A 115,343-nucleotide genomic window follows, 5' to 3' on the forward strand; every position below is an offset into this window, starting at 1 on the left:
CTAAGGCCTAGGACGTTGGTCGCGGGGACCGCCGCACCCCCGGAGCGAGTCCGGAGGGCGGGACGACGGCGGTCCCCGCGAGGGACGCGGGCCGGGTCAGGACCGGGCGGGCGCGTCCGGGTCACCATGGAGTCCGGGAGCCGCTCCGGAGGTCCTTGGCGCCGTATGTGTGCCGTCCGGGCCGGTTGACCACCTGCCCTTTCGACATCACCCAATCTGCCGGACGCTTGTTAAGCCCGTGCTGCGCGTACGTGTCGCGGGTGTACCAGTTCCGCGAATCCCCACCGCTCCGGAGCCGGCCGGAGCGGCAGGCGGCCGCGGGGCGGGCGCCGTGCGTACCGCGTCAGGCCCCGGTGTGCCCGGCCAGGAACGCCAGCAGGTCCTGGCGGCTGACGACGCCGGTCGGCTTGCCCTCGACCAGCACGATCGCCGCGTCGGCTGCTTCGAGCACCGTCATCAGGTCGGCGACCCGCTCGCCGGAGCCGACCTGCGGCAGCGGCGGGCACAGGTGCTTGTCCAGCGGGTCGTCCAGCGTGGCGCGCTTGGTGAACAGCGCGTGCAGCAGGTCGCGCTCCACGATCGAGCCGATCACCTCGGCGGCCATGACGTCGGGGTGGCCGGCGCCGGGCTTGACAACCGGCATCTGCGACACGCCGTACTCGCGCAGCACCTCGATGGCCTGTCCGACCGTCTCGTCCGGGTGCATGTGGACCAGTTGCGGCAGGCCGCCGTCCTTGTGCGCCAGGACGTCGGCGACGCGCGCCTCGCCCTCGCCCTCGTCGAGGAAGCCGTGCGAGCTCATCCACTCGTCGCTGAAGATCTTCGACAGGTAGCCGCGGCCGCTGTCGGGCAGCAGGACGACGACCACGTCGTCAGGGCCGAGCCGTTCCGCGACCTTGAGCGCGGCCACGACCGCCATCCCGCACGAGCCGCCGACCAGCAGGCCCTCCTCGCGGGCGAGCCGCCGGGTCATCTGGAAGGAGTCCTTGTCGGAGACCGCGACGATCTCGTCGGCGACGTCCCGGTCGTAGGCCGTCGGCCAGAAGTCCTCGCCGACGCCTTCGACCAGGTAGGGCCGCCCGGAGCCGCCGCTGTAGACCGAGCCCTCGGGGTCGGCGCCGACGACCTGGACGCGGCCCTCGCTGACGTCCTTGAGGTAGCGGCCGGTGCCGGAGATGGTGCCGCCGGTGCCGACGCCCGCCACGAAGTGGGTGATGCGCCCGTCGGTCTGCTGCCACAGCTCGGGTCCCGTGGACTCGTAGTGAGACAGCGGGTTGTTGGGGTTGCTGTACTGGTCGGGCTTCCAGGCGTTCGGCGTCTCGGCCACCAGGCGGTCGGACACGTTGTAGTACGAGTCCGGGTGCTCGGGGTCGACGGCCGTCGGGCACACGACGACCTCGGCGCCGTACGCACGCAGGACGTTGATCTTGTCGGTGGAGACCTTGTCGGGGCAGACGAAGATGCAGTGGTAGCCCTTGCGCTGGGCGACCATGGCCAGGCCCACACCGGTGTTGCCCGAGGTGGGCTCCACGATGGTGCCGCCCGGCTTGAGCTCGCCGCTGCGCTCGGCGGCCTCGATCATCCGCAGGGCGATGCGGTCCTTCACAGAACCGCCGGGATTGAAGTATTCGACCTTGGCCAGGACGGTGGCCTGGATGCCCGCCGTCACACTGTTGAGCTTCACCAGCGGGGTGTTGCCGACGAGGCTGATCATCGAGTCGTGAAACTGCACCGTAGTGTCTCCGGGTTCTCCGTGATGGTGGGGTCAGCCTAGGTGGTGCGCGGCAACCGGAGCGAAACGTGGACGTTGCGGACACCGTTGACGTTGCCGGGGGTGTTGTTCGGGGCAACAGGTTCTTGTACCGGCTGGTGGACAGGAGGTGAGCGGGCTCGATGGCGAGGGCGAGGGTGGCACGGCGGATCGCGACCGCGGCGGCGTTCGGCGGTGGCGGGATCAGCCTGCTGAGCGGGGCGGCGGTCGGCCTGGTGCTGGCCGAGGTGCGGCTGGCCAAGCGGGTCGTGGGCGGTTCCGCCGACGTTCCGCCGCGGGCCGACGGGCGCTACGGGTCCGCGTTCGCGCACCGCACTGGGGAGCCGCCGCTGCGGCTGGTCTTCCTCGGCGACTCCACCGCGGCAGGGCAGGGCGTGCACCGGGCGCGCGAGACCCCTGGCGCCCTGCTGGCCTCGGGGCTGGCGGCGGTGGCAGAGCGGCCGGTGAAGCTGGTCAACGTCGCGCTGCCGGGCGCCCAGTCCGACGACCTGCCGCGCCAGGTGGAGCTGGTGCTCGACCCCGCGGTGCCGCCGCCGGACGTGGCGGTGATCATGATCGGCGCCAACGACGTCACCCACCGCATGCCGCCCGCGACGTCGGTGCGGCTGCTGTCGGACGCGGTACGCCGACTGCGCGCGGCCGGCGTGGAGGTGGTCGTCGGCACCTGTCCCGACCTGGGGTCCGTCGAGCCGGTCTACCAGCCGTTGCGCTGGCTGGCCCGCAGGATGAGCCGGCAGCTGGCCGCGGCGCAGACCATCGCGGTGGTGGGCGTGGGCGGCCGCACGGTCTCGCTGGGCGACCTGCTGGGTCCCGAGTTCGAGGCCAGGCCGCGCGAGCTGTTCGGCCCTGACAACTACCACCCCTCGGCCGAGGGGTATGCGACGGCCGCCATGGCCGTACTGCCGACGCTGTGTGCGGCGCTCGGCGTGTGGCCGCTGGCCGACGAGCGGCCCGACGTGCGGCGCGGCGAGGGCTTCCTGCCGGTCGCGCAGGCGGCGGCCGAGGCGGCGGCCGAGGGCGGCACCGAGGTCACCGCGGCACAGGACGCGGTGTCGGGGCCGCGCGGGCGCTGGGTGCTCATCAAGCGGCGCAGGAGGCGGCTGCTGCCGGACGAGCACCCGGAGCAGGCCGCGGGGGACGCCGCGGGCGAGGAGAGCGCAGCCCACCGCTCGGCCTAGCGCATCGCTCTGCCGTGCCGGCCCGCGGGCCGGCACGGCATGACGACCGCCCGGCGTGGCTGCCGCATCCGCGGGGCACGGGCGTAGCATCGGGTAAGCAAGCGCTCAGAAAGTAGCCCGCATCACAGCGGCAGGCTGGTGACTCGCTGCGGTACGTACCGGTAACTTTCCCGAGGGTCCGCGGAGCCGCCGCAGCACGCACCACACACGCACGCACGCACCCACAGCACCACCCCCGCCCGCAGCTCGCCGAGGAGTGTCGCGATGCCCGAAGCCGTCATCGTCTCAGCCGCCCGTTCGCCCATCGGCCGCGCCTTCAAGGGGTCGCTCAAGGACCTGCGGCCGGACGACCTGGCCGCCACGATCATCAGCACGGCGCTCGCCAAGGTGCCGCAGCTCGACCCGCACGACATCGACGACCTGATGCTGGGCTGCGGCCTGCCGGGCGGCGAGCAGGGCTTCAACCTGGGCCGGATCGTCGCCGTGCAGATGGGCATGGACCACCTGCCGGGCTGCACGGTCACCCGCTACTGCTCCTCGTCGCTGCAGACCACCCGCATGGCGCTGCACGCGATCAAGGCCGGCGAGGGCGACGTCTTCGTCTCCGCGGGCGTCGAGATGGTGTCGCGCTTCGTCAAGGGCAACTCCGACAGCCTCCCCGACACGATGAACCCGCTGTTCGGCGACGCCATCGCGCGCACCGCGGAGCGGGCCGAGCAGAGCGGGGCCGGCTGGCACGACCCGCGCGAGGACGGGCTGCTGCCCGACGCGTACATCGCGATGGGGCAGACGGCGGAGAACCTGGCGGCGGCCAAGGGCATCACGCGCCGGGAGCAGGACGAGTTCGGCGTCCGGTCGCAGAACCTGGCCGAGCAGGCGCTGAAGAACGGCTTCTGGGAGCGCGAGATCACCCCCGTGACGCTGCCTGACGGCTCCGTGGTGGCCGCGGACGACGGCCCGCGACCGGGTGTGACCCTGGAGGGCGTCCAGGGCCTCAAACCGGTCTTCAGGCCCGACGGCACGGTCACGGCCGGCAACTGCTGCCCGCTCAACGACGGCGCGGCGGCGCTGGTGGTCATGTCCGACACCAAGGCGCGCGAGCTGGGCATCACCCCGCTGGCCCGGGTGGTCTCCACCGGGGTCTCCGGGCTGTCCCCCGAGATCATGGGCTACGGCCCCGTCGAGGCCTCGCAGCAGGCGCTGCGCCGGGCCGGCATGTCGATCGGCGACATCGACCTGGTCGAGATCAACGAAGCCTTCGCCGCGCAGGTCATCCCGTCCTACCGCGACCTGGGCATCGACCTGGACCGGCTGAACGTCAACGGCGGCGCCATCGCCGTCGGCCACCCCTTCGGCATGACCGGCGCGCGTATCACCGGGACCCTGATCAACAGCCTGCAGTTCCACGACAAGCAGTTCGGCCTGGAGACCATGTGCGTGGGCGGCGGCCAGGGCATGGCCATGGTCATCGAGCGCCTTTCGTGACCCTCCGCCACCGGCTGACTCCGTAACGCAGAGTTGTGACGTAAGTCGCAATCAAATCGCCCCCGGGATGTGATTTTTCCCGGGGGCGACGCTTTTTCGCAGGTCAGACCCCGCATACAAAATCAGGACAGCATCCCAGAACCACCCAACTCATGACTTTCCGCACTGCAGAGGCCAGGGGTTTACCGGCACAGTGATGTGAGGGGGAAGTTTCGTCCACTGTTCAGGTGGGCATTGCTCGGGTCGCGTCAGTCGGGAGAACGTCAGTGAGTGCCAACTTCACCGTCCTGCTGGTCGCCGCGGGTTTCGCCGTGGCGGCGGGTTCCGCCGCTCTGCTCTCCGCCCGTGGCGTACGCCGCGAGCTGTCGGCCCTGCGCCAGGATCTGGCGGGCCTGCGCCTGCCGGAGCAGCGCGCCACGGCAGGTGACATCAGGGCCGCCGTCGCCGACGCACTGGCCGACGAGCGGGAGCGCGAACTCGCCGAGGCCCGCGCCTTCTGGGCCGAGCAGGAGGCCCGCGAGACCGCGGGCGACACACCGCTCTTCCGCGGCGGGCTCTACGGCACCGGCGCCGACGCCCCGACGGCCGGCGCCGACTACGAGGTGCCGCCCGTGCTGCCCTACCTGCCCCGGCAGGCCGACTTCGCCGGTCTCGACGCCGCCTACGAGGCCGCGCTCGAAGCCGACGCAGCCGAGGCCCCCGAGGCGACGCTGTCCGCGCCGGGCGCGATCCCGCACCCGTCGGGCCCCGACTACGCGCCCTCTCCGGTCGTCGCCTCCCAGGACCAGACCGCGGAACGGCTCGCCGACCTCGCCGACGCCAGGGTGCCGCTTTCCGACGTCAGGCCCGGACCACTCGGCACCCTCGACGTCTACGTGTTCGCCGACGGCACCACGCTGTGCATGACGCCGGGTCACCGCGAGACCGCGCTGCGGCTGTGCGACGCCCTGGACCGCGGTGACATACCCGTGCTGCGCGGCGGCTCGGCAATAGCCGGCGCCTATGCGCTGACCTTCGCCTTCGGCGAGGAGAGCGTCTACGTGCTCGCCGACCGGGTCGTCGCCTCCCTGTAGCCCTCTCCTTACGGCGGCCGGCTAGTCGACGGCCCTGGCCGCCCGCGCCACCCTTTCGCGCGCCTCGGCCAGCAGTCCGCGGTGCTGGGGCAGCCGCGCCACCGCGACCAGCTCCCGCCCGGCAAGGGCCAGCTGGTCGCCCACCACGAAGACGCCGTCGTCGGGCATCACGTACGGCTCGCGCCCGGGGAACTCCAGCAGCTGCGCCTCGCGGGCGAGCCAGCGGGCGAGTTCCAGACCCGTCGCCGCGGCGCCGGACCGGAGCCTGCGCTGCGGAAGGGCGCGCAGCCGCCCCGCGAGCCGCTGGACCGCGGAGTCGAGATCGGCGCGCGGGTCGACGTGCGGATCGTGGTGCGGGCTGCCGTTGCGGCCCGGGTCCTGGTCCGCGTTCTGGTCGCTGCGCTCCGGCATGACGCGACCCTACCGGGGTACGGGAGTCAGCCTCGCACCCATATCCGCACGTCCGCGATGGTTGCCAACGCACGACCTCTCGGGCACGGTGGGGTGACCGGACCACATACCGGAGGCGCCGATGTCCCAAACGCACTTCTCCGAGGAAACCCACCGGAATCTGCTCGACCGCATCCCGCACTGCACCGGCCGCGAGGTCAGCGACTGGCTGTCCGCCCTCGCCGACGGGCCGTCCTTCTTCCGCTTCGACGAGAAGGTCAGCTGGCTCCGCTCGGAGCACGACCTCTCCTACGGCCACGCGAAGGCCATCGTCCACGAGTACGACCTGCGGCGGGCCGCCCGCAACCTGCTCTGAGCCCGCCCGCACCCCACACCACGCCGACGGGCTGCCGGGAAGCGGCGCTTCCCGGCAGCCCGTCCGGCGATGCCTGCTGAGCCGTGCAGCGGGCCGTGCGGCCCGCCCGGTCAGTCGCGCAGGATCGCGATCAGCCGCAGCAGCTCCAGGTAGATCCACACCAGCGACAGGGTCAGCCCGAAGGCCGCCAGCCAGGACTCCTGCTGCGGGGCGCCGCCCCTGATGCCGTCCTCGACCTGCTTGAAGTCCAGGGACAGGAAGAAGGCGCCCAGCGCGATGCCGAGCAGGCAGAAGACGATGCCGAGCGGGCCGGTGCGCAGCCCCAGGCCGTCGGAGCTGCCGAAGGCGGCGAAGAGCAGGTTGACCAGCATCGCCAGGACGAAGCCGATGGCGACGGCGAGGCCGATCCGCTGGTAGCGGGCGGTGACCCGGATGATGCGCGCCCGGTAGGCGATGAGCATGCCGGCGAAGATCGCCATGGTGCCCAGCACCGCCTGGACCGGGGCGCCTTGCCATGCCTCGTTGTAGGCCCGGCTGAGCACCCCGAGGAAGACGCCCTCGAAGACGGCGTAGCCGAGGATCAGCGCGGGTACGGGCCGGCGCTTGAAGGCCTGGATCATGGCCAGCACGAAGGCGATCAGGGCCGCGCCCACGGCCAGGCCGACGTTGTCGGGAATCGCGACCCAGCCGAGGACCGCGCCGACCACGACCGTGCCGAGCGTCATGCCGGTGCGGGTGACGACGTCGTCGATCGTCATCCGGCCGGTCTGCGCGGGTCCCGCGGCGGGGGCCGCGTACATCTGCTCCATGCCCTCGGCGGTGAGGGGCTGCGGCTGGTCGTAGGGGTTGCGCGGCGCCTGGGCGTAGGGGTTGCCGCCCTGCGGGAAGCCGCCGGGCACCCCCTGGGCGCCGCGGGCGCCCTGCGCCTCGAAGCCCGCGTAGTCGTTCCCGCGGGTGAAACCCCGCCGGGAGAAGACCGGGTTGCTGCTCCTCATCTCACTCCTCCATGGCCGCGTCCTGCAGCTCTGCGTCAAGAGTAATGGCTTGGCAAAAAGACGACTGGCCTCCGGAAGGTGATCTTCCCCGGATGCCGGTTCGCACGCACCCCGTGGCGATATGCCCGCCTCCCCGTGCGCCCGGGAGCGCCGTCGCGCGCCACGCCCGGGAGCGATACGCGGTGGACGGTGGCGCTCGGGCGCGGTATCACTGAAGGGTGCAGACGAACATGCGTTCGAACATCAGGGAGCAGGCCATGGCACGCCCCGACCACACCCGCGCCCTGCACGCGGCCCTGCTGACCGCCGCCCGCGGTCTGCCCGTCATCCCGCTGTCCCGTACGAAGCTGCCCGCCGTCCGCTCCCCGCACCGCGACGAGCCGCGCTCCGCGGCCATGTGCCGCGGCGAATGCGGCAGGCCGGGGCACGGCGTGTACGACGCGACCACCGACCCCGAGCGCATCCGCGCCCTCTTCGCCGTCGCTCCCTGGGCCACCGGCTACGGGGTGGCGTGCGGGCGCGGGCCGCTGCATCTGATCGGGCTCGACCTCGACGTCAAGCACGGCGCCGACGGCGTAGGCGCGCTCCAGGCACTGGCCGACACCCACCGCTTCACCGTGCCCGCCACCGTCACGGTGCTCACCCCCAGCGGCGGCCGCCACCTGTGGCTGACGGCACCGGGCCCGGTGCCCAACTCGGCGGGCCGGCTCGGCCCGGGCATCGACGTACGCGGCGAGGGCGGCTACGTGGTCGGCCCGGGGTCGCGCACGGTCGCGGGGCGCTATCTGCTCGCCCCGGGCAGCGCCGACCTCCCGCTCGCGGCGGCTCCCCCACAGCTGCTGCGGCTCGCCGCTCCGCCGCCCTCGCCGTACGACCACGAGCCCCGGCACGCGGCAGGTCCGCGCCATCCGGCAGAGAAGCGGGCCGCAGCCCTGGTGCGCTTCGTCCTGGACTCCCGCGAGGGGGAGCGCAACGGGCGGCTGTTCTGGGCCGCCTGCCGGGCCTACGACGCCGGTCTCGGCGACGCCCTCGCACCGGCCCTGGTGACGGCCGCGGTGCACACCGGCCTGAGCGAGCGCGAGGCCGCCGCCACCGTGGCGTCGGCAGGACGGCTGCGGGCCGCCCCGCACGCCTGAGGCGGAGACATGCCCGCAGGACCGGCGGGAGGATGCCCTCAGGCGCCGCGGAACAGCCTCGGAGCGGCGCCTGAGAGGCCTCAGGGCGCCGTCAGGCGAGTACCCGCTGGTGCAGCGCGGTGACCGCCTTGCGCGCCGAACTGAACGCCCCGTGCTGCCATGCGTCCATGTAGCTGAGCCAGTCGCCGGCGAAGTAGACGCGGCCCGTGGGTTCGTTCAGCGGCTTGTACCTGGCGTGGTCGGGGCCGCCGGGGGTGCTGTGCCAGGCGGCCTCCTGGTAGGGGAACTGGCGCCAGTGGTGGGAGAAGGACGTGGCCAGTTCGCTGCGGTACTTCTCGCCGTAGATCTTGACGCCCGCCGCCACCGCCCGGGCCTCGCGCTCCTTGGGGGTGAGCGGCGCGTAGGAGTCCGCGTGCGAGCCGGTGTTGTAGTAGCCGATGATCACACCGCGCTCGCCGTGGAAGCCGTAGGACGGGTGCCAGATGTGGGTGACGTCGAGGTCGGTCTCGGTGATGCCGCCGTAGATCCGGTGGTCGGTCTCCCACCAGCGGGAACGGTACTCCAGGCCGATCTTGGCGGCCGAGGACGGCGTGATGGCCTGCAGGGCGGCCTGGACGTCGGCGCCGAGGTTGTGCGGCACCTTGGCGAGGATGTTGGGCGGCATCGCGGCCACGCAGTAGTCCGCGTCCAGGACCCTGGTGCGCCCGCCCTGGGTGTAGGTCACGCTCACGCCGTGCGGCTGGTCGGTGATCCGGGTGACGGCGCAGCCGGTGCGGACCTTGTGGCTGCCGATCGCGCCGGCCAGCGCGTGCGGTATCCGGTCCATACCGCCGACCGGCTGGAACATCAGCATGGCCTGGTCGAATTCGAACTCGAAGGAGAAATACCGGCCGACTCCCGAGGCGAAAATGTCCGAGGCGCTGGGCACGTCGCCGTTGACCACGCCGGGAGTACCGGCGGCGGCCGGCCACTGCGAATAGCCGCGCCGTGAACTGCCGGTGTATTCGAGGGTATTGCCGAGGTCCCCGTAGTCCTTGAGGAATTCCATCAGGCGTTCCCGGTCGGCCGAGGTGAGCGCCTGGTCCAGTGCGCCCTGGTCGGAGGCCTTGGCCAGGAGTTCGGTCACATAGCCGAAGACGTCGGCTTTCGCCGCTCGGTAGCGCATCGGCGCCGTCATGCCGGCGGACTCGTTGTAGAGGTAGGTGTCGGCGTTGACGTTGGTGAAGACCTCGATGGGCACGCCCAGTTCGCGGCAGTAGTCCAGGGTGACCATCCACTGGGCGATGCGGGCGGGTCCCGCGTTCATGTACTGGCCGTCGGAGAAGCGTGCGGTCTGGTGGTTGCCGTACAGGTCGGTGGTGCTGTCGCCGCCCCTGACCGTGAAGTTGCGGCCGCCCGGGCGGTCGCGCGCCTCCAGGACCGTGCAGTCGTAGCCCGCCTTGCCGAGTTCGTAGGCGGTGGTCAGGCCGGCTATGCCGCCGCCGAGCACGACCACCTTGGCGGCGGCCCGGCCGGTGAGGGTGAAGTCGCCCCTGCGCGGCGCGCGGAAGGCCGCCTCGCTGGACGCGGCCTGCGCGGTGGGGGTGAGGCCGAGTGCCCCCATCGTGGCGAGCATGGCGCCCGCCCCGCCCGTCGCGCCGACGGCACGCAGGAAGGCACGTCGATTGAACTGGGTCATCTGTCATGTCCCCTTTCACTACTGGCGCAGGGGACTGTGGCAGCGCGGAGTTACACGTGATCGTTCGCCATATGTCGCGGGCGTAAGGGGAAGCTCCGCCCGGCGCCTGCTACGGGGGCTGCGGCGGCGGCATTCGCGGGCCGCGCGGCCGGCCGCGAACGGCCGGCCGACTCTGCCGGGAACAGCGCGTCATACGACGCCGTGCTGTGCTGGGCTGTGCGGTGTCGAACCGGTGGTGCGGAAGAGCCGGTACTGCCACGGTGCGGCCGCGTCGCCCGGCGTTCCGGGGCGTTGTACGCCCTTTCCCGCCCTTCTCGCGGACCAGCCACCCTGGGGTGGGTGCCCGGAGCCGGACTTGAACCGGCACGCCCACTGTGGGGCAGCGAGGTTTAAGCTCGCCGTGTCTGCGTTCCACCATCCGGGCCGGCGGGGCGCAGAGAAAAGCGTATCGGGGACGGCGCATCGCAACAGGGCGCCTCAGTTGTCATGTTGTCTTATTTTAGGGGTCCCTGACAGCGGATCAGCGGCCCCTTCGGACAAGCCCGGCTGTCCAGGACGTCAACACCGCGTCCACAGTTGCCCCGCACAAGTGACGTGAAATCGCTCCCCCAACCACGACAAACACACCAAGGCGGCCACTGCGGTGGCGCGTCATGGCCGGTTCTAGGAAAGCCAGCCGCTGCGGGTGCGCGGCATCCCGGACGCGCCGCCGGTGTCCGTGCGCACGGCGAGCACCTGGTTGACGCCGATCCGGTTGCGCTCGAACGAGAGTGCAGACGCTGCCATGTACAGCTGCCAGACCCTGGCCTTGCCGACGCTCGTCGCCCGGGCCGCCGCGTTCCAGTGCGCCTCCAGGTTGGCCACCCAGGCGCGCAGGGTCCGCGCGTAGTGCTCGCGCAGTGCCTCCACGTCCCGCACCTCGAAGCCGGCCTCCTCCAGGCGGGCCACGGTCACGCCGACCGGGGCGAGTTCGCCGTCGGGGAAGACGTAGCGGTCGATGAACTCGTCGATGCGGTACGCCTCCTCGTCGCGCATCGGCCGCCGCCCGATCTGGTGGTTCAGCAGCCGTCCGCCCGGCCGCAGCAGGCCGTACAGCGTGCGCGCGTACTCCAGGTACCTCTCGCTGCCGACGTGCTCGGCCATGCCGATGGACGAGATCGCGTCGTAGGGGCCGTCGGGGACGTCCCGGTAGTCCTGCACCCGGATGTCGACCCGGCCGGTCAGGCCCGCCTCGGCGACGCGCTTGCGCGCGAAGGCCGCCTGCTCCACGGACAGCGTGATGCCCGTCGCCCGGACCCCGTAGTGCTCGGCCGCGTGCAGCACCATCGAGCCCCAGCCGCAGCCGACGTCCAGCAGCCGCTGGCCCTCGCGCAGGCTCAGCTTGCGGCAGACCAGGTCGAGCTTGGCATATTGCGCAGCCTCAAGGGTGGTGTCCTCATCCGGCCACACCGCGCACGAATACACCATGCTCGGGCCGAGCAGCAGCGCGTAGAAGTCGTTGCCGACGTCGTAGTGGTGCGCGATGGCCGCCTTGTCGCGCCGCTTGGTGTGCGCGATACCGGTGCGCCTGCGCACCTCCTCGGGCGGCGGTGCGGGCGGCAGCCCGGCTCCTGCCAGCGTCAGCGCCTCGCGGACCAGGCGGTAGCTGGCCGGGTCGCCCAGCCGCTCGGCGACCCGGCGGGCGGTCCGCACCATGCCGCCCGCGGCTGCCGGGTCGGGCTCGTCCCGCTCCCACAGCAGCCCGGACAGCCGGTCGAGCGCCTCGTAGAGGTCGCCGTCCACGGCGAGGTCACCGGCCACCCACCCGCGGGCCAGGCCCAGTTCGCCGGGGCGCCACAGCAGCCGGCGCAGGGCGCGGCGCCGGCGGAAGACCAGGACAGGTGTGCCGGACGGCCCGGCCTCACTGCCGTCCCAGGCGCGTACGCGCAGCGGGAACGGTCTGGAGAGGGCGTGTTCGGCGAGTTCGAAGATGCGATGAGCCGCGTCAGCCATGCTTCTGAGCGTACGACTGAAAACCGCCGTTGACCCGCAAATCTACATTGCGGATACACGCACTTCGCCCGGACGGCGGTTGCCCCGGTGCCGCAACGCCGTAAGGGCGCCCGCACCACGGATGGCGGGCGCCCTTACGGCGTCGGAAAGGGGGCGGTTCGCGCCGCCCCGCGGCGTCAGGCCGCGCCGGCCTTCTCGGTCTCGGCGGCCTTCGGCTGCGGGACGACGGCCGCAGCCGGCGCCGGGCGGGCGGCCTCGTAGAACTCCTCGCGGGGGTTCTCGATGGCGCCGAGCGAGACGACCTCGCGCTTGAGGAACATCCCCAGCGTCCAGTCGGCGAAGACCCGGATCTTGCGGTTCCAGGTCGGCACCGCCATGCCGTGGTAGCCGCGGTGCATGTACCAGGCCAGCCGGCCCTTGACCTTGATCCTGGCCTTGCCGACCACGATCATCGCGACGCCCTTGTGCAGGCCGAGGCCGGCGACCGCACCCTTGTTGGCGTGCTTGTAGTCCTGCTGCGGGAAGCCGCGCAGCCCGGAGATCACGTTGTCGCCGAGCACCTTGGCCTGGCGCAGCGCGTGCTGGGCGTTCGGCGGGCACCAGGCGCCCTCGCCGGCCGCGAGGTCGGGGATCTGGGCGTTGTCGCCCGCGGCCCAGATGTAGTCGGTGCCGCGAACCTGGAGCGTCGGGGCGGTGTCCACGTGGCCGCGCGGGCCGAGCGGCAGGCCGAACTTGGCCAGCGCCGGGTTGGGCTTGACGCCCGCGGTCCACACGATGGTGGAGGCGTCGATCTCCAGGCCGTTGGCCAGGACCACGTGCTTGTCCACGCAGGACTTCATCGAGGTGCTGAGGTAGACCTCGATGCCGCGCTCCTGGAGGTGCTCCAGGCCCCACTTGCCCAGCTGCGGGCCGACCTCGGGGAGGATCTTGTCCGCGGCGTCGACCAGGATGAAGCGCATGTCCTCGCGCTTGACGTTCGGGTAGTACTTGGCGGCGTCGCGCGCCATGTCCTCGACCTCGCCGATGGTCTCCGCACCCGCGAAGCCGCCGCCGACGAAGACGAAGGTCAGCGCCTTGCGGCGGATGTCCTCGTCGGTCGTGGAGTCGGCCTTGTCCAGCTGCTCGAGCACGTGGTTGCGCAGGCCGATCGCCTCCTCGACACCCTTCATGCCGATGCCGTTCTCGGCCAGGCCCGGGATCGGGAAGGTCCGGGAGACCGCGCCGAGCGCCATCACCAGGTAGTCGAAGGGAAGCTGGTAGGACTCGCCGACCAGCGGCTCGACCGTGGCGACCTTGCGGTCCTGGTCGATGTCGACGACCCGCCCGGTCAGCACCTCGGCCCCGGGCAGCACGCGCCGCAGCGGGACGACGACGTGACGCGGGGAGATGCTGCCTGCTGCCGTCTCGGGAAGGAAGGGCTGGTACGTCATGTACGAGCGCGGGTCGACGACCGTGACGGTCGCCTCGCCGTACCGCATCTTCTTCATGATGCGACGCGCCGCGTACAGGCCGACGTAACCGCCGCCTACTACGAGGATCCGTGGACGCTCCGTGGTGCTCATGCATCGAGTATCCAGCACCCGCAGGGGGGTACCTCGTGAGCCCCTTCACAAGGTGCTGGACACCCTGTGCTATCCTGCGCGGTTTCGCGACCAGGCACGACGTGACCCGTACCCGTGACACAGCGCCGGGCACCGTTGCCCCGGGCGCTGAGCAGCACGGATCGTCCGGTGTTCAATGGCCGGCAGGGCGTCCGTCACACCGCTGAAACACAGCGCGACCAAGGATTCTGCGGGTCCCGCCACGGCCGAGCCTGGGAAAATTGGGCCGCAGAGCGGGAACTTCATGTGAAGAGTTTCACAAAGCTTTTTCCGCGGACCCGTCGGCCGCGGCGAAAGCGATGCCGTCGAGGATGTCGTGCTCGCTCACCACGACCTCCGCCGCCCCCGTCCGCTCCATGATCCGCAGCAGCACCAGGGCGCCCGCACCGATCACGTCGACCCGGCCCTCGTGCATCACGGGAATGGCCGCGCGCTCGGCATGGGTGGCCGCCAGCAGCCGCCCGGTGACCGCCCTGACCTGGTCGATGCCGATCCTGGCGTGGTGGATCGCGGCGGGGTCGTAGGCGGGCAGGCCGAGCGCGATCGCGGCCACCGTGGTGACCGACCCCGCCAGGCCGACGAGGGTCCGCGCCTGGTCCATCGGCACCGTCACGGCCGCCTCGGCAAGGGCCGCGTCGATGTCGGCGGTCATCGCCGCGACGATCCCGGGCGTCGGCGGGTCCACCGGGACGCCGTCGCACACGATGTGACGCTCCGTCATCCTCACGCAGCCGACGTCGACCGAGCGGGCCGCGCTCACCCGGTCGGAGCCGAGCACGAACTCGGTGGACCCGCCGCCGATGTCCACCACCAGATACGGCGTCAGCAGCCCGTGCTCCCCGGTCAGTTCACGGGTCGCGCCGGTGAAGGACAGCGCCGCCTCCTGGTCGCCGCTGATCACCACCGGCTCGACGCCGAGCAGGTCCACCACACCGCGCACGAAGTCGTCGCGGTTGTCCGCGTCGCGCGACGCGGACGTGGCCACGAAGCGGACGCGGGATGCGGGGACGCCGTATTCAGCGATCACCGCCGCGTATTCGCGGCAGGCGGCGAAGGTGCGCTCCAGCGCCTCGGGCGCAAGGCGCCCGGTGCGGTCGACACCCTGGCCGAGCCGGACGATCCGCATCCGCCGGTCCAGGTCCTTCAGCGTGCCCGTGCGCGGGTCGACGTCGGCGACCAGCAGCCTGATCGAGTTGGTGCCGCAGTCGATGGCGGCGACCCGGGTCGTCATGAGGTCTCCTCGGCCGGGCCGGCCCCGGCGGTGTCGTCGGTGGCGGCGCCCGCGGCGTCCGCGGCGTCCGCGGCGTCCTGCTGCAGGGGCACGCACGGCCCCTTGGCCCACCAGTCGGGCAGCATCGCCAGCGCCTCGTCGCCCAGCGGGTTGACGCCGGGTCCGGCGGCCAGCGAGTGGCCGACCAGCACATGCAGGCACTTGACCCGGTCGGGCATGCCGCCCGCGCTCGGGAAGCCTTCGAGCACCTCGACGGCGTCGCGCCGGGCGATGTAGTCCTCGTGGGCGGCGCGGTAGGCAGCCGCCAGCTCCGGGTCCTCGGCCAGGCGCGCGGTCATCGTCTTCATCACGCCGTCGGCCTCCAGCGTGCCGATCGCCGAGGCGGCCCGCGGGCACGTCAGGTAGTACAGCGTCGGGAAGGGTGTGCCGTCCTCCAGCCGGGGCTGGGTCTCGACCACGTCGGGATTGCCGCACGGGCAGCGGTGCGCGACCGCGCGCAGGCCCCGCGGCGGGCGGCCGAGCTGCGCCCTGACGGCGGCGGCGTCCGCGGGGGTGGCGGGGGCGGGGTTGTGCTGGGAGGAGTTCATGTGCCGTTCTGTGTCTCGTGGCCGTCTCCGGCCGTCCGGTGGCCGGACGCGGGGGTCAGTGCCGCGGCGGCGCGGCGGCGTCCGCATGGTCGACGCCGTCCCACAGGTTCGCGTACCAGGGCCGGTGGGCTGCCGCGTCCGCCTGGCTGCCGCTGTCGCCCGGGCTGCCGGCGCTCCTGTGCGCCGAGCCTTGCGCGCCCGCTGTGGGTGCGGGGCGGGCCACGGAGTAACCGTCCTCACCCGGCATCACATAGTGCAGCTGCTTGCGTGCCTGGGTGCGGACGTACTCCGGGTCCTGCCAGCGGGCCTTCTGCTCGCGCAGCTCGTCGACCTTCTGCCGCGCCTGCTGCGCCTCGCGGCGCTGGTCGGCGATGTCGGCGCGCTGGGCGATGTACTGCCGCATCGGGTAGGCGAGCGCGATCACCAGGGAGCACAGCACCAGCGCGAGCAGCGCCGCCCGCCCGGTGAGCTTGTTGCGGCGGGCCGGGCGCCGGGCCGCGGCGGCACGGTAGACCCGCGCGTGCGCCTCCTGCCCGATGGCCTTCAGCCGGGCCGCGGTGGAGAACCGGTCGGACCCCACGCCGTCGCTCCCCTCGTGCGTTCCGGTGGGACGTACGTACGTCCCACGGCACGAACATACTGCCCCGCCCTCCCGTACGCCGGTACGTCCCCGCCCGCGGTACGGGACCGGGTACGGGGACGTACGGGCACAGCGGCGCCTGCGGCGGCGCGGACCGCCTGCTGCGTCAGCCCTTGAAGCGCGGGAAGGCGCTGCGGCCGGCGTAGACCGCGGCGTCGTCGAGGATCTCCTCGATGCGCAGCAGCTGGTTGTACTTGGCGACGCGCTCGGAGCGGGCGGGCGCACCGGTCTTGATCTGGCCGCAGTTGGTGGCGACGGCCAGGTCGGCGATGGTGACGTCCTCGGTCTCGCCGGAGCGGTGCGACATCATGCACTTGTAGCCGCTGCGCTGCGCCAGCTCGACCGCGTCCAGGGTCTCGGTCAGCGAGCCGATCTGGTTGACCTTCACCAGCAGCGCGTTGGCCGTGGCATTGTCGATGCCCTTCTGCAGGCGCTCGGGGTTGGTGACGAAGAGGTCGTCGCCGACGATCTGCACCTTGCCGCCGAGCTTGTCGGTGAGCACCTTCCAGCCGGACCAGTCGTCCTCGAACAGCGGGTCCTCGATGGAGACCAGCGGGTAGGCGCCGACCAGCTCCTCGTAGTACTCGGTCATCTCCGCGGCCGAGCGCTGCTTGCCCTCGAACTCGTACTTGCCGTCCTTGTAGAACTCGGAGGCGGCCACGTCCAGGGCGAGCGCGATGTCCTGGCCGGGGGTGTAGCCGGCCTGCTTGATCGCCTCGATGATCAGGTCGAGCGCGTCGCGGTTGGAGCCGAGATTCGGCGCGAAACCACCCTCGTCGCCCAGACCCGTGGACAGGCCGCGGGTCTTGAGCACGCCCTTGAGGGTGTGGTAGACCTCGGCGCCCCAGCGCAGCGCCTCGGAGAAGGACTCGGCGCCGATCGGCGCGATCATGAACTCCTGGATGTCGACGTTGGAGTCCGCGTGCGACCCGCCGTTGAGGATGTTCATCATCGGGACCGGCAGCACGTGCGCGTTCGGGCCGCCGAGGTAGCGGAAGAGCGGGAGGTCGGAGGCCTCGGAGGCGGCGTGCGCGACCGCGAGCGACACGCCGAGGATGGCGTTGGCGCCGAGCGAGGACTTGTCCGGGGTGGCGTCCAGGTCGAACATCGCCTGGTCGATCAGCCGCTGCTCGGTGGCGTCGTAGCCGACCAGCTCCGGGCCGATCTGCTCGATGACGGCGAGGACGGCCTTCTCGACGCCCTTGCCCTGGTAGCGGTTCTTGTCGCCGTCGCGGAGTTCGAGGGCCTCGAAGGCGCCGGTGGAGGCGCCGGACGGAACTGCGGCACGGCCCGTGCTGCCGTCATCGAGGCCGACCTCGACCTCGACGGTGGGGTTGCCTCGCGAGTCGAGGATTTCCCGGGCTACGACGACGTCGATGGACGGCACGTTGTCTCCTTCAGATGATGTCTTCTCGTCTTTTCCGGGACGAGCCTAACCGCCTCGGGCGCCCGTACCGGTTCCCGGCCCGGCCCCTGAGACGGAAAACCGGCCGGGCACGCGGCGCCCCGGGGGCATGCCGCGTACCCGGCCGGTCGGTGAGGTTCCGCCGGGCGGTCAGCCGAGGTGCAGGTGCTGGCCCGGGTAGATCAGGTCGGCGTCCTTGACGCTGTCCTTGTTCAGCTCGAAGAGCTTGTGCCAGCCGCCGGACACGTGGTGGCTCTTGGCGATACCGGACAGGGTGTCGCCGGAGACGACGGTGTAGTCGCCCTTGCGGCCGGAGTGCCGCTGCCAGTCGGAGGCGGAGTGCTTGGCCGGCTTGGCGGCCTTCTTCGCCGGAGCGCTCTTGGCCGGAGTGCTCTTGGCAGAGGTGCTCTTGGCCGGGGTGGAGGAGCCGCCGGGGTTGATGTCGGGCGACGGGCCGCCCGCGGTCAGGCCGCCGGCCGAGGCGCAGGCCCAGGCGCCGGGGCCCTGCATGGCGAGCAGCTTCTCGGCGACCGCTATCTGCTGGTCCTTGGTGGCCAGGTCGGCGCGGGAGGCGTACTGCAGGCCGCCGGCCGCTTCCCAGCTGGACTGCGAGAACTGCAGGCCGCCGTAGTAGCCGTTGCCGGTGTTGATCGACCAGTTGCCACCGGACTCGCACTGGGCGACGGCGTCCCAGGTGGCCACGGAGGCGGCCGAGGAGGACGTGGCGCCGATCAGCGGAACGGCGACGGCGGTGCCGGCAACACCGGCAAACGTGGCGAAACGGACCATCTTCGAGGCACGACGGTGCTTACCCATGTGTGTGTCCCTCACCGACGCCTACGAGGTCAGCTGTCGGGTTCGGACGTGAGTTGCCCGGCCGGCACCGCGACAAGGACGCGGATGCCCGGCTTCACCCCGAGCCGGACCGGTGGCGTGCCGCGCGCAGCGAGGTGCTGTCCGTGCTGCGCGGCGTCATGCCTGTGGTCCGGCGGAAGACCGTGGGTCCCCCGCTCCTGCCTGCGGCGCTTTCGCGTCGACTGTTCCCGTCGGGCGCGGCGGCAGGACTCGGCGTTCCGCTCCGGCGGGGCCCGCTGTGGCGAGCGCTTAGACGTTAAGCACACCGGACCCCGTTGAACAAACACTCGCGTTTCGGGCGCCAACTGCCGTCAGCGATTCGGCGACTGGGAGAACCCGCAGGTCGGACGGCCGCATTTCAGCAGGGAGCGAGCAGCCGGTCACAGCTTCGGCGAGAGCCTTGTCACATCGCCGCGCGGCACGGAAATACCGTACGTCCGTTTTGTCACCGGGCTTGCGCGGCACGGCCGTTCGGCTTCCCGAGTGCCGCGGCTCAGCCGAGGTCGAGGATCTGTCCGGGTTTGATGAGGTTTGGATTGTCGCCGATCACTTGGTGGTTGACGTCGTAGAGGCGGTGCCAGCCGCCGGTGACGTCGAAATCGGCCGCGATCCCGGAGAGCGAGTCGCCGGCGCCCACTTTGTACCTTCCCGGATCCGTGACGGCGCTCGTGTCCGTATTGCCGGTGTTGCCGGGGTCGTTGGCATCCGGGGTGTTCGCGGTGAGCCCGGTGGTTTCGGTACGGGTCGCCCGGTCGGCCGCGGCCAGCGCCTCGTCCGAAGGGCTGTACGGGCGCGCGTGGCGGCCGCTGCCCTCGGTGGGGGTACCGGCGGCCGGAGGGGTCGTCGGAGTCGCCGGAGCGGTGCCCTCAGCGGGCGTGCCGGGGTCGGTGGGCGCGGGAGTCGCCGTGCCCGTCGCGGGGGCGGTCGGTGTCCCGGCCGCCGGCGGCGGGGTGGTCGCCGTCCCCGTGCCCGTCGCCGACGGGTCGGTGGGCGTGGTCGTGGCCGACGGGTCGGTGGGGGTGGTCGGCGTCCCGGTGGCGGCGGGGCTTCCGGTGTCCGAGGAGGTGCCGGTACCGGCCGTGGTGGCCGGCGCGGGGGTGGCCGTCGCGCCGCCGTCGTCGCCCTGGTCGTCCTGCGGCTCGCCGGTGTGCTTGGCGGCGCCCGGGCTCGGCTCGCAGCCGGGCCACGCGTCGGGGCCGAGGTCGGCGAGGATCTTCTCGGCCACGGCTATCTGCTGCGCCCTGGAGGCCAGGTCGGGCAGCGGGGCGTAGACCGTGCCGCCGTACTGGCGCCAGGTGTCCTCGGTGATGGCGAGCCCGCCGAAGAAGCCGTTGTGCGTGTCTGCGTTCCACAGGCCGCCGGTCTCGCACATCGCGACCCTGTCCCAGGGGCCGGCTTCACCGGCGTGCGCGGCTCCCGCACCCAGCAGCGGCAGCGCGAGTCCCGCGCCGGTCGCCGCCACCGTCACCATGGCCGCTGGGGCCTGGCGGGGACGTCGGTGCCTGCCGTTCCCTGACGAGAGCATGCGGTCGCCTTTCTTCACAGCCTTACGCGCCCGCGCGGACCGCCGTCACCGGCAAGTGCCGCGCTGCGTGGGGAGCGGCGCGTCCCGCGAGCCGTACGTGCCTCGCGCTGACCGCAGAACGTAGCGGTGTTGACGGGGGGATCACAAGTCGATGTAGCGCTCGTCACGTCGCGGTCACGGCCTTGACGGGTACTCAGTTCGCCTGTGCCGCACCGGGGGTGAAGGCCACCGGCAGGGTCCGCAGTCCGCGCATGATCAGGCCGCCGCGCCAGCGCAGGTCAGCGGGATCCGCGGCGAGCCGCAGGTCGGGCAGCCGGGTGAGCAGCGTCGACAGCGCTGTCCTTGCCTCCAGCCGGGCCAGCGGGGCACCGAGGCAGTAGTGGATGCCGTGTCCGTACCCCAGATGCGGATTGTCGGCCCGTGCGAGGTTTACGGTGTCCGGCTCGGTGAAACGCGCGGGATCGCGGTCGGCTGCGGCCAGCACCACGAGGACCGGGTCGCCCGCCGCGACCGGCTGCCCGCCGATCGTCAGCGCGGCCGTCGCATAGCGCCAGGTGGCGAGTTCGACCGGGCCGTCGTGGCGGAGCAGTTCCTCGACCGCGCTCTCCAGCAGGGCGCTCTCGCCGCGGGCCAGCGAGGCCTGCAGCTCCACGCGCGGGCCGGGGTGGGTCAGCAGCGTGTGCATGCCGTTGCCGATCAGGTTGACCGTGGTCTCGAAACCCGCGAAGAGCAGGATGAAGGCCATCGCCGCGGCCTCGTTCTCCGTCAGGTGCTCGCCGTGGTCGCTCGCCCGGATCAGACCGGAGATCAGGTCGTCGCCCGCACCGCTGCCCGTACCGGCCCCCGCAGCGCCGTCCGCGCCTGCCGGGTCCCCCGCGGTCAGCTCGGCGCGCTTGCGGTGGATCAGCTCGACCAGATACGCGCGCATCCGCTTGACCGAGCGGGCCACGCCGCCGCGCGGGCCGCCGCCGTGCCGGATCATCATCCCGGCCCAGTCCCTGAAGTCGTCCTGGTCCTCGGCCGGCACCCCCAGCAGGTCGCAGATGGCGTAGATGGGCAGCGGGAAGGCGAACTCGTGGATCAGGTCCGCCTCGCCGCGGGCCGCGAAGCCGTCCACGAAACGGTCCGTCAGCTGCCGCACCCGGGGCTCGAAGAGCGCGACCCGGCGCGGGGTGAAGGCCTTGGACACCAGGCGGCGCAGCCGGGTGTGGTCGGGCGGGTCGATGTTGAGCAGATGCGTCATCAGGTCGGCGCTGCGCTCCCCCGGGATGCCGGTCTTGCCCCGCGCGCCGGGCGACTCGGCATGGTGCACCGGGTTCTTGCTCAGCCGCGGGTCCGCGAGCGCCTCGCGGGCGTCGCCGTAGCGGGTGACGAGCCAGGCCTCGACGCCGCTGGGCAGCGTCGTGCGGTGGACCGGGGAGTGCTCGCGCAGCCAGGCGTAGGCCGGGTAGGGGTCGGTGGCGAACTCCCAGGTGAACAGCTCGGGCATGGCGGCGCGGTCGGTCATGCCCCGACGGTACGTGAACCGGCCTACTCCTCCGGCTCCTCCCGTGCGCCGCCCCCGGCCTCCGCCTCACCCGCCTGCCCAATTCCACCGCCGGCCTCCGCCTCGCGTATGGCGGACCGGTAGCGGCGGGCCGCGTGCCGCAGCGCCGCCTCCGGGTCGATGCCCGCCGACTGGGCCGCGGCGGCCTCGGCCAGCAGGTGGTCGCCGAGCGCGGCCTCGTCGTCGTAGAGCGGGGCGGGCGGGGTGACCGGCAGCGGCAGTCCCGCACCACGGGCGCGGCCCGCGAGCTTGGCGGCCAGCGCAAGTGCGGGCGACGCCAGCGGGACGCCGTCGGTGACCGACTCGCGGGACTTCTCGACGCCCTTGAGCCGTATCCAGTTGGCCTGCACCTGCTCGGGCGTCTCGGCCACCTCGTCGCCGAAGATGTGCGGGTGCCGGTGGACCAGCTTGGCGACGAGGCCGGCCGCCACGTCGTCGATCCCGAACGGCTCGTCCGGGTCGCCCTCGGCGATCGCCGCGTGGAAGACCACCTGGAGCAGGACGTCCCCCAGCTCCTCGAGCACCGCCTCCCGGTCGCCCTCCTCGATCGCCTCGACCAGCTCGTACATCTCCTCGATGCCGTACTTGGCAAGGTCCTCGTGGGTGCGCAGGCTGCTCCACGGGCACTCGGCCCTGATCCGGTCCATCACCTGCACCAGGTCGAGCAGCCGCGCGCCCGGCAGGTCGTACGACCCGGGCAGCAGCTCCAGGTCGGGCATGGCCACCAGCCCCGAGCCGCCGAGCCTGGCCAGCTCGTCCGTGACCGCGCGGTCGCCCTCGCCGCCGCCCGCGGGCAGATACACCACCGTACGGCCGCCGGACGCGGCCTCCGCCAGCTCTCGGCCCGTGGGCGCCGCCAGTTCGACGGTGACGCCCGCCTCGCGCAGGAAGGGCAGCTGCGGGTGTCCCGGGTCCGGGCACAGCACCCGGTCGGCCGCCTGCAGCGCCCGCCAGGCCGGCCAGGACAGCTGGCCGGGCGCGATCCGGTGGCTGGTGGTGAGCAGGATCAGCCGGCCGGGTCCGCCGTCGGTGCCGCCGTCGGTGTCGTGGAGATCGTTCACCCCTCGAACGTACCGCGGGGGCCGGACATCGGCGTCATGCCGCCGGTGCGGCCTCACCCGGGGTCTTGGTGACCACCCACGGGTCGGTGGCGTCGCCGATGATCGCCTTCTTGGAGTCCCAGGCGCCGTACCGCGGGTTGATCTTCACGCCCATCTTGTCCGCGGTCTTGGAGATCGCGTCGACCACCGCGGTCTGCCCGCCGTCGCTGCCCGGCTGGAAGCCCAGGCTCATGATCAGCTTGCCGACCAGCGCGTTCGTACGGAAGAAGCTGTCGGCCCCGGACGGCACGATGTCGTACTGCTGCAGCAGCGCCGCGTCCAGCGCCTGCTCGCTGCCGCTGAACTGCTGCAGCGCCGCCGCGTGCTGCTGCTGCACCTCGCCGTCGCTGACCGTCACACCCGCATCGGCCGCGGCCCGCTCGATGACGGTGTTCTGCACCAGCATGCTCAGCGTCTGCGTGGACAGCTTGCCGCTCGCCGAGATCAGCTGCTGGGCCTGCGGCGAGGCGGCCTGCGCCGCCCGCACCTCGTTGACCTTGTCCTGCAGCGTCGACACGGTGATCCGCTGGCCGCCGACCACGGCCGCGGCACCTGGCTGCGCCGGTCCCGACCCGCACGCGGTGAGGGCGGGCGACGCCAGCAGCAGCGCGGCTGCGGCGATCGAGACGGCGGTGCGACGGCGGACCATGGGTGCCTCCCGGCTGGGAACAAGCCTCGCGATGCTGATGTGATGATCGAGCACGAGGATATTGATCCAGCACCACCGAATTCCAGCACTACGGCCAACAGGATCCGCACAGCTGCCGCCCAGCCGCGCATCACGGGCGGGCGGCGGCACCTCAGCCGGCCGGCAGCGGCTGCGCCGGGCAGCCGTTGAGCACCGTGCGCATCGCGTCGCGCTCCGCCGAGGTCACCCACACGCCGTACTTCTTCTTCACCGCCACCTGCCGCGCCACATAGGCGCAGCGGAAGGCGGTGTTAGGCGGCAGCCAGGTCGCGGTGTCGCCGTCGCTCTTGCGGCGGTTGGTGGAGGAGTCCACGGCCAGCAGGTTGAGCGGGTCGTTGGCGAAGTCGCGGCGCTTGTCGTCCGTCCACTGCGCCGCGCCCTTCTGCCAGGCGTCGGACAGTGCGACGGCATGGTCGATGTCGACCTTGCTCGCCCCGCGGGTGTAGGTGATCCGCGTGCCGGTGTAGGGGTCGTTGAGGGTGCCCGAGGTGACGATGCACTTCTTGGCGCCGTCCCGGAAGGACGTCCCGGTCAGGTCGCGCTTGAGTATGTCGTCGCGGGTGTCGCAGTGGTTGTGGTCGGTGTCGGACCACTCGGGGCCGAAGCGGTCCCGCGAGTAACCGGTCTTCGGCGCCCGGCCCTTGACGGTCAGGCCGCCCACCGCGGCAAGGGCGCTGCCCTTGGCGCCGCCGGGCGCGCCGGGGGCGCTCGTGCCGGGAGGAGTGGCGCTGCCGGTCGCCGCGCCGACGGTCGGGTCCTTGCAGCCTGCCAGGGTGCCGCCCAGAGCGACGGCGAGGGCCGCCGCGCCGACCAGGGTGCGGGCGGTCCCGGTGTTCGGTTGCGCCAACTGGGCCATCTGCGCCTCTCAGGGGTCGTCCGGGGTGCGGTGTCCGGAGGAACGGTTCGTCAGGTTCCTTCCCCCGCCTGCGGAGACTACGGCTCCGCAGGCGCCGCTCCTTGCGCGGGCTGCGGCGACCGGACCAATCCCGGCGTGCCGCGGTCGGGACGGCCCACGTCGTCGTCAAGCTGGTATCACCCCGAAGTGGGGTGAAACGGGCGAGCCGTGGGGTATGGCGGGGCCGCCGACGCGAAGGGAGCACCCACGCATGGACGGCGACAGGGACAGTGCGGAGGCCGTACTGCCGACCCAGGAGCCCGGGCCGCGGGACATCGCCGCGCCCGTGCCGCGGCGCGCGGCGGCTGTCGATACGGTCGGCGCCTCGGACGCCGCGGACGCGGCCGGTGGGGCACCCGCTGCCGCCGCCCGGCGCAGAGCGCTGCCGGCCCGCCTGGACCCGTGGCTGCTCGCGGCCGGCTTCCTCGCCATCTACGCGGCACTGTCGCTGTCGCGCTACCGTCGTATGGAGACGATGTCCTGGGACCTGGGCATCTTCGAGCAGGCCGTACGCGGCTACGCCCATCTGCACGCCCCCGTCGCCGACCTCAAGGGGCCGGGATTCAACGTGCTCGGCGACCACTTCAGCCCGATCACCGCGCTGATCGCCCCCTTCTACCGGCTCTTCCCGACACCGGTGACGCTGCTGGCGGCCCAGGCGCTGCTGTTCGCGCTGTCGGTCGTCCCCGTGGCCGGCACCGCGGCGCGGCTGCTCGGCCGCGGGCGCGGCCTGGCGGTGGGGGCCGCGTACGGGCTCTCGTGGGGGGTGCAGCGGGCCGTCGACTTCGACTTCCACGAGGTCGCCTTCGCCGTGCCGCTGCTGGCCTTCTCCCTGGCCGCGGTGCTGCGGCGGCGCTGGCGGACGGCGATGGCGTGGGCGGCGCCGCTGGTGCTGGTCAAGGAGGACATGGGCGCCGCGGTCGCGATGATCGGCGCGGTGGTGTGGCTGCGGGCCGGCGACGCCACGCTGCGCGGCGCCAAGGGCGGCGGCCGGGTGCGCACCTGGGCGCTCGGCCTGGCCGCCTTCGGCGCCGCCGCGTCCGCCTGGGAGGTCAGCTGGCTGATCCCCGCCTTCCACGGCCCCGGCTACGACGCGCTGAACCACATCAACGGCGACGGGACACTCACCTCCCACGTCCCGCCGGTCACCGCGCTGCGCACGGTGCTGTGGATCCTCCTGCCGGCCGGCGGTCTGCTCGCCCTGCGCTCACCGCTCGCGCTCGTCGTGCTGCCGACGCTGGGCTGGCGCTTCCTGTCGTACTACCCGGAGAACTGGGGCACGGCGTGGCATTACAACGCCGTGCTCATGCCCGTGGTCTTCCTCGCGGCCGTCGACTGCGCCGCGCTGGTCGGCGCTGCGGGCCGCCTGCGCCGCGGGGAACCCGCGTGGCTGCGCCCGCTCGTCCGGGCGCTGCCGGGCGTGATGCTGGGCGCGGCCCTCGCCCTGTGCACCCAACTGCCGCTGGCCGAGCTGACACACCGGGACGCCTACCGGGTCGACGGCCCCACCCGGGCCGCCAAGAAGGCGCTCGACGTCATCCCCGACGGGGCGACCGTGGAGGCGAACGTCGGCCCGCTCAGCCGCCTGGTGCGGCGCACAACCGTCTACTGGGTCGGCCAGACAGGCGGCCTGACGCCCGACTACCTGGCCTTCGAGAACCGCTCCACCTGGCTGCAGGACCCGGTCGGCTACGCCCGGCAACTGCACCCCGAGGCCCGCTACACGACGGTCGCCGACGCCGGCGGCTACGTGGTGCTGCGCCGCGGCTGACGCGCCCGCCGCCGGTGCCGCCTGCCCCTATCCCTGCACCTGGCCCAGCCAGGCGAGCGTCCTGCGGATCTCGGCCGGGAAGGGGTGGTGCGGGCCGTGCACCCGGCCCGCGTCGTAGAGCAGCCGGGTCAGGACGTCGCGGGCGCCCGCCCGGTCGCCGACCGACAGCAGCAGGTGGGCGGTCCTGCGGCGGATGTCCAGCGGTGTGCCGGGGCTGGTGGCGGAGTACTGCTCGAAATAGGGCAGCAGGACCCGGTATTCGGCCAGCGCGGCCCGTGGGTCACCGAGGTGTTCCAGGCACTGCGCCGCCTCGTAGCGGAACTGCAGCGCCTGGCGGTCGGCGCCGCCGTACTGCGAGGCGAACTCCTCCGACAGCCGGCGCAGTTCCGGCAGCGCCCTGCGGTACTGCCCGTCCTCCATCAGCGTCGCCGCATACTGCTTGCGCAGGGCACGCAGGACCGGTGAGTGCTCGCCGTGCTTCTCAGCCGCCGCCGGGATTATCCCGCCGAGCAGGTCGACGGCCTGGGTGATCCGGCCCGCGTCGAGCAGCCGCTTCACCTCGTCGACCGCCGCCGCCAGGTCGGCCCCCTTCGGCTCGTGCGCCGGCCGCGGGGGCGGCGGCGCGGGCACCGGGGGTGCCTGGGCGTGCGCGGCTGCCTGGTCGGGCCAGGGGGCCTGCGGGCGCAGGAAGGGCCTCGTGGGGTCGAGCGGACCGGGCGTGCGGTGCGCGGAGCCCGGCGGCGGAAGCAGCGCGGCCAGTTCGCGGTAGACGTCCTGCGCACCGGCGGGGCGGTGCTCCGGGTCCTTGGCCAGCAGCCGCAGCACCAGGGACTCCAGCTGCTCCGGCACCTCCGGGCGCAGCTGGCGCAGCGGCACGGGCGCCTCGTGCAGATGCCGGTGCAGCACCCCGAGCGCCGTGGTGCCCGCGAACGGCACATTCCCGCTGAGCAGTTCGTGCAGCAGCACCCCGAGCGCGTACAGGTCGGTGCGCGGGCCGACCGCGCCGCCCATCGCCTGCTCCGGCGCCATGTACGCCGGACTGCCGATCGGCGAACCGGTGTGCGTCAGCCGGGTCGTGTCGGTGTCCATCACCGACGCGACCCCCAGGTCGAGCACGGTGAGGGTGCCGTCGGGCCGCACCATCACATTGCGCGGCTTGAGGTCGCGGTGGACGATCGGCACGGCGTGGACCGCGGACAGCACCGCACACAGCTGTGCGGCCACCGCGACGGCCCACGGCCACGGGTAGGGCTCGTGCTCGGCAAGGTGGTCGCCGAGGTCGGCCCCCTCCACGTACTGCATCACCAGATACAGCTCGTCGCCGTCCGCCCCCGCGTCATGGACCGTCACCAGGCCCGGGTGGTCGACCTGGGCGGTGACCCGGCACTCCCGGTCGAAGCGCCGGCGCAGCTCGTCCGCCTCGTCCCCGCCGGCGACCTTGTCCGGTCGCAGCAGCTTCACCGCGACCCGGCGGTCCAGCCGCCGGTCGTAGGCGGTCCACACCTGGCCCATGCCGCCCTGGCCGATGACGGTGGCCAGTTCGTACCGGCCGGCGATGAGCCGACCGATCACCGGCCCTCCTCCTTGCGGAGGTAGTCGCTCAACTCGTCCAGCTCGGCTCGCACCTGGTCGATCCGCGGCGCGGGCGCCGGGGTCTGCGACGGCATGGGCACGGGGGTGTGCGACGGCATCGGATTCTGCGGCACGGGGCTGTGGTGCACCGGGTTCTGGCTCATCGGGTTCTGCGGCACGGAGGTCTGCGGCGGCACCGGCGCCTGGGTCTGCAGGGGCGCCGTCGCGGTTATCCCGCCGTGCGCAGGACCGGTGTGCATCGGCCCGGGCATCGGGCCGTACCCGGTCGTGTACGGGTTCGGCGGGTAGCCGGCCGGCATCCCGTACCCGGCGGGAGGAGTGTCCTTGCGCCTGAGGTCCGTGACCAGGTAGTAGGCGGGAGTCCCGAGCATGCACACCAGCACGGTCAGCGTGCCCACGTTGGACTGCCAGCTGTCGGTGTTGTCGTTGGCCATCCCGATCAGCGTGTAACCGACGATGATCGCGACGATGTCGAGCACCATCAGCACCCAGTCCAGCGGATTCCGCCGCACTATGGCCAGCCGCAGCAGCGAGCCCCACGCGAGGAAGCCGATCGACAGCACCGGCAGCGCGGTGAAGAGCACGCGCAGCCAGATCACTGCCGGCCGACCCGCGGGTCGGGGCTGCGGCGGGGCGATGCCGGGGCCGTACATCTGGTGCTCCTGGTCGTCGAAGCGGATGGCTAGTCGAGAGCGTATCGGCCGCAACGGACAGGCGGCGCCCCTTCGACGACGGCCTGTGGATAACTATCCGGGCCGCACCGTACCGTCCGTCAGCCCGTCGTAAAGGCCCTGGATGAGCTGGTCGCCGAGCGCGGTCGCCTGACGCAGCGTCTCCTCGAACGCGGCCAGGGTGCGGAAGCGCTCGCCGTAGCGCCGCTGGTCGGCCAGCGGCAGCCGCGGCACCTGCAGGCGGCGCACGTCGAGCCGGGTGGATGTCGAAGCGAAGCTGCTGGCCTGGCGGTTGTTGGCGGTGCCGCGCAGGAAGCCGGCCAGGAACCACGGGTCGAGCGCGGCGGTGTCGGGCCGCAGCAGGTACACGTTGCGGCCCAGCGCCGCGCCCGCCGAGGCGCCGTCGACCACCCGGGCCACGGCGCCGCCGCCGAGGACCGGCACCACCACGTCGCCCTCCTCGACCAGCACCGGCTCCTCGACGGTGCCGTCGGGACGGCCCGGCGGGAGCAGCCCGGTCGGGGCGCCGCCGACGACCACGTCGTGCTCGGTCAGCACGGCGTGGGCCGCCGCCGAGCCGTCAGCCCGGGCGGTTCCGCCGCCGCCGGGGCGCATCAGCAGCGCCCCGGCGCGGGCGAGTTCGCCCACCGTCGTGGTCGGCCAGCGCGCCGGCTCGCCCGCCGCGGGGGGCACGGGGGCCGTCTCAGCGGTGCGCCGCAGGGTCCTCGCCAGCCGGTCCCGCACAGACTCCAGCGCGGCGGCGCCGCCTTCGGCGGTGGGCGGCGGCAGGTGCCGCGCGGGGGTCACGTCCACCTCGTCGTCGAGCAGTTCGACGACGGGCAGCGTGCGGTTGAGCCCGGGACGATCGGGCACGGAACCGTGCCGGTCGAAGGCCGCCCAGGTGTCGAGGACCGCTGCACTGACGGCGTACCAGGGCGTCCGCTCCGGGCCGTGCCCGGGTATTCCGGCCGCGTCGAAGACCAGCAGGTCCCCCGGCGGGCGCCCCTCGGGGTCCGGCTTGCGCAACACCCACAGGTGGAGCGGGAGTCCGTACGGGGGCGCGGATCCCGCGGGCAGCGCCACCACCGCGCGCAGCGCGCCGCGGCGCAGCAGGTCGGCGCGGACCCGGCGGCCGCTGCGGCGGGACGCCGCCGCGGGCGGCATCAGCATCACGACGGTCCCGCCGTCGCGGACATGGGCCAGCGAGTGCTGCAGCCAGGCGAGCTCCGACTCGGTGCGGGCAGGGAAGCCGTACTCCCAGCGCGCGTCGTAACCCAGCTCGTCGTGGCCCCAGTTGCGGTCGTTGAAGGGCGGGTGGCACAGGACGGCGTCCACCGCCAGCTCGCGGAAGGCGTCCTCGCGCAGGCTGTCCCCCGACCTGACACGCACGCGCACGGCGGGGTCGGTGGCCATCGCCAGCCGCAGCGCGGTGAGCGCGGCCAGCTCGGGGTCGATCTCCTGCGCGTGGACGGACTCGGCGGCCTCCGACGCGCACAGCAGGGCGCCGCTGCCGCAGGCGGGGTCGAGCACGCTGCCGGGACTCTCACCTGCGAGGGCCGCCATCAGCTCGGCAGGCCCCGGCGGGGTGAGGGTGAACTGCCGCGAATTGGCGTCGAGATAGCGGCCGAAGAGGAACTCGTAGGTCTCGGCGGGACCGGTGTCCTCGGCGAACTTCGCTGCCGTGCGCAGCAACGGCACCGCGTCGTCGAGCCGGTCGGGGATCCGCACCGGGTGCTCGGGGCCGAACCGCGCGGTGAGCACCGTCTCCATCTCGGCCGGCAGCCGGGCGGCGAACTCGTCGTCGGTGTCCGCACTGTAGCTGACGGAGATGGCGGGGTCGCCCTGGAGGAGCATCAGCAGGGACCCCGCCACGCGCAGCGCCGCGGGCACGCCCTCGGGATGGCTGTCGGCCCGCTGCCACAGCCGTTCGTGCAGCGGCACCGAGGGGAGCTTGCCCTGCTCCTGCAGCCAGCGCTCGACCGCGGACAGCTCGTAGGTGGGGCTGGTGTCGGACCCGCCGACGGGTTTGGGGAAGTCGTCGTGGCGCCGGCGCCAGTTGCTGACGGCGGCCCTTCCGACTCCGGCCAGCCTGGCGATCCCCGCCGCCGTCACCTCACTCGCGTGCTCGGGCACGATCCTCTCCTTCCCCCGGTCGTCCGCGACACCTGCCGGTGTTCGTGGTGGCGAGCATACCCAGACCCGGTGCACGGACTCCTTCACGATGTGAACTTCACTCGTTCGAGAATTGGTGTTGACTCGGTTCACAGTCGAGTGCTGTCATGGTGGCAACGGTTCACAGGGCCAGCGAGGCCCGCCGAACAACTGGGGGGAATTCCCATGTCCACGATGTCTCTCGCCCGGCTCGCCGCCGCAGGCACCGTCGTCGCTGTCCTCGCGATCGGCACCGCTGCCTGCGGTCCGTCGGACGACTCCGCCTCCTCGGCGGGCAAGTCCGGCACGACAGCCGGGGCGACTGGCAGCACGGCGGGCACCGCCCCGTCGGCCTCCGCGTCCGCGTCCACGCCCGCACAGAAGAAAGAGGACAAGCCGGCGGTGAAGGCGGCCTTCAAGGGGGACGGCACCTTCCAGGTCGGCAGCGACATCAAGCCCGGCACCTACAAGACCAGCGGGAACGACGACGGCATGTGCTACTGGGAGCGGGACAAGGACGCCAAGGCCGACACCGACTCGATCCTGGCCAACGACACGGTCGCCGGCAGCAGCTATGTGACGATCAAGCCGACGGACAAGATCTTCACCTCGACGGACTGCAAGGACTGGTTCGCGGCCGGGGCGGACAAGCCCGGGGCACCGAAGACGTCGATGGGCGACGGCATGTACAAGGTGGGCACGGACATAGCCGCCGGCACCTACAAGGCCAAGGGCGGGGAGACCTGCTACTGGGAGCGCACCAAGGACGCGCTGCACGACGTGGACTCGATACTGGCCAACGACAACGTCACCGGTCAGGGCGTGGTCACCATCACCGCCAAGGACGCCTACTTCAAGACGGCCGGCTGCGGCACCTGGACCAAGACCGGCTGAGCCGGGCAGGCTCGTCCGTCCCATGGGTCCCGCGCGGACAGGCTTGTCCCGTATCTTTTCCCGCAGACCCCGACCCCGCTTCCTCGGGAGGACGACGATGGACAGGGCCGAGGCCGTCATACCGCACAAGAGCGGTGAGGCCGAGCCGAGCGCCGCCTCGCCGGGCAGTACCGGCCTGGCGGGTCTGCGGGAACGGATAGCCGGGGCGCGCCTGGACCCCTACCTGCTGGCGACCGCCTTCTTCGTCGCCTACCTCCTGCTGTCGCTGGTCCGCTACCGCCGGATGCTGACGATGTCGTGGGACCTGGGCATCTTCGAGCAGGCCGTGAAGGGCTACGCGCATCTGCACGCGCCGATCACCCAGCTGAAGGGTCCCGGGTTCAACGCGCTCGGCGACCACTTCAGCCCGGTGACCGCGCTGATCGCGCCCTTCTACCGGGTCTTCCCGACACCGGTGACGCTGCTGGTGGCCCAGGCGCTGCTGTTCGGGGTGTCGGTGATCCCGGTCACCCGGGGTGCGGGGCTGCTGCTGGGGCGGGGGCGCGGGCTGGCGGTGGGCGTGGCCTACGGGCTGTCGTGGGGGGTGCAGCGGGCAGTCGACTTCGACTTCCACGAGATCGCCTTCGCGATGCCGCTGCTGGCCTTCTCCCTGGAGGCGGTGGTCCGCAGGCGCTGGGCTCCCGCGCTGTGGTGGGCGCTGCCCCTGGTGCTGGTCAAGGAGGACCTGGGGGTCACGGCGGCGACAATCGGCGCGATCGTGTGGTGGCGCACCCGGGAGGGTGCGGAGCAGGAGGCGGCCGTCCCGGCGCAGGCGGCGCGGGAGGGCCAGCAGGCGGACGGTGCGGCCGCGGGCGACGGGGCCGGCCCGGACGGGCAAGGGCAGGACGGCACCACGGGAGGGGGTGACCAGGTGGCAGCGCCGCTGAGCGACGCAGAGCGGTACGGGCCGTGGGCGATCGGGCTGATCGGCTTCGGGGTGGCGGCGTCCGCGCTGGCCCTTGCGGTGGTGATCCCGGCCTTCCACGGCCCCGGGTACGACGCCTTCAACCACATCAACGGCGACGGCACGATGACGGGGCACATCCCGTTCGGCACCGCGGTGCGCACACTGCTGTGGATACTGCTGCCGACCAGCGGGCTGCTGGCCCTGCGGTCACCGCTGTTCGTCGCGGCGCTGCCGACGATCGGCTGGCGCTTCCTGTCGCACTACCCGGAGAACTGGGGCACGGCCTGGCACTACAGCGCGGTGCTGATGCCGGTGGTCTTCCTGGCCCTGGTGGACGCGGCGGACAGGTCGCGGCACAGCAGGCAGCCGTGGCTGCGGTCGTACGCCTCGGGGGTGCCGGCGGCGGCGGTCGGTGCGGCGATGGCCCTGACCTTGTCGCTGCCGCTGGCCTCGCTCGGCCATACCGCCACCTACAAGGTCGACGCTCGCGCCAAGGAGATCCAGAAGGTGCTGAAGCTGATACCCGACGGCGCCACCGTGGAGGCCAACGTCGGGCCGGTCAGCTGGCTGGTGGACCGCACCACCGTCTACTGGGTCGGCGGGACCAACGGTGTGGTGCCGCAGTACATCGCGATCGACAACTCCACCGGCTGGGTGCCCGACCCGATGAACTACGGGTCGCAGCTGCACCCGGGATCGACGTACACGATGCTCGCCAACCAGGACGGCTATGTGGTCCTGCGCCGCAACTAGCCCCGGCTGGCCCGGCTAGGCCGTGTTTTGGAAGTCCCGCCTGCCCCGCGACGCCTGGCACGCACGCTCGCTGCGTTGTCGGAGTCGTCCGAGTAGGCCCACTACGAGGACGACCCTCCGCCTTGCGATCGCACGCACCGGACGCCGCGGGGCCCGCCCTGTGGGCGGACGGCGCTACTTCCAAAACACGGCCTAGCCCCGGCGAGCGGCGGCTAGCCGGCGACCGGGTAGTCGACGTAGGCGAAGTGGCGGCTGTCGGGGGACCAGCTGTTGACGTTGAGGCTGCCCTGGCCGCCGAAGAAGGCGAGCAGGTCGCGGGGGGCGCCGCCGGCCGGGTCCAGCAGGCGCAACAGCACGTCGCGGTCGGCGGGGTGGCCCTCGGTGCCGGGCGGGAAGCTGATGTAGAGGATGTGGCGCCCGTCCGGGGAGGGGTGGGGGAACCAGTTGACGCGTTCGTCGGAGGTCAGCCGGGTCAGGCCGGAGCCGTCGGGGCGCATGCGGAAGAGCTGGGCGTGGCCCGGGGTGGTGGCGCCGTGCTCGGAGTTGAAGAGGATCCACTCGCCGTCCGGGGTGAACTCCGGGCCGTCGGCAGGTGCCGGACTGTCCGTCAGCCGGGTGTCGGGGCCGCCCGCGGAAGGGAGGGTGAAGATGTTGCGGTAGCCCCATTCGTCACCGCCGTACGGCTCGACGCCGACGTAGGACAGGGTCAGCCCGTCCGGTGAGACGCCATGCAGGAAGTGCCGGAAGGGGCCGGGGCCACGGTCGTTGGTGACCCGGCGGGCGGGGCCGCCGGCGAAGGGCACCGCGTGGATGTGCCCGTCGCCTGCCGAGAGGTAGACGGTGGCGCCGTCGGGCGAGAGCACGTGGTCGTTGTTGGCGTCGGTGATGCCGCCGGTGTCGATGACCTCGGGCGGGACACCGTCGCCGGGTGCGGCGTCGGCGGGGATCCGCAGCAGCAGGCCGTCCTGGTTGAAGACCAGCCAGCGGCCGTCGGGGGACCAGTTCGGCGCTTCCAGAGCGCTGCCGGTGGTCTCGTGGACCAGCCGCGGCCGGCCGCCGTCGATGTCGCCGACCAGCAGCCGGGCGCGCTGCCCGGGGGCCAGCGGCCGTACGTTCGTCCCCGCACCGGTGATCGTCACGCGGGCACTGTAACCGCCGGCGGGTCGGCGGCCCCCGGCCGGGGCCTGGGCGGGCACAGGGCCGGGGGCCAGGGAGCAGGGGGCTCAGGTGTCGAGGATGGTGGTCAGGAAGTCCGCGGTCCACTGGAGGAGTTCCCGGCCCACCACCGGCTTGCCGCCGATGCGGGCGGTGGACGGGCGGGGGACCAGGACCTGGTGGGTGGCGGGCTTGAGGACGGCCCGCGGGTGGAGCCTGGACAGCCGCAGCTCCTGGGACTCGCGCAGGTCGACCGGGCCGAAGCGGACGTTGCTGCCCTGCAGGGTGATGTCGGTGACGCCCACCTTGCGGGCCAGCATGCGCAGGCCGGCGACCAGCAGCAGGTTCTCCACGGGTTCGGGCAGCGGGCCGTAGCGGTCGACGAGTTCCTCGCGGACGGCGGTGACGTCCTCGGCGGAGTTGGCGGCGGCGATGGCACGGTAGGCCTGCAGCCGCAGCCGCTCGCCGGGCGCGTAGTCGTGCGGGACGTGGGCGTCGACCGGAAGCTCGATCTTGACCTCCAGCAGCGTCTCCTCCGGCTCACCGCCCGACTCCAGGGCCGAGCGGTAGTCGGCGACGGCCTCGCCCACCATGCGCACGTACAGGTCGAAGCCGACGCCCGCGATGTGGCCCGACTGCTCGCCGCCGAGCAGGTTGCCGGCGCCGCGGATCTCCAGGTCCTTCATGGCCACGTACATGCCCGCGCCCATCTCGGTGTGCTGGGCGATGGTGGCGAGCCGTTCGTGCGCGGTCTCGGTGAGCGGCTTCTCCGGCGGGTAGAGGAAGTAGGCGTAGCCGCGCTCGCGCGAGCGGCCGACCCTGCCGCGCAGCTGGTGCAGCTGGGACAGGCCGAAGGTGTCGCCGCGCTCCACGATCAGGGTGTTGGCGTTGGGGATGTCGATGCCGGACTCCACGATCGTGGTGGAGACCAGCACGTCGAACCGCTTCTCCCAGAAGTCGACCACGACCGACTCCAGGGCCGCCTCCCCCATCTGCCCGTGGGCGGTGGCGATCCGCGCCTCCGGCACGATCTCGCGCAGCCGGGCCGCCGCCCGGTCGATCGACTCGACCCGGTTGTGGATGTAGAAGACCTGGCCCTCGCGCAGCAGTTCACGGCGGATGGCGGCGCCGATCTGCTTCTCCTCGTACGGCCCGACGAAGGTCAGCACCGGGTGCCGCTCCTCGGGCGGGGTGGTGATGGTGGACATCTCCCGGATGCCGGTGACCGCCATCTCCAGGGTGCGCGGAATCGGGGTGGCGGACATGGTCAGCACGTCGACGTTGGCCCGCAGCTTCTTCAGCTGCTCCTTGTGCTCGACGCCGAAGCGCTGCTCCTCGTCCACGATCACCAGGCCGAGGTCCTTGAAGCGGGTCTCGGACGAGAACAGCCGGTGGGTGCCGATCACGACGTCCACCGAGCCGTCGAGCAGCCCTTCGAGCACGGCCTTGGCCTCGGTGTCGCTCTGGAAGCGGGACAGCGCGCGCACCTTGACCGGGAACTGCGCGTACCGCTCGGAGAAGGTGCCGAAGTGCTGCTGCACCAGCAGCGTGGTCGGCACCAGCACCGCCACCTGCTTGCCGTCCTGCACCGCCTTGAAGGCCGCCCGCACCGCGATCTCGGTCTTGCCGTAGCCGACGTCGCCGCAGATCAGCCGGTCCATCGGCACGGACTTCTGCATGTCCTCCTTGACCTCGGCGATGGTGGTCAGCTGGTCGGGCGTCTCCGCGTACGGGAAGGCGTCCTCCAGCTCGCGCTGCCAGGGGGTGTCGGGCGCGAAGGTGTGGCCGGGGGCGGCCATCCGGGCCGAGTACAGCCTGATCAGGTCGGCCGCGATCTCCTTGACCGCCTTCTTCGCCCGCGCCTTGGTCTTCGTCCAGTCCGCGCCGCCCAGCCGGTGCAGCGTCGGGGCCTCGCCGCCGACGTACTTGGTGATCTGCTCCAGCTGGTCGGTGGGCACGAAGAGCCGGTCGCCGGGCTGCCCGCGCTTGGCGGGGGCGTACTCGACGACCAGGTACTCGCGGGTGGCGCCCTGGACGGTGCGCTGCACCATCTCCACATAGCGGCCGACGCCGTGCTGCTCGTGCACGATGTAGTCGCCGCCGACCAGGGTCAGCGGATCGATGGTCTTGCGGCGCCGGGACGGCATGCGCCCCATGTCCTTGGTGGAGGACCGCTGCCCCGACAGGTCGGTCTCGGTCAGCACCGCGAGCCGCAGCGCCGGGTCGATGAAGCCGTGCTCGATCGAGCCGGTCGCGACATGCACCACGGACGGCGCCAGGTCGGTCAGCTCCACGTCCAGACGGGCCGCGATGCCCTCGCCGGTCAGCACCTCGGCGACCCGGGAGGCCGGGCCGTGGCCCTCGGTGACGTACACCGTCCGCCAGCCCTCGGCGATCCAGCCCTTGGTGTCGGCCAGCGCCCGCGCGGTGTCGCCGCGGTACAGCTCGGGAGCGCGCATGCCCAGCTTGAGGGTGTCGCCGTCCAGGTCGTCCGCCTCGTCGGCGGCGAAGGGGCTCACCGACCACCACGGCACCCCCAGCTCGCGCGCCCGCTCCCGGACGTCCGCGATCGGCCACAGCGACGCGGCGCCCAGGTCGACCGGCGCCTCGCCGCCGCCCGCGGACGCCGCCCAGGACGCCTCCAGGAACTCCTGCGAGGTCGCCACCAGGTCAGCGGCCCTGGTACGCACCCGCTCCGGGTCGCACACCACGGTCATCGACCCGGCGGGCAGTACGTCGAGCAGCAGCTCCATGGAGTCCACCAGCGCCGGCGCCAGCGACTCCATGCCCTCGACCGCGATGCCCTCGGCGATCTTGTCGAGCAGTTCGCGCAGCTCCGGGTGCGCGACGGCCAGCTCCGCCGCCCGCGCCCTGACGTCGTCGGTGAGCAGCAGCTCACGGCACGGCGGCGCCCACAGGCCGTGCTCGGCCACCTCCAGCGAGCGCTGGTCCGCGACCTTGAAGTAGCGGATCTCCTCAACCTCGTCGCCCCAGAACTCCACCCGCAGCGGGTGCTCCTCGGTCGGCGGGAAGACGTCCAGGATGCCGCCGCGCACCGCGAACTCGCCGCGCTTCTCGACCAGCTCCACACGGGCGTACGCGGCTGCCGCCAGGCCGTCGACGACCGCGCCCAGGTCCGCGCTGCTCCCGCTGGACAGTGCCACGGGCTCCAGGTCGCCCAGCCCCCTGACCTGCGGCTGCAGCACCGAGCGGATCGGCGCGACGACGACCTGCACGGGGCCCGCCGACGGGTCGTCGGCCCGCGGGTGCGCCAGGCGGCGCAGCACCGCCAGCCGGCGGCCGACGGTGTCGCTGCGCGGGGAGAGCCGCTCGTGCGGCAGCGTCTCCCACGCCGGGTACTCCACGACGGCGTCGGGCGGCAGCATCGAGCGCAGCGCCGCGGCCAGGTCCTCGGTCTCCCGCCCGGTGGCGGTGACGGCGAGCACGGTGCGCTGCGCCTTGGCGGCGAGGGCCGCCACCGCCAGCGGGCGGGCGGCAGGCGGGCCGACCAGGTCAACATGCGGCCGCGATCCGGAGACCGCGGCCTGGACCGCCTCAGCCAGTGCGGTGTCGGCGACGGCGGCGTCGACCAGACCGTTGAGACTCATACGGATTCCGTCCCGGGGTTGCGTCGTGGGGCGTCGCGCCAGACCGTACGGGCAACGCCGACCGCCCGACACGTGTCACGTGCCGGGGGTGCCTCCAGCGTACGGCCTCCGGCCGGGGTCCACTCCCGGTACGCCTCCCCCCGGCCGTGGTGGCCGTACCGCACCCCATTCGGCAAGGGGGCAACCCCAGGGGCGCGGGGATCTGCGCGCGCAACCACCCACCGGCCGTCGTGTGGCGACGAAACCGCCACCGCTCCAGGGGCGCGGGGAACTGCGCGCCACCCCCCACCGGGCGCGCGGGTCGTCACCGTCCGAATGGGGCTCTTGCTGTCGGAGGCGGACCACCGGCCGGTGGAGGGTTGCGCGTGCAGTTCCCCGCGCCGCTGTATAGCGCCGCCCTATGCAAAGGGGGCACCCCGGGGTGGCGGAAGGCCCCGGATACGCCGGGAGGGCGTACCGGGGCCGGGGCCGGATCTCCGCGTACGGGCGCTAGTCCGTTGCGATGGCGTTGAGAACGTTCATGCGGCCCGCCCGGAAGGCCGGGAGGAGGGCGGCGAGGAGGCCGACGACCGCGGAGCCCACGAAGACGATCACGATGGTCGCCCAGGGGATCTGCAGGATGCCCAGGCCCTGGGAGGCCAGGACGCGCTGTCCTGTGGCGCCCCAGCCGAGACCGAGGCCGAGGCCCACGAGGGCGCCGAAGAGGGCGATGACGACCGACTCCAGGCGGATCATCCGGCGCAGCTGGCGCCGCGAGGTGCCGATGGCCCGCATGAGGCCGATCTCCCGGGTGCGCTCCACCACCGACAGGGCCAGGGTGTTCACCACGCCCAGGATGGCGACGATGATCGCGAGGCCGAGCAGCGCGTAGATCATGTAGAGCAGCTGGTTGACCTGGCTCTGGACGAGGTCCTTGTAGTCGGCCTGGTCGCGGACGTCGATCTGCGGGTAGGTCTTGACCGAGGCCTTGAGCGAGGCGTAGGCCTGCTTCTCCTTGCCGTCGACCGCCTTGGCGAAGAGCATGAAGTCGCCGGGCATCTTGTCCGCGGGCAGGTAGGTGCGGGCGGTGGCGATGTTGGTGAACATCGACCCGTGCTCGATGGCGGTGTCGTCGCTGGTGATCGCGGCGACCTTGAGGTGCGCGGGCCGGCCGCCGGTCATCAGGACGGTCAGCTCGTCGCCGAGCTTGACGTGGTGGTCCTTGGCGAAGCCCTCGGGCAGCGACATCGCGTCCTTGCCGTAGGCGTCGGCGAGCTTGCCCTGGACGGTCTTGAGTTCCAGGTCCTGCGGGTAGGTCGGGTCGGCCGCGCTCAGGTCGGTCTTGACGGTGCTGCCGGACGGCAGGGTGAGCTTGGCGTTGACGATCGTGTAGTGGGTGAAGTGCTCGATGTCCGGGGTCGCGGTGAGCGCCTTCTCGGCTGCCGGGGTGAGCGGCTGGCTGCCGTTGTTGCCGACCTGGACGATGAAGTCCGCGCCGACCGACTTGTCGAGCTGGTCGTTGGCGGAGGCCACCATGGAGGAGCCGACCACCGACATGCCGGCCACCAGGGCCAGGCCGATCATCAGTGCGGAGGCGGTGGCGCCGGTGCGCCGCGGGTTGCGCAGCGCGTTGCGTTCGGCCAGGCGTCCCATCGGGCCGAAGAAGCGCAGGACGACCGCGCTCACCGCCCGTACGATCACACCGGCCAGCAGCGGGCCGACGATCACGAAGCCGACCAGGGTGAGCACCACGCCCAGGCCCAGCAGGCTGCCGCCGGAGGAGGCCTTGTCGGCCTGGCCCGCACCGATCAGGGCCAGTGCGCCGGCCGCGCAGACCAGGATGCCGATCGCGGCGCGGATGCGTCCCGCCCTGCCGTCGGCCGGGGTGCCGGCGTCCCGCAGTGCGGCCATCGGGGAGATCTTGCCGGCCCGGCGGGCCGGGATGTAGGCGGAGACCACGGTGACGATGACGCCGATGGCCAGGCCGATGGCGGGGGTGGTGGCCTTGATGGTCAGCTCGGAGGTGTCGAGCTTCATCCCGACCTTGCCCATCAGGTTCATCAGCCCGATGGCCAGCCCGATGCCGCCGCCGATGCCGAGGACCGAGCCGGTGACGCCGAGCAGCACCGCCTCGATCAGCACCGACCGGTTGACCTGGCGCCGGCTGGAGCCGAGCGCCCGCATCAGGCCGATCTCCCGGGTGCGCTGGGCGACCAGCATGGAGAAGGTGTTGACGATCAGGAAGATGCCGACCAGGACCGCGATTCCGGCGAAGCCGAGCATCGCGTACTTCATGAAGTCCAGGAAGCCGCCCAGGTCGTCCTGGTCCTTCTTCTTGGTCTCGGCGGCGGTGTCGATGGTGTAGCCGCTGCCGATGGCCGCCTTGACGTTCTGCTTGAGCTGGTCGTCGGTGGTGCCGGCGGCCGCGGTGAGGCCGAAGCCGGTGTACTGCGAGGTGTTGCCGAGCAGCTTGGCCTGGGCGGTGGCGGTGTCGATGTAGACGACGGCCGCGCCCGGGTTGGTGGTCTTGAAGGTCGCGATGCCCGAGATGGTGACCTTGAAGTCGCCGGGGGCCGCGATGACCCGCAGCGTGTCACCGATCGTCAGGTGGTGCTTCTTGGCGGTGTCGGCGTCCAGCACCGCCTGGTCGGCGCTCTGCGGGATGTGGCCGGAGGAGATCTCCACGGCCTTGGTCTCGGTGGGGTCCCAGTTGCTGACGATGGTCGGGGCGCCGGACGACGGGCTGATCTTGTCGTTCTTCGCGTCCGCCACGGTGACGTCCTGGCTGGTGACGTCGGGGTCGGACTTGGCGACGCCGGCCACGTGCACCAGCTTCTGCTGGAGCGAGGCGGGGACGGCGTCCGGCATTCCGGTGGCCTGCCGGTCGTCGACCTTCTTGGCGCTGATGGTGACGTCGGAGGCGGTGGAGCCGAAGAGCTTGTCGAAGGTGGCGGTCATGGTGTCGGTGAACACCAGGGTGCCGCAGACGAAGGCCACCGAGAGCAGGACGGCGATCGCCGAGAGGGCCATTCTGCCCTTGTGCGCGAAGAAGTTGCGCACCGAGGTCTTGAGGACGGTCATGAGGTCCTCCCGCGACCGTCGAAGGACTTCATCCGCTCGAGGACGGACTCGGCGGTCGGGTTGGCCATCTCGTCCACGATCCGGCCGTCGGCCAGGTAGAGGACGCGGTCGGCGTAGGAGGCGGCGACCGGGTCGTGGGTGACCATGACGATGGTCTGGCCGAGCTCGTCGACCGAGCGGCGCAGGAAGCCCAGGACCTCGGCGCCGGCCCGCGAGTCGAGGTTTCCGGTCGGCTCGTCGCCGAAGATGATCTCGGGGCGGGCGGCCAGGGCGCGGGCGACGGCGACGCGCTGCTGCTGGCCGCCGGACAGCTGGGTGGGGCGGTGCTTGAGCCGGCCGGCCAGGCCGACGGTCTCCACGACCCGGTCGAACCAGTCGCGGTCGACCTTGCGGCCCGCGATGTCCATCGGCAGCGTGATGTTCTCCGCCGCGTTGAGGGTCGGCAGGAGGTTGAAGGACTGGAAGATGAAGCCGATCTTGTCCCGGCGCAGCTGGGTGAGCTTCTTGTCCTTCATGCCGGTGATCTCGCTGTCGCCGACCCAGATGCGGCCCTCGGTGACCGTGTCGAGTCCGGCGAGGCAGTGCATGAGGGTGGACTTGCCGGAACCCGAGGGTCCCATGATCGCGGTGAATCGGCCGCGGACGATGTCCACGTCCACCGCGTCCAGCGCGACCACGCGGGTCTCGCCCGCGCCGTACGACTTGGTCACCGAGCGCCCCGCAGCGGCAACAGCCGAACGTCCTCCGTTGCCCCCGGCCTTGGGAATCGTCACTGCCGTTGTCACTGTGTCTCCTGTGTCGTCGGGTGGATCGGGCTGCTGTGTGTACATCAGCCTGCTGGAGGCCGCCCTGCCGCACGATGGGGAAGGTCTCCGTCTTGGTGGTGGGGGTATCCCCACCCCGCCCTATGACCGTATGGAACGTGTAAGGCGCGAACGTCATCCGCCGGTACGAACCTGGGGTCGCCCAAAGTAGGTGCCGCCCCCTAGGGGACGTCCGCCTCCGGGTCATACCGCGGTAAGGGGCACGCCGTTCCGCGCCGGTCGGACAGGGTGCGGCGGCCGCCGCCGGTACCGCCTAGTCCGCGGCGAGGGTGAGGCGTACGGTGCGGCCGCCGCCGATCAGGGTCGCCAGCGCCAGGTCGATGTCGGGGCCGACGTACCAGTCCCCCGCGTGGTCGATGCCGTAGACCCGGCCCTCGGCGTCGACGGCCAGCAGCGCCCCCGAGCCGGGCTCCTCGCCGAGCGGGCTGACCTCGGTCTCCAGTGCCCGGCCGAGGTCGCCGAAGGTACGCGCCATGTGCAGGCCCACCAGGGGATCCACCGTGACGGCGCTGGGCGCGACCTGCCGGCCGGGTCCCGAGGCGGCGGGGTAGGTGAGCCCGCCGAACTCGGCCCACGCCTCGACTGCCGCCGGGAAGACGGCGTGCCGGTGGCCGCCGGGCGACACATGGCCGCGCAGCAGGTCGGCCCACTCCTCTGCCTGCTTGATGTCCCAGCGGCCGGGCTCCCAGCCGCCGGCCCGCAGTGCGGCGTCGACGCCGACGGGGAAACGCACACTGGCTGCCATCGGGGTGTTCACTCCCCTTCTGCTTCTGCCGACGGGTCGACCGCGCTTACCCCGAAGTGGGCCAGCAGCGGGGTGCAGGAGCGGCAGGGCGGGGCGTAGGCGCCGTGCGCGGGGTCGCCGTCCTCGCGTATCCAGCGGGCCGTCAGTTTCGCCCCGCGCAGCGCCTTGCGGGCCTCGCCCTGGGTCAGTGGGCGGCGCGAGGCGCGCTTGCTGCGCTGCGTCTCGACCGCGGCCAGGTGGCGGGAAATGAGCACCGGCTCCGCGCACCGGCCGGTGAACCGCTCACGCTGCGCAGCGGGCAGCGCGTCGAGGAAGTCCTGCACGATCGGGTGCAGTACGGGCGGCTGGTCGCCCTTGGCGCCGGTGCAGGTGAGCACCTCGTCGCGGATGGACAGCGCGGCGGCGACCGCGGGCAGGATGCCGTCCCTGCGGTGCCGCAGCGGCGGCGGTCCCTCACGGTGCCGGGGCGCGCTCCAGGTCAGCCTGGGGTCGGCGGCCCCTGCCGGCGGAAAGTGAGTTGTCATGTTTTACGTGCGTCCCTCCGTCCGCCCGCCGGAGCGGGCGATCCCCCGTATGTTGATCAGAGTGCCAAACGCGCCACGAGATGGGGAAGCAGAACGCGTCTGCGCGCCCATTGTGTGTGGGGCATGTCACCGTCGGATGACCGAACGCCGACACGGCAGGCACAGTGCGTACACGCCGAACACATGAACGTCACATCCGGAAGGCATGAATCCCGACAGCTCGGTGAACAGCCGAGCCGGGTGCCCAGGGACGGCGCACAGCGCGGACACAGCGTCCGGGCCGGCATGGACGCGGGCCACCGCGAGCGGGGAGTATCGGCAGTCGGCCCGTACCTGCGGGTCCCCCCACACCGCCGAACCAGGGAATGTGACACCGATGCACAAGACCCGGCTCCGTCTGGCCGCGGCCGCGCTTCCCGCGCTGCTGCTGGCCGCCGCCTGCTCGTCCTCCGACTCCGCGGACTCCACCAAGGTCCCCGACGGCACGCCGAACATACTCAGCGGCAAGGCGCCGCTGACCACCGATCAGCTCAGCAGGGCGCTGATCACGGACTCCGACGTGCCGGGCTACACGGTGCAGCCCTCGCAGACCGCGGACTCCTCCGACACCTCCACGCTCACCGCGGACAAGCCGGTCTGCCAGCCACTCGCCGACATCACCAGCAGCAACCCCAGGATCCACCGGATGGCCTTCATCGGCGCGGCCTTCGCCAAGACCACGAAGACCAGCGGCGCCACGCCTGAGGTGATCAACCAGATGCTGGTGGCCAGCCATGCGCCGGGCGACGCGAAGAAGGTCATCGAGTCGGTGAAGACCGCGCTGGCCGGCTGCACGGCCTTCACCGCGACCGACAGCTCGGGGACGAAGACGCCGTTCACCATCAGCAAGGGGCCCGCGGTGCCGACCGGCGACGAGTCGGTGTCATGGGTGATGAACGACGCCGCGGACAAGAAGACCGGCGCCGCGCTGATCGCCGTCGTGCAGACCGGCGACACGGTGACGGCGTACGTGTCGGTGAAGTCCAGCGGCGGCGCCGGGCCGCTGCCCATCGACGTGGCGCGCAAGCAGAGCGAGAAGCTCAAGACGGCCCTGGCGGCGCGGAAGTAGCAGGGCCTGCGGCCCGCGCGCCCCGGGCGGCGGGCACCGCCCTGTGAGCAGCCCCACAGCGGAAGGGGCGGCCCGGTTGCCGTAAAGTCGCGCGGCAACGGGCCGCCGCCCGTGGGAACGCCGTCGCCCGTGGGACGCCGGGGACGGACACGACACAGGGGATCGCTTCGATGCCGATACGCGCAGACCATCGCCTACCGACCGGTAGGCGGGCCGTGGCCGCCGCCGTGCTGCTGCCCGCCCTCGCGCTCGCGACCGCCTGCGGCGGTGGCGGCGGCAAGGAGGGGCCGGGGCCGGTCAAGGCGTCCGGCGCGGTGCCCATCGCCAAGCTGACCTCCGCGCTGCTGACCTCCTCCGACGTGCCGCACGTCCAGGTGCTGCCGGCCGGCAGCAAGGACCAGCTGCTCGGCGCCGCGCAGAAGGCCGACACGGCCGCCTGCCAGCCGATCGTCGACCAGTGGAGCAGCCAGCCCAAGCACCCGCGCCAGGTCTACACCGGCGCGATGGTCACCGACACCACGGACAAGGACAAGGGCGCCAAGACCATCTCGCTGACCGTCGTCGCCTCCTACAAGGCCGGCGACGCGAAGGCGGTCCTGGACGAGCTGGCGGCGGCGGTGGCGGCCTGCCACCAGTACTCGCTGGTGCGCGGCGGGGTGACCACCCACTTCGCGGTGGCGCCCGCGACCGCCGAGGCGGGCCTGGGCGACCAGCAGGTGTCGTACACGGTGGGCGACACCGCCAAGGGCGCCGCGGGCCAGGTGCTGGTCACCGTGGTGCGGGCCGGCGACACGACGGCGGCCTTCGAGACGCTGCGCGCCGACCACAAGCCGGCGTCCCTGCGCCGCACGATCCCGGTCAAGCAGGTCGCCAAGCTCCGCACGGCCGCCGAGGCCGGTTGAGCGCGGGACCCTGTCCGCGGGGTCCCGTTGTCCACAGGGCGGCAGTTGTCCACAGGCCAGCGGTTATCCACAGGCAGCCAGCTCACCTGCGACATGCCGCGACCACAGGCCCTAGGCTGTCGTCATCACCCGCACGCACCAGGGGGCAGCAGTCATGACGACAGGTCGGCAAGGGCTGGGGGCGGCGCCTCCCGGTCCCGGATCGGGGGGTCGGACCGCGCCGCCGAACGCGGCCTATGCCGGGCAGGTCGTGCACTTCCCCGACCCCTTGCGGGCCGGCCGCCACCCGCAGGGCGTCTGGATCGACGACGAGGGCCACCCCGACTTCTCGCCGTACGCGCGCGCCGCGGCCGAGATAGCCGAGCCCCCGGAGGGCTTCGGCATCGACGAACTGCGGCTGACCGACTACGTGTCGGCCAACGCGGCGCTGCATGCGGCGGGCCACGAGCTGTGGGGCAGCCTTCCGCCGGTGGCCACACCGCACGGCTGGACCTGGCACCACGTGGCCGGCAGCCGCCGGCTCGAACTCGTCCCCGCCGAGGTCAAGGCGCTGCTGCGGCACCACGGCGGGCTCGCGGAGTCCGTCGCCGACCACGCCAAGCGCGGCACCAGGCCGCTGCAGGAGACCCGGCCGGCGCACTTCGCGCTGCCCAAGGACCCGGTGGCGGTCACCGAGGCGCAGGTGCGGGACGTCGAGGAGGAGCTGGGCTACCGGCTGCCCGGGTCCTACCGCACCTTCCTGAAGGCGGCCGGCGGCTGCGCGCCCCGCGGGGTGGCGCTCGACCCGGAGCTGGGGCTGCTCATCGACCAGCCCTTCTTCACCGTCCGCGACACCGCGGCGGCCAACGACGTGGTCTACGTCAACAAGTGCCTGCGGGACCACCTCACCAAGGACTACCTGGCGATCGGCTATGTGCAGGGCGGGTTGCTCGCGGTGAAGGTCAAGGGCGAGGCCGCCGGCTCGGTGTGGTTCTGCGCCTACGACGACGCGCGCGACGGCGACCGCTGGGACACCCCGGCCGACCGGGTCGCGGAGCTGCTGCTGCCGTGCGGCGACTCGATCGACGCCTTCCTGCTGCGGCTCGCGGGCAATCCGCCGGAGCTGGAGACGGTCGCGAACCTGATGGTCGACGGCGGTTTCGCCACCGCCGTCGCGGTGGAGGGGTGAGCCGGACATGGTGACTTTCGCTCAGGCGCAGGAGCGCGCGGAGCACTGGATCAACGGCGACGTGCCGCCCTACGAGCACCGCGAGGTCCGGGTCCGCGAGTTCGAACTCGGCTTCGTCATCTGGTCGGAGCCGCGCGAGGGCGGCCCGTCCGCCGGTGACGGCGGCGACGTGCGGGTGGTCATCGCCCGTGACAGCGGGGAGGCCACCTTGTGGCCCGCCCTGCCCATCGGCGAGTTGATACGACGCTACGAAGAGGAGTACGGCGCGGTGCCGAACGACGCGGCACCGGAGCCGCCCCAGCGCATCGACCTGGAGGCGACGTCCTTCCTGCTGAGCCCGCCGCAGTGGCTCCAGGACGCGGCGGACCGCATGGGCGTGCCCGACCGCAGGCCGGGCAGCACGGGCGGCAGCGCCGCGGGCGCGGGCGGTGCCGCGGGCTCCGACGGTGCGGACACGGCGTCAGGCACCGGCGAGTCCTCGGGCCGGATCGACTACCGCAGGCCCGCTGCCGCGCAGAGCGCACCGCAGGAGCCGGAGCAGCCCGCAGCCGCGGCCCCGGCCGCCGCCGTGTCCGGGTCCTCCGGCGGCGTGGACTATGTGCGCCGCCCCGCCGTGCCCGAGCAGAGCGCACCGCCGCAGGAAGGCGGCAGCTGGGCGGGCAAGACGGTCAGCGACTCCGGCGAGGGCCAGTCGGTGCCGGTCCCCGCCACCGTCTTCGCACCGCCGATCAGCGGCGCCGACCTGCCCGACGGGCCGCCGCGGCCCGACTCCGCCGAGGCGCGGACCAAGCTGCTGCCCGGCGGCAGCGCCGCGCCCGAGCCGCTGGCACCGCAGCCGCCCGCCCCGGCGCAGGGCGGTGTGCCGCACACCGTGGGCGGCTCCGCCTATCCCCCGCCGAGCGGACCGGGCGTCTCGCTGCCCCCGCCGCTGGGAGCGGGCGGCGCCGCCGCCCACTCGCCGAGCGGCGCCGCGGACATCGCGGGCCTGGAGACGGCCAAGGCGGTACGCCCGGGCCTGGACACGCCCCCGCCGGTAGGCGGAAGCGTGCCGCCCGCCCCGCAGGGCGGCACACCTCCGCCGCCCGCGAACAGCGACCCGCACTACGCCGCCACCATGCTGGCCGGACCCGGCGGCGGCAGCCAGCCGCACGTCCCCTTCGCCGGTATGCCCGGCGGCGGTACGCCTCCCCCGCCGCCGTACGCAGGCGAGGGCACCCCGCCTCCGCCGCCGTACGCGGGCCAGGGCACACCCCCGCCGCCCCCGGCCAACAGCGACCCGCACTACGCCGCCACCATGCTCGCGGGACCCGGCACCCCGCCGCCCTTCGCGGGCGCACCCGGCGGCGGCACGCCCCCGCCGCCGCCCGCGCCATATGCGGGCCAGGGCACGCCTCCCCCACCGCCCTACGCGGGCCAGGGCACCCCGCCTCCGCCGCCGGCCAGCAGCGATCCGCACTACGCCGCCACCATGCTGGCAGGACCCGCGGTCACCGGTCCCGCGCTGGGCGGCACCCCGCCGCCTCCGCCGCCGGGGCCGTTCGCGGGTGCCCCCGCCGGGGGCACACCTCCGCCGCCGCCCTACGCCGGCGGGGCCGCCCCCGCCGCACCGCAGCCGCCCGCGCCCGCCTACGGCTACCCGCAGCCGCCGGCCGGTGTGCCGACGGTGGGACCCGGCTACATGGCGGTGCTGCGCTACCGCGGCCAGGACGGCAGCGAGCAGCAGATCATCCGGCGCTCGGCGCCCGGCACCCCGCACCCGGAGTGGCAGATCCTGCACGAGCTGCGGTCCGCAGGGGTGCGCCCGGAGCAGGTGCTCGAACTGCACACCGAGCTGGAGTCCTGCGACCTGCCCGGCGGCTACTGCACCCGGATGATCAGGGAGACCTGGCCGCAGGTGCGGATCAGCCACACCGCGCCCTACGGGCGGGACCACGCGAGCCGCCGCCAGGGCGTACAGCACCTGCTCACCCACCAGGGCGAGCTGCACCAGGTGGCGGGCGCCCCCGCCCGCCCGCAGCCGCAGCGGGTGCCGATGCCCGACCCGCACACCGTGCTGCGGGTGCCGCCGGTCGGGCTCGACGTGATCGGGCAGGAGCTGGCGGGCGCCTTCGGGCCGCCCGGGGTCTTCCGGTTCGACCAGCGGGCCGTCTCGCGGCAGGGGGTGCCCGACATCGTGGCGCAGACCCTGATGTGGGCCGGGCTGCCGGTGGACTTCGGGCCGTTCTTCTGGGCGCAGGCCCAGCCCGGCCAGCCGGTGCCGACGCTCGCCGAGCTGGCCGCCTCCCGCGGTGTGCAGCCGGCCGCGGACGCGGGCTCGTACCTGGTGATGGGCAACGACTTCGGGCGCCAGCTGTGCGTGCAGTACGGCACCGCGCACATCGTGGCGCTGCCGCTGGAGGCGGCCCCCGCCGGTTCGCCGCCCGCGGCACCGCAGTTCGTGAACTCCAGCCTGCCGGAGTTCGCCCGCAGCCTGGCGCTGCTCGGCCGGATGTGGCGGCTGCGGATCGGGCTCACGCCCGAGCAGGCGGGCCACTGGACGGTGGACTTCCAGGCGCAGCTGGCCGCGCAGGACCCGGCGGCCATCGCGTCGCCGGACAACTGGTGGTCGGTGCTGATCGAGCAGATGTGGGACGGGCTGCTGTAGCCGCAGCAGTTGCCGCGCCGGAGGGCCGGGCGTCAGGGTGCACCCCCTGACGCCCGGCCTTCCGGCGTTTTCCGGGTAGGAGAACAGTCGGAGTGTCGTAGCTCGTACAATTCGGTCATAAGCCATAAATAGATGCGAGGGAACGGCGAGGGGCAGCCAGCGGTACGCCAGCGGTAAAAGGGGCAGACGGATGAGCAGCAACACGACCGCATCGTCAACGGGCTTCGAGCAGGCGCGCGGGCGCGGCCACGGATACCGGCCCGACCAGGTCGACCGCTTCCTCGAAGAGCTGTCGGAGGACCGCGACGCCGCATGGGAGCGGGCCGCCCGGCTCACCGTCCTCGCCAACGAGATGGACGCCGAGTGCGCCGCCCTGCGCGAACAGGTCGGCTCGCTCCCCCCGGAGAACTTCGAGGCACTCGGCCCCGGCGCCCAGGAGCTGATGCGGCTGGTCGAGGAGGAGGCCGCCGCCGTACGCGAACGCGCCGAAGTCGAGGCGCAGTACGCCAGGGACGCCGCCGAGACCGCCCGCCGCACCCTCCAGGACGAGGCCCGCGCCGCCGCCTCCGCCAGGCTCGCCGCCGCGGAGGACCAGGCGGAGCGGATGCTGGACGAGGCGTGCAGCCGCGCCGCCGAGATCCTCGGCCAGGCCCGCGCCGAGGCGGAGATCGTACGCGGTGAGGCCGGCCAGACACTCGACGCCATGCGGCAGGACGTCGACCGCGCCACGGCGGAGGCCGACCAGGAGCGGCAGGAGCGGCTCGACACCCTCGAACACGAACTCGCCGAGCGCGACGCCGGGGTCGACAGCCGGCTCGCCGACCTCCTCGCCGACGCGGAACGGCGGCTCGACGCGGCACACAAGGAGCGCACCGCCGCGGAAGAGGCGCTGCGGGTGCAGCAGGAGGAGGCGGAGGAGCGGGCCGCCGCCATGCTGGCGCAGGCGCGGCTGCACGAGGAGAGGGTGCGGCGGGAGAGTGAGCGGTCGCTGCGGGCGCATGAAGAGCATCGCGATGAGATTCGATCTCATCTCGCGCATGTGCGTGCGACGCTCGCGTCACTCACCGGGCGCGAGCCAGGGGGGTCGTCGTGACCCCGCGCCCTGGCGGGCGCTGATTCCGGGACCTTCTCCCGGTGGGTGGCTTGTCGCGCAGTTCCCGCGCCCCTGAAAAACGCCTGCCCTCGGCGCGCAAAGCGCGGCCCTGAAAAACGGCTGCTCTCCGCGCGCAGCACGGCTCTGTTGGGTGCCCTCTTGGGCAATGATCACGGGGTGGGGAGCATGGCCGAGACGCGGAAGCCGCCGTCGGAGGTGGGGCCGGCGGCGAAGCCGCCGCCGTGGGTGGTGACGCGTTCGCGCATGCCTATGAGGCCGTGGCCGCCGCTGGGGAGGGGGGTCTGGGGGGAGCCGTCGGAGGGGCCGTTGGTGATGAGGACGGCGACCTCGGTGTCGCGGTAGGCGAGGCGGACGACGGCCTTGGCGCCGGCCGCGTGCTTGTGCACGTTGGTGAGGGCCTCCTGCACGACGCGGTAGACGGTGGCCTCGATCCGCGCGCCGCACGGGCGGGCCGCGCCCTCGACGGCCAGCTCGACGCCCATGCCCGCGGCCTGTGACTCCTCGACCAGTGCCGCGAGCCGGTCGAGGCTCGGGCCTTCCGCGTCGGCGTCGGGGCGGAGGACGGCGGCCGGGGCGGGCACCGGAGCCGGGGCGGTCCGCAGGACGCCGAGCATCTGGCGAAGTTCGGTGAGCGCCTGCCGCCCCATGTCGCCGAGAAGCTCCGCGCTGGCCGACGCCTTCTGCGGGTCCTTGAGCGCGACGGCCTTGAGGGCGGCGGCGTGCACGACCATGAGGCTCACCCGGTGGGCGACGACGTCGTGCATGTCGCGGGCGATCCGGGTGCGCTCCTCCGCCCTGGCGCGCTCGGCGCGCTCCGCGGCCTTCTCCGCGAGGAGTTCCAGTTCGCGTTCCAGGCCGTCGGCGCGCTCGCGCAGGCTCTCCACCAGCCGCCGCCTGGCGCGTACGTACAGGCCGAGCAGCACGGGCGGGCCGGTGAGGCCGAGCGCCATCAGGGCGGCGACGCTCAGCGCGAGCGGCATCCGCAGCGAGGTGCTGCTGTCGGGGTCGCGCAGGTTGTCCTGGAACTGCAGGAAGGCGACGAGCATGGTGCCGAAGCCGTTCATGCCGGCCAGCGCGGCGGTGATCCGCCGCGGCACCTCGGAGGCGGCCAGGGTGTAGAGGCCGACCAGGGACAGCAGGAAGCCCATCTGGGCCGGCGTCATGGCGATGCTGACCAGCACCACGGCGACCGGCCAGCGGCGGCGCAGCACCAGGACGGCGCCGACGAGCACCCCGAGCAGCGCGCCCGCGCCGGTGAGGATGCCGGTGCGGTCGGCGAAGGTGGCGCCCTCGAAGGAGCACTCGATCGCGGAGACCGCGGCCAGGGTGACGTCCAGGGCGAAGCTGCGCCGCCGCTGCCACCACCACCAGGTGGGGCGGCGCGGCCCGGCCACCGCGACGGCGACCGCCGCGCCTCCTCCGGCGCCGTCGTCCGGTACGTGCGCCCCCGTCGTACTCATGGCGTCCAGCGTATGCGGTGCGCGCCGCGGTGCACCGGGCGCATACCAGCCGGGCACCGCGGCGTCACCGGCAGGTCGACCGGCGGACGTGTGGGCGGCGCCCGGGGCGGCGCGCGGTGTCCGCCTGGTGGGCTGGCCGTCTCGCCGGGCGGGCCGCGACCTATCCTGGGACGGTCGGACAGCGCGGTCCGCGAGTACGCCGTCCACTTCCACTGCACAAGGAGCCGCACCTGTGAGCAGCGCCGACACCGCCCCGGACAGCAGTACCGACAGCAGTACCGCCCTGCGTGCCGACATCCGACGCCTGGGGGAGCTGCTCGGCGGCACCCTGGTACGGCAGGAGGGCCAGGAACTGCTCGACCTGGTCGAGAAGGTCCGTGCACTGACCCGCAGCGACGGCGAGGCCGCCGCCGCCCTGCTCGGCGACACCGACCTGGAGACCGCCGCGAAGCTGGTCCGCGCTTTCTCCACCTACTTCCACCTGGCCAACGTCACCGAGCAGGTGCACCGCGGCCGCGAACTGCGCTCGCGCCGGGCCGTCGAGGGCGGCCTGCTCGCGCAGACCGCCGACCTGCTCAAGGACGGCGACCCCGAGCACGTACGCGAGTCGGTCCGCAACCTCAACGTGCGGCCGGTCTTCACCGCGCACCCCACGGAGGCGGCCCGCCGCTCGGTGCTGAACAAGCTGCGGCGGATCGCCGAGCTGCTGGAGGACGGGCACGGCAACGGCGAGGGCAGCAGCGGCGACCGGCGCCGCGCCGACCTGCGGCTGGCCGAGAACATCGACCTGCTGTGGCAGACCGACGAGCTGCGGGTGGTGCGGCCCGAGCCCGCGGACGAGGCGCGCAACGCGATCTACTACCTGGACGAGCTGCACGCCGGTGCGGTCGGCGACGTCCTGGAGGACCTGGCCGCCGAGCTGGAGCGGGTCGGGGTGCCGCTGCCGCCGCAGACCCGCCCGCTGACCTTCGGCACCTGGATCGGCGGCGACCGCGACGGCAACCCCAACGTGACGCCCGAGGTCACCTGGGACGTGCTGATCCTGCAGCACGAGCACGGCATCACCGACGCGCTGGAGCTGGTGGACTTCCTGCGCGGGGCGCTGTCCAACTCGATCCGCAACTCCGGCGCGAGCAGCGAGCTGCTGGACTCGCTGGCCACCGACCTGGTGGCGCTGCCCGAGATCAGCCCGCGCTACAAGCGGCTCAACGCCGAGGAGCCCTACCGGCTCAAGGCCACCTGCATCCGGCAGAAGCTGATCAACACCCGCGAGCGGCTGGCCGCGGGCACCCCGCACGTGCCGGGGCGCGACTACCTGGGCACCGCGGGCCTGCTGCAGGACCTCCAGCAGATCCAGGACTCGCTGCGCGCCCACCGCGGCGGCCTGATCGCCGACGGACGCATGGACCGTACGATCCGCACCCTGTCGGCGTTCGGCCTGCAGCTGGCGACGATGGACGTGCGCGAGCACGCCGAGGCGCACCACCACGCGCTCGGCCAGCTCTTCGACCGGCTCGGCGAGGAGTCCTGGCGGTACGCCGACATGCCGCGCGACTACCGACGCAAGCTGCTGGCCAAGGAGCTGCGCTCGCGCCGCCCGCTGGCGCCGACCCCGGCCCCGCTGGACGAGGCGGGCGCCAAGACGCTCGGCGTCTTCCACACCATCAGGGAGGCCTTCGAGCGCTTCGGCCCCGAGGTCATGGAGTCGTACATCATCTCGATGTGCCTGGGCTCCGACGACGTCTTCGCCGCGGCGGTGCTGGCCCGCGAGGCGGGTCTGATCGACCTGCACACGGGGGTCGCCAGGATCGGCATCGTGCCGCTGCTGGAGACCACCGACGAGCTGAAGATCGCCGACAAGCTGCTGGACGAGATGCTGTCCGACCCGTCCTACCGGCGGCTGGTGTCGCTGCGCGGGGACGTGCAGGAGGTCATGCTCGGCTACTCCGACTCCTCGAAGTTCGGCGGCATCACCACCTCGCAGTGGGAGATCCACCGCGCCCAGCGCCGGCTGCGCGACGTGGCGCACCGGCACGGGGTGCGGCTGCGGCTCTTCCACGGCCGCGGCGGCACCGTCGGCCGCGGTGGCGGCCCCTCGCACACCGCGATCCTGGCGCAGCCCTGGGGCACCCTTGAGGGCGAGATCAAGGTGACCGAGCAGGGCGAGGTCATCTCCGACAAGTACCTGATCCCCTCGCTGGCCCGGGAGAACCTGGAGCTGACGGTCGCCGCCACGCTGCAGGCCTCGGCACTGCACACCGCGCCGCGGCAGTCGGACGAGGCGCTGGCCCGCTGGGACGCGGCCATGGACATCGTCTCCGAGGCCGCGCACGGCGCCTACCGCCGGCTGGTCGAGGACCCCGACCTGCCGCCGTACTTCTTCGCCTCGACGCCGGTCGACCAGCTGGGCGAGCTGCACCTGGGCTCGCGCCCGTCGCGGCGGCCCGACTCGGGGGCGGGGCTCGACGGCCTGCGCGCCATCCCGTGGGTGTTCGGCTGGACGCAGTCCCGGCAGATCGTCCCGGGCTGGTTCGGTGTCGGCTCGGGCCTGAAGGCGGCCCGTGAGGCGGGCCTGGACTCGGTGCTCGAAGAGGCGCACGGCCAGTGGCACTTCTTCCGCAACTTCCTGTCCAACGTCGAGATGACGCTGGCCAAGACCGACCTGCGGATCGCCCGCCACTACGTCGACACCCTGGTGCCCGACGAGCTCAAGCACGTCTTCGAGGCGATCGAGGCCGAGCACGAGCTGACCGTGCGCGAGGTACTGCGGCTGACCGGCGAGTCCGAGCTGCTCGCGGCGAGTCCGGTGCTGGCGCAGACCTTCCACATCCGCGACCAGTACCTGGACCCGATCTCCTACCTCCAGGTGACGCTGCTGGCCCGGCAGCGCGCGGCGGCGGCCCGCGGCGACGAGCCCGACCCGCTGCTGTCCCGCGCCCTGCTGCTGACCGTCAACGGCGTCGCGGCGGGCCTGCGCAACACCGGCTGAGCGAAGCAGGAACCGACTCGGCAGCGCGGGAGCGCTGCCGGGTCAGTTCTTGCGGTGGCCGATCAGCCGGGGCCTGGGCTCAAGGCCCGACAGCCCGTTCCACGACAGGTTCACCAGGTGCGCGACGACCTCGGCCTTGTCCGGGCGCTGGGCGTCCAGCCACCACTGGCCGGTCAGCGCGACCATGCCGACCAGCGCCTGCGCGTACATCGGGGCGAGCTTGGGGTCGAAGCCGCGCTGCTTGAACTCGTGGCCGAGGATGTCCTCGACCTGGGTGGCGATGTCGCTGATCAGCGAGGCGAAGGTGCCGGTGGACTGGGTGACCGGCGAGTCGCGGACCAGGATGCGGAAGCCGTCGGTGTAGCGCTCGATGTAGTCCACCAGCGCGAAGGCCGCCTGTTCGAGCAGTTCGCGCGGGTGGCCCGCGGTGAGGGCGCCGGTGACCATGTCGAGCAGCCGGCGCATCTCCCGGTCGACGACGACCGCGTAGAGCCCTTCCTTGCCGCCGAAGTGCTCGTAGACCACGGGCTTGGACACGCCCGCCTTGTGGGCGATCTCCTCGACGGAGGTGCCCTCGTAGCCGCGTTCCGCGAACAGCGTCCGGCCGATGTCGAGCAGCTGTTCGCGGCGCTCCTTGCCGGTCATGCGGACCCGGCGCGTGCGGCGCGCGGTGGATCCGGCGGAGTGTGCCGAGGTCGTCGTCGCCCTGTCGTCTCTGCCGTCGCTCACCGCTTCATCATGCCGCTTCGCCGACGTCTTCCTGGCGCCGGGCGGCAATCCGCTCTGCGGTGGGCCAGCGCACGTCGGTGGCCCAGCCGGCCATCTCGAACCAGCGGATGACGCGGGCGCTGGAGTCGATCTGGCCGCGCAGCACCCCGTGCCGGGCGCAGGTGGGGTCGGCGTGGTGGAGGTTGTGCCACGACTCGCCGCAGGAGAGCACCGCGAGCCACCACACGTTGCCCGAGCGGTCGCGGGACTTGAACGGGCGCTTGCCGACCGCGTGGCAGATGGAGTTGATCGACCAGGTCACGTGGTGCAGCAGAGCCACCCGAACGAGCGAACCCCAGAAGAAGGCGGTGAAGGCGCCGTACCACGACATGGTGACCAGGCCGCCCACCACGGGGGGCAGCAGCAGCGAGATCGCGGTCCACAGCCAGAAGTCACGGGAGATGCGGCGGATCGCCGGGTCCCTGATCAGGTCGGGGGCGTACTTGCCCTGCGGGGTCTGCTCCTCGTCGAAGAGCCAGCCCATGTGCGCCCACCACAGGCCCTTCATCAGCGCGGGCAGCGTCTCGCCGTAGCGCCACGGGCTGTGCGGGTCGCCCTCGGCGTCGCTGAACTTGTGGTGCCTGCGGTGGTCGGCGACCCAGCGCACGATCGGCCCCTCGACGGCCATCGAACCGGCGATGGCCAGGCCGATCTTCAGCGGCCTGCTGGCCTTGAACGAACCGTGGGTGAAGTGCCGGTGGAAGCCGATGGTGATGCCGTGGCAGCCCAGGAAGTACATCCCCACCATCAGGCCGAGGTCGAGCCAGCTCATGCCGCGGCCCCACGCCAGCGGCACGGCGGCGGCCAGCGCCACGAAGGGGATGCAGATGAAGAGCAGCAGGGCGATCTGCTCGATGGAGCGCTTGCTCTCCCCGCCGCGTGTGGCGCTGAACTGCGACTCCTGTCCTGGCGTCCCGGGATCCGGTTCCCGGGACTCGGTGATCACTTCCGGCTGTGTGGTCATGTCTGTCCCTCGCGGATGTGGAAGTGGGGGGCGGTTATCTGGGGTTACGTCCGTAACCTACGCCGCCGTAAGTATTGCAGCGGCACACGGCGGGCGACAGGACCGTGTCCGTCGTCCGCCGAACGATCCCTACCCGGATCTCCGTCGCGTCCACCCCGCCGGGTACGGCATGATGGGAACGGCCAGCCGGCTGCTCCCGATGCGACACGGGAAAGGCCGAGTTGATCCGCCGTGGTGTAATGGCAGCACTGGGGCTTTTGGTGCCTTAAGTCCGGGTTCGAGTCCTGGCGGCGGAGCAGTGCGTGGTCGGGGCCGGGAAGCCCTCGGTATCCTGCGGGTGTCCTGCACTCGAAGCCCAGGAGTCCCCCCTGTGAGCGCCACACGCCCGGCTGCCGTCGTCGTCCTCGCCGCGGGCGAGGGCACTCGTATGAAGTCGGCCACCCCCAAGGTCCTGCACCCGATCTGCGGCCGTTCGCTGCTCGGCCATGTCGTCGCCGCCGCCCGCGAGCTGGAGCCCGCGCAGCTCGTCGTGGTCGTCGGGCACGGGCGCGAGCAGGTCACCGCCCACCTGTCGGCCGCCGACCCGGCCGCGCTGACCGCGGTGCAGGAGGAGCAGAACGGCACCGGGCACGCGGTCCGCATCGGCCTGGCGGAGCTGGCCCGGCAGGGCGCCGCCCCCGAGGGCACCGTCGTGGTGACCTACGGCGACACCCCGCTGCTGACCGCGCAGACCCTGGACACGCTGGTGGCCGCGCACGAGACCGACGGCAACGCGGTGACCGTGCTGACCGCGAAGGTCCCCGACCCGGCCGGCTACGGGCGGATCGTGCGCGACCTCGCCGACGGGCAGGTCGTCGCGATCGTCGAGCAGAAGGACGCCTCGCCCGACCAGCAGGCCATCGACGAGATCAACTCCGGTGTGTACGCCTACGACGCCGCCCTGCTCGCCGAGGCGCTGGCGAAGGTCACCACGGACAACTCGCAGGCCGAGGAGTACCTGACCGACACCCTGGCGATCCTGCGCGAGGCGGGCCACCGGGTGGGCGCGTACACCGCCACCGACCACCGGGAGATCGCCGGAGTCAACAACCGGGTGCAGCTCGCCGAGGCCCGCCGGGTCCTCAACGACCGGCTGCTGCACCGCGCCATGCTGGACGGCGCGACCGTCGTGGACCCCGCGTCCACCTGGCTGGACGCCGGCGTGGTGCTGGAGCCGGACAGCCTGATCCACCCCAACACCCAGCTGCTCGGCGGCACCAGGGTGGCCGCGGGCGCCGAGGTCGGCCCGAACTGCACGCTCACCGACACGCTCGTCGGCGCGGGCGCGCGGGTGTCGAACACCGTCGCCCAGGAGGCGGAGATCGGCGCGGAGGCGAACGTCGGACCGTATGCGTACCTGCGGCCCGGCACCAGGCTCGGCCAGGGCGCCAAGGCGGGGACGTACGTCGAGATGAAGAACGCCTCGATCGGCGACGGCACCAAGGTCCCGCACCTGAGCTACGTGGGCGACGCGACCATCGGCGAGCACACCAACATCGGCGCGGCCAGCGTGTTCGTGAACTACGACGGCGAGGCCAAGCACCACACCACGATCGGCAGTTACTGCAAGACCGGCTCCGACAACATGTTCGTCGCACCGGTGGTGGTCGGCGACGGCGCCTACACCGCGGCCGGCTCGGTGATCACCAAGGACGTGCCGGCGGGCTCGCTCGCGGTGGCCCGCGGGCAGCAGCGCAACATCGAGGGCTGGGTCGCGCGCAAGCGCCCGGGAAGCGCTGCGGCGCAGGCCGCGGAGCGGGCGAAGCAGCCCGAGTGAGCGCCGCGCGGGGGTGGCGCGGCGCGTCGTCGAACGGGTGAGTGAGGGCCGTCTCATCGGCCCCTCCGAGGTGCACAGATGCGCCGGAGGGGGCGTACCGTGTGGGGTGCACACAATTCCGCCAGCACGCCTGCTTCTGGGCGACGCTGTGTCGAACACCAGTCGAACACCAAGGAGACGGTGCAGTGACCGGGATCAAGACGACCGGTGAGAAGAAGCTGATGCTCTTCTCCGGCCGCGCCCACCCCGATCTGGCGGAGGCGGTGGCACGGGAACTTGGCGTCGAGCTGGTGCCGACCAGGGCTTTCGACTTCGCCAACGGCGAGATCTATGTGCGGTTCCAGGAGTCGGCGCGCGGCGCCGACTGCTTTTTGATCCAGAGCCACACCCGTCCCATCAACCAGTGGATCATGGAGCAGCTGATCATGCTGGACGCCCTGAAGAGGGCCTCGGCACGCAGTATCACCGTGATCGTCCCCTTCTACGGCTACGCGCGGCAGGACAAGAAGCACCGCGGCCGCGAGCCGATCTCGGCCCGGCTGATGGCGGACCTGTTCAAGACCGCGGGCGCCGACCGCATCCTGACCGTCGACCTGCACACCGACCAGATCCAGGGCTTCTTCGACGGCCCCGTCGACCACCTGTTCGCGCTGCCCATCCTGGCGGACTACGTCGGCTCCAAGGTCGACCGCAACAAGCTCACCGTGGTCTCCCCCGACGCCGGCCGGGTCAGGGTCGCCGACCGCTGGTGCGACCGGCTGGGCGCCCCGCTGGCCATCGTGCACAAGCGCCGCGACCCGGACGTCGCCAACCAGGTGAAGGTCCACGAGGTCGTCGGCGACGTCAAGGGGCGGGTCTGCGTCCTGGTCGACGACATGATCGACACCGGCGGTACGATCTGCGCCGCCGCCGACGCGCTGTTCGCCAACGGCGCCGAGGACGTCATCGTGACCGCGACGCACGGCGTGCTGTCCGGCCCCGCCGCGGACCGGTTGAAGAACTCCAAGGTCAGCGAGTTCATCCTGACCGACACGCTGCCCACTCCCGGTGAGCTGAACCTCGACAAGATCACCGTGCTGTCGATGGCGCCGACCATCGCCAACGCGGTGCGCGAGGTCTTCGAGGACGGCTCGGTGACCAGCCTGTTCGAGGACACCCACTAGAGATCGATTTCGTCCGGGGCCTCCCCGCCGGTTACGCTGTCCGCGTTGCTCGGCGAGGGAGGCCCCGGACGTCTGCGTCCGGACCCGGCTCCGTTATCGACGCGCTCCTCGTCCCTGTGGACTCGTGGATCGGCCCGTCGGGGCCGGGCGACCGTACCGTCTGCCACCACGAGGAGTGAACCTCATGTCCGAGGTCAAGATCGTCGCCCAGCTGCGCACCGAGTTCGGCAAGGGCGCCGCCCGCCGCATCCGCCGGTCCAACCAGGTTCCCGCGGTCGTCTACGGCCACGGCGCCGACCCCAAGCACGTCTCCGTCCCGGGCCACGAGCTGCTGCTCGCGCTGCGCACCGCGAACGTCCTGATCTCGCTGGACATCGACGGCAAGTCCGAGCTGGTCATCCCCAAGGCCGTGCAGCGCGACCCGCTGAAGGGCTTCCTGGAGCACGTCGACCTGCTGTCGGTCAAGCGCGGCGAGAAGGTCACCGTCGAGATCCCGGTCAGCACCGAGGGCGAGCCGGCCCCCGGCGGCAACCTGCTGGAGTTCGTGCTGAACACCCTGCCGGTCGAGGCCGAGGCCACCCACATCCCCGAGGGCTTCACCGTCGACGTCGAGGGCCTGGAGGCCGGCGCCTCCGTCCTCGCCAAGGACATCGTGCTGCCGAAGGGCACCACGCTGGCCGTCGACGAGGACGCCGTCGTGATCCAGGTCGTGGCCGCGCAGGCCGAGGTCGTGGAGGAGACCGAGGAGGAGGGCGAGGCCGCGGAGGCCGCCCCCGCCGAGGAAGCCGCCGCAGAAGAGGCCTGATACGGCGTCGCCCGCGGGCGACCCCCGGCCGCCGCCGTACCCTTCGGGGTGCGGCGGCGGCGTCGCGTTCACCGTGCGGGTGCGCGGCCCCGAAGACCTGGAGACGTGGATGAGCGAGAGCACAGCGCCCTGGCTGGTGGCAGGGCTGGGCAATCCGGGGCCGGAGTACGCGGCGAACCGGCACAACATCGGCTTCATGGTCGCCGACCTGCTGGCCGAGCGGATGGGCGGGCACTTCAAGCGCTCGGGCAAAGCGCAGGCGCATGTCGTCGAGGGCCGGATCGGCCCGCCGGGACCCGCGAGCCGCCGGGTGGTGCTGGCCAAGCCGATGACGTACATGAACCTGTCCGGCGGCCCGGTGACCGCGCTCAAGGACTTCTACAAAGTGCCGACCGAGCAGATCATCGCGGTGCACGACGAGCTGGACATCCCCTACGCCACGCTGCGGCTCAAGCTCGGCGGCGGCGACAACGGCCACAACGGGCTGAAGTCGATCACCAAGTCACTGGGCGCGAACTACCTGAGGGTGCGTGCGGGCATCGGCCGGCCGCCAGGGCGGATGGACGTGGCCGCCTTCGTCCTCAAGGACTTCTCCGCTGCCGAGCGCAAGGAGCTGGACTGGTTCGTCGACCGGGCGGCCGACGCCGTCGAGGCGCTGATCTCGGACGGCCTGGAACGCGCGCAGAGCACGTACAACAGCTGACCGCGCGGGCGGTCCTGTCCGGCGCCGCATCCCGCCGCCGGGTTTGACCGGACGGCATGCCATGGCCAAAGATCGCCCGCATGGTCAAGAGGAGCCGTTCCCGCCGGATGGCGGAGGGCGCTTGGGGACTGGTGCTGCTGGCCCGGGTGGTCGGCGTGACCGCGGTGGTGGCGCTGCTGCTGGTGTCCGGCGCCTGGGACTCCTGGCGGACCGCGCAGCACGTGATGCTCACCAAGGGCCGCGAGCACGGCACGATGACGCTGGCCTCCTGCGTCGACTCGACCTGTACGGGACCCTTCACGCCCAAGGGCACCGCTCTGGCCCGCGCGAAGGTCACCATCAGCCTGCCGATCCGGCACGACACCGGAGCGAAGATACCCGTCGCCATCGAGCCGGGCACGGACAAGGCCGTCAGGGCCGGCTGGGGCGGCGTCCTCTTCGCCTGGGTGCCGCTGGGCGGCGCCCTGCTGCTGGCGGCCGTCGTGCTGGCCGGCGGCCTGCGGATGCGCCGTACGGCGTGGGCGGCGGCGGCCTGCGGTGCCGCGCTGCTGGCCGGCGCCTTCCTCACGCTGTGAGCGGGTCCGCCCCCGGCCCCGGCGGGCACGGGGGCGGACGTCGCACCGGCCGGACTCAGGCGCCCGCGGTGCGGGCGACGGCGAAGATCCGGCGGAAGGGGAAGACGGTGCCGTGCGGCCCCGGCGGGTACGCCTTGCGCAGCAGGTCGCGGTACTGCCCGACGAATTCCCGCGCCGCCTCCGGGTCGCCGTCCAGCGCGGTCAGGACCGGCCGCAGCGCGGTGCCCTTGGTCCACTCCAGGACCGGGTCCTCGCCGTGCAGCAGCTGCACATAGGTGGACTCCCAGACGTCCACCTCCTGGCAGCCGAGTTCGGTGAGGCGCTCCAGGTACTCGGCGGGGCTGAGGATGTGCACGTAGCGCCTGCCGTGGCCGTCGAGCCGCGAGCGCCACTGCGGGGTGTCGCACAGCTCGGCGAGCAGGGCGTGGCTGGGCGCGGTGAAGTTGCCCGGCACCTGGAAGGCCAGGGTGCCGCCGGGGGTGACGTGGTCGAGCCAGTCGCCGAAGCGGTCGGCGTGGCCGGGCACCCACTGCAGCGCCGCGTTGGAGACGATCAGGTCGTACGGCTCGTCCGGCGTCCATTCGGCGGCGTCGGCCCGGCGGAAATCCAGGGTGCCGCCGCCCGGGGTGGGTCCTGCGTACTCCGCCGCGGTGGCGAGCATCTCGCGTGAGCTGTCCAGGCCGGTGATACGGGCGGCGGGCCAGCGGTCGGCGAGCAGCGCGGTGACGTTGCCGGGGCCGCAGCCGACGTCGGCTATCCGGGGGGTGTCACCGCCGGGCAGCTCGGCGACCCGGGTGAGGAGGTCGAGGAAAGGGCGGGTGCGGTGGGTGGCGTGCCGGAGATACTGGTGTGGGTCCCATGTCGGTGCTGCGTGCATCGTTCGTACTCCCTGGGTGGTACGGAACCGCTGCCGGAAGCGGAGGGCCACGTTCTGCCCTCCACTTCCAGGCTCCTCCCATGGATATCTTGATGTCAAGAGACTTCATATCGACAGACCTATTACACTGATCTCCATGGAGGACGAGGTCGACCGGCTGGTCGCTGCATGGCGCCGAGAGCGCCCCGACCTCGACGTCGAACCGCTCGAGGTGCTCAGCCGGGTCAGCAGGCTCGCGCGGCACCTGGACCGCGCCAGGCGGCTGGCCTTCGCCGAGCACAACCTGGAGCCCTGGGAGTTCGACGTCCTCACCGCGCTGCGCCGGGCCGGTACCCCGTACCAGCTCTCCCCCGGGCAGCTGCTCACCCAGACCCTCGTCACGTCCGGCACGATGACCAACCGGATCGACAGGCTCGCCGAGAAGCGGCTGGTCGAACGGCTCCCCGACCCCTCCGACCGGCGCGGTGTGCTGGTCAGGCTCACCCCGGCAGGCCAGGACCGCGCCGACCGGGCGCTGGCCGGCCTGCTCGCCCAGGAACGCGCCATCCTGGGCGAGCTGAGCCGGGCCCAGCGGGCCGAACTGGCGGCGCTGCTACGACAGCTGACCGCGCCTTTCGACAACGTCCCCACCTGAGGGGACCAGCTCCACCGGCCCCACGCCCGCCCGCCGGGCCAGCGCCACGGCCGCGAGCGTGGAGTGCACCCCGAGCTTGCCCAGCACGTTCTGCATATGGGTGCGCACCGTGTGCGGGGACAGGAACAGCCGCTCGGCGACCGCCTTGCGCCCGAGCCCCGCGACCATGCAGCGCAGCACCTCCTGCTCGCGCGGGGTCAGCGACTCGACCAGCTGCTCGCTCTCCGTGCGGTGCCTGCGGGCCGCGGTCAGCTCCCGCAGCACCCCGGTCAGCAGCGCGGGCGGCAGGTGCGTCTCGTCCCGCAGCACCCCGCGCATCACGGCCAGCAGCCGGGACAGCGAGCAGTCCTTGGCGACCCAGCCGGACGCGCCGGCCTGCAGCGCGATGGCCGCCCGGTGCGGGTCGTCCCGCTCGGCCAGCACCACCGTGCGGGTGCCGCCGTGCTCGGCGCGGACCCGCTCGACCAGCGCGAGGCCGTCGATGACGGGGTCGCGCGGCTCGGGGCGCCGCTGCTCGGACAGCGGTGGCACCGCGGCCAGTTGCGGCCGGTCCCGCGGACCTGAGCCCAGGTCGGCGTCGACCAGCAGTACGTCGTAGCGCCGGCCGTCGACCGCGGCACGGTCCAGGCAGCGCTGGGCGGCGGGCCCGCTGCCTGCCGCCGATACGTCGACGTCGGATTCCGCCGCGAGTGCGGCGGCGAGCGACTCGGCGAAGATGCGATGGTCATCGACGACGAGCACGCGGATTCGTCCCACGGACACCACTCCCGCTGTACGGCACTCCCCCAGTGGCGGGGCCATTTCGCGTGGGATCCGGCACCCGGTCACGGGGCCGCCGCCCCGGGCACGGGTGCCGAATCCCGTGCGTCTCGCCCCCTGATCGACACCGGCCCCCACCGGCGTCGTGGGAAAAGCGTAGGGGTTCCGCCGCGCATTGGCGCCTTCTTGACGGAACTTGCCCATCCGGGCAACGCACCCGCCCGCGCGGCGGTGCGCGGCTTCCCCGTCAGGGCAGGCGGTGGGCGCCCTGGGAGGGTGTGGCGGCGAAGATCCGGGCCGCCGGGAGGGCGGCCTGGACGGCCTCGGTGACGGCGGGCACGGACTCGACGGGGACCAGGGCGATGGCCGAGCCGCCGAAGCCGCCGCCGGTCATCCGCGCCCCCAGCGCGCCGCGGTCCAGCGCCGTGTCCACGACCAGGTCCAGTTCGGGGCAGGACACCTGGAAGTCGTCGCGCAGCGACAGGTGGCCCGCGGTCAGGACCGGGCCGATGTCCCGGATGCGCCCGGCGTCCAGCAGCGCGATGACGTCCTCGACGCGCCGGTTCTCGGTGACGACGTGCCGGGTCAGTCGCCGCAGCCGCTCGTCGGGGAGCGCGTCGAGGGCCGCCGCCAGGCCGTCGTGGGGCACGTCGCGCAGCGAGGGCAGGCCGAGCGCCGCGGCGGCGGCCTCGCAGCCGGCCCGCAGCGAGGCGTAGGCCCCGTCGGCGTGCGCGTGCTTGACGCGGGTGTCGGCGACCAGCAGCGTCAGGCCGTTGCCTGCCAGGTCCAGCGGCACCTGGCGCTGTTCGAGGCCGCGCACGTCGAGGTGCAGGGCGTGGCCCTCGGTGCAGCACGCGGAGGCGGTCTGGTCCATGACGCCGACGGGCGCGCCGACGTAGACGTTCTCCGAGCGCTGGCACAGCAATGCCAGCTCCTGCCGGCCGGTCCGCACCCCGTGCAGTTCGCCGAGGGCGAGCGCGGTGACGACCTGCAGGGCGGCCGACGACGACAGGCCGCCGCCGACCGGCACGGTGCTGTCGTAGTGGATGTCGGCGCCGCCCACGGGCTGCCCGGCCTCGCGCAGCGTCCACAGCACCGCGGCCGGGTAGGTGGCCCATCCGGCGCCGGTGCCGGGGGCGAGGTCGTCGACGCGCAGTTCGACGACCCCGCCGTCCATGTCGGCCGAGTGCACGCGCAGCAGGCCGTCGTCCCGGCGGGCGACCGCGGCCCTGGTGGTCTGCGGGAGCGCGAAGGGCAGCACGTGGCCGTCGTTGTAATCGGTGTGCTCGCCGATCAGGTTCACCCGTCCTGGCGCCGCCCAGCAGCCTTCGGGCGCGCGCCCGAAGACGTCCTTGAAGGCTATGCCGAGGTCCGTCATCGTGCGTCCTCCCCGAGGGATTGGGCGAATGTCCAGGCGTCGCGGACGATCTCCGCGAGGTCGGTGCGGGTGGGCTGCCAGCCGAGCCGGTCGCGGGCGCGCTGTGCGGAGGCGACGAGCACGGCCGGGTCGCCGGCCCTGCGCGGCTGCACGGACTCGGGCACGGGGTGACCGGTGACCCGGCGTACGGTGTCCACGACCTCGCGCACGGAGAAGCCGCTGCCGTTGCCGAGGTTGCAGATCAGGTGCTCGCCGGCCGCCGCGTGGTCGAGCGCGAGCAGGTGCGCCTCGGCCAGGTCCGCGACGTGGATGTAGTCGCGCAGGCAGGTGCCGTCGGGCGTCGGGTAGTCGTCGCCGAAGACGGAGATGGCCTCGCGCCGGCCCTGCGCGACCTGGAGGACCAGCGGGATCAGGTGCGACTCGGGGTGGTGCCGCTCGCCGTACTTCCCGTACGCGCCCGCGACGTTGAAGTACCGCAGAGAGACCGCGGCCAGCCCGTGGGCGGCGCACTCGCCGCTGATCATGTGGTCGACGGCGAGCTTGGTGGCGCCGTAGGGGTTGGTGGGCGCGGTGACGGCGTCCTCGGTGATGGGGACGGACGCCGGTTCGCCGTAGGTGGCGGCGGTGGAGGAGAAGACCAGGGTGCGCACCCCGGACGCCCGCATGGCGTCGAGCAGTTCGAGGGTGCCGCCGACGTTGTTGCGCCAGTACTTGGCCGGGTCCGCGACCGACTCGCCGACCTGCGAGGACGCGGCGAAGTGCAGGACGGCGTCGTAGGAGCCGTCGAGCACCTTGGCGGCGTCCTGGACGCGGCCCTCGACGAAGTCGGCGCCGTCGGGTACCCCCGCGCGGAAACCGGTGGACAGGTCGTCCAGCACGGTCACCCGGTGCCCTGCGGCCAGCAGATGGGCGCCGACCACCGAACCGACATAGCCGGCACCACCGGTGACCAGCAGCTTCCTGGGGCTCTCACTCACTGGCTCGCTACCTCTCGCAGTCGCAGCGCGGCGGCCTCCGGCGGCACGTCGTTGATGAACGCGCCCATGCCCGACTCGGACCCCGCAAGGTACTTCAGCTTGCCCGATGTGCGGCGAATCGTGAAAAGCTCCAGGTGCAGTCCGAAGTCGCGTCGCGACGGTTCGCCGAAGGGCGCCTGGTGCCAGCCGGAGATGTACGGGGTGGGCGGCTGGTCGGGGCCGAAGATCCGGTCGAAGCGGCGCAGCAGCTCCAGGTAGACCCGCGGGAACTCGGCGCGTGCGTCCTCGTCCAGCGCCAGCAGGTCCGGCACCCGGCGGCGCGGGAAGAGGTGCACCTCGTAGGGCCAGTGGGCGGCGTGCGGGACGAAGGCGGTCCAGTGGTCTGCGGCGAGCACGATCCGCCGGCCGTCGGCGGTCTCGTCGGCGAGGACGTCATCGAAGAGGTTGCGCCCGGTGCGCTCGCGGTGCTCGGCAAGGGTGCGCAGCATCAGCGCGGTGCGCGGGGTGACGAAGGGGTAGCCGTAGATCTGGCCGTGTGGGTGGCCGAGGGTGACGCCGATCTCCCGGCCGCGGTTCTCGAACGGGAAGACCTGGACGACGCCGGGCAGTTGGGACAGCTCGCGGGTGCGGTCGATCCACGCGTCGAGCACCAGGCGGGCGCGGGCCTCGGTGAGGTCCGCGAAGGAGGCGTCGTGGTCGGAGGTGAAGCAGACCACCTCGCAGCGCCCCGCGCCGCCGGCCAGCGACGGGAAGCGGTTCTCGAAGACGACGACCTCGTAGTCGGTGTCGGGTATCTCGCTGAGCCTGCCCTCCCTGGACGGGCACAGCGGGCACTCGTCGGCCGGCGGGTGGTAGGTGCGGCCCTGGCGGTGCGAGGCGATGGCCACGGTGTCGCCGAGCAGCCGGTCGTGGCGCAGCTCCGAGTGGGTGGCGACGGGCTCCAGCGGACGGCGGTCGACGGCGTCGCGGACGACGGCGTCGGCCGTGTCCTCAGCGTCGTAGTAGATCAGTTCGCGGCCGTCCGCGAGCCGGGTCGTCGTCTTCTTCACCCTGCAGACCCCTCACACCACAATCACCCAACATAACCGCACACAATGAATCATGACAGAACAGTGCAGTCAATGCGCGAGGGCAGGTGAAGTTGAGTTCATAAGCTGTACGAAGCGTGGAGTCCGTTTCGGGCACAACCAAACAAAGCCGAACAGATACGTGACCTTACCGGCCCGTACCAGCGCGGCTGGGCTCCCGCGGACCGCTCAGCGCCGTCCGGAGGCCGCCGCGCGGTCCAGCAGACCGGTGCGCGCGGCCAGTGCGGCCGCCTCGAGACGGGAGCCGACGCCCAGCTTCATCAGCACCCGCTGCACATGGGTCCGGGCGGTGCTCGGCGCTATCCGCATCCCGGCGGCGATCAGCCGGGTGTCCTCGCCCTCGGCGACCCGGACCAGCACCTCGATCTCCCGCGGGGTCAGCAGCTCCAGCAGCCGCATGCCCTCGTCGTCCGGCTGCTGCGCCGGGTTGAGCAGCTCGGCGAAGGCGCCCTGCAGCAGCGGCTGCGCCACCGCGACCTCACCGGTCCTGGCCTTGGCCATGGCCCGCTCCACGCCCTCGATGCGCTCGTCGTGGCGTACGTAGCCCGACGCGCCGGCCGCGAAGGCCGCCGCGATGCCGCGCGGGTCGGGCACCGGGCCGAGCACGACCACCGCGACCCCGGGCCGCTCGCGTTTGATCCTGGCGACCGCGTCGAAGGCGCCGGGCTCGGCGGGCGCGGCCGTGCCGAACAGGCACACCTCGGGCGCCCGGGTCAGCACCAGCTCCGCCGCACCGCCCGAGGGCGCGGACGCGGCCAGCACGCGGTGCCCGCGCAGCTTGAGCGCCGAGGCCAGTGCCTCGGCGAGCAGCCGGTGGTCGTCGACCACGACGAGGCGTACGCCCATGTCGGCCATCCCCCATCCCCCCGGGGGTCCGCTCCGCCGCCGCCCCCGTTCCCTGTGCATACCGCGCCCGAGCCGGTCCCAACCGCAGCCCCGCACGGTAGGGGCCCAGGCCGCGAAGTTACACGCTTGCCCCACACGCGCGCGCCCCCAACCGGGCAGAATCTCCGGGAATTCCGGGCTGCCTGCCGACAGGGGGCGCGCGGGTGGGGCGGGCGGTCAGTGGAACTCGACCAGGTACATCTCGTCGTCGTTGCCCTCGTAGACGGTGTGGGTCACCTGGTAGAAGTGCCCGTTGTGCCAGTAGGGGTAGTTCTCCAGGTCGGACAGGTCGACGTGGTCCTTGGAGCCGTCGGCGAAGCCGGCGTACTTCTTCATCGCCCCGGTCGCCGGGTCGACGGTGACCAGCTGGCCCGGCACGTCGTAGTCCGGCGGCTCCAGCGCGAGCACCTGGCCGTCCACGAAGTCCATCGCGAGGATGTCCTGCTTGTCCTCGGGCTTGGCGACCCACTTCTGCTTGCCGTCGCTGGTGTTGAAGGCGACGATGCCGCTGAGCACCTGGCCCTTGCTGTCGCCCTGGCTGCGCAGCGTCAGATAGACGGTGTCCTTGCTGACCAGCACGTTGTGCACGTCCTGGGCGCCGTTGTCGCCGAGCGAGACGTCGTACTTGTCGGTGCCCAGCGAGATCCTGGACTGCATGCGGCCGGCGGCGAGCGTGACGACGTCGGTGGCGTTGCTGTTCTCGGTGCCCAGCACCACCACGACCGGGTCGGTGGACACGATCGCGTTGACCTCGGTGCCGCTGGGCGCGGTCCAGGTCCACTTGGCCTTGCCGTGGTTGTCCGGGTCGATGACCTGGACCTTGTAGGTCTTGTAGTCGCAGTTGACGATCACCACGAACTGGCTGCCGCCGCCGTATCCGTCGTCCTCGCAGTTGCCGTTGCCGCCCTGCCACAGCACCGCCTGGGTGGACAGCCGGTAGCCGATGGAGCCGTTCAGCCAGTCCACGCCGACCGTGTCGCCGCTGACGGCCATCTGCGAGTAGTCGAAGTCGGTCTTGCCGCCGGTGCCCCCCGGCAGGTCGGCCGACCACTTCTGCACCCCGGTGGTCAGGTCGAAGACCATCACCTTGTTGCAGCTGGGGCCGTACTGGATCGCCGCCAGGTTCTGGTACGTGTCCCGGGCCGCCGCGCAGTCGCCACGTGAGGCGGCGGGCAGCGTCCAGGCCGGGTTGCCGGTCGCCTCGTCATAGGCGACGACCTTGTCGATCTCGCCCTTGACCACGTACTTGTCGGTGAACCAGATCCCGAAGACGGTCTTGAGGTTGTCCTTCTCGGCGACCTTGTCGGCCGGCTTGTCCCAGCCGAACTGCAGCTGCGTGGAGTGCGGCGCGGACGTCGGCCCCTTGCTGCTGGCCTGGACCCTCGGCTTGGGGCCGGGGTCGTCGCCGCCGCCCTTGGTCGCGAAGTAGACACCGCCGGCGATCACCAGCACCGCCGCCACCGCCGCCGCGATGATGATCATCAGCTTGTTGTTCGAGCGCCCGCCGCCCGGAGCCCCCGGATACTGCTGCTGGCCCGGGTAGCCGTAGGGGCCCTGCGGCGGCACCTGCCCGTACTGCGGCTGCCCCGGGTACTGCGGCTGGGCGCCGCTCGCGTACGGCGGGGGCGGCGGGGTGCCCTGCGGCGGCAGCTGCGGCGACGGGAAGGCCGCCTGCGTCGGCGCCTGCGCGTACGGGTTCTGCGCCGGCGGAACGGGCTGCGCGTACGGGTTCTCGCCCGGCTGCGGCCGGCCAGGCGCCGGGTAGCCGTAGCCGCCGCCCGGGGGCGGCGGCGGGGCCTGCGCCGGGTAGCCGTAGCCGGGCGGCGGAGGCGGGGTCTGCGGCGCCTGCGACTGCGGCGGAGGACCCGGCGGGGGCGGCACGGCGCCGTCGGACGGCTTCCCGAACTCGGGCGGGTTGCCTGGCGGCGGGGGCGGCTGCGACATCAGCGGGACCTCTTCGAACTCATGCTGGGGGTCGGGTTGGCGGAAATTCTTTCTATCACCCGGCACACTTGCCCCCGAGGGCAGCCGCTGTTCCGTTACCGGCCCGCTACACGTTCTCCCCGACCCGCCGCCGCGGCCCGCCGGCCGCCTACTGGCCGCTGTCGTCGGCGAGTTCCAGCCAGCGCATCTCCAGGTCCTCGCGCTCCTCGCGCAACGCCCGCAGCTCCGCGTCGATCTCGGCGACCTTCGCGAAATCGGTGGCGTGCTCGGCGATCCGCGCGTGCAGCGTCTTCTCCTTGTCGCCGACCTTGTCCAACTGCCGCTCGATGCGCTGCAGTTCCTTCTTCGCCGCCCGGGTGTCGCCGGCCGGGCGCTCCTTGGCCGCGGGCGGCGGCGGTGCGGCCGCCTCCGCGATGGCCCTGCGGCGCTCCAGGTACTCGTCCACCCCGCGCGGCAGCATCCGCAGGCTCTGGTCGCCGAGCAACGCGAACACCCGGTCGGTGGTGCGCTCCAGGAAGTACCGGTCGTGGCTGATCACCGCCATCGACCCGGGCCAGCCGTCCAGCAGGTCCTCCAGCTGGGTCAGCGTCTCGATGTCCAGGTCGTTGGTCGGCTCGTCGAGGAACAGCACGTTCGGCTCGTCCATCAGCAGCCGCAGCAGCTGCAGCCGGCGCCGCTCACCGCCGGACAGGTCGCCGACCGGCGTCCACTGCTTCTCCTTGGTGAAGCCGAACTTCTCGCACAGCTGACCCGCGGTCATCTCCCGGCCCTTGCCGAGGTCCACCCGCTGCCGCACCGCCTCCACCGCCTGCAGCACCCGCCATGTCGGGTCCAGCTCGGCGACCTCCTGCGACAGGTACGCCAGCCGCACCGTCTTGCCGACCACCACCCGGCCCGCGGCCGGCTGCCGGTCGCCGTCACTGGCCGCCGCGTCGGCCAGCGCCCGCAGCAGCGAGGTCTTGCCCGCGCCGTTCACCCCCACCAGGCCGACCCGGTCGCCAGGACCCAGCTGCCAGGTGATATGCCGCAGCAACTGCTTCGGCCCGGCGGTGACGGTCACGTCCTCCAGCTCGAAGACGGTCTTGCCCAGCCGCGAGTTCGCGAACTTCATCAGCTCCGCGGTGTCCCGCGGCGGCGGCACGTCCTCGATCAGGGCGTTCGCCGCCTCGATCCTGAACCGCGGCTTCGACGTACGCGCCGGGGCGCCCCTGCGCAGCCACGCCAGCTCCTTGCGGACCAGGTTCTGCCGCTTGGTCTCCTCCGTCGCCGCGATGCGCTCGCGCTCGGCGCGCGCGAAGACGTAGTCGCTGTAGCCGCCCTCGTACTCGTACACCGAGCCGCGCTGCACATCCCACATACGCGTGCACACCTGGTCCAGGAACCAGCGGTCGTGCGTCACCACCACCAGCGCGGACCTGCGGGCCCGCAGGTGCTCGGCCAGCCAGGCGATGCCCTCCACGTCCAGGTGGTTGGTCGGCTCGTCCAGCACGATCAGGTCCTGCTCGTCGATCAGCAGCTTCGCCAGCGCGATACGGCGCCGCTCACCGCCCGACAGCGGCCCGATCACGGTGTCGAGACCCGCCGGGAAGCCGGGCAGGTCCAGACCGCCGAACAGCCCCGTCAGCACGTCCCTGATCCGGGCGTCCCCCGCCCACTGGTGGTCGGCCCGGTCCCCCACGACCTCGTGCCGCACCGTGGCGGCCGGGTCCAGGCTGTCGTGCTGCGTCAGCACCCCGAGCCGCAGCCCGCCCTGGTGCGTCACACGCCCGGCGTCCGGCTCCTCCAGCTTCGCGAGCATCCGCACGAGGGTCGTCTTGCCGTCCCCGTTGCGCCCCACGACCCCGATCCGGTCGCCCTCCGAGACCCCCAGCGAAACGGCGTCCAGCAACGCCCTCGTGCCGTACGTCTTGCCGACGGCTTCGACGTTGACCAGGTTGACGGCCACTCTTGCATTCTCCCAGCGCCAAGTTTCCCCGAACCTCCCCTCACCCTAACCGCCCGCCCCGCTCCGTCCCCCCGGGCGCCGGACCTGCCGCGCCGTTCCCCGCGCCCCTTTCGGTGGGTGCCACCTGCTGTGGGCTCGCACCTTTCGGTGCGTTGTGGCTGGTCGCACAGTTCCTCGCGCCCCTTCAAGTCCTGCCCCTTGCGGTGGGCGATCACCTTTCCCGCCGTCGTGGCTGGTCGCGCAGTTCCCCGCGCCCCTGGGGGGTGCCCTCTCGGGCAGAGGGTGAGCGTTTTTCAGGGGCGCGGGGAACTGCGCGCCCCGCCCGGACGGGCGGAAAGCAAGCAACGCCACAGCAAGTGGCAATCACCTGGGGGCGCGGGGAACTGCGCGACAAGCCACCCACCGGGGGAAGGTCCCGGAGCCCACCGCAAGGGGCAGGGTCGGGGGGACCCCGGTCAGAGGAGGGTGGCGCCGGGAGCCGGGGAGAGGGCGGGGTAGGCCGCGGGGAAGGCAGCGGCAAGGGTCGTGGCGGCGCCCGCGGAGGGCGCAAGAAAGGCACACGTGGGCCCCGAGCCCGAAACAAGCGCCGCCAGGGCGCCGGCCGCGAGGCCCGTGGCAAGGGTGTCGGCCAGCGCGGGCCGCAGGGCCACGGACGCGGCCTGCAGGTCGTTGGAGAGCGCCGAGGCGAGCCCCGCCGCCGACCCCTCCCGCAGCGCAGCGACAAGCGCCGCGTCCGCGCCGGGCGCGGGAAGGTCCGAGGCGAGGTCACTTCCCCCGTCCGCCCGCCGCAGGCGATCGCACTCGCGGTAGACCTCGGGCGTCGACAGCCCGCCCTCGGCGACGGCGAAGACCCAGTGGAATTCCCCGCCGACCTCCAGCGGGGTGAGGATCTCCCCGCGCCCGGTGCCGAGCGCGGCGCCTCCCGCGAGGGAGAAGGGCACGTCGCTGCCGAGTTCCGCGCACAGCGCGAGCAGCTCTTCACGGGGCGCCCCGAGCCCCCACAGCGCGTCGCAGGCGACGAGCGCGCCGGCCGCGTCGGCGGACCCGCCGGCCATGCCCCCGGCCACGGGGATGTCCTTGTCGATGTGCAGGTGCACGTCGGGCTCGACCCCGTACCGCTTGGCGAGCGCGACGGCCGCGCGGGCGGCGAGGTTGGTGCCGTCGAGGGGGACGCGGTCCACGTCCCGCCCGGCCGCGGTGATCCGCAGCCCTTCCGCGGGCGCGGCGGTGACGTGGTCGTAGAGCCCCACGGCGAGGAAGACGGTGGCCAGGTCGTGGAAGCCGTCGGGGCGCCGGCCGCCGACGGAGAGCTGGACGTTGACCTTGGCGGGCACGCGGACGGTGACGGCGCTCACGGTATGGGCTCCTCGGCTACGGCTTGTGCTCGGCAACGGCGGCGAACTCCTCGACGGTCAGAGCTTCCCCACGGGCCTGCGGGGAAACTCCTGCGGCCACCAGTGCGGCCTCCGCGGCGCCCGCGGACCCGGCCCACCCGGCGAGCGCGGCCCGCAGGGTCTTGCGGCGCTGCGCGAAGGCGGCGTCCACGACCGCGAAGACCTCCTGGCGGCTGGCTGCGGTGCGCGGCGGGTCGCGCCGCACGAGCGCGACGAGCCCGGAGTCCACGTTGGGCGCGGGCCAGAAGACGTTGCGCCCGATGGCGCCGGCCCGTTTGACGTCGGCGTACCAGTTGGCCTTCACGGACGGCACACCGTAGACCTTGCTGCCAGGCCCCGCGGCGAGCCGGTCGGCGACCTCGGCCTGCACCATGACGAGCGTGCGCTCGATGCCGGGGAAGGTCGCGAGCATGTGCAGCAGCACGGGGACGGCGACGTTGTAGGGCAGGTTCGCCACGAGTGCGGTGGGCGGCGGCCCGGGAAGCCCGGTGACCGCCATGGCGTCGCTGTGCACCAGGTCGAAGCGGTCCGCCTTCTGCGGCAGCCGTGCCGCCACGGTCTCGGGCAGCGCCTGCGCCAGGACGTCGTCGATCTCGATCGCCGTGACGTGAGCGGCGGCTTCCAGCAGCGCCAGGGTGAGCGAGCCGAGGCCGGGGCCGACCTCGACGACCGTGTCGTCGGGCCGCACGCCCGCGGTCCGCACGATCCTGCGTACGGTGTTCGCGTCGATCACGAAGTTCTGCCCGCGCTGCTTCGTCGGCCGCACGCCGAGCGCCGCGGCCAGCTCCCTGACGTCCGCCGGGCCCAAAAGGGCGTCGCTCTCAGTGCCACTCACGCGCCCTAGGCTAATCGAGCCCCCCTCTCCCCCCGGCCACGCCAGTCCCGGGACCTTCCCCCGCGGGTGGCTGTTCTCGCAGTTCCCCGAGCCCCTTCTGTGGGCGCCACTTGCTGTGGCGTTGCCTGCCTTCCCATTCCTCGGGCTGGGCGCGCAGTTCCCCGCGCCCCTGAAAACGGTCACCCTCTGCGCGAGAGGGCAACCACCAGGGGTGCGGGTCACCGCAGGAGGTGGTGGCCGCAGGAGGGCCAGGGGGTGGTGCCGCGGGCGGCGTAGAGGCGTCGGGCGCGGGACGTCTGCTCCGCGGCAGACGCGTTCTGCGGCAGCCCCCGCCCCCCGAGCCCCCGCCAGGTCCTCGCGTCGAACTGGTAGAGCCCCCCGTACCGCCCGGACGGGTCGACCGCGTGCACGCGCCCGCCGGACTCGCAGAGGGCGAGCGCACGCCAGTCCAGACCGCCGGAGGCGCGCGAGGCCCGCGGGGCCTGGGGGGACGGCCCGGCAGGCCCGGCCGTTCCGATGCGGAGGACTTCCGCAACGGGCGCCCGGGTGACCCGGGACCTCACGACGCGAGTGGCGCGCGCCACTCCGTCCACGGTGCGGACGGCGTACCGCACCTCACGCACCCCTTCCCGCCCCGGCACCTCCACGGCAGTGGACCCGCGGGGCAGCGACGGGTCGCGGCGCCGTACGACGGAGTACGGCACCGGCTCGCGGCGCGTGCCCTGCACGGTGCGGACGCGTACGACGGTGACGGCGAGCCCGTCCGCCGGGAAGCCGCCCGCGGCGGGCGAGACCGTGTCCTCGGGGCCGAGGACGAGCCCGGCGTCGGCGACGGCCCCGCGGACGGTGACCGCGTGCGTGCGCACGATGTGCGCGCGCCCGTCCGCGACCACCGTGACCTTGCGCTGGGTGCGCACCGACAGGGCGAGCCCGTGCCGCCCGATGGCGGCGCCGCGCGAGGCGTCGATGAGGGCGCCGTCGGCGCGGACGCCGAGTTGCCGCAGTGCGGCGGAGACGGTGGTCGCGGTGGTCCACACCTGCCGACGGTGCCCGTCGAGCGTGAGGGTGAGCGGGCGGCCGTAGCGTACGGCCACGGCGTCGCCGTCGTGCAGGCGCTGGCCGGGTGCGGGCGCCACGATGTCGTGCCCGCCGACGGCGATGTGCTGCTGCCGCAGGACGTCGGCGACGTCCGCGGCGAAGGTGTGGACGGTGCGCGCCCGCCCGTCGACGGTGAGCCGTACGGTCTTGTCGGCCACGACATACGTCCCCGCGCCGCCGGCGAGCACCGCGACGACGAGCGTCTGCGGTACGAGCCTGCGTGCGCGTCCGGCGAGGTGAATGCCCACGACGCCGCACCTTAAAGCCTAAAAGCCGCAAAACGCCGCATTCATCTCATGTGTCGTAGCCGAACGCCCGTGCCGTGTTGGCGGCGATCGCCGCCGCGAGCTGGTCCTCCTCGTCTCCCCTGGCCGCGGCCATGGCGCGCAGCGTGACCGGGATGAGGTAGGGCGCGTTGGGCCGGCCGCGGTAGGGCACGGGGGTCAGGAAGGGCGCGTCGGTCTCGACCAGCAGCAGCTCGCGCGGGGCGACCGCGACCGCGTCGCGCAGGTTCTGCGCGGACTTGTAGCTGACGGTCCCGGCGAAGGACATGTAGTAGCCGTGCTCGGCGCAGACCTTGGCCATCTCGGCGTCGCCGGAGTAGCAGTGGAAGACGACGGTCCCGGGCGCGCCCTCCTCGGCCAGGATGCGCAGCACGTCGGCGTGCGCGTCCCGGTCGTGGATGACCAGCGCCTTGCCGTGGCGTTTGGCGATGTCGATGTGCCGGCGGAAGGAGTGCTGCTGGTCCTCGACGCCTTCCGGGCCGGTGCGGAAGTAGTCGAGGCCGGTCTCGCCGACCCCGAGGACCTGCGGCAGCGCGGCGAGCGCGTCGATGGCGTCGATCTCGGCGTCGAGCCCGGCCCGGCCGCCGCCTGCGGCGCGGTTCGCGACGCGCGGCGCCTCGTTGGGGTGCAGCGCCGCGGTGGCCCACACGGTGTCCCAGGCGGCAGCGGTCTCCGCGGCCCAGCGCGAGCCCGCGAGGTCGCAGCCGACCTGGACGAGCGTGTCGACGCCGACGGCCGCGGCCTGCGCGATCGCGTCGGCGACGCTGCCGGACTGCATGTCGAGGTGGGTGTGGGAGTCGGCGACCGCGACCCGCAGCGGCTCCGGCGCCGGCGGTGCGGCCTGCTTCTTGCTGTCCCTGTCTGCCATACCTGCGATCCTAGGGACCCGCTCCCGCGGCCCTCACCCGCCCGTCCCCCGCTCCCGCGGCCCTCACCCGCCCGTCCCGCCGCCTCCGTGCCCGCGGTGCAGGAAGTGCAGGGCCGGCCAGTGGTGCGGGTGGTGTCCGGCCGCCCCTGCCGCGGCCGGCGGCGGCACCGCTGCGGCCGTGCGGTGCGCCGCGGGCGAGGCGGCGGCCACGCCGGCGACCCGCCCGGCGCGCATGATGCGCACCCGGTGCCCGTCGCAGTTGTCGCAGGTGGGGTGGGTCAGCGGGGACGGCACCTGGGCGCCGTCCGCGAGGTAGGTGACGTAGGAGCGCCCGAAGGTGTCGACGTGGTGCTCGATCTCGTAGGCCTGCTCCCAGCCGTGGCCGCAGTTCATGCAGGCGAAGGAGTACGCCTCGTGCACGACGTTCGCGCCGGGGTCGGCGGTGGCCCGCGGCTTCGGTCCGCTTCCGATGGTGTCGCTCATGTGCAGCTCCTGCAGGCCCTCCGGGCGCCGTGCCCGGACCGGGACTTCCACTCCCCAGCGAACGCCCCGTTTCCGGCCGCCGCACGGGCCGTGTCCGAAGCTTGGACCAGATTTGGGGTCTATGGGAGAGATGGCGTGGATTGCTTTGCCACTCCCACAGTTTAGTCCGGCAACCGTCGCCCGCCCCGGTCCGGCAGCGGCGCAAGTCAGTACCCGCCCCGCGTCGCGAGCGCGGAAGGCCCGGCGTCAGGCCCCGCCGTGCTTGGCGGCGACGACCGCGTCGAAGACCTCCCGCTTGGGCAGTCCCGCGTCCGCGGCGACCGCCGCGATGGCCTCCTTGCGCCGCTCCCCCGCCGCCTCGCGGGCCGCGACGCGCCGGACCAGCTCCGCCGGGTCGAGGTCCGCGGGGCCGGGCGCGGGGGCGCCCTCGACGACGACGGTGATCTCGCCGCGCACCCCGTCCTGCGCCGCCCAGGCGGCCAGCTCGCCGAGCGGGCCGCGCCTGACCTCCTCGTAGGTCTTGGTCAGCTCGCGGCACACCGCGGCCCGCCGCTCGGCACCGAAGACCTCGGCCATGGCGGCGAGGGTGGCGTCGATGCGGTGGGTGGCCTCGAAGTAGACCAGCGTCCTGCGGTCGGCGGCGACCTCGCGCAGCCGGGACAGCCGCTCGCCGGGCTTGCGGGGCAGGAAGCCCTCGAAGCAGAAGCGGTCGACGGGCAGCCCGGAGACGGCCAGCGCGGTCAGCACGGCGGACGGTCCTGGCACCGCGGTCACGGTGATACCGCGCTCGACGGCCGCCGCGACCAGCCGGTAGCCGGGGTCGGAGACCGACGGCATGCCGGCGTCGGTGACCAGGACCACTCGCGCGCCGCCCGCCAGCGCCTCGACCAGTTCCGGTGTGCGGCCGGCCTCGTTGCCCTCGAAGTAGGACACGATGCGGCCCGCGGGCTCGATGCCGAGCGCCTGGGTGAGCCGGCGCAGCCGCCGGGTGTCCTCGGCGGCGATGACGTCGGCGCCGGTCAGCTCGGTGCCGAGCCGCGGCGGTGCGTCCGCGGGGTCGCCGATGGGGGTTCCGGCCAGTACGAGGACGCCTGCGGCTTGCGTGGTCACCGCCCAAGCTTCCCACTGACCGGGACCCGCCGCCGCGCCCGCCGTCCGGCACCGGTACGACCGGGTTCGACGACCGGCTTTGCGGACAAACAGGGGCGCCGGGCGCCGACCCTCATCACATTTTCAGAGGCTTTCCCTACGATGGCCCGGTGACGAGTGACACCGCGACGCAGGACCGGGCCGACGAGGCTGTTCCGGCCCAGCCGCATACGAGCCCGTGGGCGCAACGGCTGCGCAGGTTCGGCTATGCGGAGAGGCCGCGGACCGACACCCGCGAGCGCCTGGTGCCGCCCTTCCCCGAGCCGGGGACCAGGATGTGGCGGATGCTGGGCGCGAACGAGCGGGTCTCGCACCTGCTGGCCCGCTTCTCCGGCTGGCTCGGCCCGATCCTGGTGGCGGTCTTCGCCGGCGGCCTGCGCTTCTGGCACCTGGGCACGCCCCGCGAGGTCGTCTTCGACGAGACGTACTACGCCAAGGACGCCTGGTCGCTGCTCAAGCTCGGCTACGAGGGCACCTGGCCGGACGCCAAGATCACCAACCCGGACCTGCTGGGGCACCCGCAGACGATCCCGCTGTCCGACGCGCCCGGCTACGTGGTGCACCCGCCGGCCGGCAAGTGGGTGATCGCGCTGGGCGAGTGGATGTTCGGCATGAACCCCTTCGGCTGGCGCTTCATGATGGCGGTGCTCGGCACCCTGTCGGTGCTGATGCTGTGCCGGATCGGGCGCCGGCTCTTCCGCTCCACGGCGCTGGGCTGCCTGGCCGGGCTGCTGATGGCGGTGGACGGGCTGCAGTTCGTGATGAGCCGCATCGCGCTGCTCGACCTGGTGATCATGTTCTTCGCGCTGGCCGCCTTCGGCTGCCTTCTGGTGGACCGGGACTGGTCGAGGGCGCGGCTGGCCCGGGCGCTGCCGGTGGACGAGTCCGGCTGGGCGGGTCCCGACCGGCATGTGGGCGACCGGGTGGGCATGGGCTGGCGCCCGTGGCGTATCGCGGCCGCGGTCTGCCTCGGCCTTGCCGCGGCGAGCAAGTGGAACGGCCTGTACTTCCTGGCCTTCTTCACCGTCATGACGCTGGCCTGGGACCTGGGCTCGCGCCGGCTGGCCGGCGCCAGGCACCCGCTGCGCGCGGTGCTGCGCAAGGACTTCGGCTGGTCGGTGCTGACCATGATCCCGGTCACGGTGCTCACCTACCTGGCGACATGGACCGGCTGGTTCATGTCGAGCAACGCCTACAACCGGCACTGGGCCGACAACCGCGGCGGCACCTGGTCGTGGATCCCGGCGCCCTTGCGCAGCCTGTGGCACTACGAGTACGAGGTCTACCAGTTCAATGTGACGCTGCACACGCCCCACCCGTACCAGTCCAACCCGTGGAGCTGGCTGGTGCTGGGCCGTCCGGTGTCGTACTACTTCGAGTCGCCCAAGCTGGGCCAGGACGGCTGCCACAGCGCCGGCGGCTGCTCGAAGGAGATCCTGGCGCTCGGCACCCCGCTGCTGTGGTGGTCGGCGTGCTTCGCGCTGCTGTACCTGCTCTACCGCTGGGTGCTGCGCCGCGACTGGCGGGCCGGCGCGATCCTGTGCGCGGTGGGCGCGGGCCTGCTGCCGTGGCTGCACTACCAGGACCGCACGATCTTCTACTTCTACGCGGTCTCATTCGTGCCCTACCTGTGCCTGGCGGTGGCGATGATGGTGGGCGCCTTCCTCGGACCGCCGGGGGCCGGTGAGGGACGCCGGATGTGGGGCGCGGTCGGCGCGGGCACCCTGGTGCTGCTGATCATCTGGAATTTCATCTACTTCTTCCCGATCTACACCGGCATGACCATCCCGTACAGCGGTTGGCAGGCGAGGATGTGGTTCGACTCCTGGGTCTGACCAGTTCAGCGACGTGACGTGGGGCCCCACACCGGCAGTCCGGCGCGGGGCCCCACGGTCGTTGTCGGTCGTTGTCGGTAGACCTGGGCCGTCCGCAGACGGCCCAGGCACGGCCCGCTACAGCAGTGCGGCAGCCAGCAAAGCCAGGCCAGTGACGATCAACAGCCAACTCCCGGGCGTGGTGGGCGACTCGGCAAGTCCACTCACTCCAAGGCCAATAAGCGACAACGCACCCTCGTAGAGGCGAGTCGGCGGCTCAGATGGATTGGGAAGCGCGGGCAAGGCTTCCTCCCTACACTCGGACTCGAACACGGCCTGCTGGCCGCGCAGTTCCAAGGTCGCTGGAGCCCTGGGTGTTGCCGCAACTGTCACATGTTGCCAACAGTTCGCAACAGTCTGGGTCGTTAGTCGTGGAGGGCATCTGTGATGCACGGACAACTGCTACCGGTAAGCGACAGCGCCTCTCCAGAGGCAAGAGCACTGGCCGAAGGGCTCCGCGATGTCTTCTCTGGCCTGCGAGTGTCGGTACGTAGGTACGCGGGGCGATGCCACCGGGACCCTGGGACTGTCTCGCGGTACCTGAACGGCAGCCGAGTACCGCCGTGGTCATTCGTTCGACAGCTCATTGCGGACGTCAGCGAAGCGCATGAGACGCCAATTCGACCGGAAGTTTTTGATCATGTTAAGTCACTCCACCGAGCTGCGTTGCAGACTAGCAACACTGACATGTACAAGGTCCAGATACTCCAAGACCAACTAGAGGAGACTGATCGGGATCAACAACGCGCCAGAATCCGCGAGCAAGCCCTGATAGAAGCGGTGCAGATTCGACAGCGGCGCATCGCAGAGCTCGAAACCGCTCAGCTAGAGCTAGGCTCTAGGGCACAGGAAGAACGCAAGCAATGGATCCAAACAGCGGATGAATTCCAAAAAGAACAGAAAGATCTAAGATCTGAAATTCAGCGCCTACAAGGGGAGATTGAATACCTTAAAGAGGAGCTCGGTGAAACTCGCTCAGAAAAATCCAACCTCGAAGCCAAGTGCGTCGAGCTAGAGGAACGTCTGGCAGTAGCCGAAGCATCGGCTGATTCAGGCACGGAATCTCGGGACCTTGATTCCCTCGAACGAGCTCAAAAGGAAGCCGAAGATGCAAAAACCGAGCTGAACGCTCTCAAGGAGGAATTAGCACGCCTGCGATCCACAGAGGCACCTAAGGCTGCAAATTTCCCGCACACGGCAGCCGATCAGCTTCAAAACGTTGCCGATCTGACCCCCCAGCAAGTAACAAAGACCATTCTTCTGGCAGATTTGAGGGCTGACCAGATTGCAAATCACCGACTTGTCCAGGATATCGGCCGCTCGTACCCACTGGGGAGACTCGTCGAGGTACTCAAAGCACTGAGAAGCGCCAATAATAGATGGCTGATTCAGATACTCATTGCGATGGCAAAATACCGGTCCCCCTCCGAGATTTTCACATTCATCACGGAATATGGCGCCGAGGGCGCCTTCGGAAGTGAGGCACTCCAGTGGTTCGCCCAAAAGAGGACGGGAAACGATTTCTTCAAAATGCTGGAGATTTTTCGTGCCCATGGGATGACATCAGAAGTTGACGAGATGTTCCTCAGCGCTGCCGCTCGTAAGGATCCTGAAGGCGTCGAAGCGACCATGGACGCACTCGGCGGTTCAGACTTTGACACTTTCGTAGATTACATCGCAACCCAACGGCGCCCAGAAAGTATGCCTACCCTAATCACGCAACTGCAAGACTCCCACCCTGAGACCACAGCGACTATTATCTATAAGATGTACAAGATGCGCCCCAGTGATACCCAATCTCTGCATTCCGTTCTCAGCACACTTGACATGGAAAAAGAAGCCCGCCTGATGGAATCAATAATATCGCGATTCGAAGGAGAAGGAGAAGGAGAAGGAGATCGCTAATAGTGCGATAAAAGCTCGTACGGCGCAAACTACTCAACCAAAGTAATCTACTTCCGAAAAGCGAGGGATTTCATAATGGGCCCGAAGACAGCGAAGGTCTATGAGACTATTCGCGCCTGGCTCACCGAAGGTGAGCTTGCTCCGGGTGACAGGCTGCCCTCAGAGCGAGCTTTGGTGGAGAAGCTCAACATCGGTCGCACCGCACTGCGCCAGGTCCTCGCCCGCCTAGTTGCCGAGGGCGCGCTCGAAGTGCATAACCGGAGTTCCTACCGCGTCCCCGGTGGCGTGAGTGTGGAGACACCGAGCGACCTGGAGCCGTGGCAGATCCATGGCAAGCAGGACCTCTACGACAACCGCTGGGTCAAGCTAGAACTGTGGGACGTTGAGCCGCCCGGCGTTGAGCGCTTCGAGCACCACGTCGTGACGCTACAGCGCGTCGCCATTGCTGCTGTACTGGACGATCAGGACCGGGTCCTGATGCTCTGGCGCTACCGCTTCGTGCCTCAGCAGTGGGGCTGGGAGCTCCCGGGCGGGATCGTCGACGCTGGCGAGGACGGCAAGGCGACGGCTCTACGCGAAGTAGAGGAAGAGACCGGCTGGCGCCCGCGAGCGCTGGAGCACGTCGTGACCTTTCAGCCCATGATCGGCATGGTGGATTCGCCTCACGAGATCTTCGTGGGCCGTGGTGCTGAGCAAGTTGGTTCGCCGACGGACGTTGAGGAAGCCGGACACATTGAATGGGTGCCACTCGCGGATATCCCCGGTCTTATGGCACGCGGTGACCTCATGGGGTCCGGGACGCTGGTGGCGTTGCTACACGTCCTCGCCAACCGCGGCAAAAACGGGCCTACAGCCGCGCGCTGAGCAGATCAATCCGACGCCGCTGTCGTACTGATCCGGTGCGGTTCGCCAGCAAGCGCGCTTGCCGTAGATGGGTGTTCGCTTGGTCGTACTCCCCACGCGATAGGTGGGCATGAGCGAGGTCGCAGCGCAGTCCCGCTTGCGCCCGCACAAAGGTGCCGTCTACGACTTCGAGCGCGTCGTACAGGCGGCCCACCGCATCGTCATCTCCCAGCATGGCCAGCACATTCCCCTGCCATCGGGCGAGGTGACCGCCGTTGAGGAAGATGCTCAACATGTCCGGGTCCCGGTCTTCGGAGCCATCCGGGATGCTCCTGGCTGCCGCATCGAGAGCGCGGCGGCTCTCCGCGGGCATCCCGGCTTGCGCGCACAACTCAGCCTCAGTTGCGTACAGCCAGGCGAGCAGGCGCGGGGAGGCCCGGCGGCCGACTGTCTCCCGCGCATCGCGTACGAGGGCCACCCCAAGCGCCGGTCGTCCAGCCTCACACAGCACGTACGCCTGCTCTGCCATGGCGTGGGCTAAGTACATGGGCGCGTCCGCGTCTTGAGCCGCGCGCTTCGCAAGCTCGTAGTGCCGCCAAGCCCGCTCCACTGCGCCGGTATCGAGTGCCTGCCATGCAGCAAGAGTTGACGCTCCCGCCAAAGCGAGAGCGACGGGCCGTCGCGTGTCTGGCAGAACGGCGAAGTTGAGTGCATCCTCAAGGGCACTGAGGTGCCCGGACATCTGATCAACCAAGCCAGCAGCACCCATCTGACGATCCATGGTGCGAATCAACTCGGTCTGATCATTGAACGTCTTCACCAGGGAATGACTGACGCTGCTCGCGGCGTCGATGCGGGCCAACAGGTCGTCGTACCCGTCGGCCGTAGACGGGACCGCATCGCTCGGGGCCCCGCGTAGTTCAGCATCCGTGATGCCAAGGAGTGCCCGAAGGATCAGCGCGTAGCAGTCCGAGATCGACCGCTTGCCGTGTTCCCACTCCGACACGTAGACCTTCAAGCTCGCCGTCGAAGCAACGTCCGTGACGTGTTGCCGGGCGTAGCGCTCGATCTCGCCAACGAGTCGCTCCTGCGACCAGCCGCGCGCCTTTCTGATGCTCCGCAGTCCGTCACTCACAAGTCACCGTCCGACGCTTCGGTACTGACTGACTCTCACCAGCATGCCCCACATCGCCGCAGGTCAACAGGGGTTAACAACATCCAAGTTAAGGGCTGTTGGCTACCGACAGCCGCTCTGCCGCGGTGTTCTGGAGATGCACCGCGAGGCGAGCGAAGCACGTAGCCAACGCGAATCGCTTGACTCTGGTGCGCACCAGATGCCAACCTTCTGGTGCGCACCAGTTATGAGGAAGACCCTCTCGCTGGCGTGCGAGCCGCCCGGAGGGCCCGGTGAAAGGGGCCCCATGGAAGCGCTCGTTCCTTGAGAACTGAATATCGGGCTGCCGCCTCCCCGAGTCGAAAAGGCGGTCTGCGCGTGACGTTCCGCGCCTGCTCCACCGACCGGCTTCGGCTGGTTCTTGAACTACCCACCAACCACAACGGCGCGCGCCCCCGGAGCTGTAACTCCGGGGGCGCTGTTCGGGCCGTTCCACCTGTGAGGGAGCACGACCCATGAGAAGTATCTTCCCTGATCACGACCGTGGCACCACCACGAACCTGGACCGTGAGCCGACGGCCGATGAGCTTGCGGCGATCGACAAGGAGATGCCCGTGATCCTCGCCGACATCGACCTGTTGGACGCGCAAATCATGCTGCTGGACCGGCAGCCGAACGAGCTGGACGCACGGCGCATCCGCCGTGCAGAGCACAAGCTCATGACCGCCCGCCGCGACCTGGCCAACAGCTCCCGGGAGTTCCCGGCCGGGGGTGCGGCGTGAGCACGGACAGCGTGGCGCGGCCGGTCGACTCGTCACGTACGGAGGCGAATCTGGATGCGGCGCGCGCTGATGTGAAGGCGGAGATCGCCCGCACGGACGCGAAGGTGTCGCTGCTGCTGGCGTTCGTCGGTGCGCTGCTCGCGGGGGTGTGGACGGTCGGCTCCGGCCGACACCTTCCCGTCGCTGCCGAGGTGCTGGGTGGCGCGGGGGTTTCGCTGTTAGCGGCCGTGGCGGGTGTGCTGCTGCGTGCGGCCCGTCCGAACCTTGGTGGTGCCCGGCCTGTGGGCTTTCCCCGCTGGGCCACGCTGACCGCGGACGAGCTGCGTGCGGAGCTGGCCAGTGATGACCGGCCGCAGCACATCGCGGAGTTGTCGCGGATCGCGGTGGCCAAGTTCGTCCACCTGCGGCGCGCGATCGACCTCACCTGCCTCGCCGGGGCCCTGCTCATCGCGACCTTCGCGGTGACGGTGGCGGGGGGTGCGCGATGACCGCGGCCGGGAGTGCGCGGCCGGAGCTGCCGCCGCTGGCGCGCGGAGACCGAATCCTCCTTGGCGCCGCCACGGTGTTCGGGGTGGGTGTCGGCGGGGTCGGTCTGGCCCTGTCGTTCGACACCGTGTCGGCCGCGGGTGCCCGCTGGGGGTTCACCACTCCGCAGATGCTGCCGCTGGCCATCGACCTCGCGATTCCGGTGTTCACCGTGATCAATCTGCTGTTGATCCGGATGGACATGGCGCTGTCGTGGGTGCGGTTCGTGCCATGGGCGCTGACGCTCGTGACGTGCTGGCTGAACATCGCCGCGGGCACGTCGGCGTCGGCGAAGGTCGCGCACGGCACGATGCCCATGCTGTGGGTGGCGCTGTCCGAGGTAGCAGCTCACGTCTACGCCGCGCGGATCGGTGCGGTGACCGGGCGGCGGATGGAGAAGATCCGCCGATCCCGCTGGGTCCTCGCTCCGATCACCACCTTCGCTCTGTGGCGGCGGATGACGCTGTGGGAGATCACCTCCTACACCGAGGCACTGAACCGCGAGCGGGACCGACAACTCATCCGCGCCGACCTCCGGCAGGAGCACGGACGGCGCTGGCGGTCGCAGACCGACCGCCGCACGCGGGTGCTGCTCAAGCTGGGGGAACTCGCCCCCGCCGCTCCCGATCCCGGTCCGCCCGCTGAGCCGCCGATTCGGCCGGCCGAACCGAAGCCTGTCCCGCGCCAGCGCCGCAGCAAGCCTGCGGGCAAGGCGCCGACCGGCCGCCGCACCCTGGACGACCTCATGGCCCAGGCGCGCGCACTGACCGCGGACTGGCCCGATGCCCACCTGACCGCGGACCGTCTGCGGGAAGGGCTGCACTGCGGCGCCGCGCAGGCCCGCTCCCTCCGCGACGCGCTCAAGACTGAACGTGCCGCCGCGCCCGCTACGGCTCTGGGAGCGGCTGCCTGATGTCGCCGACGTTCGGCCAGTGCTACGACCCGACCGGCGCCACCTGGGGTGTCCCTACGTTCCCGTGGCGGCTCGCCCCGGACGGCATGGCGACCCGCCGACAGCTCCGCGCGAAGGGCCTGCGGCCGGGCGGGCAGCCGATCGCCGCGCAGATCATGCGCCGCTCGCGCCGCCGCAAAGCGGGCTACGCGGTCGCCTACCTCTACCGCATCGACCTCGCGCTGCCGGTCCGGCCGATGACCCCCGGCAAGTGGGCTGCGCACGCCGCGGCGATGACCGCACGGCGGACCTGCCCGCAGTGCCGCACCGACGCCGGATACGTCATCCCCGGCTCGCTCGGCACGTGCGTGCCGTGTGCCTACCCCGAAGAACAGCGCGCCGCCGCCTGACTTTCACCGCTTGGTGAAAGTTACCGGCCTCTCAGATCTTCACGCTTGGAATCGGGCCCGACCGTTCACCTCTCACAGCGTCGGCCGGGCCCGCTCACCCTGCCATTTCTGGAAGGAAGTTCAGTGAAGCACCCCGACGACAGCAACAACGACAAGGACCTGTTCGCCCGACTCGAAGCCGACCTCGCGGCCGACTTCGGCGGTGACGTGGTCGATCTCGACAAGGCCCGTACCGCCCGTACCGCGTCGGCCGACGCGGACACCGACCGGCCCGACTCGGCCGACGCCGCGTCGGCTGGCTCCCACCCCGACCGGTCGGCCGACTTGGGACCGGACGCGTCGGACGACGCGAAGCCGGTCCTTGCCGACTCCCCGGCCGTCTCCGGGCCCGGCTACCTGGACCGCATCAAGGGGTCCAAGCGCATCCCCGTCGTTCCCGTATGGCTCACCTCCCGGGCGGAGTTCACCGACGCCTCCAAGTGGATCGGCGGGCACATCTGGCACACCGTGTGGTTCCACGCGTTCCGCTCCCCGCTCTACGTCGGCAAGTTCGCCCTGCGCACCCCGGCAGGCTTCGCCCGCACCGTCGCCCGCGTGCTGCGGTGGTCGATCGACGCGGAGGGCGAGCCGCTGCGACAGGCCGAAGCCCGACGCGAGAACTCCGAGCTGTACCTGAAACTCTCCCGCCAGCGGGACCGCCGCGTGCGGCTTCGCGTTGCCCTCACCCTGATCAGCGGACTCGGCTCTCTCGGTGTCGCCCTCTACCTGGCGTTCGGTGCGTCGCCGCTCACGCAGTTCCTCGCCGCCATGCTGGCGGTCGGCACCTTCGGATACCTCGGTGCGCCGGCCGATGCGCCGATCTCGTCGCGGGCGGTGGTCAAGACCGAGGTGCAGAAACTCACCTCTGACATGGTCGTCAAGGCCATGGCGTCCATCGGGATCGGGCAGATCGCCAACGCCGTTGCCAAGGGTCAGGAGGGCATCAAGTTCGTTGCCCCGATCACCCGCGAGGGGCCCGGCTGGCGCGCCGACATCGACCTGCCGTTGGGTGTCACGGTCGCCGACGTCGCCGACCGGCGCGCGCGGCTGGCGTCCGCCTTGCGGCGCCCGCTGGGCTGCGTGTGGCCCGACCCGGACCCGAACGAGCACGAGGGACGACTTGTGCTGTGGGTCGGTGACCGGGACCTGTCCAAGACCGGTGCGGTCAAGTGGGGACTTGCCAACGCCAAGCGGCACGACATCTTCGCCCGCATCCCGTTCGGCATCGACCCCCGCGGCCGAGCCCAGTACGTGCCGCTGATCCAGCACAACGTGCTGATCGGCTCGCTCCCCGGACAGGGCAAGACCAGCAGCATCCGCGTGCTGGCCTGCGGCGCCGCCATGGACCCCACCGTGGAAATGTGGCTGCACGAGAACAAGGGCACCGGCGACCTGGACGCGCTGGAGTGCATCTCCCACCGGTTCGTCTCCGGGATCGATGACGAGTCGGTCAAGTACGCGGCCGACTCGCTCAAGCTGCTGCGGGTTGAGGTGATGCGGCGGGCGGCTGCCATCAAGGCACTGCCGCGGGACCTGTGCCCGGACAAGCGCATCACCCGGCAGATCGCCGACAAGAAGTCGCTCAAGCTCCGGCCGCTGCTGGCGATCTTCGATGAGTGCCAGAACCTGTTCGCTCACCCCGAGTACGGCAAGCAGGCAGGCGAGGACGCGGAGTTCATCATCAAACTCGGGCGCGCGCTCGGGGTGATCCTGGTGCTCGCCACGCAGCGCCCCGACAAGGAGTCGCTGCCGACCGGGATCAGCGGCAACGTCTCCATCCGGTTCTGCCTCAAGGTCGCAGGCCAGGTCGAGAACGACATGATCCTCGGCACCTCCGCCTACAAGAACGGCGTGCGCGCCACGCAGTTCCGCCCGGAGATCGACGCCGGTAACGGCTACCTCGCAGGCGCCACCGCCCTGCCCGTCGTGGTCCGCACCGCGTACCTGGACGACCCGGCCACCGACGCCATCGCACAGCGCGCCCTTGCCCTGCGCAAGGCCGAGGGCACGCTGTCCGGGCACGCGCTCGGGGAGGACGCCGAGCGCGCCGCGGGCCCGTCGTATGACCTGCTCGCCGACATCGCCGCGGTAGTGCCCACCACGGAAGAGCGGGTGTGGAACGAGCGGATCGCCGCCCGCCTGGCCGAGCTGCGCCCCGAGGTCTACGCCGGATGGAAGGGCGAGACCGTCACCTCGGCCATCAAGCCCTACGGCATCCGCACCCGCGACATCGCGGGGACGACGGACGACGGGACGCGGACCACACGGCGCGGCATCACCCGTGCCGACCTCACCACCGCCATCACCGAGCGTGACGGAAAGAAGGGTGCGGCCTAGCCGGGAATCGGTGCTACCGGTAGCAGGGCCACCTGCTACCGGTAGCACCCCCGCTAGCGGTCCATGTAGCACCCCACCAGGGATCTAGTACGTAGCACCCGACCTGCGAAAACCCCTGAATCCTGCCCGGAGAGGCTGTCATGACCCTCCTGTTCCTTGCTATCGCCTGCCTGATCGGCGTCACAATGTGTTACGCGGCTGTGTGTGCGGGAAGCCCGTTCGGCCGTTGCCGCAAGTGCAACGGCGTCGGCTACGCCACCAAGGTCAACCGCCGCGGCAAGGTCAGCCGCGGCAAGCCGTGCCGCCGCTGCAAGACCACCGGTCACCGCATACGCGTCGGCCGCCACCTGTTCAACATCGCCCAGCGCCTCTACCGCGAAGGCACCGCACCGGCCGTCAACACTGCGACCGACCGCACGCGTGAGGGGGTCCGCCGATGATGGCGACCGTCTCCCTCGTGCTGCTCTTCGGCGCGCTGCTCGCGTTCCTCCTCAAGACCGGCACGGCCAAAGCCGGAACCACGTTCGTCGCGGTCATGTTCGGCTTCCTCCTCGCCACCACCGGCGCCGCGCAGCCGATCAACCACGCCATCACCGGCACCACAACAGCCGTCGCCAAGTGGCACCCCTGACCGGGATCGGAGACCGTCCCATGAACCAGCCCTTAACCACCGAACCGATCACCTACCGGCACTGGGCAGCCGACTTCGCCCCGAAGGCGGCGCCCGCGCTGGCCACGTCCACCGTGCTGATCCTGGCCCGGATCTGGAACGCCAACGGCGCGCAGCACAGCATCGGCGACGCGTCCGTGATGGGCGTGCTCGCCGCGGGTGCGGCGTTCGCTGGCAACGCGCTCGCCCGCGGCGAGAACGGCGAACCGGTCGCCGCCGCGGTCGGCTTCACCGCCGCGGGAACCTTCGCGCTCGCCGGAGTTGCCGCCTACACCGACGCCCTACCCCTGCCGCTGCTCCTCTGGGCGGTGGCCACCGTCCTGGCCTACGTGCTGGCCTACCGGCACTGGCGCACCGACAAGCGGGAGGCGACCGCATACGAGCGGGCCACCATCGACCGCCGCGAGACACAGCACCACGTCGAAACCATCGAGATTATCCGCGCCCGCGCGGCTGTCGAGACCGCGCAAGCGGGCGGCGCCTACGCCACCGCGCTCGCCGCGGCACTCACCGCCCGCGCCGCGCTCCCCGGCTACGACCCCGCCGTGCTCGCTAGCGCGGGACTGCCGGAACTCCCCACCGCAAACGCCTGACTTCGCCCGGGACGGCCGCTCTCTCGCCAAAGACACCGGCCGTCCCGGCTCACCCGCATTCCCGAAGGAACAGGAGTAGTCCCAGCATGACGCAACGACCCCGTACCGTGCTGCTCGCGGCAGCCTTAACCGCGGCTGAACGCGGCTGGCCCGTCGTCCCTCTGCACCCGCGCAGCAAGATCCCGGCACTCCATGGTGACCGGCGCTGCCCCCGCACCGGGGACTGCACCCATGGGCACCGCACGTTCGAGCAGCGCGCCACCACGGACCCCGAACGCATCCGGCGCTGCTGGAGCGCGGGCGCGTTCAACGTCGGTATCGCCACCGGCCCGGCCGGGCTTGTCGTGGTCGATCTCGACACGCTCAAGCCCAAGGACAAGAAGGGCACGCCTACCGGCGCGGAATCCTTCCTGGCGCTCTGCGAGCGCGCCGGACAGCCCGTCCCCACCACCTACCGCACCCGGACCCCCAGCGGCGGAGAGCACCTGTACTTCGCCGCCCCGGCAGGGGCGCGGCTGCCGAGCAGCTCCGGAAGCCTCGCCCCGAAGATCGACACCCGCGCCTGGGGCGGGCAGGTCGTCGCCCCCGGCAGCGTCACCCGTGACGGTACCTACGCAGTGCTCGACACCTCATCGGTTGCCGCACTGCCCCCGTGGCTCCAAGCCGCCCTGACTGCCCCTGAGAAGCCCGCTACGGGCCCGTACCGGCCGATGCCGGTCCGGGATGCCACCCGGTGTGCCGCGGTCGCTCTGGAGCGCGAGGCTGCCGACGTTGCCGCCCGCACCGAAGTCGGTTGCCGCAACAAGGAGTTGCTGCGCGCAGTGATCCGCATGGGCCGGTTCGTGGCCTGGGGAGACATCGACCGCACCACCGTAGAAGCGGCTTTTCAGGCGGGGGGCGAGTCAGCCGGACTCACCGCTGCCGAGTGCCGCACCACCATCCAAAGCGGCCTGGCCTACTCCCTGCGCACCGTTCGACCCCGGGAGACGCGATGACCACCCCGGGACCCCGCCCCCGCCTGAAAAGCCTCACGCACACCCCGAACCAGCAGCGCTCCGCCGAACCGGCCCCCGCCGCGTCCGGCCGTAGCGCGCCGAAGGTCGCCGCCCGGCAGGGCGCCCTTTCAGCTCTTCTCCCTGACGCGCACCCGGCAGACCAGCGCTACGCGGTCGCGTGGCTGCACGTCATCGCCCCGTCCGACTGGCGCGTCGTGCCGCGAGCGATCTCGCATTGCCAGTGCGGCCGGCACGTCACCGCGCTCGGGTGCGACGACGTCGCCGACCTGATTGCCGCCCACACCGAACACCGCACCCTGTGCCCGCTGCGGGCAACCAATGACGGGAGGAAGGCCGCATGACCAATGACCACCCCGCCGTGTCGTCCGAGGACGGCGCCCGGCTGCTGGACGAGGTAGAAGCCTTTCACCGCCGCTTCAACGTCTTCCCCTCCGAGGCCGCCTACGTCGCGGTGACCCTGTGGGACGCGCACGCGCACCTACTCGACGCTTTCGACTCCACGCCCCGGCTTGCGTTCCTGTCCCCCGAACCGGGCAGTGGCAAATCCCGGGGTCTGGAGATCGTGCAGACCCTCGTACCGCACCCGATGGTCGCCGCGAACGCGTCCGCGTCGGTGCTCTTCCGAGCTGTCGGCGGTCTGGAGAGCCGCCCCACGATCCTGTTCGACGAGATCGACACCGTGTTCAACCCCAAAGCCGGGGGCGACAACGAGCAGCTTCGCGGCTTCATCAACGCAGGCCACCGCCGCGGCGCGGGCATGTGGCGGTGCGTCGGTGACGGCTCCAACCAGCAAGTACAGGAGTTCCCCTCATACTGCGCAGTTGCTGTCGCGGGACTCGGGTCGCTCCCGGACACGATCCTGACCCGGTCCGTCATCATCCGCATGCGCCGACGGGCACCGAACGAGCACGTCGAGCCCTACCGGCAGCGCATTCACGAGAGCCAGGGCAACGCTCTGCGCGACCGCCTCACCGCCTGGGCGGAAACCGTGCGGGAACGCATCGACGGCGCCTTTCCCGAGATGCCCGAGGAGGTCACCGACCGGCCTGCCGACGTATGGGAACCCCTGCTCGCGGTCGCCGACGCAGCCGGGCAAGCGTGGCCGGAGCGGGCGCGGGCCGCGTGCGTGGAACTGGTCAACGCAGCCAAGATCGATGACAAAGGGTCTGTCGGTATCCGGCTGCTGACCGACTTGCGCGACCACGTGTTCAACGGCATCGACCGCCTGCCCACCATCGCCATCCTGGACCGGCTGCACGCGATGGACGAAGCGCCCTGGGCCGACATGAACGGCAAGCCGCTGGACGCCCGGGGCCTGTCCCGGATGCTGCGCGAGTACATGACCGCGGACAACGCCCCCATCGCCGCTCGCAACATCAAGTCCGGCACCAGCGTGATGAAGGGCTACTACGCCACCGATCTCTACGACGCCTGGCAGCGGTACTGCCCCCCTCCCCCGGAAAGTCCGCTACTTCCGCTACCTCCGCTACCTCGCAGCTCAGAGCCCTTGATCAGGTAGCGGCAAGCCGCACCCGATCCGCTACCGCACCGCCCTATCCGCTACCGGCCCGGCCACCACACCACCCAGCCGGTAGCGGACCTATCCGCTACCTCCACCCCTATCCGCTACCTCGATCAAGCCCCTGACCTGGGCGGTAGCGGAGGTAGCGGAAGTAGCGGACCTGACAGGAAGGGGCCGGAAGGCCCCGAACCCCGGAGGACCCACGTGTCCGCACTCCCCGAGCACTTCCTCACCCCCGAAGAACTCGCCGACGTGCTGCGGCTGCCGAGCGTGGAGACCGTCTACGCCTGGCGCAAGAAGCGCACCGGCCCGCCCGGATTCCGCGCAGGAAAACACCTGCGCTACGACCCCGACGCCGTACGCACCTGGATCAACCGGCAAACCACCCAAGCCGCCTGACCCCCGCCACACCCCGACGGCCGGTGACGAGCATCCCCCTCGCCACCGGCCGTCGCCGCGCCCAAGGAGTCACACCACATGGCAGGCCACATCCAAGACCGCTGGTACAAAACCGAAACCAGCACCGACGGCAAACCCACCCGCACCAAAACCGACCGCCACGGCACCGGCATGCGCTACCGCGCCCGCTACATCGGACCCGACGGCACCGAAAAGAGCAAGTCCTTCCCCGACCGCCAACGACGGCTCGCCGAACAATGGCTCGCGCACACTGAAACCGACATGGCTCGCGGGCAGTACGTCGACCCGAAGGCCAGCCGGACCACCTTCCGCCAGTACGCGGAACGCTGGGTGCAGTCGCACCCAGGCGAGATCAACAGTCGTGAGGCAGCCGAACGTCGGCTTCGCCTGCACGCCTTTCCGCACATCGGTTCCCGCCCGCTCGGATCGTTCAAACCGGAGCACATCAGGGCGTGGATCAGCGGGCTGGAGAATACCGTGCCAGCCGAGTCACATCGCCGCATCATCGTCGGGACGGTCTCGGCAGCGCTGAGTGCAGCAGTCGATGACGGCCTGATCTCCAAGAACCCGTGCCACGCCAGGTCCGTACAGCTCCCGAAGCGTGGCAACCCGCACGTCACCCCGTGGACCGCAGCGCAGGTCTTCAAAGTGCAGTCCGCGCTACCGCCACGCTTTCAGGCAAGCGTCGATCCTGGCGCCGGTTGCGGATTGCGGCAGGGTGAGATCTTCGGGCTCTCCGAAGACGAACTCGACTACGACGGGGGCTGGCTCACCGTAGGCCACCAGCTCAAGCGAATCCGCGGGCGGCACGTCTTCGCGCTGCCCAAGGGCGGCAAGGTCCGTGACGTGCCGCTCCCCAATGCCGTAGGAACGGCCCTAAGGGCACACTCGGAGCGGTTCCCATCGGTGGCGGTGACGCTCCCCTGGCGCACCCCAGACGGACCGCTTGTGACGAAGCGGCTCCTCTTCACTGGCCGGGGCGGGGGGCACGTTCGCGTGAGCTACTTCGACGACTTCATGTGGAAGCCCGCCCTGTCGGTTGCTGGGCTCATCCCGACAGTCGGCAAGGGCGAGCGGTACGCGTCCGCACGCGAGCACGGCATGCACGCGCTCAGGCACTTCTACGCCTCGGTGCTGCTGGACGCCGGAGAGAACATCCGGGCGTTGAGCCAGTACCTTGGTCACGCCGATCCAGGATTCACGCTGCGCACGTACACACACCTGATGCCGAGCAGCGAAGGACGCACGCGGAAGGCCGTAGAGAGCGTGTACCTAACGTCCGTCTCTCAAGATCACGGCCCACAGACGGCCCGCGCCGCCTGAGATCCGGCGCACGATCACTAGAATCCCTGGTCGGAGCCATACGGCTCCGACCAGGCGGAACTTCATCTACTTCTTCCCCATCTACACCGGCATGACCATCCCTTACAGCGGGTGGCAGGCCAGGATGTGGTTCGACTCCTGGGTCTAGCGCGGCGGGAGCCCCCCGGCGGCCACAGGCGCAGCAGGTAGAGTGCGACTGGGAGCGCGCTCATTTGAACGCGTTCAGGGGGTGGGAAGAGGGGGGCCTCAATGCCCATGGCACGGGGCGTCAAGACCGGCATCATCGGTGCGGTCTTCGCCGGAATGCTCGGCGTCGCAGGTTACGGCGCCTACAACATCTACTCGAACCTCGACGGCAGCAGCTCCGGCACCAAGCCGGCCGCCGTGGCCGGCAGGGACGAGCCGCTCAGCGCGAAGGACGTCGCCGACACCGCGGCCGACTTCCTGACCGCGTGGTCGTCGGGCGACGACGCGAAGGCCGCCGAGCTGACCGACTCGGTCCAGACCGCGACCGCGGCGCTGGCCGAATACCGCGACAAGGCCGGCATCAGCAAGGTGACGGCCACGGCGGAGCCGACCGACAGCGCGACCGGCTCGACGGCCACCGCGGGTCCGACGGGCGCCGTGGTGTCCTTCACGGTCAAGGCGACGATCTCCTACCAGGGCCTCGCCCCGAAGGTGTGGACGTACGGCTCGACCCTGACCGTCGGCCGCAACACCGTGGGCGACCCGGCCGTCAAGTGGGCGCCCAGCGTCCTGGAGCCGGACCTGAAGGACGGGCTGTCCCTGGTCACGGGCCTTGCCACGTCACCGGAGCTGGACCTGGTCGACCGGCACGGCAAGATCATGACGGCCGAGCAGTACCCGGGCCTGACCGACGTCTTCACCGACCTGCGCAAGCGCTACCAGGACGCGAAGCTCGGCGGCACACCCGGCATCGAGACCTATGTGACCAACGACGCCGGAGAGCTGGTCAAGACGCTCTACGTGGTCAAGCCGGGCACCAACGCCAAGCTCAAGACCACGCTGGACGCCCGCATCCAGGCGGCGGCCGAGAGCGCGGTGAAGAAGTACGGCCAGTCCGGTGTGACCGCGCTTGACACCCGCGACGGCACGATCCTGGCCATGGCCGCGAACCCGCCCGGCGGCACGAACTACGCGCTGGCGCTGCAGCCGCCCGGCTCGACCTTCAAGATCGTGACGGCGACCGCGCTGATGACGGCCCCGGTCACCAAGGACACCCCGCGCCTGACGCCCGACTCGGTCTCGCAGTGCGTCGACGGCTACGCGCCCATCGGCGGCAAGCCGTACCACAACGTCACGCCGAACAAGCAGGACGCGACCTTGTCCTGGGACTTCTCCCGGTCCTGCAACACCGGCTTCATCCGGCTGTCGAAGTACCTGGAGCCGGACTCGCTGACCAAGACCGGTGAGAAGTACTTCGGGCTCGTCGGCGACAGCCGCCCCTGGTACACCGGCACCGGCACCACCGACGGCAGCATCCCCGGCGGCACCGGCGACGAGATGACCTCGGAGATGATCGGCCAGGGCCGGATCCTGATGAACACCCTGAACATGGCCTCGGTCGCCGCCACCGTCCGCGACGGGCGCTTCCACCAGCCCTCGATACTCCAGGACAAGGACCTCATCGAGAACCGGCAGACCTGGAACGCCACACCGCTGCCGGGCCAGGTCAGGCAGAACCTGATGGCGATGATGAAGCTGACCGCCACCAACGGTACGGCCGCCGGCCTCATGACCGGGATGCAGCAGCCCTACGGCGCCAAGACCGGCTCGGCCGAGGAGAACAAGAACGACCTGCCGACGGGCTGGTTCACCGCCTACAGCGGCGACGTGGCGGCCGCCGCGATGGTCATGCAGGGCGACCACGGCAACAAGTCGGCCGGCCCGATCGTCGCGGACGTCCTGCGCGCCGCCCGCTAGGCCGTGTTTTGGAAGTAGCGCCCTCCGCCCACAGGGCGGGCCCCGCGGCGTCTGGTGCGTGCGATCGCAAGGCGGAGGGTCGTCCTCGTAGTGGGCCTGCTCGGACGACTCCGACAACGCAGCGAGCGTGCGTGCCAGGCGTCGCGGGGCAGGCGGGACTTCCGCAACACGGACTAGCCGCGCGGCCCCGTCCCGCACACCCACCGTGCCCCCGCCCGCGGCAGAACCGCGGACGGGGGCACGCACGTACGCGACCGGTGCAGCCGGCCTCAGCCCAGCAGCACCGGCAGCCTCAGGTGTCCGTGCGAGATGAAGGACTCCACCGGCTCCAGCTCCTCCTCCGGCACCGCGAGCGCGAGGCCGGGGAAGCGCTCGAAGAGCGCGGGCAGCGCCACCTCGGCCTCCAGCTGGGCCAGCGGCGCGCCCAGGCAGCGGTGGACGCCGTAGCCGAAGGCCAGGTGCTCCTTGTCGACCCGCGTCACGTCGAAGCGGTCCGCGGTCGGCCCGTGGTGGTCGGGGTGCCGGCCTGCGGCCGCGTAGGAGGCCAGGATCGCCTCGCCCTTGGCGATGTGCACCCCGCGGGTGGTGATGTCCTCGACCGCGTAGCGCAGCGGCAGGCTCGCGACCGGCGCCTCGACCCGCAGCGTCTCCTCGATGACGTCGCTCCAGTTGGCCTTGCCCGCCCTGACCAGCGCGAGCTGCTCGGGGTGGGTGAGCAGGGCGTGGACGGCGTTGTCGAGCAGGTTGACGGTGGTCTCGTGGCCCGCGCTGATCATCAGGATCAGGGTGTCCACCAGCTCGGCCTCGGTCAGCCGGGAGCCGTCCTCCTCGCGGGCGGATATCAGCACACTGGTCAGGTCGTCGCCCGGCGTCTCCCGCTTGAGCGCGACCAGGCCGCTGAGCACCTCGTGGATGCCGGCGAAGGTCGCCACCGCGTCCTCCGCGCTGATCGCGGTGTTGAAGATGTTGTCGACCAGCCGCCGCAGCTCCCTGCCGGTCGCCTCGTCCTCGACGCCGAAGAGCCGGCTGATCACCTGGATCGGGATCGGGTAGCAGTACGCCTCCCGCAGGTCGACCGCCTCGCCGGCCGGCGTCCGCGCGAGGCCGTCGAGCAGGTCCGCGACCATCTGCGTGATCCACGGGCGCATCGCCTCGGTGCGGCGGGCGGTGAAGGCCACCGACACCAGCTTGCGCAGCCGCCGGTGGTCGCCCCCGTAGGCGGTGAACATGTTGGTGACCGCGACCCAGGTGAACAGCGGCCAGTCAGGGGTGATCTCGCCGTTGGCCCAGGCCGCCCAGTGCTGCCGCGGGTCCTTGGAGACCCGGTCGTCGGTCAGCAGCTCCTTGAGCAGTGCCGGGTCGCTCACCGCCCACGCCTGGACCCCCCCAGGAAGTTCCACCAGCGCCGCGGGGCCGCGTTCACGGATACGGGCTCCCTCGGCGTGGATGTCGCGGCCTGCGGGGTCGATGACGAGGGGGCCGGTGCCGGCGTCGGCGACGCCGGGGCGGGCTCGGTTTTCCATTCGGTGACTCCTGAGGGCTCGTCCGCGGCAGCCGGCGCGGTGACGGTGATCGGCGGGTAGACGACGGGCAGGGCGACCAGCGCCCGGTGGAAGGGACCCTGCCGCCACTCCAGCTGGTCGACCTCGCAGTCGAGTTCGATGTCCGGCAGCCGGTCGAGCAGCTTCTCCACCGCGACCGCGGAGATCAGCCGGGCCGGGCTCTTGGCGGGGCAGGTGTGCGGTCCCGCGCTCCACGACAGGTGCGCGCGGTTGCCGCTGCGCCGCTCGCCGCTGAGCGCCGGGTCGGTGTTGGCCGCGGTGAAGCTGACCAGCAGGGGGCGCCCGGCGACCACCTCGACGCCGTCCACCTCGGTGTCCTGCAGGGCGTAGTGCACCGCGTAGTTGGCGATCGGCGGGTCGGCCCACAGGACCTCGTCCAGCGCCTCGTCGACCGGCATGCTGCCGCCCGCCAGGTCGCCGGCGAAGCGGTCGTCGGACAGCAGCAGGAGCAGCGCGTTGCAGATCAGGTTCTGCTCGGGCTCGGTGCCCGCGCCCATCAGCAGGGCCAGCTGGTGCAGCATCTCCTCGTCGCCGAGCTTCGCCGGGTGCGCCATCATCCACGACGTGACGTCGGCGCCGGGCTCGCGGCGCTTGAGCGCGACGAGTTCCGCCAGGCCCTCGGTGAGGATCTGGTTGGCCTTGTCGGCGTCCGCGTCGGCGTCGAAGATGCCGGACATGCCGACGACCAGCTTGTCGCCGATGTCGGCGGGGCAGCCGAAGAGCCGGTTGAAGACCAGCAGTGGCAGCAGCGCCCCGTACTCGCCGAGCAGGTCGGCGTTGCCGCGCGCGCCGATCCGGTCGATGAGGATGTCGGCGCTCTCCTCGACGTAGCCGCGCAGCGCGTTGGGGTCGACCTGGCTGAGGCTGTCGGTGATCACCCCGCGGTAGCGGGCGTGCGCCTCGCCGTCGGACCACAGCGCGTTGGGCCGGTACATCATCATCGGCACCACCGGGCTGTCGGCCGGCACGGAACCGTCGGCGAGCGCCTTCCAGTTGCGCGGGTCCTTCGAGAAGCGCTCGGGGCTGCGCAGCACCTCCAGGGCGCTCTGGTAGCCCAGGACGAGGCTGGCCTCGACGCCGGGGGCGATCTCCACCGGTGCGACGCTGCCCCGGGCGCGCAGCGCCTCGAAGGTCGCCTTGGGGTCGGCGGCGTGCTCGGGCCCGTACAGCCGCAGGGCGCCGCCGCCGGTGTGGGCCGGGCAGCCGGGGGGCGGGGCGGGGGAAGCGGCAGGCTCGGAGGCGGGGGCGGGCTGTGGCGCGCTGGGGGACGTCATCCGGTTCAGGACTCCTGGTCGGCGGGGGCGGGGCGGGTCTGCAGGTGTTCCACCAGAGCGATCAGCGCCTTGGTGGAGGAGGCGGTGTCGCGGGCGTCGCAGCTGACCAGCGGGGTCTGCGGCAGCAGGTCGAGGGCCTCGCGGATCTCCTCCTCGGGGAAGTGCGGCGCCCCGTCGAACTGGTTGACGGCGACCGCGTACGGCATGCCGTACTCCTCCAGCAGCCCCATCACGTCGAAGGACTGGTGGAGCCGCCGGGTGTCGGCCAGCACCAGGGCGCCGAGCGCGCCCTGCAGCATGTCGGTCCACAGCCGGCTGAAGCGCTTCTGGCCGGGCGCCCCGAACAGGTACAGCACCAGGCTGTCGCTGAGGGTGAGCCGCCCGAAGTCCATCGCCACGGTGGTTGCGGTCTTGTCCGGCACACCGGCCAGGTCGTCGATGTGGGCGCCGGCCTGCGACAGCGGCTCCTCGGTCCGCAGCGGCCTGATCTCCGAGAGCGTCCCGACGAAGGTGGTCTTGCCGACCGCGAAGTGCCCGACGATCAGGATCTTGGCGGCGGTCCTGACCGAGTCCGCCACGTAGGAGGGCGTGCCGCCCGGCGGGGCGGGAGCGGGGGCGGGTGCGCGGTCAGAGGCGGGCGCGGAGCCCATTGAGCACCTCCTGCAGGAGCTGGACGTCGGGGAGTTGCGCCTTGGGGATCGCGGCCCGCGCGACGATGTGGCCGCTGTCGATGAGGTCGCTGATCAGCACCTTGGTGACGGTGATCGGCAGCTGGAGGTAGCCCGCGACCTCCGCGACGGACAGCGCTCCGCCCCGGCACAGCTCCATCACCGCGCGCCGCTCGGGGGTCAGCCCGGTCAGCGGGCGACTGGTCACGGCGTTGACCAGCGAGACGATGTCCAGGGTGTTGCGCGTGGGGTGGGCGCGGCCGTCGGTGACGACGTACGCCCGCACGAGCCCCTGCTCCCGCCTGCGCGGCGGGGTCATGACGGAACGGTGGTGCCCGGTCGGGTGGCGGCGGCCGTGTCGTGGCGGGGCGGGCTGGTCAGCTCCTTGCCGAGCCGGTCGACGAGCTTCTGCATGCGGTAGGTGACCATCTCCATGTCCACGTCCTGCGTGGAGGACACCGCCAGGTAGGCGCCGGCGCCCGCGGCGACCAGGAAGACGTAGCCGTCCGCGAACTCCACCAGCGTCTGCTGCCAGGGCGAGTCGTCCTTGCCGCAGAACTCCGCGGTGCTGCGGCTGATGGACTGCAGCCCCGACAGGGCCGCCGCCTGGCGCTCCGCCTCGTCGCGCGCGACGCCCTGGGAGTGCGCCCTGAGCATCCCGTCGGCGGACAGCAGGATCGCGTGCCGCGCCTCGGGGACCTTCAGGACCTCGTCGAGCATCCAGCCCAGCTCGTTGGCCATGTGGTCGTTCATTCCTGAGTCGTCCCTTCGTCATCGGCGGATTCCGCGCGCCCGGAGCGGGTGCCGCGGGCGAACGCACCCATACGGGATGCGGTCTCGTACGGGGTGCGGACCGGCCCGGTGTCCTCGTCGGCCGGCGCCTGTGCGGCCCGGGCCGCGAGCTGCTCCCCGCTGACCTCCCGGCGGCGGCGCTTGGGCAGGCCGCCCGCGGTGGCCCCGGTGATGGGGGTCTCGGGTACGTCGTCGTCGCCTGGCGCGCGCTCGTGCACGGGCTCGGCCGAGGTGCCCTGCCCGGCTGCCGCGGCCGGCAGGTCGGGGGCCTGCCGCAGGCCGGCCGGGGCGCGTACCGGCAACTCGCCCGGCGCGGGCGCGCGGTGGTGGGCCGCGCGGGCGACCACCGGGGCCGCCGCCGTACCGGCGGTGACCAGCAGTGCCTTGGGCAGGAAGAGCACGGCCCGCACACCGCCGTAGGGCGAGCGGGTGTCCACCGACACCGAGAAGCCGTAGCGCGCGGCCAGCACGCCGATCACCGCGAAGCCGAACTGCGGCGGGTCGCCGAGCCGGTTGATGTCCAGGTTCTCGCCGCCGCCCAGCCGCTCGACGGCCAGCGAGACCTCCAGCTCGTCCATGCCGACGCCCGCGTCGTCGATGACGATCGTGGTGCCGTTGTGCGCGGGCCGCAGCGTGACCTCGACCGAGGTGTTCGGCTGCGAGTGCCGGGTGGCGTTGTCCAGCAGCTCCGCGACGGCGAGCACGACCGGCTCCACCGCCCGGCTGACCACGTCCACGTCGGGACCGGGGCCGATCTCGACCCGCTGGTAGTCGCGGATACGGGACTTGGCACCGCGCAGCACGTCGATCAGCGGCGAGGCCGCGCGCTGCCGCCCCGGCCAGGAGCCGCAGAGCACGGCGATGGCCTGCGCGCGCCGCCCGAACTGCGAGTTGGCGTGGTCGATCTCCATCAGGTCCTGCAGCACGTACGGGCTGTCGTGCCGGTCCTGCATGTCGGAGATGGACAGCTGCTGCTCGTTCGCCAGCGCCTGGACCGAGCGCATCGCCGCCTTGAGGGTGGCCTTGGCCGACTGGTCGGCCCGCACCCTGGCCTTCTCGACGGCGCCGACGAAGCGGTTCACCACCAGGTCCATGCGCTCGCCGTACGCCGTGCCCGCCAGCCGCTCGTCCCGCAGGCCCTGCCGGGGGCGGCGGCCGCCCAGCTCCACGGCCGGCAGCCGGACGTCGACCAGATGGGCGACCTCGGCCTCGCGGACCCTGATGTCCGCCTCGCGGCTGCGCACCTCCTGCTCGGCGGCGGCGAGCCGTTTGCGGAGCCCGGCCGCGGCGGCGGCCTGCCGCACCCACATCGCGACGGCCGTGACCGCGACGACCGCGACAGGCCAGAACACCGCTCCCGATATGTGACTAGTCATCAGATCCTCACGAATTCGGGGAGGCCGATCAGACCGGGGCAGCCCATCGGATCCCGGCGCGTATGGGGCACGCACCGGGACGCGCACAGCGGTCGGCGTGGTCAAGACCCGACGCGCACACCCGCCACGGGAAGGGATTGCCTGATCATCCTAGCCATCAGTCTGGGGTACAAGAGCCGTCTGGTGAGGGAGTTGTGACATCTCGTCAGACGCGGGCCGCGGAGCGGCGCAGCGGGCGTACGGCGGGCGGCACGGCCGGGGTACGGCGGGCGGCGCGGCGGGGGTGCACGCGGTGACCTGCGGGCAATTGATACGAAACTCAAACTTCGTGTTTTCCGGAAACGGAATACACCTGATCGTTTTCCGCTCACCGGCATAATCGCCGGCGAACCGTTGATCCATAACAACCGCGTCGCTACGATTGGGCGCGACAGTCGGCCGGAGCAACCCTTCGGCCCAGTTCGCAAGCAGTCCGAGGCCCCGCGCGGCGGCAGGAACAGAGCTTCCGCCGGGAATTCGGACACGACATCCGGCGCCACAGATGTCCGACGTCGTCCCAGTGTTCCAGAAAAGGGAAACCGGTGATGCGGCCTGTCACCCTGCAACACGAAATGAGCGATGCCATGAGATTTGCAGTGACCGCCGCCGCCACCCTCGGTGCCGCCGCGCTGATCGCCGGCATGGGCACGGTGAGCGCCCAAGCCGCCGGCAGCTCCGTCGTCACCCCGAACGCCTGCGAGAACTTCACGCACCCGGACAACTCCAGCGCGACGTACCTCACCAACACGGGTACGAAGAACATGTACACGGGTGCTGACACCACCTGCGGAGTGACGGGGTATCTGAACCCGGGCAACATCTTCAACGCCTACTGCTGGCACGGGAACGCCTCGGGCCAGGAGTGGATCTATGGCCTGAACTCGTCGACCGGCAAGGCCGGCTGGGTCTACGCGCCGAGCATCGTCAAGGTCAGCGGCACGCTCAACCCCTGCAACCACTGACGCCTGCCGCCACAGGCCCGCAGGCCACAGAGGAAAAGCCCCCCGGGGCGGCCGCCCGCCGCGTGCACACCACGCGGCGGGCGGCCTGCCCTTCGCTGCTCGTCGCCGCCCTTGTCTCCGTCCTACGCTGCTACGGCTCGACGGCCGCCTCGACGGCGGCGGCGAATCCGGGGTTGCTGAGCAGGATGCCGCCCTCCACCGGCAGCGTCACCCCGGTGATCCAGGCCGCGTCCGACGACGCGAGGAAGGTGACGGCGCCGGCGATGTCAGCCGGCTCGCCGATCCTGCCCAGCGGGTAGAGCGGCGCCGCGGCGGCGAGCACCGAGTCCCTGCCCTCCCAGGCCGGTGTGCGGATGGTGCCGGGCGCGACCAGGTTGACCCGCACCCCACTGGGCGCCGCGTGCACGGCCAGCGTGCGGGTCAGCGACATCAGGCCCGCCTTGGCGGCGCTGTAGGAGTGGTTGCCGAAGTAGGACAGGCCGTTGACCGAGCCGACGTTGACCACCGCGCCGCGCCTGCCGGGTGCCGCCGCCAGGTGCGGCAGCGCGGCCCGGGTGCAGCGCATCGCGCCGACGAGCGTGACGTCGAGGTCCAGCCGCCAGTCGTCGTCGTCCTCGTCGGTGAAGTCGGCGCGGTGCTCGCCGCACCGGTAGGCGTTGTTGACCAGCACGTCGAGCGTCCCGAAGGCGTCGACCGCCCGCGCCACGGCCGCGTCCACCGAGGTGCGGTCGGCGACGTCGCAGCGGCACGCCTCGGCCTTCCCGCCCGCCGCCCGGATGGCGCCGGCGGTCCGCTCGGCCCCCTCCAGGTCGATGTCGGCGATCAGCACCCCGGCGCCCTCGGCGGCGAACCGCCGGGCGGTCGCCTCACCGATGCCGCGTGCCCCGCCAGTGACCATCACTGAGAAGTCCGGGAAGCGTCCTCGCATCCGGTCAGCGTATGCACTCGCGCAGCGCCCTGACCAGGGCCTGGGCGCGGGGGTCCGCGGTGACATTGCGCTGCATGCCGTTGGTGACGTAGCCGAACCCGACCTCGGCTGCGGGGTCGGCGAAGGCCAGGCTGCCGCCGCGTCCCGGGTGGCCGAACGACCCGGGGGCCAGCAGCGGCGACGCCGGGCCGTGCAGCATGTAGCCGAGGCCGAAGCGGGTGTTGACCACCAGCACCCGGTCCGGCCCGTCCGACTCCGCCGTCCTGGCCGCGGTCACCGTCGCGGGGGCGAACAGCCGCGGCCCGTCCGCGGGTTCGCCGACCAGGGCGGCGTAGAAGCGGGCCAGCGACCGGGCGGTGGCGATGCCCCCGGACGCCGCCAGCTCCCCGGCCCGGTAGGCCGGGTCGTTCTCGTCGGGCAGCGGGGTGATCGCGGCGAAGGCCCGCCGGGTGAGCGATACCGGGTCGGCGTAGGCGTCGTGGACGGACTGCTTGGCGCGGGTGCGCAGGCCGCCGGACACCGCGGGCTCCGGCACCTCGGTGTCCGCGATCCTGCCGACCTGTCCCACCCGGTCCTCGGGCAGTCCTATCCACAGGTCCAGGCCCAGCGGCCGGCTGATCTCCTCGGCCACGAAGCGGCCGATCGAGCGTCCCGAGGCGCGCAGCACCAGCTCGCCGGCCAGCCAGCTGAAGGTCTGCGCGTGGTAGCCGTGTTCCACGCCGGGCCGGAAAAGCGGCTGCTGCGCGGCGACCGCCCGCGGCCCGCTCACCCCGTCGAGCGCCTGCCCCGGTGTGAGCGGCACGTCGAGCGCGGGCACCCCTGCCCGGTGCGCGAGCACGTCGCGTACCGTCACCCGCTCCTTGCCGCGCGCCTTGAACTCCGGCCAGTACGCCCCCACCGGCGCGTCCAGGTCCAGCTGGCCGCGCTGGTGGAGCAGCAGCAGGCAGGCCGCAGCCACGCCCTTCGTCGCCGAGCGCACCGTCTGCGCGGTGTCCTGCCGCCACGGGCCGCCGCTCCCGTCGGGCGCCGCCGTGCCGGCCCACAGGTCGACGACCTTGCGCCCCCGCCGGTAGACCGCGACCGCCGCGCCCCGGTCGCCGCGCCGTTCGAAATTCCCCGCGAAGGCGGCGCGGACCGGCTCGTAACCGGGCTCCACCGCCCCCTGCACCTCGGTGACGTCCATCGACCCGCCCCCCTTCCCTTCACCACGGCCCCTGCGGCCCTTCCACCTCCATGGTGCACGAGGGGTGTGACAGCCGGGCAACGGGTAGCGGCCCCGGCGCGTGAAGCACGCCGGGGCCGCGGAAAGCGCGGCGGGCCCGTTACGGGACCGCGGTCCTGGTGGTTGCGACCAGGTGCGGTCCCGTACGGGCCCGGTGGGGGGATCCGCTAACGAGGTGCTACGAAAGCGGCGGGTATGCGTTGGCGATCAGCTGGTGGAACTGGGCCGAGAACCAGTGGCCCGCCAGCGGCGCGTCGGGCAGGGCGCCCGTCGGGTTGTTGCCGTTGCGTGCGTTGCCGCCGTAGGTCGGGTCGCACATCTGGTCGAAGCCCTTGCCCTCGTCGTTGCTGATGGCAGAGCTCGCACCGTCCGACTCGCCCGGAGGCTTGACCCACACGTAGGCGTCGATGCTCGTCGCCGGAGCGGCGGTCGGCCGTGCGCCGATGCCCGCACCGGACTGGTTGCACCAGTTGCCCGCGTGGATGCGGCGGTCGATACGGCCACCGTTCACGTAGGTGTCGACACTGGTCGTGGCGCCGGGGCCGGTGGGACGCGACGAGCCGCCCCAGCCGTTGCGGCTGGTGTCGATCAGCATGCCGATGTTGGAGGAGAAGCCGTCGGAGACCAGCTGGTTGCGCAGGCCGACCGCGTAGGACTGCTCGTCCACGTAGTTGTTCCAGTCAACCCACTTGGACTGGCGCACCGTCGTGCCGTTGACGTTGTCCGTCACCTTGAAGTAAGGCTCCACGGTGGCGCTGTAGTTGGCCGTGTTGACGATGAAGCCCTGCACGTCGGCCACGCTGGCGCCGTTGGTCGTCGCGACCTTGTAGAACTCCTGCGCGGAGGGACCGAGGTTGCTGTCCCAGCCGAGCCAGGCGTGGTGGCCGGCGTCGAGGTAGTTGTACGTGTTGCCGAGCGCGCCCAGCTTCGCGAGGGCGTAGCTGACGCCCTTCTCGTAGTTGCCGTTCGCCTTCATCGTCGCGCACGCGTCGGTGGAACCGGCGGTGCCGCCCGCGTTGGTGACCAGGTTGGGCAGCGAGTCGGGCTCGATGATGTTGACGATCCGCAGACCCGAGTAGGCGGAGTTGCCCTCGAGGGCGGCGATCGGGTCGATGTACTCGGTCTGGTAGCGGCCGATGTCCGTCGGGCCGAGCTCACCGTTGGAGGCCAGCGCCGAGCAGTCGCGGCCGGGCAGGTCGTAGATGACCAGCTCGATGGTCAGCGGCTGGCCCGCGGCCTGCTGCACCGCGGCGTCCAGGTGGGCCTTGAGGCCCATGCCGCCGTTCACGCCGTTGATCGCGGCGATCCGGTCGAGCCACACGGCGGTCGACTGGTTGGCGATGGCCTGGCCACCGTCACCGGCGGCCAGCGCGGACCACTCGGAGTTGACGTAGCCCTTGGCCCCGACGTAGGGGTTGTCCACCTTCTGGCCGGGCGGCGGAGTCGTCGGCGGAGTGGTCGGCGGAGTGGTGGGAGGCGTCGTCGGCGGCGTGGTCGGCGGCGTCGTGGGAGGCGTGGTGGGCGGAGTGGTGCCGGTGCCGCCACCGCACGCGACACCGTTCAGGGTGAACGCCGTCGGCGAGGTGTTGGTGCCGCTGTACGACCCGTTGAAGCCGAAGGTCGCCGTCCCGCCGGTCGCCACTGCACCGTTGTACGAAAGGTTGGCCGCGGTGACGGCCTTCCCGCTCTGAGTGACGGTGGCGTTCCAGCTCTGCGTGATCTGCTGGTTGCCTGCGAAGCTCCAGCCGAGGTTCCAGCTGGTCAGAGCCGGGCCGGTGTTGGTGATCGTCACCTGCGTCGTGAAGCCGGTGTCCCACTGGCTCACGTTGTAGGCGACCGAGCAGCCGGCCGTGGCGGCGGAGGCGGACGAGGTGCTGAGAGCAGCGGCCACACCGCCTGACGCGACGACCATCAGACCTGCGGCCAGTGCCGCGGTTCTGCGTCGGACTATCGGGACTGCCATGTGCGAACAACCTCCATAGGGGGGATGGGCCTTCGAAGGGGCTTCGAGAGGTCATGGGAGGTGGTGCGGTGATTCATTGGTCGGTTACACGCTCTTAACGTGGGAGCGCTCCCATAGTGCGGAGCCGTCCTGCTCCTGTCAATGCTTGAAGCACGACAAGGCGTCCCGGGTCAGGGTGAGTTATCCCCTGACTCCCGCGTAGCCGCAGGTCACGCCGGTCAGCGCGCGGCGGGCCGCGCCGCCCGACTGCCGCCGCCCGCAGCCGCGGCCCGCCCCGGCTTCGCGGCCCGAAGCCCCGGCGCGCGCACGCGCCACAACTGCCGCACGGGGGCGGGGCAGTGACGGGGCGGCAGCGCGGCGGGGGCGGGGGCCTGGGCGGCGGGGCATCGCTCACGGGTGCCGGCGCGGGCGCCGGCGGAGGTGCCGGCGGAGGTGCCTACGCGGTGGCCGCCGCGGCGGCCCTTCCCGCGGTCCGCCCGGAGAAGATGCATCCGCCCAGGAACGTCCCCTCAAGCGACCGGTAGCCGTGCATCCCGCCGCCGCCGAAGCCGGCCGCCTCGCCGGCCGCGTACAGCCCGCCCAGCGGCTCGCCGCGACCGCCACCCGGCCCGTCCGCGGAGCCGGCGGGCGACGGCGGCGCAAGGACCCGCCCGTCGAGGTCCGTCTCCAGCCCGCCCAGCGACTTCCGCGTCAGGATGTTCAGCCGCACCGCGATCAGCGGCCCCGCCTTCGGGTCGAGCAGCCGGTGCGGGGAGGCGGTGCGGATCAGCTTGTCGCCGATATAGTTCCGCGCCCCGCGAATCGCCGTGACCTGCAGGTCCTTCGTGTACGTATTCGCGATCTCCCGGTCCCTCGCCTCGATTTCGCGCCGCAGCGCGCCCTCGTCGACCAGGCCCTCGCCGGTAAGTGCGTTCATGCCCCGCACAAGGGCGCCGAGTTCGCTCTCCACGACGAAGTCGGCACCGTTCCGCTTGAAGGCCTCGACCGGGCCGGGAGCGCCGGGCAGCACCCTTTTGAGCACCTCGCGCACACTGCGACCGGTGAGGTCGGGATTCTGCTCCGAGCCGGAAAGGGCGAACTCCTTCTCGATGATCTTCTGGGTCAGGACGAACCACGTGTATTCGTGCCCGGTACGCATGATGTGTTCGAGCGTGCCGAGCGTGTCGAATCCGGGGAAATAGGGTACGGGCAGCCGTTTTCCGGTCGCGTCGAGCCACAGGGACGAGGGTCCGGGAAGAATGCGGATTCCGTGCCTGGCCCAGATCGGGTTCCAGTTCTCGATGCCCTCGGTGTAGTGCCACATCCGGTCGCCGTTGATACCCGACGCACCCGCCGACTCCGCTATGCCGAGCATCAGGCCGTCGACATGCGCGGGCACACCGGACAGCAGCTTGCGCGGCGCCTTGCCGAGCCGCTGCGGCCAGGCCGCGCGCACCAGGTCGTGGTTGCCGCCGATACCGCCGCTGGTGACGACGACTGCCTGCGCCTTGAGGGCGAATTCACCCGCGACCTCCCGTGAACTGGCCTTGCCGCGGGCCGCGCTGCTTGCCACGAGAACCTCGCCGGTCACCCCGTCGACGGCGCCGCCGCTCGTGCTCAGTCCGGTCACCCGGTGCCGGAAGCGCAGCTCGACCCGCCCCCGGGCGACCGCCTCCCGCACCCGGCGCTCGAACGGCTCCACCACGCCGGGGCCGGTGCCCCACGTGATGTGGAAGCGCGGCACCGAATTGCCGGGGCCGGTCGCCAGGAAGCCGCCGCGCTCGGCCCAGCCGACGACGGGGAAGAGCCGCAGGCCCTGCTCGCGCAGCCACGCCCGCTTCTCGCCCGAGGCGAAGTCCACGTAACCTTCGGCCCACTGCCGCGGCCAGTGGTCCTCGGGCCGGTCGAAACCGGCTGTTCCCAGCCAGTCCTGGAGCGCCAGCTCGGCGCTGTCCTTGATCCGCATCCGGCGCTGCTCGGGAGAGTCGACGAAGAACAGCCCGCCGAAGGACCAGAAGGCCTGCCCGCCCAGCGACGCCTCCGGCTCCTGGTCGACCAGGATCACCTTCCGCCCGGCATCGGCCAGCTCGGCGGTGGCCACCAGCCCCGCCAGACCCGCACCCACCACGACGACGTCCGCGTCCAGCGCCATCCGCCCGCCTCCAGCTCCACGTGTCTGTTGCCACGGCCCCGTTGTCGCGGCTCGCCACGGCCTACTCAGTGGTAATGCACGTTACGCGAGCCACCCCCGCCAGGTCAGCGCCCCTGCGCAAGGCCGGCGGCGGCTGTGCGCGGCGGCGGGCGCAGGCCGGCGCATATGCGGGCGTTTCCCGTTCGTACGACCGGATGCCGCGGGTGTTTCCCGCTCATCCGATGACAAGCCGCCATCTCATCTCACCGTCGTCCCACTCGTCCGTGGCGGTGAGGCCTGCCGCGGCAGCCACCGCGGAGGACGCCCGGTGGTCGGGATGTATGTGAGCGACCACTGCCTTGACTCCCTGCGCGCCCAGCCAGGCCACCAGGGCGCGCGCCGCTTCGGTCGCGATGCCCTGCCCCTGCCACGGCGTCCCCACCACCCAGGCGATCTCCGCCCGCTCACCGACGACGGTCGCCTGCACCGTCCCGGTCAGGCAGTCCGCAGAATCCAGCCGCACCACCCAGTTGCACCACGACACCGCGGGGTCACCCGATCCGGTGACCAGCCGCTCGTACCGCGCCCGCAGCCCCTGCGGAGTGTGCGGGGCGCCGCCGATGAAGTCGTGCAGCCGCGGGTCGCCCAGGACCTCGGCCATTTCCTCCGCATAGCGCACCTCCAGCGGCAGCAGCGTCAGCCGCTCCGTCCCGATGACCTCCGCGTCCACTGCCCGCATCCCGTGCCCCCGTCGTCCGACCGCGGTGCCCGGAGCCGGTCCGCCCGGGCGTGCAACGGACCGTACGCCCTGCCCGCGCCGACCCGACGGCCGGCGGGGGCACAGGGGCAATACCGGGGCGCACTGGGGTGAAAAGTTGCTGGCGGTCCTGGCGCCCCGAACCATGGGAGGGGTGAGCGACGGCGCGTACCTACGGTTTCCGCATCTGCACGGCGACATGCTCTGCTTCACCGCGGAGGACGACGTCTGGGTCGCCCCGCTGGGGCCGCCCGGCGGCTCACCCGGCCGCGCCTGGCGGGTGACGGCGGACCGCATCCGGGTGGGGCCGCCGCGGCTGTCACCCGACGGGGCGACGATCGCGTTCACCAACTGGCGCAGCCTGGACCCCGAGGTGTATCTGGTGGCGTCCGACGGCGGCACCGCGCGCCGGCTGACGTACTGGGGCGGCGCCGACACCCGGGTGTGCTCGTGGACCCCCGACGGCCACGTCCTGGCGGTGTCCTCGCACGGGCAGCCGTTCTCCTACTTCACCTGGGCGCACAGCGTTCCCGTCGAGTGCGGCCCCGGCGGCCCGCTGCCCTGGGGGCCGGTGTCCGACATCGCGGTGCAGGACGACGGCGGCGAGCGGCGCACCCTGCTGCTGACGGGCACCCCGCCGCACGAGCCGCACGCCTGGAAGCGCTACCGCGGCGGGGCGACGGGACGGCTGTGGCTGCACGGCGAGCGCCTGGTGCCCGACATCGACGGGCACCTCGCGTCGCCGATGTTCGTCGCCGGTCGCATCGCCTTCCTGTCCGACCACGAGGGCATCGGCAACCTCTACTCCGTCCTCCCCGACGGCACCGACCTGCGCCGCCACACCGACCACGCGGACTTCTACGCCCGCAATGCCGCCACCGACGGCGAACGCGTCGTCTACCAGTGCGCGGGCGACCTGTGGCTGGTCGAGGACCTGGCCGCCTCCGACGCGGAGCCGCGCCGCCTCGACATGCGCCTGGGCGGCGCGCGCAGCGGCCGCCGGCCCTACCAGGTGCCGGCCGCCTCCAACGTCGACGGCCTGGCCATCGACCCCACCGGCCGCGCCAGCGCGGTATGTGTGCGCGGAAGTCTGTACTGGCTCACTCACCGCGACGGCCCGGCCCGCGCCATCGCCGACGCGGCGGGCGCCCGCGTCCGGCTGCCGGAGATGCTGGGCGACACGGGCCTGGTCGGCTACGTCACCGACGCGGAAGGCGAGGACGGTCTCGAACTGGCACATCTGCCCGGCCGCGCCATGCGCGCGCTCAGTCGCGGCCCGGAGACGCCCGCCGAGGCGGCGGCGACGGCCGTCGCCCTGGAGTCCGGCGAGGCCGTCGAACCGGCCGCGCCGCCTGCCGAGGCGGCGGCCGACACGGCGCCGGTGGGGGCCGGGCGGTCGCGTACGGCGGGGGGCGATGATCGTATTCCGCCGGGCGACAATCGCATTCCGGAGGGCGATGATCACACCCCGCCGGGCGATGGTCGTACCGCCAGGACGGGCTCCACCCGGGTGGCCTACGTCGACGGCGTCCTCACCCCCGCAGCCGGCGGCGGCGCCGGCTCCGCCCCGCCGCCCGGCGACACCTCTGACGCGGTCACCCGGCTGGCGGTGGGCCGGCTCGGCCGCGTCCTGGAGCTGGTGTCCTCGCCCGACGGCGGCACCCTTGCCGTCGCCTCGCACGACGGCCGGCTGCTGCTGGTCACCACCGGCGTGGCCGACGCCGACGGCGGCGGCGCGACCCGCTACGACGACACGGACGCTGACACCGACGCCGGCGTCAACAGCGGCGGGCAGAACCCACCCGGCACGGTCACGGAGCTGATCCGCTCCACCAACGGCCCCGTCCGCGACCTGGCCTTCTCCCCCGACTCGGCCTGGCTGACCTGGTCGCACCCCGGCGTCGGCCGCTCCCTGCGCTCGGTCAAGATCGCCCGGTTGTCCGACCAGACGATCATCGACGTCACCAACGGCCGCTTCGAGGACGAGCAGCCGGTCTTCACCCGCGACGGCCGCTACCTCGCGTTCCTGTCCTGGCGCGGTTTCGACCCGGTGTACGACGTCCACACCGGCGACCTGTCCTTCCCCCTGGGCTGCCGCCCGTATCTGGTGCCGCTCAACTCGGCGACGCCGTCCCCCTTCGCCCTGCCGGTCGACGGCGGCCCGGTCGGCAGCGCCAGCGGCAGCGGCCTGGACCCCGGCGAGAGCGGCGGCGACAGCGACGGCCCGGTCGTCGTCGAGGCGGAGGGCCTGTCCAGCCGGGTGACGCCCTTCCCCGTGCCGGCGTCGAAGTACTCCTCGCTCGAACCGGTGCAGGGCGGCCTGGTCTGGATGCGCTGGCCGATCTCCGGCGCCCTGGGCGAGACCTTCGTCAACCCCACCGACCCCTCCTCCCGCCCGAGCCTGGAGTTCTTCAGCCTCGGCAAGTCCAAGAAGACCGAACTGGTCCACCACATGGACTGGTACGCCGTCAGCGGCGACGGCCGCCGCCTGGCCGTCTACGACGACGGCGAACTGGCGGTGCTCCCCGCCACCGAGCGCGGCGACGACGACACCACCGTCTACGTCGACATGCGCCGCATCCTGCACGAGGTCGACCCGGGCGCCGAATGGCACCAGTCCTACGCCGAGGCGGGACGCCTGATCCGGGACTACTTCTGGGCGCCCGACATGTGCGGCGTGGACTGGCCGGCGGTTCTCGACCAGTACCACCCGCTGGTGGACCGTATCGCCACGCCCGACGAGTTCGCCGACCTGCTGCGCGAGGTGCTCGGCGAACTCGGCACTTCCCACGCCTATGTCGCCGCCGCCCGCCGCAACGAGGGTCCGCCCCACTACCAGCGTCCCATCGGCCTGCTCGGCGCGGACTTCCAGCACAACAAGGACGGCACCTGGACGGTGATCCGCATCCTGCCGGGCGAGTCCTCCGACTCCAAGGCCCGCTCCCCGCTGGCGGGCACCGGCATCCGCGAGGGCGCCGTGCTCACCCACGTCGACGGCCGCCCCGTGGACCCGCAGGCAGGCCCGTTCCCGCTGTTGTCGGGCGCCGGCGGCACCACGGTGGAGCTGACCTTCCGCCCGCCCGACGGCCGCGGCGCACCCCGCCGGGTCGCGGTCGTCCCGCTCATCGACGACCGCCCGCTGCGCTACCAGCACTGGGTCGCCCGGCGCCGCAAGGTCGTACGCCGGCTCAGCGGCGGCCGGTGCGGTTATCTGCACATCCCCGACCTGGGCGGCTCGGGATGGGCGCAGTTCAACCGCGACCTGCGCAAGGAGGTCGCCTACGACGCCCTGATCGTCGACGTCCGCGGCAATGCGGGCGGCAACATCAGCGAACTGGTCATCGAGAAACTCACCCGCACGGTCCTGGGCTGGGACCTCACCCGCAATGCCCAGCCGGTCTCCTATGCGGGCAACGCCCCGCGCGGCCCGATCGTCGCCATCGCCGACGAGGCCACCTCCTCCGACGGCGACATGATCACCGCGGCCTTCAAACTCCTCGGCCTCGGCCCGGTGGTGGGCCTGCGCACCTGGGGCGGCGTGGTCGGCATGACCGGCCGCCACCGCCTGGGCGACGGCACCGTGATCACCGTGCCGATGAACGCCGCCTGGTTCGACGCCTACGGCTGGTCGGTGGAGAACCAGGGCGTGCCGCCGGACATCGAATGCCTGCGCACCCCGCTGGACTGGGCCGAAGGCCGCCACGGTCAGCTGGGCGTCGCGGTTCACACCGCACTGACGCTGCTCTCCCAGCACCCCGCGGCGACCCCTCCCGACCTCTCCACGCGCCCGGACCGCGCCCGCCCGCCGCTGCCCCCGCGGACGCCTCCCACACCCCTGTGACGCCCTTCCCGCGCCCCGGCCGGCCACCGGCACCGGCGGCATGACAGCCTCCCGGCAATGGACACTCACAGCAGCGGTGGCGGTGCGCCGGCAGTCTGGCCCCGGTCGGTGGACGAGGCGCTGGCCGAACAGGAGCGGTTGCGCGGTCTGGCGGACCTGACCTCACCGGGGCCTGCACCCGGAGAAGTACGGATGGTCGCGGGCGTCGACGTCTCCTACGCCACACAAGGCGACGCCCTTGTCGCAGCGGCCGTGGTCCTGGACGCCGAGACGCTGGAGACCGTCGAGGTGCGCGTGGTCGAGGGCACGGCGACCTTCCCGTATGTGCCGGGCCTGCTGGCCTTCCGCGAACTTCCCTCGGTCATGGCGGCGTTGGAACAGCTCACCCGCACACCTGACCTGCTGGTGTGCGACGGCTACGGCCTGGCGCACCCCCGCCGCGCCGGACTTGCCGTGCACCTGGGCGTGCTGACCGGGCTGCCGTGCTTCGGCGTCGCCAAGACGCCGTTCGTCTTCGGCCACCGCGACGTCGGCGAAGAGCGCGGCGCCGCGGCCCCGTTGACGTCGGACGACGGCGAGGTGGTGGGCCGGGCTCTGCGGACCCAGCCGGGCGTCAAACCGGTGTTCGTGTCGGTGGGCCACGCGATCGGCCTGGACCACGCCTGCGCCCATACCCTGCGGCTCGCCCGCCGATACCGCCTGCCCGAGACGACCCGGGCGGCCGACCACCTCAGCCGGGAGCACCTGCGCACCCTCACCCGCTGAGCGCGCGCAGGACCGGGCAAGGGAGAAGGGGCGCCCCGGGGGGCGCCCCTTCCCTGTGTCACGGTATTCGCGCGACTATCTCAAGGCGCGACGTCAGCTCCAGTCGTCCTGGGGCTCGTCGTTGGAGTCCTCGCCCATACGCCGACGAGCCTGCTCCTGGCCACGCTGGGCCTGCTCGTCGAAGCGACCGCCGGAGCGCTCCGAGGCTTCCTGCCCGGCGCGCTGCATGCCCTCGTCGGCCTGCTCGGAGCCCTGACGGCGGGCTCCCTTGGCCTTCTCGGCGTACTCGCTCGCCTTGTTCCTGATGTCGTCCATACCGCCCATGATTACTCCTCCTGGAGTGTGTGGGGATGCGGCCTCGATCAGAGTTACATGGGGCGACAACCCGCGCATCCTGGGGCAATCAATTGCCAATCGCCCCAGGTCAGCGGCACTTTGTCGTTACGGAACGTGATGGTCGGCGGCCCGGGCCGACTCGTCCGCGGCCCCGCCCCGTCCCATCAGGCCGCGGCGCACCCCTGCGCTGCGGGCCAGTGCGGGTGCCGAACGACGCATCTCACGCCGCCCCAGCGCTCCGCCGAGCAGCGACGGCAACGCGCCCCGCACCGGCTGCATGCCGCGCAGCCACCACTGCGCATATACGTGCGGCGAGCGGCGCCCGATCCCGGCGACGATGCGGTCCACGGCCGGCTCCAGCGGATAGGTGCGGTTCGTCGGCCACGGCAGCCGGGCGCGCAACTCCCGCAGTACGTCGTCCTCGTCGGCCCCGCGCACCATGTCGGTGTCGGTCCAGCTGAGGTAGCCGACCCCCACTTCCACGCCGTGCTGGCCCACTTCCGCGCGCAGGCTGTGCGCGAAGGCCTCCACCCCCGACTTGCTCGCGCAGTACGCCGCCATCATGGGCGCCGGGGTGATCGCGGCGAGCGAGGCGATCTGCAGCAGATAGCCGCGGGAGTCCAGCAGCGCCGGCAGGAAGGCACGGGCGGTGGCGATGCTGCCCAGCAGGTTGACCTGGATGACGCGGTCGAAGGCGTCGGGATCGGAGTCGAGGAACGGACCGCCGGTGGCCACACCGGCGTTGGCGACGACGACGTCGACCCGTCCGAAGTGAGCAATCACTTCCCCCGCGACCTGCGCCATGGCCGCGCGGTCGGTGACATCGGCGGTCCAGCACGCCGCGTCGCCGCCCAGCGAGGCGGTGACGCGCTTGAGTTCGTCGGGCTCCAGCCCGACCAGCGCCAGCCGCGCGCCGCGTG

96 protein-coding genes, 2 tRNA genes and 1 riboswitch (1 of these 99 running past the window's edge) are annotated in these 115,343 nt (G+C 71.9%); of the genes, 41 read left to right on the forward strand and 57 right to left on the reverse strand.

The window, feature by feature from the left end; all coding sequences use genetic code 11:
- Positions 1-343 precede the first annotated feature (343 nt).
- Positions 344-1,732: a cystathionine beta-synthase gene (locus JT723_RS22765; RefSeq protein ID WP_205046619.1), complete on the reverse strand. Its 1,389-nt coding sequence runs from the start codon at positions 1,730-1,732 to the stop codon at positions 344-346.
- A gap of 161 nt (positions 1,733-1,893) precedes the next feature.
- On the opposite strand from JT723_RS22765, the gene JT723_RS22770 reads away from it, so the two are divergent.
- From JT723_RS22770 to JT723_RS22780, 3 genes are all read left to right on the forward strand, one after another.
- Positions 1,894-2,949, forward strand: a complete 1,056-nt coding sequence (locus JT723_RS22770) for an SGNH/GDSL hydrolase family protein (protein ID WP_205046620.1) — start codon at positions 1,894-1,896, stop codon at positions 2,947-2,949.
- Positions 2,950-3,213: 264 nt separating this feature from the next.
- Positions 3,214-4,434 carry an acetyl-CoA C-acetyltransferase gene (locus JT723_RS22775; RefSeq protein WP_205046621.1) on the forward strand — a complete coding sequence of 407 codons (1,221 nt, stop codon included), beginning with the start codon at positions 3,214-3,216 and terminating at the stop codon, positions 4,432-4,434.
- Positions 4,435-4,700: 266 nt separating this feature from the next.
- Positions 4,701-5,507, forward strand: coding sequence for a hypothetical protein (locus JT723_RS22780; protein WP_251512968.1), 807 nt, complete (start codon positions 4,701-4,703; stop codon positions 5,505-5,507).
- 21 nt (positions 5,508-5,528) lie between these two features.
- On the opposite strand, the gene JT723_RS22785 is transcribed toward JT723_RS22780, so the two are convergent.
- Positions 5,529-5,918, reverse strand: a complete 390-nt coding sequence (locus tag JT723_RS22785; protein ID WP_307794103.1) for a hypothetical protein — start codon at positions 5,916-5,918, stop codon at positions 5,529-5,531.
- A 121-nt stretch (positions 5,919-6,039) separates the two neighbouring features.
- On the opposite strand from JT723_RS22785, the gene JT723_RS22790 reads away from it, so the two are divergent.
- Positions 6,040-6,273, forward strand: a complete 234-nt coding sequence (locus JT723_RS22790; protein ID WP_073497922.1) for a DUF4287 domain-containing protein — start codon at positions 6,040-6,042, stop codon at positions 6,271-6,273.
- A gap of 110 nt (positions 6,274-6,383) precedes the next feature.
- Here the strand turns inward: JT723_RS22790 and JT723_RS22795 are convergent, their stop codons facing one another.
- Complete coding sequence (locus JT723_RS22795) at positions 6,384-7,268, reverse strand: Bax inhibitor-1/YccA family protein (RefSeq protein WP_205046622.1); 885 nt, start codon at positions 7,266-7,268, stop codon at positions 6,384-6,386.
- Between the two features lie 230 nt (positions 7,269-7,498).
- Here JT723_RS22795 and JT723_RS22800 point away from each other — a divergent pair, with 230 nt between their 5' ends.
- Positions 7,499-8,404, forward strand: a complete 906-nt coding sequence (locus tag JT723_RS22800; RefSeq protein WP_240166048.1) for a bifunctional DNA primase/polymerase — start codon at positions 7,499-7,501, stop codon at positions 8,402-8,404.
- 91 nt (positions 8,405-8,495) lie between these two features.
- Here JT723_RS22800 and JT723_RS22805 read toward each other — a convergent pair whose 3' ends face one another.
- From JT723_RS22805 to JT723_RS22870, 14 genes are all read right to left on the reverse strand, one after another.
- Positions 8,496-10,019, reverse strand: coding sequence for a flavin monoamine oxidase family protein (locus tag JT723_RS22805; RefSeq protein WP_205046739.1), 1,524 nt, complete (start codon positions 10,017-10,019; stop codon positions 8,496-8,498).
- 403 nt (positions 10,020-10,422) lie between these two features.
- Positions 10,423-10,506, reverse strand: a tRNA-Leu gene (locus JT723_RS22810).
- A gap of 239 nt (positions 10,507-10,745) precedes the next feature.
- A complete protein-coding gene (locus JT723_RS22815) occupies positions 10,746-12,074 on the reverse strand; it encodes an SAM-dependent methyltransferase (protein WP_205046623.1) in 1,329 nt (442 codons plus the stop codon).
- Between the two features lie 176 nt (positions 12,075-12,250).
- Entirely contained in the window at positions 12,251-13,636 is a 1,386-nt protein-coding gene (locus JT723_RS22820; RefSeq protein ID WP_205046624.1) for an NAD(P)/FAD-dependent oxidoreductase, read from the reverse strand.
- 295 nt (positions 13,637-13,931) lie between these two features.
- Entirely contained in the window at positions 13,932-14,906 is a 975-nt protein-coding gene (locus JT723_RS22825) for a Ppx/GppA phosphatase family protein (RefSeq protein ID WP_205046625.1), read from the reverse strand.
- Positions 14,903-15,493, reverse strand: a complete 591-nt coding sequence (locus JT723_RS22830) for a DUF501 domain-containing protein (protein WP_240166049.1) — start codon at positions 15,491-15,493, stop codon at positions 14,903-14,905. The genes JT723_RS22825 and JT723_RS22830 overlap by 4 nt, the downstream gene beginning before the upstream one ends.
- Positions 15,494-15,548: 55 nt before the next feature.
- Positions 15,549-16,073: an FtsB family cell division protein gene (locus JT723_RS22835; RefSeq protein WP_205046626.1), complete on the reverse strand. Its 525-nt coding sequence runs from the start codon at positions 16,071-16,073 to the stop codon at positions 15,549-15,551.
- 166 nt (positions 16,074-16,239) lie between these two features.
- The gene (eno, locus tag JT723_RS22840) at positions 16,240-17,520 is read right to left on the reverse strand and encodes a phosphopyruvate hydratase (RefSeq protein WP_205046627.1); all 1,281 of its coding nucleotides are present in this window, start codon (positions 17,518-17,520) and stop codon (positions 16,240-16,242) included.
- Positions 17,521-17,688: 168 nt separating this feature from the next.
- The gene (locus JT723_RS22845) at positions 17,689-18,354 is read right to left on the reverse strand and encodes a transglycosylase family protein (RefSeq protein WP_205046628.1); all 666 of its coding nucleotides are present in this window, start codon (positions 18,352-18,354) and stop codon (positions 17,689-17,691) included.
- Between the two features lie 3 nt (positions 18,355-18,357).
- A riboswitch (cyclic di-AMP (ydaO/yuaA leader) is annotated at positions 18,358-18,573 on the reverse strand.
- Positions 18,574-18,886: 313 nt separating this feature from the next.
- Positions 18,887-19,864 (reverse strand): LysM peptidoglycan-binding domain-containing protein, encoded by a 978-nt coding sequence (locus tag JT723_RS22850; RefSeq protein WP_240166050.1) that lies wholly within the window; start codon positions 19,862-19,864, stop codon positions 18,887-18,889.
- Positions 19,865-20,111: 247 nt separating this feature from the next.
- The gene (locus tag JT723_RS22855; protein ID WP_205046630.1) at positions 20,112-21,425 is read right to left on the reverse strand and encodes a cytochrome P450 family protein; all 1,314 of its coding nucleotides are present in this window, start codon (positions 21,423-21,425) and stop codon (positions 20,112-20,114) included.
- A gap of 23 nt (positions 21,426-21,448) precedes the next feature.
- The gene (locus JT723_RS22860; RefSeq protein WP_205046631.1) at positions 21,449-22,525 is read right to left on the reverse strand and encodes a nucleoside triphosphate pyrophosphohydrolase; all 1,077 of its coding nucleotides are present in this window, start codon (positions 22,523-22,525) and stop codon (positions 21,449-21,451) included.
- Positions 22,526-22,559: 34 nt separating this feature from the next.
- Positions 22,560-23,213: a SurA N-terminal domain-containing protein gene (locus tag JT723_RS22865; protein WP_205046632.1), complete on the reverse strand. Its 654-nt coding sequence runs from the start codon at positions 23,211-23,213 to the stop codon at positions 22,560-22,562.
- Positions 23,214-23,364: 151 nt separating this feature from the next.
- Positions 23,365-24,099, reverse strand: a complete 735-nt coding sequence (locus JT723_RS22870; protein WP_240166051.1) for an HNH endonuclease family protein — start codon at positions 24,097-24,099, stop codon at positions 23,365-23,367.
- Between the two features lie 259 nt (positions 24,100-24,358).
- Between JT723_RS22870 and JT723_RS22875 the strand changes: the two genes are divergently transcribed.
- Positions 24,359-25,918 carry a DUF2079 domain-containing protein gene (locus tag JT723_RS22875; RefSeq protein WP_205046634.1) on the forward strand — a complete coding sequence of 520 codons (1,560 nt, stop codon included), beginning with the start codon at positions 24,359-24,361 and terminating at the stop codon, positions 25,916-25,918.
- A 27-nt stretch (positions 25,919-25,945) separates the two neighbouring features.
- Here the strand turns inward: JT723_RS22875 and JT723_RS22880 are convergent, their stop codons facing one another.
- The 3 genes from JT723_RS22880 to JT723_RS22890 form a co-directional block, all read right to left on the reverse strand.
- Positions 25,946-27,430 (reverse strand): protein kinase domain-containing protein, encoded by a 1,485-nt coding sequence (locus JT723_RS22880; RefSeq protein WP_240166064.1) that lies wholly within the window; start codon positions 27,428-27,430, stop codon positions 25,946-25,948.
- A gap of 56 nt (positions 27,431-27,486) precedes the next feature.
- Positions 27,487-28,164 (reverse strand): hypothetical protein, encoded by a 678-nt coding sequence (locus JT723_RS22885; protein WP_205046636.1) that lies wholly within the window; start codon positions 28,162-28,164, stop codon positions 27,487-27,489.
- Positions 28,165-28,257: 93 nt separating this feature from the next.
- Positions 28,258-30,315 carry an N-6 DNA methylase gene (locus JT723_RS22890; RefSeq protein ID WP_205046637.1) on the reverse strand — a complete coding sequence of 686 codons (2,058 nt, stop codon included), beginning with the start codon at positions 30,313-30,315 and terminating at the stop codon, positions 28,258-28,260.
- 204 nt (positions 30,316-30,519) lie between these two features.
- On the opposite strand from JT723_RS22890, the gene JT723_RS22895 reads away from it, so the two are divergent.
- The gene (locus tag JT723_RS22895) at positions 30,520-31,227 is read left to right on the forward strand and encodes an Rv1352/Rv1906c domain-containing protein (RefSeq protein WP_205046638.1); all 708 of its coding nucleotides are present in this window, start codon (positions 30,520-30,522) and stop codon (positions 31,225-31,227) included.
- 97 nt (positions 31,228-31,324) lie between these two features.
- On the forward strand, positions 31,325-32,926 hold the full coding sequence (locus JT723_RS22900) for a DUF2079 domain-containing protein (RefSeq protein WP_205046639.1): 1,602 nt from the start codon (positions 31,325-31,327) through the stop codon (positions 32,924-32,926).
- 212 nt (positions 32,927-33,138) lie between these two features.
- Here JT723_RS22900 and JT723_RS22905 read toward each other — a convergent pair whose 3' ends face one another.
- The 6 genes from JT723_RS22905 to JT723_RS22930 all read right to left on the reverse strand — a co-directional run bounded on the left by JT723_RS22905 (position 33,139) and on the right by JT723_RS22930 (position 42,842).
- The gene (locus JT723_RS22905) at positions 33,139-34,065 is read right to left on the reverse strand and encodes a TolB family protein (RefSeq protein ID WP_205046640.1); all 927 of its coding nucleotides are present in this window, start codon (positions 34,063-34,065) and stop codon (positions 33,139-33,141) included.
- Positions 34,066-34,149: 84 nt separating this feature from the next.
- Positions 34,150-37,689 (reverse strand): transcription-repair coupling factor, encoded by a 3,540-nt coding sequence (gene mfd, locus JT723_RS22910; protein ID WP_205046641.1) that lies wholly within the window; start codon positions 37,687-37,689, stop codon positions 34,150-34,152.
- Positions 37,690-38,178: 489 nt separating this feature from the next.
- Positions 38,179-40,749 (reverse strand): ABC transporter permease, encoded by a 2,571-nt coding sequence (locus JT723_RS22915; protein ID WP_205046642.1) that lies wholly within the window; start codon positions 40,747-40,749, stop codon positions 38,179-38,181.
- Positions 40,746-41,534 carry an ABC transporter ATP-binding protein gene (locus JT723_RS22920; protein WP_205046643.1) on the reverse strand — a complete coding sequence of 263 codons (789 nt, stop codon included), beginning with the start codon at positions 41,532-41,534 and terminating at the stop codon, positions 40,746-40,748. The genes JT723_RS22915 and JT723_RS22920 overlap by 4 nt, the downstream gene beginning before the upstream one ends.
- 292 nt (positions 41,535-41,826) lie before the next feature.
- Positions 41,827-42,318, reverse strand: a complete 492-nt coding sequence (locus tag JT723_RS22925; RefSeq protein ID WP_205046644.1) for an SUKH-3 domain-containing protein — start codon at positions 42,316-42,318, stop codon at positions 41,827-41,829.
- 8 nt (positions 42,319-42,326) lie between these two features.
- Entirely contained in the window at positions 42,327-42,842 is a 516-nt protein-coding gene (locus JT723_RS22930; protein ID WP_205046645.1) for a YwqJ-related putative deaminase, read from the reverse strand.
- 376 nt (positions 42,843-43,218) lie between these two features.
- Here JT723_RS22930 and JT723_RS22935 point away from each other — a divergent pair, with 376 nt between their 5' ends.
- The 5 genes from JT723_RS22935 (at position 43,219) to JT723_RS22955 (ending at position 49,757) form a co-directional block, all read left to right on the forward strand.
- Complete coding sequence (locus tag JT723_RS22935; RefSeq protein ID WP_205046646.1) at positions 43,219-43,950, forward strand: sensor domain-containing protein; 732 nt, start codon at positions 43,219-43,221, stop codon at positions 43,948-43,950.
- Positions 43,951-44,165: 215 nt separating this feature from the next.
- Positions 44,166-44,852: a hypothetical protein gene (locus JT723_RS22940; RefSeq protein ID WP_205046647.1), complete on the forward strand. Its 687-nt coding sequence runs from the start codon at positions 44,166-44,168 to the stop codon at positions 44,850-44,852.
- A gap of 154 nt (positions 44,853-45,006) precedes the next feature.
- Entirely contained in the window at positions 45,007-46,020 is a 1,014-nt protein-coding gene (locus JT723_RS22945; protein ID WP_205046648.1) for an HNH endonuclease, read from the forward strand.
- Positions 46,021-46,027: 7 nt separating this feature from the next.
- Positions 46,028-48,664, forward strand: a complete 2,637-nt coding sequence (locus JT723_RS22950) for an SUKH-4 family immunity protein (protein WP_205046649.1) — start codon at positions 46,028-46,030, stop codon at positions 48,662-48,664.
- A 190-nt stretch (positions 48,665-48,854) separates the two neighbouring features.
- A complete protein-coding gene (locus JT723_RS22955) occupies positions 48,855-49,757 on the forward strand; it encodes a coiled-coil domain-containing protein (protein ID WP_205046650.1) in 903 nt (300 codons plus the stop codon).
- A 170-nt stretch (positions 49,758-49,927) separates the two neighbouring features.
- Here the strand turns inward: JT723_RS22955 and JT723_RS22960 are convergent, their stop codons facing one another.
- Positions 49,928-51,238, reverse strand: coding sequence for a sensor histidine kinase (locus tag JT723_RS22960; RefSeq protein WP_205046651.1), 1,311 nt, complete (start codon positions 51,236-51,238; stop codon positions 49,928-49,930).
- A 232-nt stretch (positions 51,239-51,470) separates the two neighbouring features.
- On the opposite strand from JT723_RS22960, the gene ppc reads away from it, so the two are divergent.
- A complete protein-coding gene (gene ppc / locus JT723_RS22965; RefSeq protein ID WP_205046652.1) occupies positions 51,471-54,227 on the forward strand; it encodes a phosphoenolpyruvate carboxylase in 2,757 nt (918 codons plus the stop codon).
- Between the two features lie 42 nt (positions 54,228-54,269).
- On the opposite strand, the gene JT723_RS22970 is transcribed toward ppc, so the two are convergent.
- The gene (locus tag JT723_RS22970) at positions 54,270-54,956 is read right to left on the reverse strand and encodes a TetR/AcrR family transcriptional regulator (RefSeq protein WP_251512969.1); all 687 of its coding nucleotides are present in this window, start codon (positions 54,954-54,956) and stop codon (positions 54,270-54,272) included.
- A 7-nt stretch (positions 54,957-54,963) separates the two neighbouring features.
- Positions 54,964-55,959, reverse strand: coding sequence for an acyl-CoA desaturase (locus JT723_RS22975; RefSeq protein ID WP_205046653.1), 996 nt, complete (start codon positions 55,957-55,959; stop codon positions 54,964-54,966).
- 225 nt (positions 55,960-56,184) lie between these two features.
- On the opposite strand from JT723_RS22975, the gene JT723_RS22980 reads away from it, so the two are divergent.
- The 6 genes from JT723_RS22980 (at position 56,185) to JT723_RS23005 (ending at position 61,021) form a co-directional block, all read left to right on the forward strand.
- Positions 56,185-56,255, forward strand: a tRNA-Gln gene (locus JT723_RS22980).
- A 74-nt stretch (positions 56,256-56,329) separates the two neighbouring features.
- Positions 56,330-57,775, forward strand: a complete 1,446-nt coding sequence (gene glmU / locus JT723_RS22985; protein WP_205046654.1) for a bifunctional UDP-N-acetylglucosamine diphosphorylase/glucosamine-1-phosphate N-acetyltransferase GlmU — start codon at positions 56,330-56,332, stop codon at positions 57,773-57,775.
- A gap of 185 nt (positions 57,776-57,960) precedes the next feature.
- Positions 57,961-58,938, forward strand: a complete 978-nt coding sequence (locus JT723_RS22990; RefSeq protein ID WP_205046655.1) for a ribose-phosphate diphosphokinase — start codon at positions 57,961-57,963, stop codon at positions 58,936-58,938.
- Between the two features lie 184 nt (positions 58,939-59,122).
- On the forward strand, positions 59,123-59,743 hold the full coding sequence (locus tag JT723_RS22995) for a 50S ribosomal protein L25/general stress protein Ctc (protein ID WP_205046656.1): 621 nt from the start codon (positions 59,123-59,125) through the stop codon (positions 59,741-59,743).
- Between the two features lie 109 nt (positions 59,744-59,852).
- Positions 59,853-60,446: an aminoacyl-tRNA hydrolase gene (gene pth, locus JT723_RS23000; protein WP_205046657.1), complete on the forward strand. Its 594-nt coding sequence runs from the start codon at positions 59,853-59,855 to the stop codon at positions 60,444-60,446.
- A gap of 107 nt (positions 60,447-60,553) precedes the next feature.
- Complete coding sequence (locus tag JT723_RS23005) at positions 60,554-61,021, forward strand: hypothetical protein (protein WP_240166052.1); 468 nt, start codon at positions 60,554-60,556, stop codon at positions 61,019-61,021.
- A 55-nt stretch (positions 61,022-61,076) separates the two neighbouring features.
- Here the strand turns inward: JT723_RS23005 and JT723_RS23010 are convergent, their stop codons facing one another.
- Positions 61,077-61,898: a trans-aconitate 2-methyltransferase gene (locus JT723_RS23010; RefSeq protein ID WP_205046659.1), complete on the reverse strand. Its 822-nt coding sequence runs from the start codon at positions 61,896-61,898 to the stop codon at positions 61,077-61,079.
- 136 nt (positions 61,899-62,034) lie between these two features.
- Here JT723_RS23010 and JT723_RS23015 point away from each other — a divergent pair, with 136 nt between their 5' ends.
- On the forward strand, positions 62,035-62,532 hold the full coding sequence (locus JT723_RS23015; protein WP_205046660.1) for a MarR family winged helix-turn-helix transcriptional regulator: 498 nt from the start codon (positions 62,035-62,037) through the stop codon (positions 62,530-62,532).
- Here the strand turns inward: JT723_RS23015 and JT723_RS23020 are convergent.
- From JT723_RS23020 to rsmI, 13 genes are all read right to left on the reverse strand, one after another.
- Positions 62,491-63,288, reverse strand: coding sequence for a response regulator transcription factor (locus tag JT723_RS23020; protein WP_251512971.1), 798 nt, complete (start codon positions 63,286-63,288; stop codon positions 62,491-62,493). The genes JT723_RS23015 and JT723_RS23020 overlap by 42 nt on opposite strands.
- Before the next feature lie 250 nt (positions 63,289-63,538).
- Positions 63,539-64,669, reverse strand: a complete 1,131-nt coding sequence (gene galK / locus JT723_RS23025; protein ID WP_205046662.1) for a galactokinase — start codon at positions 64,667-64,669, stop codon at positions 63,539-63,541.
- On the reverse strand, positions 64,666-65,646 hold the full coding sequence (galE, locus tag JT723_RS23030) for a UDP-glucose 4-epimerase GalE (RefSeq protein ID WP_205046663.1): 981 nt from the start codon (positions 65,644-65,646) through the stop codon (positions 64,666-64,668). Before galE ends, galK begins: the two co-directional genes overlap by 4 nt.
- A complete protein-coding gene (gene galT, locus JT723_RS23035) occupies positions 65,643-66,695 on the reverse strand; it encodes a galactose-1-phosphate uridylyltransferase (protein WP_205046664.1) in 1,053 nt (350 codons plus the stop codon). Before galT ends, galE begins: the two co-directional genes overlap by 4 nt.
- A 207-nt stretch (positions 66,696-66,902) precedes the next feature.
- Entirely contained in the window at positions 66,903-67,580 is a 678-nt protein-coding gene (locus tag JT723_RS23040; RefSeq protein WP_205046741.1) for a response regulator transcription factor, read from the reverse strand.
- Between the two features lie 216 nt (positions 67,581-67,796).
- Positions 67,797-69,563, reverse strand: coding sequence for a PQQ-binding-like beta-propeller repeat protein (locus JT723_RS23045; RefSeq protein ID WP_205046665.1), 1,767 nt, complete (start codon positions 69,561-69,563; stop codon positions 67,797-67,799).
- Between the two features lie 148 nt (positions 69,564-69,711).
- Positions 69,712-71,508, reverse strand: a complete 1,797-nt coding sequence (locus JT723_RS23050; protein ID WP_205046666.1) for an ABC-F family ATP-binding cassette domain-containing protein — start codon at positions 71,506-71,508, stop codon at positions 69,712-69,714.
- Between the two features lie 455 nt (positions 71,509-71,963).
- A complete protein-coding gene (locus JT723_RS23055) occupies positions 71,964-72,863 on the reverse strand; it encodes a 4-(cytidine 5'-diphospho)-2-C-methyl-D-erythritol kinase (RefSeq protein WP_205046667.1) in 900 nt (299 codons plus the stop codon).
- Between the two features lie 16 nt (positions 72,864-72,879).
- Positions 72,880-73,737: a 16S rRNA (adenine(1518)-N(6)/adenine(1519)-N(6))-dimethyltransferase RsmA gene (rsmA, locus tag JT723_RS23060; protein ID WP_205046668.1), complete on the reverse strand. Its 858-nt coding sequence runs from the start codon at positions 73,735-73,737 to the stop codon at positions 72,880-72,882.
- A gap of 218 nt (positions 73,738-73,955) precedes the next feature.
- A complete protein-coding gene (locus JT723_RS23065) occupies positions 73,956-75,083 on the reverse strand; it encodes a resuscitation-promoting factor (protein WP_251512972.1) in 1,128 nt (375 codons plus the stop codon).
- A gap of 46 nt (positions 75,084-75,129) precedes the next feature.
- Positions 75,130-75,987, reverse strand: coding sequence for a TatD family hydrolase (locus tag JT723_RS23070; RefSeq protein WP_205046669.1), 858 nt, complete (start codon positions 75,985-75,987; stop codon positions 75,130-75,132).
- A 63-nt stretch (positions 75,988-76,050) separates the two neighbouring features.
- On the reverse strand, positions 76,051-76,470 hold the full coding sequence (locus JT723_RS23075; RefSeq protein WP_240166054.1) for a hypothetical protein: 420 nt from the start codon (positions 76,468-76,470) through the stop codon (positions 76,051-76,053).
- Between the two features lie 246 nt (positions 76,471-76,716).
- A complete protein-coding gene (gene rsmI / locus JT723_RS23080) occupies positions 76,717-77,580 on the reverse strand; it encodes a 16S rRNA (cytidine(1402)-2'-O)-methyltransferase (RefSeq protein ID WP_205046670.1) in 864 nt (287 codons plus the stop codon).
- Positions 77,581-77,729: 149 nt separating this feature from the next.
- On the opposite strand from rsmI, the gene JT723_RS23085 reads away from it, so the two are divergent.
- The 3 genes from JT723_RS23085 to JT723_RS23095 all read left to right on the forward strand — a co-directional run bounded on the left by JT723_RS23085 (position 77,730) and on the right by JT723_RS23095 (position 82,262).
- Positions 77,730-79,454 (forward strand): dolichyl-phosphate-mannose--protein mannosyltransferase, encoded by a 1,725-nt coding sequence (locus JT723_RS23085; RefSeq protein ID WP_205046671.1) that lies wholly within the window; start codon positions 77,730-77,732, stop codon positions 79,452-79,454.
- Between the two features lie 726 nt (positions 79,455-80,180).
- Positions 80,181-81,398, forward strand: a complete 1,218-nt coding sequence (locus JT723_RS23090; protein WP_205046672.1) for a coiled-coil domain-containing protein — start codon at positions 80,181-80,183, stop codon at positions 81,396-81,398.
- A 75-nt stretch (positions 81,399-81,473) separates the two neighbouring features.
- On the forward strand, positions 81,474-82,262 hold the full coding sequence (locus JT723_RS23095; protein WP_205046673.1) for a GntR family transcriptional regulator: 789 nt from the start codon (positions 81,474-81,476) through the stop codon (positions 82,260-82,262).
- On the opposite strand, the gene JT723_RS23100 is transcribed toward JT723_RS23095, so the two are convergent.
- Positions 82,246-83,376, reverse strand: a complete 1,131-nt coding sequence (locus tag JT723_RS23100; RefSeq protein WP_205046674.1) for a helix-turn-helix domain-containing protein — start codon at positions 83,374-83,376, stop codon at positions 82,246-82,248. The genes JT723_RS23095 and JT723_RS23100 overlap by 17 nt on opposite strands.
- A 494-nt stretch (positions 83,377-83,870) precedes the next feature.
- Between JT723_RS23100 and JT723_RS23105 the strand changes: the two genes are divergently transcribed.
- The 14 genes from JT723_RS23105 (at position 83,871) to JT723_RS23170 (ending at position 95,828) form a co-directional block, all read left to right on the forward strand.
- Complete coding sequence (locus JT723_RS23105; protein ID WP_205046675.1) at positions 83,871-84,137, forward strand: DUF6284 family protein; 267 nt, start codon at positions 83,871-83,873, stop codon at positions 84,135-84,137.
- On the forward strand, positions 84,134-84,625 hold the full coding sequence (locus JT723_RS23110) for a Pycsar system effector family protein (protein ID WP_251512974.1): 492 nt from the start codon (positions 84,134-84,136) through the stop codon (positions 84,623-84,625). The genes JT723_RS23105 and JT723_RS23110 overlap by 4 nt, the downstream gene beginning before the upstream one ends.
- Positions 84,622-85,575 (forward strand): DUF2637 domain-containing protein, encoded by a 954-nt coding sequence (locus tag JT723_RS23115; protein WP_205046676.1) that lies wholly within the window; start codon positions 84,622-84,624, stop codon positions 85,573-85,575. Before JT723_RS23110 ends, JT723_RS23115 begins: the two co-directional genes overlap by 4 nt.
- The gene (locus JT723_RS23120) at positions 85,575-85,964 is read left to right on the forward strand and encodes an RRQRL motif-containing zinc-binding protein (protein WP_205046677.1); all 390 of its coding nucleotides are present in this window, start codon (positions 85,575-85,577) and stop codon (positions 85,962-85,964) included. Before JT723_RS23115 ends, JT723_RS23120 begins: the two co-directional genes overlap by 1 nt.
- 123 nt (positions 85,965-86,087) lie before the next feature.
- Positions 86,088-88,340, forward strand: coding sequence for an FtsK/SpoIIIE domain-containing protein (locus tag JT723_RS23125; protein ID WP_205046678.1), 2,253 nt, complete (start codon positions 86,088-86,090; stop codon positions 88,338-88,340).
- Between the two features lie 140 nt (positions 88,341-88,480).
- Positions 88,481-88,780 carry a hypothetical protein gene (locus JT723_RS23130; protein ID WP_205046679.1) on the forward strand — a complete coding sequence of 100 codons (300 nt, stop codon included), beginning with the start codon at positions 88,481-88,483 and terminating at the stop codon, positions 88,778-88,780.
- Complete coding sequence (locus JT723_RS23135; protein ID WP_205046680.1) at positions 88,777-88,971, forward strand: hypothetical protein; 195 nt, start codon at positions 88,777-88,779, stop codon at positions 88,969-88,971. The genes JT723_RS23130 and JT723_RS23135 overlap by 4 nt, the downstream gene beginning before the upstream one ends.
- Positions 88,972-88,991: 20 nt before the next feature.
- On the forward strand, positions 88,992-89,603 hold the full coding sequence (locus tag JT723_RS23140; RefSeq protein WP_205046681.1) for a hypothetical protein: 612 nt from the start codon (positions 88,992-88,994) through the stop codon (positions 89,601-89,603).
- Between the two features lie 86 nt (positions 89,604-89,689).
- Complete coding sequence (locus tag JT723_RS23145; protein WP_205046682.1) at positions 89,690-90,598, forward strand: bifunctional DNA primase/polymerase; 909 nt, start codon at positions 89,690-89,692, stop codon at positions 90,596-90,598.
- Complete coding sequence (locus tag JT723_RS23150; protein WP_205046683.1) at positions 90,595-90,960, forward strand: hypothetical protein; 366 nt, start codon at positions 90,595-90,597, stop codon at positions 90,958-90,960. The genes JT723_RS23145 and JT723_RS23150 overlap by 4 nt, the downstream gene beginning before the upstream one ends.
- A complete protein-coding gene (locus JT723_RS23155; protein WP_205046684.1) occupies positions 90,957-92,138 on the forward strand; it encodes a DUF3631 domain-containing protein in 1,182 nt (393 codons plus the stop codon). The genes JT723_RS23150 and JT723_RS23155 overlap by 4 nt, the downstream gene beginning before the upstream one ends.
- Positions 92,139-92,345: 207 nt before the next feature.
- Positions 92,346-92,540 carry a helix-turn-helix transcriptional regulator gene (locus JT723_RS23160; RefSeq protein ID WP_205046685.1) on the forward strand — a complete coding sequence of 65 codons (195 nt, stop codon included), beginning with the start codon at positions 92,346-92,348 and terminating at the stop codon, positions 92,538-92,540.
- Between the two features lie 78 nt (positions 92,541-92,618).
- Positions 92,619-93,884, forward strand: a complete 1,266-nt coding sequence (locus JT723_RS23165) for a tyrosine-type recombinase/integrase (RefSeq protein WP_205046686.1) — start codon at positions 92,619-92,621, stop codon at positions 93,882-93,884.
- Positions 93,885-94,133: 249 nt separating this feature from the next.
- Positions 94,134-95,828 (forward strand): penicillin-binding transpeptidase domain-containing protein, encoded by a 1,695-nt coding sequence (locus JT723_RS23170; RefSeq protein WP_205046687.1) that lies wholly within the window; start codon positions 94,134-94,136, stop codon positions 95,826-95,828.
- Positions 95,829-96,097: 269 nt separating this feature from the next.
- On the opposite strand, the gene JT723_RS23175 is transcribed toward JT723_RS23170, so the two are convergent.
- The 6 genes from JT723_RS23175 to JT723_RS23195 are packed head-to-tail and all read right to left on the reverse strand — an operon-like array spanning position 96,098 to position 101,500.
- Positions 96,098-97,195 (reverse strand): cytochrome P450 family protein, encoded by a 1,098-nt coding sequence (locus tag JT723_RS23175; RefSeq protein ID WP_251512976.1) that lies wholly within the window; start codon positions 97,193-97,195, stop codon positions 96,098-96,100.
- Complete coding sequence (locus JT723_RS35395; protein ID WP_240166055.1) at positions 97,192-98,664, reverse strand: cytochrome P450; 1,473 nt, start codon at positions 98,662-98,664, stop codon at positions 97,192-97,194. Before JT723_RS35395 ends, JT723_RS23175 begins: the two co-directional genes overlap by 4 nt.
- Positions 98,665-98,669: 5 nt before the next feature.
- A complete protein-coding gene (locus JT723_RS23180; protein ID WP_205046689.1) occupies positions 98,670-99,314 on the reverse strand; it encodes a GTP-binding protein in 645 nt (214 codons plus the stop codon).
- Positions 99,292-99,651: a DUF742 domain-containing protein gene (locus JT723_RS23185; protein ID WP_205046690.1), complete on the reverse strand. Its 360-nt coding sequence runs from the start codon at positions 99,649-99,651 to the stop codon at positions 99,292-99,294. The genes JT723_RS23180 and JT723_RS23185 overlap by 23 nt, the downstream gene beginning before the upstream one ends.
- The gene (locus JT723_RS23190; protein ID WP_205046691.1) at positions 99,648-100,085 is read right to left on the reverse strand and encodes a roadblock/LC7 domain-containing protein; all 438 of its coding nucleotides are present in this window, start codon (positions 100,083-100,085) and stop codon (positions 99,648-99,650) included. Before JT723_RS23190 ends, JT723_RS23185 begins: the two co-directional genes overlap by 4 nt.
- Complete coding sequence (locus tag JT723_RS23195) at positions 100,082-101,500, reverse strand: ATP-binding protein (RefSeq protein ID WP_205046692.1); 1,419 nt, start codon at positions 101,498-101,500, stop codon at positions 100,082-100,084. The genes JT723_RS23190 and JT723_RS23195 overlap by 4 nt, the downstream gene beginning before the upstream one ends.
- Before the next feature lie 623 nt (positions 101,501-102,123).
- On the opposite strand from JT723_RS23195, the gene JT723_RS23200 reads away from it, so the two are divergent.
- Positions 102,124-102,501, forward strand: a complete 378-nt coding sequence (locus tag JT723_RS23200; protein ID WP_205046693.1) for a hypothetical protein — start codon at positions 102,124-102,126, stop codon at positions 102,499-102,501.
- 130 nt (positions 102,502-102,631) lie between these two features.
- Here JT723_RS23200 and JT723_RS23205 read toward each other — a convergent pair whose 3' ends face one another.
- The 5 genes from JT723_RS23205 to JT723_RS23225 all read right to left on the reverse strand — a co-directional run bounded on the left by JT723_RS23205 (position 102,632) and on the right by JT723_RS23225 (position 109,463).
- Entirely contained in the window at positions 102,632-103,429 is a 798-nt protein-coding gene (locus JT723_RS23205; protein ID WP_205046694.1) for an SDR family NAD(P)-dependent oxidoreductase, read from the reverse strand.
- 4 nt (positions 103,430-103,433) lie between these two features.
- A complete protein-coding gene (locus JT723_RS23210; protein WP_205046695.1) occupies positions 103,434-104,612 on the reverse strand; it encodes a serine hydrolase domain-containing protein in 1,179 nt (392 codons plus the stop codon).
- Positions 104,613-104,829: 217 nt separating this feature from the next.
- Entirely contained in the window at positions 104,830-106,614 is a 1,785-nt protein-coding gene (locus JT723_RS23215) for a glycoside hydrolase family 6 protein (protein ID WP_240166056.1), read from the reverse strand.
- A 436-nt stretch (positions 106,615-107,050) separates the two neighbouring features.
- Entirely contained in the window at positions 107,051-108,745 is a 1,695-nt protein-coding gene (locus JT723_RS23220) for an FAD-binding dehydrogenase (RefSeq protein ID WP_205046696.1), read from the reverse strand.
- Between the two features lie 214 nt (positions 108,746-108,959).
- Positions 108,960-109,463 carry a GNAT family N-acetyltransferase gene (locus JT723_RS23225; RefSeq protein WP_205046697.1) on the reverse strand — a complete coding sequence of 168 codons (504 nt, stop codon included), beginning with the start codon at positions 109,461-109,463 and terminating at the stop codon, positions 108,960-108,962.
- 163 nt (positions 109,464-109,626) lie between these two features.
- Here JT723_RS23225 and JT723_RS23230 point away from each other — a divergent pair, with 163 nt between their 5' ends.
- Together JT723_RS23230 and JT723_RS23235 are read left to right on the forward strand one after the other, a co-directional pair.
- Positions 109,627-113,322: a S41 family peptidase gene (locus tag JT723_RS23230; protein ID WP_240166057.1), complete on the forward strand. Its 3,696-nt coding sequence runs from the start codon at positions 109,627-109,629 to the stop codon at positions 113,320-113,322.
- A 57-nt stretch (positions 113,323-113,379) separates the two neighbouring features.
- A complete protein-coding gene (locus JT723_RS23235) occupies positions 113,380-114,087 on the forward strand; it encodes an endonuclease V (RefSeq protein WP_205046698.1) in 708 nt (235 codons plus the stop codon).
- Between the two features lie 93 nt (positions 114,088-114,180).
- Here the strand turns inward: JT723_RS23235 and JT723_RS23240 are convergent, their stop codons facing one another.
- Both JT723_RS23240 and JT723_RS23245 read right to left on the reverse strand, forming a co-directional pair.
- Positions 114,181-114,411 (reverse strand): Rv0909 family putative TA system antitoxin, encoded by a 231-nt coding sequence (locus JT723_RS23240; protein ID WP_205046699.1) that lies wholly within the window; start codon positions 114,409-114,411, stop codon positions 114,181-114,183.
- Between the two features lie 117 nt (positions 114,412-114,528).
- Positions 114,529-115,343, reverse strand: partial view of an SDR family oxidoreductase gene (locus JT723_RS23245; protein ID WP_205046700.1) — the 3' portion only. 88 nt of this gene lie beyond the right edge of the window; only the last 815 of its 903 coding nucleotides appear in the window; the start codon falls outside the window, past its right edge — the gene reads right to left on this strand; its stop codon occupies positions 114,529-114,531.

It is taken from the genome of Actinacidiphila bryophytorum, assembly GCF_016916835.1.
Taxonomy (GTDB): Bacteria; Actinomycetota; Actinomycetes; order Streptomycetales; family Streptomycetaceae; genus Actinacidiphila; species Actinacidiphila bryophytorum.

Coding starts and splice junctions, on each gene's coding strand:
- JT723_RS22770 (WP_205046620.1), top strand. CDS start 1,894: ATGGCGAGGGCGAGGGTGGCACGGCGGATCGCGACCGCGGCGGCGTTC.
- JT723_RS22775 (WP_205046621.1), top strand. CDS start 3,214: ATGCCCGAAGCCGTCATCGTCTCAGCCGCCCGTTCGCCCATCGGCCGC.
- JT723_RS22785 (WP_307794103.1), bottom strand. CDS start 5,918: ATGCCGGAGCGCAGCGACCAGAACGCGGACCAGGACCCGGGCCGCAAC.
- JT723_RS22790 (WP_073497922.1), top strand. CDS start 6,040: ATGTCCCAAACGCACTTCTCCGAGGAAACCCACCGGAATCTGCTCGAC.
- JT723_RS22795 (WP_205046622.1), bottom strand. CDS start 7,268: ATGAGGAGCAGCAACCCGGTCTTCTCCCGGCGGGGTTTCACCCGCGGG.
- JT723_RS22800 (WP_240166048.1), top strand. CDS start 7,499: ATGCGTTCGAACATCAGGGAGCAGGCCATGGCACGCCCCGACCACACC.
- JT723_RS22805 (WP_205046739.1), bottom strand. CDS start 10,019: ATGCTCGCCACGATGGGGGCACTCGGCCTCACCCCCACCGCGCAGGCC.
- JT723_RS22815 (WP_205046623.1), bottom strand. CDS start 12,074: ATGGCTGACGCGGCTCATCGCATCTTCGAACTCGCCGAACACGCCCTC.
- JT723_RS22820 (WP_205046624.1), bottom strand. CDS start 13,636: ATGAGCACCACGGAGCGTCCACGGATCCTCGTAGTAGGCGGCGGTTAC.
- JT723_RS22825 (WP_205046625.1), bottom strand. CDS start 14,906: ATGACGACCCGGGTCGCCGCCATCGACTGCGGCACCAACTCGATCAGG.
- JT723_RS22830 (WP_240166049.1), bottom strand. CDS start 15,493: ATGAACTCCTCCCAGCACAACCCCGCCCCCGCCACCCCCGCGGACGCC.
- JT723_RS22845 (WP_205046628.1), bottom strand. CDS start 18,354: ATGGGTAAGCACCGTCGTGCCTCGAAGATGGTCCGTTTCGCCACGTTT.
- JT723_RS22850 (WP_240166050.1), bottom strand. CDS start 19,864: ATGGTGACGGTGGCGGCGACCGGCGCGGGACTCGCGCTGCCGCTGCTG.
- JT723_RS22855 (WP_205046630.1), bottom strand. CDS start 21,425: ATGACCGACCGCGCCGCCATGCCCGAGCTGTTCACCTGGGAGTTCGCC.
- JT723_RS22865 (WP_205046632.1), bottom strand. CDS start 23,213: ATGGTCCGCCGTCGCACCGCCGTCTCGATCGCCGCAGCCGCGCTGCTG.
- JT723_RS22875 (WP_205046634.1), top strand. CDS start 24,359: ATGGACGGCGACAGGGACAGTGCGGAGGCCGTACTGCCGACCCAGGAG.
- JT723_RS22880 (WP_240166064.1), bottom strand. CDS start 27,430: ATGGGCCAGGTGTGGACCGCCTACGACCGGCGGCTGGACCGCCGGGTC.
- JT723_RS22885 (WP_205046636.1), bottom strand. CDS start 28,164: ATGTACGGCCCCGGCATCGCCCCGCCGCAGCCCCGACCCGCGGGTCGG.
- JT723_RS22895 (WP_205046638.1), top strand. CDS start 30,520: ATGTCCACGATGTCTCTCGCCCGGCTCGCCGCCGCAGGCACCGTCGTC.
- JT723_RS22900 (WP_205046639.1), top strand. CDS start 31,325: ATGGACAGGGCCGAGGCCGTCATACCGCACAAGAGCGGTGAGGCCGAG.
- mfd (WP_205046641.1), bottom strand. CDS start 37,689: ATGAGTCTCAACGGTCTGGTCGACGCCGCCGTCGCCGACACCGCACTG.
- JT723_RS22915 (WP_205046642.1), bottom strand. CDS start 40,749: ATGACCGTCCTCAAGACCTCGGTGCGCAACTTCTTCGCGCACAAGGGC.
- JT723_RS22925 (WP_205046644.1), bottom strand. CDS start 42,318: ATGGCAGCCAGTGTGCGTTTCCCCGTCGGCGTCGACGCCGCACTGCGG.
- JT723_RS22930 (WP_205046645.1), bottom strand. CDS start 42,842: ATGACAACTCACTTTCCGCCGGCAGGGGCCGCCGACCCCAGGCTGACC.
- JT723_RS22935 (WP_205046646.1), top strand. CDS start 43,219: ATGCACAAGACCCGGCTCCGTCTGGCCGCGGCCGCGCTTCCCGCGCTG.
- JT723_RS22945 (WP_205046648.1), top strand. CDS start 45,007: ATGACGACAGGTCGGCAAGGGCTGGGGGCGGCGCCTCCCGGTCCCGGA.
- JT723_RS22950 (WP_205046649.1), top strand. CDS start 46,028: ATGGTGACTTTCGCTCAGGCGCAGGAGCGCGCGGAGCACTGGATCAAC.
- JT723_RS22955 (WP_205046650.1), top strand. CDS start 48,855: ATGAGCAGCAACACGACCGCATCGTCAACGGGCTTCGAGCAGGCGCGC.
- JT723_RS22960 (WP_205046651.1), bottom strand. CDS start 51,238: ATGAGTACGACGGGGGCGCACGTACCGGACGACGGCGCCGGAGGAGGC.
- JT723_RS22975 (WP_205046653.1), bottom strand. CDS start 55,959: ATGACCACACAGCCGGAAGTGATCACCGAGTCCCGGGAACCGGATCCC.
- JT723_RS22995 (WP_205046656.1), top strand. CDS start 59,123: ATGTCCGAGGTCAAGATCGTCGCCCAGCTGCGCACCGAGTTCGGCAAG.
- pth (WP_205046657.1), top strand. CDS start 59,853: ATGAGCGAGAGCACAGCGCCCTGGCTGGTGGCAGGGCTGGGCAATCCG.
- JT723_RS23005 (WP_240166052.1), top strand. CDS start 60,554: ATGGCGGAGGGCGCTTGGGGACTGGTGCTGCTGGCCCGGGTGGTCGGC.
- JT723_RS23010 (WP_205046659.1), bottom strand. CDS start 61,898: ATGCACGCAGCACCGACATGGGACCCACACCAGTATCTCCGGCACGCC.
- JT723_RS23015 (WP_205046660.1), top strand. CDS start 62,035: ATGGAGGACGAGGTCGACCGGCTGGTCGCTGCATGGCGCCGAGAGCGC.
- galK (WP_205046662.1), bottom strand. CDS start 64,669: ATGACGGACCTCGGCATAGCCTTCAAGGACGTCTTCGGGCGCGCGCCC.
- JT723_RS23040 (WP_205046741.1), bottom strand. CDS start 67,580: ATGGGCGTACGCCTCGTCGTGGTCGACGACCACCGGCTGCTCGCCGAG.
- JT723_RS23045 (WP_205046665.1), bottom strand. CDS start 69,563: ATGTCGCAGCCGCCCCCGCCGCCAGGCAACCCGCCCGAGTTCGGGAAG.
- JT723_RS23070 (WP_205046669.1), bottom strand. CDS start 75,987: ATGGCAGACAGGGACAGCAAGAAGCAGGCCGCACCGCCGGCGCCGGAG.
- JT723_RS23075 (WP_240166054.1), bottom strand. CDS start 76,470: ATGAGCGACACCATCGGAAGCGGACCGAAGCCGCGGGCCACCGCCGAC.
- JT723_RS23090 (WP_205046672.1), top strand. CDS start 80,181: ATGTACAAGGTCCAGATACTCCAAGACCAACTAGAGGAGACTGATCGG.
- JT723_RS23095 (WP_205046673.1), top strand. CDS start 81,474: ATGGGCCCGAAGACAGCGAAGGTCTATGAGACTATTCGCGCCTGGCTC.
- JT723_RS23105 (WP_205046675.1), top strand. CDS start 83,871: ATGAGAAGTATCTTCCCTGATCACGACCGTGGCACCACCACGAACCTG.
- JT723_RS23115 (WP_205046676.1), top strand. CDS start 84,622: ATGACCGCGGCCGGGAGTGCGCGGCCGGAGCTGCCGCCGCTGGCGCGC.
- JT723_RS23120 (WP_205046677.1), top strand. CDS start 85,575: ATGTCGCCGACGTTCGGCCAGTGCTACGACCCGACCGGCGCCACCTGG.
- JT723_RS23130 (WP_205046679.1), top strand. CDS start 88,481: ATGACCCTCCTGTTCCTTGCTATCGCCTGCCTGATCGGCGTCACAATG.
- JT723_RS23135 (WP_205046680.1), top strand. CDS start 88,777: ATGATGGCGACCGTCTCCCTCGTGCTGCTCTTCGGCGCGCTGCTCGCG.
- JT723_RS23140 (WP_205046681.1), top strand. CDS start 88,992: ATGAACCAGCCCTTAACCACCGAACCGATCACCTACCGGCACTGGGCA.
- JT723_RS23145 (WP_205046682.1), top strand. CDS start 89,690: ATGACGCAACGACCCCGTACCGTGCTGCTCGCGGCAGCCTTAACCGCG.
- JT723_RS23150 (WP_205046683.1), top strand. CDS start 90,595: ATGACCACCCCGGGACCCCGCCCCCGCCTGAAAAGCCTCACGCACACC.
- JT723_RS23155 (WP_205046684.1), top strand. CDS start 90,957: ATGACCAATGACCACCCCGCCGTGTCGTCCGAGGACGGCGCCCGGCTG.
- JT723_RS23165 (WP_205046686.1), top strand. CDS start 92,619: ATGGCAGGCCACATCCAAGACCGCTGGTACAAAACCGAAACCAGCACC.
- JT723_RS23170 (WP_205046687.1), top strand. CDS start 94,134: ATGCCCATGGCACGGGGCGTCAAGACCGGCATCATCGGTGCGGTCTTC.
- JT723_RS35395 (WP_240166055.1), bottom strand. CDS start 98,664: ATGACGTCCCCCAGCGCGCCACAGCCCGCCCCCGCCTCCGAGCCTGCC.
- JT723_RS23180 (WP_205046689.1), bottom strand. CDS start 99,314: ATGGGCTCCGCGCCCGCCTCTGACCGCGCACCCGCCCCCGCTCCCGCC.
- JT723_RS23185 (WP_205046690.1), bottom strand. CDS start 99,651: ATGACCCCGCCGCGCAGGCGGGAGCAGGGGCTCGTGCGGGCGTACGTC.
- JT723_RS23190 (WP_205046691.1), bottom strand. CDS start 100,085: ATGAACGACCACATGGCCAACGAGCTGGGCTGGATGCTCGACGAGGTC.
- JT723_RS23195 (WP_205046692.1), bottom strand. CDS start 101,500: ATGACTAGTCACATATCGGGAGCGGTGTTCTGGCCTGTCGCGGTCGTC.
- JT723_RS23200 (WP_205046693.1), top strand. CDS start 102,124: ATGAGATTTGCAGTGACCGCCGCCGCCACCCTCGGTGCCGCCGCGCTG.
- JT723_RS23205 (WP_205046694.1), bottom strand. CDS start 103,429: ATGCGAGGACGCTTCCCGGACTTCTCAGTGATGGTCACTGGCGGGGCA.
- JT723_RS23210 (WP_205046695.1), bottom strand. CDS start 104,612: ATGGACGTCACCGAGGTGCAGGGGGCGGTGGAGCCCGGTTACGAGCCG.
- JT723_RS23215 (WP_240166056.1), bottom strand. CDS start 106,614: ATGGCAGTCCCGATAGTCCGACGCAGAACCGCGGCACTGGCCGCAGGT.
- JT723_RS23220 (WP_205046696.1), bottom strand. CDS start 108,745: ATGGCGCTGGACGCGGACGTCGTCGTGGTGGGTGCGGGTCTGGCGGGG.
- JT723_RS23225 (WP_205046697.1), bottom strand. CDS start 109,463: ATGCGGGCAGTGGACGCGGAGGTCATCGGGACGGAGCGGCTGACGCTG.
- JT723_RS23230 (WP_240166057.1), top strand. CDS start 109,627: ATGGGAGGGGTGAGCGACGGCGCGTACCTACGGTTTCCGCATCTGCAC.
- JT723_RS23235 (WP_205046698.1), top strand. CDS start 113,380: ATGGACACTCACAGCAGCGGTGGCGGTGCGCCGGCAGTCTGGCCCCGG.
- JT723_RS23240 (WP_205046699.1), bottom strand. CDS start 114,411: ATGGGCGGTATGGACGACATCAGGAACAAGGCGAGCGAGTACGCCGAG.